The organism is Arthrobacter sp. Z1-15 (genome assembly GCF_054792395.1).
On the sequence record NZ_CP096454.1, the window covers coordinates 454,646 to 568,212 of the forward strand.

General features: G+C 66.0%; 101 protein-coding genes, 1 tRNA gene, 1 pseudogene and 2 riboswitches (1 of these 105 cut by a window edge). Of the genes and pseudogenes, 57 read left to right on the forward strand and 46 right to left on the reverse strand.

What is annotated here, in order from left to right:
- Window positions 1-35: the 3' portion of a VOC family protein gene (locus tag M1D40_RS02190; RefSeq protein WP_341395733.1), read on the forward strand. 376 nt of this gene lie to the left of the window's left edge; 35 of the gene's 411 nt are visible here — the last part of the coding sequence; its start codon lies beyond the left edge, outside the window; the stop codon is at window positions 33-35.
- Between the two features lie 154 nt (window positions 36-189).
- Here M1D40_RS02190 and M1D40_RS02195 read toward each other — a convergent pair whose 3' ends face one another.
- Entirely contained in the window at window positions 190-1,398 is a 1,209-nt protein-coding gene (locus M1D40_RS02195) for an ROK family protein (protein ID WP_461170047.1), read from the reverse strand.
- Window positions 1,399-1,498: 100 nt separating this feature from the next.
- Between M1D40_RS02195 and gap the strand changes: the two genes are divergently transcribed.
- Window positions 1,499-2,506 (forward strand): type I glyceraldehyde-3-phosphate dehydrogenase, encoded by a 1,008-nt coding sequence (gene gap / locus M1D40_RS02200; protein ID WP_461170048.1) that lies wholly within the window; start codon window positions 1,499-1,501, stop codon window positions 2,504-2,506.
- A 209-nt stretch (window positions 2,507-2,715) separates the two neighbouring features.
- Here the strand turns inward: gap and M1D40_RS02205 are convergent, their stop codons facing one another.
- From M1D40_RS02205 to M1D40_RS02215, 3 genes are read right to left on the reverse strand one after another with little or no spacing between them, the layout of a single operon-like run.
- The gene (locus tag M1D40_RS02205; protein WP_341395730.1) at window positions 2,716-3,264 is read right to left on the reverse strand and encodes a DUF7010 family protein; all 549 of its coding nucleotides are present in this window, start codon (window positions 3,262-3,264) and stop codon (window positions 2,716-2,718) included.
- A gap of 24 nt (window positions 3,265-3,288) precedes the next feature.
- Complete coding sequence (locus M1D40_RS02210) at window positions 3,289-4,674, reverse strand: LssY C-terminal domain-containing protein (protein WP_461170049.1); 1,386 nt, start codon at window positions 4,672-4,674, stop codon at window positions 3,289-3,291.
- Window positions 4,671-4,841 carry a hypothetical protein gene (locus M1D40_RS02215; protein WP_461170050.1) on the reverse strand — a complete coding sequence of 57 codons (171 nt, stop codon included), beginning with the start codon at window positions 4,839-4,841 and terminating at the stop codon, window positions 4,671-4,673. Before M1D40_RS02215 ends, M1D40_RS02210 begins: the two co-directional genes overlap by 4 nt.
- A gap of 96 nt (window positions 4,842-4,937) precedes the next feature.
- On the opposite strand from M1D40_RS02215, the gene M1D40_RS02220 reads away from it, so the two are divergent.
- The 5 genes from M1D40_RS02220 (at window position 4,938) to M1D40_RS02240 (ending at window position 8,329) form a co-directional block, all read left to right on the forward strand.
- Window positions 4,938-5,165 (forward strand): hexameric tyrosine-coordinated heme protein, encoded by a 228-nt coding sequence (locus tag M1D40_RS02220; RefSeq protein ID WP_341395727.1) that lies wholly within the window; start codon window positions 4,938-4,940, stop codon window positions 5,163-5,165.
- A gap of 147 nt (window positions 5,166-5,312) precedes the next feature.
- Window positions 5,313-6,278: a patatin-like phospholipase family protein gene (locus M1D40_RS02225; protein ID WP_341395726.1), complete on the forward strand. Its 966-nt coding sequence runs from the start codon at window positions 5,313-5,315 to the stop codon at window positions 6,276-6,278.
- Between the two features lie 83 nt (window positions 6,279-6,361).
- Entirely contained in the window at window positions 6,362-6,832 is a 471-nt protein-coding gene (locus tag M1D40_RS02230) for a hypothetical protein (protein ID WP_341395725.1), read from the forward strand.
- On the forward strand, window positions 6,825-7,130 hold the full coding sequence (locus tag M1D40_RS02235) for a transcriptional regulator (RefSeq protein ID WP_341395724.1): 306 nt from the start codon (window positions 6,825-6,827) through the stop codon (window positions 7,128-7,130). Before M1D40_RS02230 ends, M1D40_RS02235 begins: the two co-directional genes overlap by 8 nt.
- Before the next feature lie 119 nt (window positions 7,131-7,249).
- Entirely contained in the window at window positions 7,250-8,329 is a 1,080-nt protein-coding gene (locus tag M1D40_RS02240) for a PLP-dependent cysteine synthase family protein (RefSeq protein WP_461170051.1), read from the forward strand.
- 15 nt (window positions 8,330-8,344) lie between these two features.
- On the opposite strand, the gene M1D40_RS02245 is transcribed toward M1D40_RS02240, so the two are convergent.
- Window positions 8,345-8,800, reverse strand: a complete 456-nt coding sequence (locus M1D40_RS02245) for a hypothetical protein (protein ID WP_341395722.1) — start codon at window positions 8,798-8,800, stop codon at window positions 8,345-8,347.
- 99 nt (window positions 8,801-8,899) lie between these two features.
- Here M1D40_RS02245 and M1D40_RS02250 point away from each other — a divergent pair, with 99 nt between their 5' ends.
- The 6 genes from M1D40_RS02250 to M1D40_RS02275 all read left to right on the forward strand — a co-directional run bounded on the left by M1D40_RS02250 (window position 8,900) and on the right by M1D40_RS02275 (window position 16,471).
- Window positions 8,900-9,319 carry a hypothetical protein gene (locus M1D40_RS02250; protein ID WP_461170052.1) on the forward strand — a complete coding sequence of 140 codons (420 nt, stop codon included), beginning with the start codon at window positions 8,900-8,902 and terminating at the stop codon, window positions 9,317-9,319.
- A 199-nt stretch (window positions 9,320-9,518) separates the two neighbouring features.
- A complete protein-coding gene (locus M1D40_RS02255) occupies window positions 9,519-10,844 on the forward strand; it encodes an extracellular solute-binding protein (protein ID WP_461170053.1) in 1,326 nt (441 codons plus the stop codon).
- Window positions 10,845-10,852: 8 nt separating this feature from the next.
- Complete coding sequence (locus M1D40_RS02260) at window positions 10,853-11,809, forward strand: carbohydrate ABC transporter permease (RefSeq protein ID WP_461170054.1); 957 nt, start codon at window positions 10,853-10,855, stop codon at window positions 11,807-11,809.
- Window positions 11,810-11,811: 2 nt separating this feature from the next.
- Complete coding sequence (locus tag M1D40_RS02265; protein ID WP_461170055.1) at window positions 11,812-12,654, forward strand: carbohydrate ABC transporter permease; 843 nt, start codon at window positions 11,812-11,814, stop codon at window positions 12,652-12,654.
- 7 nt (window positions 12,655-12,661) lie between these two features.
- Entirely contained in the window at window positions 12,662-15,748 is a 3,087-nt protein-coding gene (locus M1D40_RS02270; RefSeq protein WP_461170056.1) for an alpha-mannosidase, read from the forward strand.
- A 51-nt stretch (window positions 15,749-15,799) separates the two neighbouring features.
- Complete coding sequence (locus M1D40_RS02275; RefSeq protein ID WP_461170057.1) at window positions 15,800-16,471, forward strand: aminoacyl-tRNA hydrolase; 672 nt, start codon at window positions 15,800-15,802, stop codon at window positions 16,469-16,471.
- Between the two features lie 18 nt (window positions 16,472-16,489).
- Here the strand turns inward: M1D40_RS02275 and M1D40_RS02280 are convergent, their stop codons facing one another.
- From M1D40_RS02280 to M1D40_RS02290, 3 genes are all read right to left on the reverse strand, one after another.
- On the reverse strand, window positions 16,490-16,951 hold the full coding sequence (locus tag M1D40_RS02280; RefSeq protein WP_341395713.1) for a GatB/YqeY domain-containing protein: 462 nt from the start codon (window positions 16,949-16,951) through the stop codon (window positions 16,490-16,492).
- A 90-nt stretch (window positions 16,952-17,041) separates the two neighbouring features.
- Window positions 17,042-17,713: a bifunctional 4-hydroxy-2-oxoglutarate aldolase/2-dehydro-3-deoxy-phosphogluconate aldolase gene (locus M1D40_RS02285; RefSeq protein WP_461170058.1), complete on the reverse strand. Its 672-nt coding sequence runs from the start codon at window positions 17,711-17,713 to the stop codon at window positions 17,042-17,044.
- Window positions 17,710-18,543 carry a DUF1684 domain-containing protein gene (locus M1D40_RS02290; protein ID WP_461170059.1) on the reverse strand — a complete coding sequence of 278 codons (834 nt, stop codon included), beginning with the start codon at window positions 18,541-18,543 and terminating at the stop codon, window positions 17,710-17,712. The genes M1D40_RS02285 and M1D40_RS02290 overlap by 4 nt, the downstream gene beginning before the upstream one ends.
- Window positions 18,544-18,605: 62 nt before the next feature.
- On the opposite strand from M1D40_RS02290, the gene M1D40_RS02295 reads away from it, so the two are divergent.
- The 3 genes from M1D40_RS02295 (at window position 18,606) to M1D40_RS02305 (ending at window position 21,880) form a co-directional block, all read left to right on the forward strand.
- Window positions 18,606-18,866, forward strand: a complete 261-nt coding sequence (locus tag M1D40_RS02295; RefSeq protein ID WP_341395709.1) for a hypothetical protein — start codon at window positions 18,606-18,608, stop codon at window positions 18,864-18,866.
- Window positions 18,867-18,968: 102 nt separating this feature from the next.
- Window positions 18,969-20,498: an acetyl-CoA hydrolase/transferase family protein gene (locus M1D40_RS02300; RefSeq protein ID WP_341395708.1), complete on the forward strand. Its 1,530-nt coding sequence runs from the start codon at window positions 18,969-18,971 to the stop codon at window positions 20,496-20,498.
- A gap of 89 nt (window positions 20,499-20,587) precedes the next feature.
- Window positions 20,588-21,880 carry an MFS transporter gene (locus M1D40_RS02305; RefSeq protein WP_461170060.1) on the forward strand — a complete coding sequence of 431 codons (1,293 nt, stop codon included), beginning with the start codon at window positions 20,588-20,590 and terminating at the stop codon, window positions 21,878-21,880.
- On the opposite strand, the gene M1D40_RS02310 is transcribed toward M1D40_RS02305, so the two are convergent.
- From M1D40_RS02310 to M1D40_RS02345, 8 genes are all read right to left on the reverse strand, one after another.
- Window positions 21,877-22,260, reverse strand: a complete 384-nt coding sequence (locus M1D40_RS02310) for an RNA-binding S4 domain-containing protein (RefSeq protein WP_341395706.1) — start codon at window positions 22,258-22,260, stop codon at window positions 21,877-21,879. The two genes, M1D40_RS02305 and M1D40_RS02310, sit on opposite strands and share 4 nt — an antisense overlap.
- Window positions 22,261-22,316: 56 nt before the next feature.
- A complete protein-coding gene (locus M1D40_RS02315; protein WP_341395705.1) occupies window positions 22,317-23,231 on the reverse strand; it encodes an HNH endonuclease in 915 nt (304 codons plus the stop codon).
- Between the two features lie 69 nt (window positions 23,232-23,300).
- The gene (locus M1D40_RS02320) at window positions 23,301-24,914 is read right to left on the reverse strand and encodes an AMP-binding protein (RefSeq protein WP_461170061.1); all 1,614 of its coding nucleotides are present in this window, start codon (window positions 24,912-24,914) and stop codon (window positions 23,301-23,303) included.
- 102 nt (window positions 24,915-25,016) lie between these two features.
- Window positions 25,017-25,307: a DUF1540 domain-containing protein gene (locus tag M1D40_RS02325; RefSeq protein WP_341395703.1), complete on the reverse strand. Its 291-nt coding sequence runs from the start codon at window positions 25,305-25,307 to the stop codon at window positions 25,017-25,019.
- A gap of 141 nt (window positions 25,308-25,448) precedes the next feature.
- Window positions 25,449-26,408 (reverse strand): hypothetical protein, encoded by a 960-nt coding sequence (locus tag M1D40_RS02330; RefSeq protein WP_461170062.1) that lies wholly within the window; start codon window positions 26,406-26,408, stop codon window positions 25,449-25,451.
- A 52-nt stretch (window positions 26,409-26,460) separates the two neighbouring features.
- Complete coding sequence (locus M1D40_RS02335) at window positions 26,461-26,826, reverse strand: DoxX family protein (RefSeq protein WP_461170063.1); 366 nt, start codon at window positions 26,824-26,826, stop codon at window positions 26,461-26,463.
- A gap of 111 nt (window positions 26,827-26,937) precedes the next feature.
- Window positions 26,938-27,957 carry a LacI family DNA-binding transcriptional regulator gene (locus M1D40_RS02340; protein ID WP_461170064.1) on the reverse strand — a complete coding sequence of 340 codons (1,020 nt, stop codon included), beginning with the start codon at window positions 27,955-27,957 and terminating at the stop codon, window positions 26,938-26,940.
- A gap of 103 nt (window positions 27,958-28,060) precedes the next feature.
- Window positions 28,061-29,785, reverse strand: coding sequence for a glycoside hydrolase family 13 protein (locus M1D40_RS02345; RefSeq protein WP_461170065.1), 1,725 nt, complete (start codon window positions 29,783-29,785; stop codon window positions 28,061-28,063).
- 323 nt (window positions 29,786-30,108) lie between these two features.
- On the opposite strand from M1D40_RS02345, the gene M1D40_RS02350 reads away from it, so the two are divergent.
- The 3 genes from M1D40_RS02350 (at window position 30,109) to M1D40_RS02360 (ending at window position 34,055) form a co-directional block, all read left to right on the forward strand.
- Window positions 30,109-31,398, forward strand: coding sequence for a sugar ABC transporter substrate-binding protein (locus tag M1D40_RS02350; protein ID WP_461170066.1), 1,290 nt, complete (start codon window positions 30,109-30,111; stop codon window positions 31,396-31,398).
- A 129-nt stretch (window positions 31,399-31,527) separates the two neighbouring features.
- Window positions 31,528-33,135 (forward strand): ABC transporter permease subunit, encoded by a 1,608-nt coding sequence (locus M1D40_RS02355; RefSeq protein WP_461170067.1) that lies wholly within the window; start codon window positions 31,528-31,530, stop codon window positions 33,133-33,135.
- Window positions 33,132-34,055: a sugar ABC transporter permease gene (locus M1D40_RS02360; RefSeq protein ID WP_461170068.1), complete on the forward strand. Its 924-nt coding sequence runs from the start codon at window positions 33,132-33,134 to the stop codon at window positions 34,053-34,055. Before M1D40_RS02355 ends, M1D40_RS02360 begins: the two co-directional genes overlap by 4 nt.
- Here M1D40_RS02360 and M1D40_RS02365 read toward each other — a convergent pair.
- A complete protein-coding gene (locus M1D40_RS02365; RefSeq protein WP_461170069.1) occupies window positions 34,052-35,029 on the reverse strand; it encodes an aldo/keto reductase in 978 nt (325 codons plus the stop codon). The two genes, M1D40_RS02360 and M1D40_RS02365, sit on opposite strands and share 4 nt — an antisense overlap.
- A 197-nt stretch (window positions 35,030-35,226) precedes the next feature.
- Between M1D40_RS02365 and M1D40_RS02370 the strand changes: the two genes are divergently transcribed.
- The gene (locus M1D40_RS02370; RefSeq protein WP_461170070.1) at window positions 35,227-36,255 is read left to right on the forward strand and encodes a CHAD domain-containing protein; all 1,029 of its coding nucleotides are present in this window, start codon (window positions 35,227-35,229) and stop codon (window positions 36,253-36,255) included.
- 68 nt (window positions 36,256-36,323) lie between these two features.
- Window positions 36,324-37,892, forward strand: coding sequence for an MFS transporter (locus tag M1D40_RS02375; protein ID WP_461170071.1), 1,569 nt, complete (start codon window positions 36,324-36,326; stop codon window positions 37,890-37,892).
- Window positions 37,893-37,896: 4 nt separating this feature from the next.
- Here the strand turns inward: M1D40_RS02375 and M1D40_RS02380 are convergent, their stop codons facing one another.
- Window positions 37,897-38,931 carry an LLM class flavin-dependent oxidoreductase gene (locus M1D40_RS02380; RefSeq protein WP_341395752.1) on the reverse strand — a complete coding sequence of 345 codons (1,035 nt, stop codon included), beginning with the start codon at window positions 38,929-38,931 and terminating at the stop codon, window positions 37,897-37,899.
- A 382-nt stretch (window positions 38,932-39,313) separates the two neighbouring features.
- Between M1D40_RS02380 and M1D40_RS02385 the strand changes: the two genes are divergently transcribed.
- Both M1D40_RS02385 and M1D40_RS02390 read left to right on the forward strand, forming a co-directional pair.
- Window positions 39,314-40,387 (forward strand): lipid II:glycine glycyltransferase FemX, encoded by a 1,074-nt coding sequence (locus M1D40_RS02385; protein WP_461170072.1) that lies wholly within the window; start codon window positions 39,314-39,316, stop codon window positions 40,385-40,387.
- A gap of 360 nt (window positions 40,388-40,747) precedes the next feature.
- On the forward strand, window positions 40,748-42,337 hold the full coding sequence (locus M1D40_RS02390; RefSeq protein ID WP_461170073.1) for a threonine/serine exporter family protein: 1,590 nt from the start codon (window positions 40,748-40,750) through the stop codon (window positions 42,335-42,337).
- Window positions 42,338-42,370: 33 nt separating this feature from the next.
- Here the strand turns inward: M1D40_RS02390 and M1D40_RS02395 are convergent, their stop codons facing one another.
- From M1D40_RS02395 to M1D40_RS02410, 4 genes are read right to left on the reverse strand one after another with little or no spacing between them, the layout of a single operon-like run.
- Window positions 42,371-43,228, reverse strand: coding sequence for a siderophore-interacting protein (locus tag M1D40_RS02395; protein WP_461170074.1), 858 nt, complete (start codon window positions 43,226-43,228; stop codon window positions 42,371-42,373).
- 31 nt (window positions 43,229-43,259) lie between these two features.
- Window positions 43,260-44,063, reverse strand: coding sequence for a uracil-DNA glycosylase (locus tag M1D40_RS02400; protein WP_461170075.1), 804 nt, complete (start codon window positions 44,061-44,063; stop codon window positions 43,260-43,262).
- 32 nt (window positions 44,064-44,095) lie between these two features.
- Window positions 44,096-45,094: a cation diffusion facilitator family transporter gene (locus tag M1D40_RS02405; protein ID WP_461170076.1), complete on the reverse strand. Its 999-nt coding sequence runs from the start codon at window positions 45,092-45,094 to the stop codon at window positions 44,096-44,098.
- Window positions 45,091-45,579: a transporter substrate-binding domain-containing protein gene (locus M1D40_RS02410; protein WP_461170077.1), complete on the reverse strand. Its 489-nt coding sequence runs from the start codon at window positions 45,577-45,579 to the stop codon at window positions 45,091-45,093. The genes M1D40_RS02405 and M1D40_RS02410 overlap by 4 nt, the downstream gene beginning before the upstream one ends.
- A gap of 196 nt (window positions 45,580-45,775) precedes the next feature.
- On the opposite strand from M1D40_RS02410, the gene M1D40_RS02415 reads away from it, so the two are divergent.
- The 4 genes from M1D40_RS02415 (at window position 45,776) to groL (ending at window position 49,177) form a co-directional block, all read left to right on the forward strand.
- Entirely contained in the window at window positions 45,776-46,078 is a 303-nt protein-coding gene (locus tag M1D40_RS02415; RefSeq protein ID WP_290167235.1) for a DUF3263 domain-containing protein, read from the forward strand.
- Between the two features lie 36 nt (window positions 46,079-46,114).
- Window positions 46,115-46,765 (forward strand): LytR C-terminal domain-containing protein, encoded by a 651-nt coding sequence (locus M1D40_RS02420; protein ID WP_461170078.1) that lies wholly within the window; start codon window positions 46,115-46,117, stop codon window positions 46,763-46,765.
- Window positions 46,766-46,974: 209 nt separating this feature from the next.
- Entirely contained in the window at window positions 46,975-47,178 is a 204-nt protein-coding gene (locus M1D40_RS02425; RefSeq protein WP_341395685.1) for a cold-shock protein, read from the forward strand.
- Window positions 47,179-47,539: 361 nt separating this feature from the next.
- Window positions 47,540-49,177 (forward strand): chaperonin GroEL, encoded by a 1,638-nt coding sequence (gene groL / locus M1D40_RS02430; RefSeq protein WP_341395684.1) that lies wholly within the window; start codon window positions 47,540-47,542, stop codon window positions 49,175-49,177.
- A 233-nt stretch (window positions 49,178-49,410) separates the two neighbouring features.
- On the opposite strand, the gene M1D40_RS02435 is transcribed toward groL, so the two are convergent.
- The 6 genes from M1D40_RS02435 to M1D40_RS02460 form a co-directional block, all read right to left on the reverse strand.
- Window positions 49,411-49,701, reverse strand: a complete 291-nt coding sequence (locus M1D40_RS02435; RefSeq protein WP_461170079.1) for a WXG100 family type VII secretion target — start codon at window positions 49,699-49,701, stop codon at window positions 49,411-49,413.
- A gap of 192 nt (window positions 49,702-49,893) precedes the next feature.
- Window positions 49,894-51,294 (reverse strand): sensor histidine kinase, encoded by a 1,401-nt coding sequence (locus M1D40_RS02440; RefSeq protein ID WP_341395682.1) that lies wholly within the window; start codon window positions 51,292-51,294, stop codon window positions 49,894-49,896.
- A 54-nt stretch (window positions 51,295-51,348) separates the two neighbouring features.
- On the reverse strand, window positions 51,349-52,062 hold the full coding sequence (locus M1D40_RS02445) for a response regulator transcription factor (protein WP_268910001.1): 714 nt from the start codon (window positions 52,060-52,062) through the stop codon (window positions 51,349-51,351).
- Window positions 52,063-52,160: 98 nt separating this feature from the next.
- Entirely contained in the window at window positions 52,161-53,807 is a 1,647-nt protein-coding gene (locus M1D40_RS02450; protein ID WP_341395681.1) for a DNA repair helicase XPB, read from the reverse strand.
- Window positions 53,800-56,229 (reverse strand): helicase-associated domain-containing protein, encoded by a 2,430-nt coding sequence (locus M1D40_RS02455; protein WP_461170080.1) that lies wholly within the window; start codon window positions 56,227-56,229, stop codon window positions 53,800-53,802. The genes M1D40_RS02450 and M1D40_RS02455 overlap by 8 nt, the downstream gene beginning before the upstream one ends.
- 39 nt (window positions 56,230-56,268) lie before the next feature.
- Complete coding sequence (locus M1D40_RS02460; protein ID WP_341395679.1) at window positions 56,269-56,532, reverse strand: hypothetical protein; 264 nt, start codon at window positions 56,530-56,532, stop codon at window positions 56,269-56,271.
- A 261-nt stretch (window positions 56,533-56,793) separates the two neighbouring features.
- On the opposite strand from M1D40_RS02460, the gene M1D40_RS02465 reads away from it, so the two are divergent.
- The 3 genes from M1D40_RS02465 to M1D40_RS02475 are packed head-to-tail and all read left to right on the forward strand — an operon-like array spanning window position 56,794 to window position 59,085.
- The gene (locus M1D40_RS02465) at window positions 56,794-57,177 is read left to right on the forward strand and encodes a cold-shock protein (RefSeq protein WP_284025269.1); all 384 of its coding nucleotides are present in this window, start codon (window positions 56,794-56,796) and stop codon (window positions 57,175-57,177) included.
- A gap of 14 nt (window positions 57,178-57,191) precedes the next feature.
- A complete protein-coding gene (locus M1D40_RS02470) occupies window positions 57,192-57,758 on the forward strand; it encodes a DUF3027 domain-containing protein (protein ID WP_461170081.1) in 567 nt (188 codons plus the stop codon).
- A gap of 52 nt (window positions 57,759-57,810) precedes the next feature.
- Complete coding sequence (locus M1D40_RS02475) at window positions 57,811-59,085, forward strand: MFS transporter (RefSeq protein WP_461170082.1); 1,275 nt, start codon at window positions 57,811-57,813, stop codon at window positions 59,083-59,085.
- Between the two features lie 62 nt (window positions 59,086-59,147).
- Here M1D40_RS02475 and serC read toward each other — a convergent pair whose 3' ends face one another.
- The gene (gene serC / locus M1D40_RS02480) at window positions 59,148-60,275 is read right to left on the reverse strand and encodes a phosphoserine transaminase (RefSeq protein ID WP_461170083.1); all 1,128 of its coding nucleotides are present in this window, start codon (window positions 60,273-60,275) and stop codon (window positions 59,148-59,150) included.
- Window positions 60,276-60,521: 246 nt separating this feature from the next.
- Here serC and M1D40_RS02485 point away from each other — a divergent pair, with 246 nt between their 5' ends.
- The 9 genes from M1D40_RS02485 to fdhD all read left to right on the forward strand — a co-directional run bounded on the left by M1D40_RS02485 (window position 60,522) and on the right by fdhD (window position 68,174).
- Entirely contained in the window at window positions 60,522-61,220 is a 699-nt protein-coding gene (locus M1D40_RS02485; protein ID WP_341395675.1) for a metal-dependent transcriptional regulator, read from the forward strand.
- Between the two features lie 65 nt (window positions 61,221-61,285).
- Window positions 61,286-61,496, forward strand: a riboswitch (cyclic di-AMP (ydaO/yuaA leader).
- A gap of 2 nt (window positions 61,497-61,498) precedes the next feature.
- On the forward strand, window positions 61,499-62,272 hold the full coding sequence (locus M1D40_RS02490; protein WP_341395674.1) for a M23 family metallopeptidase: 774 nt from the start codon (window positions 61,499-61,501) through the stop codon (window positions 62,270-62,272).
- 125 nt (window positions 62,273-62,397) lie between these two features.
- A riboswitch (cyclic di-AMP (ydaO/yuaA leader) is annotated at window positions 62,398-62,555 on the forward strand.
- 3 nt (window positions 62,556-62,558) lie between these two features.
- Window positions 62,559-63,395: an NlpC/P60 family protein gene (locus M1D40_RS02495; RefSeq protein ID WP_461170084.1), complete on the forward strand. Its 837-nt coding sequence runs from the start codon at window positions 62,559-62,561 to the stop codon at window positions 63,393-63,395.
- A 33-nt stretch (window positions 63,396-63,428) separates the two neighbouring features.
- Window positions 63,429-64,244 (forward strand): NlpC/P60 family protein, encoded by an 816-nt coding sequence (locus tag M1D40_RS02500; protein ID WP_461170085.1) that lies wholly within the window; start codon window positions 63,429-63,431, stop codon window positions 64,242-64,244.
- Window positions 64,245-64,456: 212 nt separating this feature from the next.
- Entirely contained in the window at window positions 64,457-64,957 is a 501-nt protein-coding gene (locus tag M1D40_RS02505; protein WP_341395671.1) for an HNH endonuclease, read from the forward strand.
- Window positions 64,957-65,643, forward strand: coding sequence for a molybdenum cofactor guanylyltransferase (gene mobA, locus M1D40_RS02510; protein ID WP_461170086.1), 687 nt, complete (start codon window positions 64,957-64,959; stop codon window positions 65,641-65,643). Before M1D40_RS02505 ends, mobA begins: the two co-directional genes overlap by 1 nt.
- 40 nt (window positions 65,644-65,683) lie before the next feature.
- Window positions 65,684-65,974: a DUF6457 domain-containing protein gene (locus M1D40_RS02515; protein WP_341395669.1), complete on the forward strand. Its 291-nt coding sequence runs from the start codon at window positions 65,684-65,686 to the stop codon at window positions 65,972-65,974.
- A complete protein-coding gene (locus M1D40_RS02520; protein ID WP_341395668.1) occupies window positions 65,964-67,262 on the forward strand; it encodes a molybdopterin molybdotransferase MoeA in 1,299 nt (432 codons plus the stop codon). The genes M1D40_RS02515 and M1D40_RS02520 overlap by 11 nt, the downstream gene beginning before the upstream one ends.
- Window positions 67,263-67,346: 84 nt before the next feature.
- Complete coding sequence (fdhD, locus tag M1D40_RS02525) at window positions 67,347-68,174, forward strand: formate dehydrogenase accessory sulfurtransferase FdhD (RefSeq protein WP_341395667.1); 828 nt, start codon at window positions 67,347-67,349, stop codon at window positions 68,172-68,174.
- A 22-nt stretch (window positions 68,175-68,196) separates the two neighbouring features.
- Here the strand turns inward: fdhD and M1D40_RS02530 are convergent, their stop codons facing one another.
- The gene (locus M1D40_RS02530) at window positions 68,197-69,873 is read right to left on the reverse strand and encodes a sensor histidine kinase (RefSeq protein WP_461170087.1); all 1,677 of its coding nucleotides are present in this window, start codon (window positions 69,871-69,873) and stop codon (window positions 68,197-68,199) included.
- 285 nt (window positions 69,874-70,158) lie between these two features.
- On the opposite strand from M1D40_RS02530, the gene M1D40_RS02535 reads away from it, so the two are divergent.
- Complete coding sequence (locus M1D40_RS02535; RefSeq protein WP_341395665.1) at window positions 70,159-72,051, forward strand: ABC transporter ATP-binding protein; 1,893 nt, start codon at window positions 70,159-70,161, stop codon at window positions 72,049-72,051.
- A 51-nt stretch (window positions 72,052-72,102) separates the two neighbouring features.
- Here M1D40_RS02535 and M1D40_RS02540 read toward each other — a convergent pair.
- Together M1D40_RS02540 and M1D40_RS02545 are read right to left on the reverse strand one after the other, a co-directional pair.
- Window positions 72,103-72,179 (reverse strand) — tRNA-Arg (locus M1D40_RS02540).
- A gap of 67 nt (window positions 72,180-72,246) precedes the next feature.
- A complete protein-coding gene (locus M1D40_RS02545; protein ID WP_461170088.1) occupies window positions 72,247-72,753 on the reverse strand; it encodes a MarR family winged helix-turn-helix transcriptional regulator in 507 nt (168 codons plus the stop codon).
- An 86-nt stretch (window positions 72,754-72,839) separates the two neighbouring features.
- Between M1D40_RS02545 and M1D40_RS02550 the strand changes: the two genes are divergently transcribed.
- Window positions 72,840-74,978: an MMPL family transporter gene (locus M1D40_RS02550; RefSeq protein WP_461170089.1), complete on the forward strand. Its 2,139-nt coding sequence runs from the start codon at window positions 72,840-72,842 to the stop codon at window positions 74,976-74,978.
- Between the two features lie 118 nt (window positions 74,979-75,096).
- Here M1D40_RS02550 and M1D40_RS02555 read toward each other — a convergent pair whose 3' ends face one another.
- Complete coding sequence (locus tag M1D40_RS02555) at window positions 75,097-75,630, reverse strand: hypothetical protein (RefSeq protein ID WP_461170090.1); 534 nt, start codon at window positions 75,628-75,630, stop codon at window positions 75,097-75,099.
- 161 nt (window positions 75,631-75,791) lie between these two features.
- Here M1D40_RS02555 and M1D40_RS02560 point away from each other — a divergent pair, with 161 nt between their 5' ends.
- From M1D40_RS02560 to M1D40_RS02580, 5 genes are all read left to right on the forward strand, one after another.
- Entirely contained in the window at window positions 75,792-76,592 is an 801-nt protein-coding gene (locus M1D40_RS02560; protein ID WP_461170091.1) for an inositol monophosphatase family protein, read from the forward strand.
- A 114-nt stretch (window positions 76,593-76,706) separates the two neighbouring features.
- Entirely contained in the window at window positions 76,707-79,193 is a 2,487-nt protein-coding gene (gene pcrA / locus M1D40_RS02565; protein WP_461170092.1) for a DNA helicase PcrA, read from the forward strand.
- 209 nt (window positions 79,194-79,402) lie between these two features.
- Window positions 79,403-80,572 (forward strand): ADP-forming succinate--CoA ligase subunit beta, encoded by a 1,170-nt coding sequence (gene sucC, locus M1D40_RS02570; RefSeq protein ID WP_341395659.1) that lies wholly within the window; start codon window positions 79,403-79,405, stop codon window positions 80,570-80,572.
- Between the two features lie 38 nt (window positions 80,573-80,610).
- Window positions 80,611-81,513, forward strand: a complete 903-nt coding sequence (gene sucD, locus M1D40_RS02575) for a succinate--CoA ligase subunit alpha (protein ID WP_341395658.1) — start codon at window positions 80,611-80,613, stop codon at window positions 81,511-81,513.
- An 84-nt stretch (window positions 81,514-81,597) separates the two neighbouring features.
- Entirely contained in the window at window positions 81,598-83,007 is a 1,410-nt protein-coding gene (locus tag M1D40_RS02580) for a sugar porter family MFS transporter (protein WP_461170093.1), read from the forward strand.
- A 129-nt stretch (window positions 83,008-83,136) separates the two neighbouring features.
- Here the strand turns inward: M1D40_RS02580 and M1D40_RS02585 are convergent, their stop codons facing one another.
- The 5 genes from M1D40_RS02585 to M1D40_RS02605 form a co-directional block, all read right to left on the reverse strand.
- Window positions 83,137-85,080, reverse strand: coding sequence for a BCCT family transporter (locus M1D40_RS02585; protein WP_341395656.1), 1,944 nt, complete (start codon window positions 85,078-85,080; stop codon window positions 83,137-83,139).
- A gap of 365 nt (window positions 85,081-85,445) precedes the next feature.
- Window positions 85,446-86,021, reverse strand: a complete 576-nt coding sequence (locus tag M1D40_RS02590; RefSeq protein ID WP_461170094.1) for a hypothetical protein — start codon at window positions 86,019-86,021, stop codon at window positions 85,446-85,448.
- The gene (locus tag M1D40_RS02595) at window positions 86,018-87,097 is read right to left on the reverse strand and encodes a DUF6507 family protein (RefSeq protein ID WP_461170095.1); all 1,080 of its coding nucleotides are present in this window, start codon (window positions 87,095-87,097) and stop codon (window positions 86,018-86,020) included. The genes M1D40_RS02590 and M1D40_RS02595 overlap by 4 nt, the downstream gene beginning before the upstream one ends.
- A gap of 207 nt (window positions 87,098-87,304) precedes the next feature.
- Entirely contained in the window at window positions 87,305-88,132 is an 828-nt protein-coding gene (locus M1D40_RS02600) for an aldo/keto reductase (protein ID WP_461170096.1), read from the reverse strand.
- 95 nt (window positions 88,133-88,227) lie between these two features.
- Window positions 88,228-89,349 carry a VIT1/CCC1 transporter family protein gene (locus M1D40_RS02605; RefSeq protein WP_341395652.1) on the reverse strand — a complete coding sequence of 374 codons (1,122 nt, stop codon included), beginning with the start codon at window positions 89,347-89,349 and terminating at the stop codon, window positions 88,228-88,230.
- A 276-nt stretch (window positions 89,350-89,625) separates the two neighbouring features.
- Between M1D40_RS02605 and M1D40_RS02610 the strand changes: the two genes are divergently transcribed.
- The 3 genes from M1D40_RS02610 (at window position 89,626) to M1D40_RS02620 (ending at window position 93,309) form a co-directional block, all read left to right on the forward strand.
- Window positions 89,626-91,485: a long-chain-fatty-acid--CoA ligase gene (locus M1D40_RS02610; protein WP_461170097.1), complete on the forward strand. Its 1,860-nt coding sequence runs from the start codon at window positions 89,626-89,628 to the stop codon at window positions 91,483-91,485.
- Window positions 91,486-91,555: 70 nt separating this feature from the next.
- Complete coding sequence (locus tag M1D40_RS02615) at window positions 91,556-92,737, forward strand: AI-2E family transporter (RefSeq protein WP_461170098.1); 1,182 nt, start codon at window positions 91,556-91,558, stop codon at window positions 92,735-92,737.
- A complete protein-coding gene (locus tag M1D40_RS02620) occupies window positions 92,734-93,309 on the forward strand; it encodes a helix-turn-helix domain-containing protein (protein WP_341395649.1) in 576 nt (191 codons plus the stop codon). Before M1D40_RS02615 ends, M1D40_RS02620 begins: the two co-directional genes overlap by 4 nt.
- 72 nt (window positions 93,310-93,381) lie before the next feature.
- On the opposite strand, the gene M1D40_RS02625 is transcribed toward M1D40_RS02620, so the two are convergent.
- A complete protein-coding gene (locus M1D40_RS02625; RefSeq protein ID WP_461170099.1) occupies window positions 93,382-95,067 on the reverse strand; it encodes an FAD-dependent monooxygenase in 1,686 nt (561 codons plus the stop codon).
- Window positions 95,068-95,229: 162 nt separating this feature from the next.
- On the opposite strand from M1D40_RS02625, the gene speB reads away from it, so the two are divergent.
- Together speB and M1D40_RS02635 are read left to right on the forward strand one after the other, a co-directional pair.
- Window positions 95,230-96,198: an agmatinase gene (speB, locus tag M1D40_RS02630; RefSeq protein ID WP_461170100.1), complete on the forward strand. Its 969-nt coding sequence runs from the start codon at window positions 95,230-95,232 to the stop codon at window positions 96,196-96,198.
- 83 nt (window positions 96,199-96,281) lie between these two features.
- Entirely contained in the window at window positions 96,282-97,946 is a 1,665-nt protein-coding gene (locus M1D40_RS02635; RefSeq protein WP_461170984.1) for a thiamine pyrophosphate-binding protein, read from the forward strand.
- A 15-nt stretch (window positions 97,947-97,961) separates the two neighbouring features.
- On the opposite strand, the gene M1D40_RS02640 is transcribed toward M1D40_RS02635, so the two are convergent.
- Window positions 97,962-98,606: a hypothetical protein gene (locus M1D40_RS02640; protein WP_461170101.1), complete on the reverse strand. Its 645-nt coding sequence runs from the start codon at window positions 98,604-98,606 to the stop codon at window positions 97,962-97,964.
- 1,823 nt (window positions 98,607-100,429) lie between these two features.
- Here M1D40_RS02640 and istB point away from each other — a divergent pair.
- From istB to M1D40_RS02660, 4 genes and pseudogenes are all read left to right on the forward strand, one after another.
- Window positions 100,430-101,246 (forward strand): annotated as a pseudogene (gene istB / locus M1D40_RS02645) (IS21-like element helper ATPase IstB).
- A 400-nt stretch (window positions 101,247-101,646) separates the two neighbouring features.
- Entirely contained in the window at window positions 101,647-101,856 is a 210-nt protein-coding gene (locus M1D40_RS02650) for a hypothetical protein (protein WP_461170102.1), read from the forward strand.
- A 68-nt stretch (window positions 101,857-101,924) separates the two neighbouring features.
- Window positions 101,925-102,431 (forward strand): MarR family winged helix-turn-helix transcriptional regulator, encoded by a 507-nt coding sequence (locus M1D40_RS02655; protein ID WP_341395644.1) that lies wholly within the window; start codon window positions 101,925-101,927, stop codon window positions 102,429-102,431.
- A gap of 129 nt (window positions 102,432-102,560) precedes the next feature.
- The gene (locus tag M1D40_RS02660; protein WP_461170985.1) at window positions 102,561-104,267 is read left to right on the forward strand and encodes an MDR family MFS transporter; all 1,707 of its coding nucleotides are present in this window, start codon (window positions 102,561-102,563) and stop codon (window positions 104,265-104,267) included.
- A gap of 206 nt (window positions 104,268-104,473) precedes the next feature.
- On the opposite strand, the gene M1D40_RS02665 is transcribed toward M1D40_RS02660, so the two are convergent.
- The 3 genes from M1D40_RS02665 to M1D40_RS02675 all read right to left on the reverse strand — a co-directional run bounded on the left by M1D40_RS02665 (window position 104,474) and on the right by M1D40_RS02675 (window position 107,717).
- Complete coding sequence (locus M1D40_RS02665) at window positions 104,474-105,712, reverse strand: FAD-dependent oxidoreductase (RefSeq protein ID WP_461170103.1); 1,239 nt, start codon at window positions 105,710-105,712, stop codon at window positions 104,474-104,476.
- Entirely contained in the window at window positions 105,667-106,329 is a 663-nt protein-coding gene (locus M1D40_RS02670; protein WP_461170986.1) for a class I SAM-dependent methyltransferase, read from the reverse strand. The genes M1D40_RS02665 and M1D40_RS02670 overlap by 46 nt, the downstream gene beginning before the upstream one ends.
- 131 nt (window positions 106,330-106,460) lie before the next feature.
- Window positions 106,461-107,717 (reverse strand): type III polyketide synthase, encoded by a 1,257-nt coding sequence (locus M1D40_RS02675; protein WP_461170104.1) that lies wholly within the window; start codon window positions 107,715-107,717, stop codon window positions 106,461-106,463.
- Window positions 107,718-107,959: 242 nt separating this feature from the next.
- On the opposite strand from M1D40_RS02675, the gene M1D40_RS02680 reads away from it, so the two are divergent.
- Both M1D40_RS02680 and mmsB read left to right on the forward strand, forming a co-directional pair.
- Window positions 107,960-109,405: an MFS transporter gene (locus M1D40_RS02680; RefSeq protein WP_461170105.1), complete on the forward strand. Its 1,446-nt coding sequence runs from the start codon at window positions 107,960-107,962 to the stop codon at window positions 109,403-109,405.
- A gap of 94 nt (window positions 109,406-109,499) precedes the next feature.
- The gene (gene mmsB, locus M1D40_RS02685; RefSeq protein ID WP_461170106.1) at window positions 109,500-110,408 is read left to right on the forward strand and encodes a 3-hydroxyisobutyrate dehydrogenase; all 909 of its coding nucleotides are present in this window, start codon (window positions 109,500-109,502) and stop codon (window positions 110,406-110,408) included.
- Window positions 110,409-110,493: 85 nt separating this feature from the next.
- Here the strand turns inward: mmsB and M1D40_RS02690 are convergent, their stop codons facing one another.
- The 3 genes from M1D40_RS02690 to M1D40_RS02700 are packed head-to-tail and all read right to left on the reverse strand — an operon-like array spanning window position 110,494 to window position 113,494.
- Entirely contained in the window at window positions 110,494-112,182 is a 1,689-nt protein-coding gene (locus M1D40_RS02690; RefSeq protein WP_461170107.1) for a RecQ family ATP-dependent DNA helicase, read from the reverse strand.
- A gap of 50 nt (window positions 112,183-112,232) precedes the next feature.
- Complete coding sequence (locus M1D40_RS02695) at window positions 112,233-113,015, reverse strand: cytochrome c oxidase assembly protein (RefSeq protein ID WP_461170108.1); 783 nt, start codon at window positions 113,013-113,015, stop codon at window positions 112,233-112,235.
- 2 nt (window positions 113,016-113,017) lie between these two features.
- A complete protein-coding gene (locus M1D40_RS02700) occupies window positions 113,018-113,494 on the reverse strand; it encodes a DUF2243 domain-containing protein (protein ID WP_341395637.1) in 477 nt (158 codons plus the stop codon).
- Window positions 113,495-113,567 lie beyond the last annotated feature (73 nt).

Here is a 113,567-nt window from a genome sequence, read left to right on the forward strand (position 1 = left end):
CGGGCAACCTGCTCCGCATGCAGGAGATGCGCTAAATCGGTGCCTTGGTGCCCCTTTCTTTCACCCGAGATGGCAGTAAGTGCGCTTCCCGGGCCTGGGAACAGCCGTTACTGCCATCTCGCGGAGAGGTGGAGAGGAGGAGAGGAGGAGAGGGCGTAGGAGGAGGGACCGGGTGGATCGCCGGGCGGATCACGCCGGCCGGCGGACCTCCGGAACCAGTTCCAGCATGTGGGCCTCCACATAATCCAGGGCCAGGCGCACGGCTCCGGTGGGCACCAGCATCTTGCCCATGTCCGAGACGGCAACCCGGGGCGGCTCGCTCACGTACCGGGCCAGCTCATCCGTCATCACCGGCAGCAGGGCCGTAGCTGACGCCGCCACGGCGCCGCCGATAACGATCAGTTTCGGATCGAAGAAGGAGGAGACCAGGGCCAGTACCCGTGCCATCCGCCGGGCAATGCGGTCCAGAATCTCCACGGCCACCGGATCGCCGGCGGCTGCGGCCTCAAAGACCAGCCGGGCGGAAGCGCGGTTGGTGGACGGGCCCACCAGGGCACGGATGGCGCCGTCGTGCCCGTCCTTCAATGCCGCGCTGCCCCAGAGCCGTGCCAGCTTGGCAATTCCGTCCTCGTTGCCGACGCCGGCCACCAGTTCCAGCGCACCCATCGCTCCGGTGCCGCCGGACGCGCCGTGCAGCAGCCGGCCGGACTCGATAATGCCGCTGCCCAGGCGCTCGCCGGCCAGGATTACGGCCAGGTTCTCTTCTCCGGCACCCACCCCGCGCCAGCGCTCGGCGAGGGCCGCGAGCTTGGCGTCATTCTCCACCAGCAGAGGCCAGCCGCGGCCTTCACCGAATTCCTTCTGCAGCCCGAGCTCGAACATCGGCGCCACCTCCTGCCCCGGAGCGACGGCGCCTTCTCCGGTCACCTGGGCAGCGATGCCCATGCCTACGCACAACACGGCCGCGGAAGTGGTGCCGGCGTCGGCCAGCGCGTCGTCGACGGCGGCAGTCAGCACCCGCCGCCGCTGCTCCGGCGCTCCGCCGTGGCGGGGAAAGCGGGCTTCGGCACCGCCGACGACGGCGCCGGACAGGTTCGAGACCAGGACACGGACGGTGGCGATGCCGACGTCGAGCCCCAAGACGTGACCGGCGCCGGAATTGAACTCGAAGCGGCGGGCGGGCCGGCCTTTTTGCCCGCCGATCCGCGGCGATTCGCGTTCCCGGGCCCAGCCCCGGGCAATGAGGTCATCGCACACCGCAATGACGGTGGCGCGTGTCAGGCCGGTGGCGGAAATCAGGTCGGTGCCGGTGGCCGAGGGCACGGTGCGGAGCACCTCGAGCACTGCCCGCAGGTTGGTGCGGCGCAGGAGCTGCGGGGTACTGGTGGAGGCATCCATGGGTGAGCCCTTTTGACGTGTGGCGACGATAACAGCATAATTATAGGAGGTAATAAATTTAGTCTCTAAATTTAATCTTATCGAGCCTGAGGAGGCCCTCATGACGGTACGCGTCGGTATTAACGGTTTTGGTCGCATTGGCCGCAACTTCCTGCGAGCAGCACTGGAGCACGGCGAAGGCTTCGAGGTTGTAGCAGTTAACGACCTGGGCGACCCCGCACAGCTGGCCCACCTGCTGAAGTACGACTCCGTCGCCGGCCGCCTGGGCGAGAAGGTCTCCGTCGAAGACGGCAACCTCATCGTTGGCGGAAAGACCATCAAGGTGCTCGCCGAGCGCGATCCGGCCAACCTGCCCTGGGGCGAGCTGGACGTTGACATCGTCATCGAATCCACCGGCTTCTTCACGAAGGCGGACGACGCCCGGAAGCACATCACCGCAGGCGCCAAGAAGGTCCTGATCTCCGCACCCGCCAAGGGCGACGCCTTCACCGTGGTGATGGGCGTGAACGACGGCGACTACGATCCCCGGAACCACGACATCATCTCCAACGCTTCCTGCACCACCAACTGCCTCGGCCCGCTGGCCAAGGTCCTGAACGATGCCTTCGGCATTGAAAAGGGCCTGATGACCACGGTGCACGCCTACACGGCAGACCAGAACCTGCAGGACGGCCCGCACAGCGACCTGCGCCGTGCCCGTGCCGCTGCCCTGAACATGGTTCCGACCTCCACGGGTGCCGCTGCAGCCATCGGCCTGGTCCTGCCGGAGCTGAAGGGCAAGCTGGACGGCTTCGCCATCCGCGTCCCGGTCCCCACCGGTTCCGTCACCGACCTGACCGTCACGCTGGAAAAGGAAGCCACAGTCGAGGAGATCAACGCCGCCTACGCCAAGGCTGCACAGGATCCGCGCTGGGCCGGCATCCTCACCTACACCGAGGATCCGATTGTTTCCTCGGACATCGTGGGCGACCCGTCCTCCTGCATCTTCGACTCCGGCCTGACCCGCGTCATGGGCAACCAGGTCAAGATTGTCGGCTGGTACGACAACGAGTGGGGCTACTCCAACCGCCTCGTGGACCTGACCGGTCTGGTTGCCTCCAAGCTCTAAGGGCAAGGTTCCCGCTGCAGCGGGGAACGAGAACAAAACAACGCACGACGGCGCCGCGCCGGACCGCTTCCACGGTCCGGGCGGCGCCGTCGTCGTTTAATGCGGTCGTCGTTTAATGAGGTGCCGAAGGATTCAAAAGTCGCAAGAAAACCGAGGGGGGAGGGGGAGTCGTGAACCTTTTGTCTGAGGCCGGGCGCTTTCCCCTCTGGCTACAGGGCACCGAACCCGGCCGCCGCGCAGACGGCGCCGGTGGCGAGGAGAATTGCGCCGGCGGGCAGCCCGCACCAGAAGCTGCGCGCTGCGGTCCTGTCGGGGATGAAAGCCGCCACGGCCGCGGCAGCGGTCACTGCAATCCCGGCCACCAGATAGACCGGCTGCTGGAACACCCATGCCAGCGGGATGAAGTGAATGCCGACCACCGCGAGGATCAGCGGAGCAATGAGATCGCTGCGCTTCCTCCGCGTGGCCACAATGACCAGGGCAATCATCGCGGCGACTTCCAGCCAGAACACGGCGGTGTACCAGGCGAAGGCCGTCCCGCCGAAAACGATCGCAGTTGGCTCGGCCCAGTTGCTGACCGCCGCCGGAATGGTCCCGGCCGCCAGAACCGCACCGCAGAGCCCCAGAGCGCCAAGGACAACCCGCCAGGCCACCCCCTGCGGCGGGCGCTCCTGCGCCCATCCGGCCCACATGAATGCAGCCACACCGAAAATGGCACCGGTCATGAGCAGGTCCCGCGGAAACTCAGTGATGATCATCAGCACCCCCCTGTTCCCGCAACCCTAGCCGACGGCGTCCCGGGCACTGCTGCGGCGCCGTCGCTGGCGGACGCGGTGCCGCTGATGCGCGAACTCCCGTGCCCGCCCGCTGGACAGGGCCAGAATAAGCAGGACGTCCAGGGAATAGCCGGCCAGATTGGACCTGAGGGGAACGTCCGGGCCGCTGCTGACTACGGAAACAATTTGGAGGACAATCGCGGCGGCGCTGAGGGTCATCGCTGCAAGCCGTGCTGCGTTGACTCCGCGAAGGATGAGAATGCCCAAGCCTGCGTCCGCGCACGCGAAGGCGACAAAGAGGAATCCGACCGCCTCACTGCCGCTGCCCAGATTGATGCCCAGACCGATGGTGCCGGGATCGGCGGTGCCCGGCTGCGGAAGGATGCTCCGCCAGGGTTCGCTGCCTTTGCCCAGTAAAGCCGCCGCAACTGTCAGCGCGGCGGCTGCCCGCAGGAACACCAAAACGGCACCGACGACGACGGGCGCCGGACGCCGGGGCCTCTGCCCGGAAACCTGGCCGGTAACCCGTCCGGATCCAGGGCTAAGAAGCGGGGAACCATGCCGGAACGGTGTCCGGCCCACATCCACGATGGGCAGGTCGCCGTCGGTCTCGAACGAGTCCCCGCCGCCGTTGCGCGAGTGGTAACCGGTGGAAAAACCCCTGATGACCTCAACCGGCAGGTCCGGGGAGGACTCCGCCAGGGACGAGACCACATAGTCCCGCTCAGCATCAATGTCGGCACCGATCCGGTGCGTGACCTGAAGCGTAAAAAACGACAACCCGACGGAGCGGTCATAGGCGGCCGCCGCGAGCCAGTCCACGGAGATCCCGCCGGGCAAAAGCCACCCCGGGGGACAGCGCCAGAAGCGCAGATGGTGCCTTCGGCGGGGATTTCCGTCAATTTCCTGCTGATAGGCGAAGTCCTGCTGGCGGCCGAACAGGAACAGCGGACTGACCGGGGCTGCCGCGTAGCTGCGGTGCAGAATGCTGTCGAGGACGATGCGGCGGCTGCTGGCCAGGGTGACGGGGTCCGCTGCTGTCCACCCTGCCTGCTCGAGCGCGGCACGCAGTTGTTCTTCCTGCCCGCGGAACGCAAGATTAACCGGGTCTCCGAAGAGCCCGTCGCTGGTCCGGGTTCGTCCCATGAAGTAATCGGGGATGTAGATGCGGGTCAGGACCCGGTGCAATCTCGGCAGTACGAGGTAGGCCAGGACGGCCCAAAAGATGACCAGCACCCAGAGGTGCCGCGGCTGCAGGCTCTCATCCAGGAGCATGACGGCGAACCATCCCGCAGCCAGCCCGCCGAAGAGGAAGAAGGCCCAGTCGACGGCGGTCTCGGGCGAAACGGCAGAGGCAGCGGTGCTGCGGGCGGCGCCGGTGGGCTGAGTCATGCTGTCCGGGAGGGAGCCAGCTCCGCACCGCCGGTCAGCACCTGTCCGCCCTCCTGCAGCCGGCGGGTGAACTCCCGGTGCCGGCCGTGCACCGCTTCCCGCCCATCGCGGCTGAGGCGCTCCCACGCGTCCTCGTCGTCGGGCAGCAGAATCAGGTACTCATCCATCAGGGCCTCCTTGTTCGCGGCAGTCCGGCTCTTGTCCCCTTCCCGGGAGCCGTCCACAATGAGGTGGTCCGCAACGCCGAACAGAGGACATACCCCATGGAACTCGTTCCGAATAACTCCCTCAAGTGTGAAAGCCCTGAGGAAGGGCGCCGTCTGGCCATCAGCCTGGCGCTGCAGACCTCCTTTGCCATCCAGCCGGACGAACATGTGCAGAGCATCATCCGTGATGCCTACGCGAACAGCCCGAACGGGCTCATTGCGGCGTCCCAGGTGGTGGCCACCGAATTTGCGACGATAGCGGCTGCCAATAATTACTGGCGATGAGGCAGCGCCGGGCTCAAGCAGAGGCCGGCGCTCGGGAAAGGGCCGCGCCCGAGCGGCTCGGACGCACACCGGCCTTGACCCCTGCAGACGCTGCGGGCAGGGTTAATCGGACGTTGGGACAACACCGCATTCCCCTCAGGAGCCGCCATGCTGCGCATTCTCTCCATCGACGGCGGCGGAGTCCGCGGCATCATCCCCATCATGTGGCTGACCCACTTGGAGAAACGGGCAGGCCGGCCGACCGCGGAACTTTTCGACCTGATTGTCGGTACGTCCGTTGGCGGGATGATCGCGCTCGCCCTGACGTGCCCGCGGGACGGCGGCACCCCCTACAGCGCCAAAGAAGTGCGGAACCTGAATTTCGCGAGCGCGAAGTCGATCTTTCCGCGCGACCACGCCAAGCGGGATCTGACAGCCATTCCGCCCGGCGGATCCATGTATCCCGCGCAGCCTTTGCAGCACTTCCTCGAAGAGGTCCTGGGCGATGCCACGCTGTCGCAGGCCATCCTTCCCGTGGCGGTGACCACCTGCGACCTGGCCAACACGCAGGCACTGTATTTTGCCGGCGGGGGACTGGACCAATCGCAGCTGGGTGATGCGCCCATGGCGCTCGCGGCCCGGGCAACAGGATCGCTGCCGCGGTTTTTCCCCGCGGTGACCTACACCGATCCCGGCGGCCGGACGCGGGAGCTGGTGGACGGCGGGCTGGCCGCTGACGATCCCGCGCTGGTGGCCTACACCCTGGGACTTTCGATGCCCCGGGACGACGACGACGGCGTGATGCTGGTGTCGCTGGGCACCGGCACCTCCGGTACTTCGGTGGGCCTGCTGCTCAGCTCCGAACAGACGCACAATACAGCGGACCTCCAGGCCCTGGAGCAGGATTTTGCCATGGTCTTCGGCGGCCCGGGGCAGCTCATGCGGGAGGGGCTGCGCCGGATCCTGGACACCAACTATGTGCGGATCCAGGCCCGGCTGCTGCCGGGCACCAACCATGCCTCCAACGACGCCGGGGCGAAGAACATCCTGGGTCTGCTGGCCAGTGCGGAAAAGATGGCATTGGATACGTCAGCGGAACTGCACCGGCTGGCGGAGGTCCTGCAGGGAAAGTAGCGGGGCACGTCAGGCGGTGCGGTGGCACTGCCGCTAATCCAAGTCTCTTGCCTCAATGGAAAGTAACCCATAGACTTGCCGCTATGGAAAATGACTTTCAGGGGCGGCCGTCCGCCGACGAGGCGGCTGCCCGCCTGAGCGAACTGTCCGGAGACCGCCGGGCTTTGGCGGACAGCACCCGCGTTCCCAGGGTGCTGCTGGCTGCCTACGGCGGGGTCGGTGCATGGTGGGTAGCCGGCGCGGCGACGGCCAGCCCGGGGGAGAACTATGAACCGCCGACCTCCGGATGGCTGGCATTGGTCGCCGTGCTGATCATCGCCCATCTCATGAACCGCGAAACCGGAATCCGCTTCCAGAGCATGGGATCCGGGGCTGCCCTGGCGGTGGCGGGGATGCTCGCGGCGTGCCTGGCACTGTTCTCCGTCTCGCTCGGCCTGGTGTCGCTGGGTGCCGGGTGGGCCGTGGCACTAACGAGCCTGGCCGCCTTCGGCGCGGTGACCTGGCTGGCCTCAGTGGCCTACCGCTCGGCGCTGGACCGGCTGCGCGATGCCTGAGGCACAGTTCAACGACCTCATCCATGCCCCCAGCCGGCTGCGGATCTGCGGGCTGCTGCGGGCCGTCAACCAGATGGATTTTGCCGTCCTCCGCGACGGCCTGGGGATATCCGATGCCACGCTGTCCAAGCACCTGAAGACCCTGGCCGATGCGGGGTACATCCATTTGGCGAAGGCCGCTTCCGAGAACCGGCAGGACGCCCGCCGGCTGACGTGGGTGGGGCTCACAGCGGCGGGAAAAGACGCCTTCGACGCGCACATCCGTGCCCTGCGGCAAATTGCAGGCGCCGCAGGCTAATCCACAACCTCCTTCCTGTCACGAATCTGCTCCGGCCGGTGTCCTGCGCGGCGAGCCGGCATCCGGCCGCACCCGGATCCGCTCGGGCATCTTCAGGGAGCGCCTGTAGGCTGGATCGGGTGACTATTTCCCAGGTTCCGAACCGCCGCTGGTCCGATGAAGCCATCCGGCGGATTGAAGCCGAAGGCAACCGCTCCGCCGACACCCATCTGTTCGAGGTCCCGGTTCCGGCGGGCTGGTCCGTTAAGGTCTACCTGAAGGACGAGTCGACCCACCGCACCGGCAGCCTGAAGCACCGGCTCGCCCGGTCGCTGTTCCTCTTTGGGCTGGTCAACGGCTGGATCACCCGCGGCATGACCATCGTGGAAGCTTCCAGCGGCTCCACCGCCGTCTCCGAGGCCTACTTTGCGCAGCTGCTGGACCTGCCGTTTGTCGCCGTCATGCCCCGCACCACCAGCGCCGAGAAAATCGCGCTGATCGAGCAGTACAACGGAACCTGCCACTTCGTCGACGATCCGTCCCAGGTATATGCGGCCGCCGAAGAGGTTGCCCGCAGCACCGGCGGCCACTACATGGACCAGTTCACCTACGCGGAACGGGCCACGGACTGGCGCGGCAACAACAATATCGCCGAGTCGATTTTCGGTCAGCTGGCGCTGGAAGAGTCTCCGGTCCCCGAATGGATTGTGGTTGGAGCCGGTACCGGAGGCACCAGTGCAACGCTCGGCCGCTACATCCGCTACCACCGGCATGCCACGAAGCTGGCCGTCGTGGACCCGGAAAACTCAGTGTTCTATCCGTCCTGGCGCAATCCGGGGGAGCCCGCCTCCGGCGGCCCCTCGCGCATCGAGGGCATCGGGCGCCCGCGCCTGGAGCCAAGCTTTGTGCCGGCGGTCATCGACCACATGATCCAGGTTCCGGACAGCGCCTCCGTGGCCGCCGCCAGGCACCTCTTTGACATCGCCGGGCTGCACGCAGGCCCCTCCACCGGCACCAACCTGTGGGGCGTGTGGCAGTTGGCGGCGCGGATGGAAGCGGAGGGGAAAGCGGGGAGCATCGTCTCCCTGATGTGCGATTCCGGTGACCGCTACGCGGCGTCGTACGGCGACGACGCGTGGCTGGCGTCCCGCGGTCTGGACCCCGCCCCGGCGCAGGCCCTGCTGGCCGAGCTCTTCGAAACCGGGCGCTGGCCGCAGTAGCCGCCCAATCAGGGCTCAGGACCGGCCGGCAATATCCTTCTCGGCGGTGCTGATCAGCTTTTCCTCGTCAGTGCGGACATCGACCGGACGTTTGCCCTGCAGGAGGTTGTTTGGGGTGTAAAACCACAGGGCCACCTGCTCATCCGTCCAGCCCATCCAGCGGCCCAGCCGGATGACATCCTTGACCGCCGGGACCATGCGGCCGCCGGGCACATCAAACTGGAACCCGGGATAGAGGAAGGCGTCGCCGCGCTTCACGGCCAGGACCCTGCCCTTTCCGGTCAGCCGGGAGGCACGGAGGTTTGGCCCGTAACCAAAGCCCAGCCGCCGGGCTGCCTCCAGGATGGTGTACAGCCCATCCTCGCGTTCCATGGAGGACCACAGGGCGTCGGCCTTCTTTCCGGACGGAATCCTGCGGATGGCGCCGGTCGGATTGGAACTGTGCCGCTGGTGCGTTTCGCGGTCGGTCATGTTTCAACGGTACCGCCGCGGCCGGTGCAGAGGCAGAGGCTGCATGCCCGGGAGCCCTCCAAATAGGTACTCTGCACATCCGGCTGGGAACATGGAAGCATGCGATCACTCAGCCTTCAGGAAGCAACCCGCCTTGCAGAGCAGACAGCGGCGGTGGCAGAGGGTCACATTCCCTACGGATCAGGTCTCGGCGCGCCGGCCTCCTTCACACTCGCCTGGCTCATGGCCGGCGCGGGCGTCGAAGACATTCGGGTGGCCAGCGGCTCCTCAGGCATGGGGGACCACTTCTGGATCGAAACCGCGCAGTGGCGGATTGACCCGACGCTGCGCCAGTTCCCGCACCTGGACCACCGGCCGCTGGTGGAGCCCGTCACCGGGCCCGGCAATTTTGACGCCGTGAAGTACCACTCGGTTCCGGCCAGCCGGGAAGAAGCCGTGCGCGAAGTGTCCTACGGTTTCCGCAACGCAGCGGAAACCGAGGCCTTTGTCAGTGAGATGACTGCCGCCGTCGACCTCTGACCGCCGCCGAACCCTGACTTCCGCCGTCGAGCACCCAGCGCTGCCGTCCAGCTCCCTTGCCGCCCGGTTCCGCCTCCACTCTTCGGACTGCACCGGCAGCCAGTCCGCGAATGATTGAGGAAACGGCGTTCTTGTATTAGCGTCAGCCGCACCACCGGGGCATGTCCCCGCAGTGGCAACCGTGGATCAAAGGAGAACCATGCGAGCCATCACCAAGATCCTTGCCGCAGGAGCAGCCGCGGCACTGGCCCTCAGCGGCTGCAGCGGAAGCGGTAGCGAGGACGGTCAGCAAACCCTTCGAATCGTCTACAGAAACGTGGACGTGCCAATGGTGGAGCTGATGGAGGATGTCAAACAGGAGTTCGAAGCAGCCAACGACGGCGTGAGCGTTGAACTCGCACCGATCGAAGGCAACGACGAGGATTATGCCACCAAGCTGGCGCTCTCCCAGCGCTCCGCGGATACGGCGCCCGACGTGTTCCTGGAGGACTCCTTCAAGCTCCGGGCCGACGTCGAGGCCGGCTACATGCTCCAGCTGGACGACTACCTCACGGACTGGGAGGACTGGGACGGCTTCAACGAGACGGCGAAACAGGCCGGAACAGGCGACGACGGCGGTACCTACGCCATTCCCCTGGAAACCGACACCCGGGTCATTTGGTACAACCAGAACGTGCTCTCGGAAGCCGGCATCGGCCTGCCCTGGGAACCCGGAAGCTGGGAGGAAATCCTCACCATGGCGCGCACGGTGAAGGCCGCCAATCCCGACGTGGTGCCCTTCAGCATGTATGCGGGAACCATGCAGAGTTTTTATGAACTGCTCTACGGAACTCCCGGGGGAACCCTTTACGACGAGGACGAGCAAAAGTGGATTACCGGTTCGCAGGGTTTTGTGGATTCCCTCGCTTTCCTGAAAACCATCTATGACGAGGGACTGGCGGTCACCCCGGCAGAAGCGCTGGACGAGAACATCTGGCAGAGCATCGTGGGGGAGATGCTTCCGCAGGACCGGATGGGGGCCACGGTTGAAGGTTCCTACGCTCCGCAGTTCTGGCAGGAGGGCGGCCAGTACGAGTGGCCCCAGTACAGCGAAGTGATGGCCGCTGCTCCGTTCCCGACGCAGAACGGCCAGGACCCCGGGGCGGTGAGCATGTCCGGCGGGTGGACGCTGGCGGTGGGGTCGGGGACCGAGTCGCCGGAGCTGGCAGCCGAGTTCGTGAAGATGGCCCTGAGCTATGACAACTCGCTGCAGTACACCGTGGACAGCTCCAAGATCGCGGTCCGCACCGATGTTGCCGAAGCCCCCGAATATCTGGACATGAACCCGTTCGCCGGTGCGGTCACCGAGGTTCTTGACGTCAGCAATTACCGGCCGGCGACGTCGGACTTTGCCGAAATCGATACGGCCGTCCTGACCGCAACCCAGGAAGTCGTGGCCGGCGGGAAATCTCCGGAGGAAGCTGCCGCTGCCTACGATGACGCGCTGAGGAAAATCGTGGGTGAAGAGAACGTGACCGAGAAGTAGCCGGGCGCGTGTCCAGTACATCGATCGCCCGGCCCGCCGGCTCGCCGGAAGGGCCGGGACGGCGTCCCGGCGGAGGGCGGCGGCGTCCGGCCGCCGCCCGGGCGGGCCGCTTCGCCAGGCTCCTGCCTTTGGCTCCGGCGGTGCTGCTGCTGGTGGTGTTCCTTGGCGGACCGATTGTCTGGGCAGTGTACGGCTCCTTCACCGACGCCGGGCTGACCGGCGCAGCAGCCAAAAACCCGGAATGGATCGGGCTGGAGAACTACCGGGAGCTCCTGACCGATCCGTTGTTCCCCCGCTCCCTCTGGCTCACCTTCCTCTTTGTGTTTGCCTCCGCAGTGATCGGGCAAAACTGCCTGGGCATGCTCCTCGCCCTGCTGATGCAGCGGGCCAACGCAGTGGTTGGCGCGATCGCGGGAACCTGTGTCGTGGCCGCCTGGGTCCTGCCCGAAATCGTGGCCGCGTTCATCGCCTACGCCTTCTTCTTCCGGGACGGGATGCTCAACCAGCTGACCGGGCTGGCGGGAATTCCCGCCGTCGACTGGCTCTACGAGCAACCCATGACGGCGCTGATCATTGCCAATATCTGGCGCGGAACCGCGTTCTCGATGATGAACTACCAAGCGGCACTGAACGACGTGCCGCCGGACATCACCGAATCCGCGACCATCGACGGGGCGGGGACCCTGCAGCGTCTGCGGTACGTCACCCTTCCAATGATCCGGCGCAGCATCGCCACCAACCTGATGCTGATTACGCTCCTGACCCTGGGGACCTTCACTCTCATCTTCGTGGTGACCCGGGGAGGGCCGCTGAATGCCAGCACCACCCTTCCGATCATGGCCTACGAACAGGCCTTCCAGTACGGTGACATCGGATACGGAACGGCCATCGCCGTCGTCATGCTGTTTATCGGTGCAGTCTTCTCCATCGCCTACATCCGCATGCTGCGGGAGAGGAAGGAATAGCCGTGACCGCACCCCCGGTGGCGTCCGCCCGCAGGTCCTCTTCGTCAAGAATCTCCACAGCGGTGCTGGTGCTGCTGGCCCTGGCGTTTCTGCTGCCCCTGACCTGGCTCCTGAGCGCCTCGGTCAACGCTGATGCCACGTATGAACTGGCTGCTCCGACCACCCTTACCCTGGCCAACTTCTCAGCGATCCTGACCGCGCAGCAGACGTTCATTCCGCTGCTGAACAGCTTCCTGCTGGCCCTTGGCGCGGCCACCGTTACCGTTACGGCCGCCGTGCTGGCCGCGTATCCTCTCTCGCGCTACCAGCTGCGCTTCAAACGCCCGTTCATGTACACCGTTCTCTTCGGCACGTGCCTGCCGATTACGGCGATCATGGTTCCGGTCTACAGCCTCTTTGTGCAGCTGAACCTGCTGGATTCCCTGGGCGGAACCATCCTGTTCATGGGTGCGACCTTCCTGCCGATCGCGATCTGGATGACCAAGAACTTCATGGACTCCGTACCGGTCAGCCTGGAGGAAGCGGCATGGATTGACGGTGCCTCGAACATGAAAGCGCTGTACTACGTGGTGCTTCCGCTCATGCGCCCGGGCCTGGGGGTTGTCTTCATCTTTGTCTTCCTGGAGGGCTGGGGAAACTTTTTTGTTCCCTTCATCCTGCTGTTCTCCGCCGACAAGCAGCCGGCGGCAGTAAGCATCTTCCGCTTTTTCGACGAGTACGGCGGGGTGGCCTACGGGGAACTGGCGGCCTTTTCCATCCTCTACTCCGTCCCGGTGATTTTCCTGTACATCCTCTCCCGTGCGCTCGGGGGCTCCTTCGCCCTGAGCGGCGCAATGAAAGGGTAGGTGCCCCGTGCACGACAGCCGCGAACTTGTAGAAGCCCGAATCAACCGGTTCCTGAGGGAAAAGCTCGCCGGGAACGTGTGGCGGAACCGCGTGCCGGCGGCGCTTGAAGCCTGGACGGCGCCGGGGGAGCCCGTTCCCTTTGCCCAGGCCGCGCAGCAGGACTACCAGCACTTTTCCCCCGGGCAGGCCTGGGGCGCCCCCTGGGGAACCACCTGGTTCCGGGTGTCCGGTACCGTGCCGGCGGACTGGGAGGGCGGAAGCGGCCGTCCCGAACTGCTGATCGATCCGGGGTTCAGCGGTGACGGGCCGGGGTTTGAGGCGGAGGGCCTGGTCTACACGGCGGACGGAGGGATCGTGAAGGCGGTGGAGCCCCGGAACCTGCACGTTCCGGTCAGGCAGGCGCCGGGCGAAGCATTTCTGTTCTACCTGGAAGCCGCGTCGAATCCGAACGTGATCGCCGGATTCACCTATGCGCCCACTCCGCTGGGCGATCCGGCGACGGCGGGCCAGGCACCGCTGTACGTGTTCCGGTCCGCGGACCTCGCACTGCTGGACACCGGGGTCTGGAACCTCGCCCGGGACTTCTGGACCCTGAACGGGCTCATGCATGAACTGCCGATGGATCTGCCCCGGCGCTATGAAATCCTCCGGGCCCTGGAACGGGCGGTCAACGCCGTCGATCCCGGTGACGTGTCCGGCACCGCGGACTCCGCCCGCGAACAACTGGCCGGCGTCCTCGCCCTGCCGGCGTACGCCAGCGCCCACCGCATCCACGCCGTCGGGCACGCCCACATTGACAGTGCCTGGCTGTGGCCGGTGCGGGAAACGGTGCGCAAGGTGGCCCGTACCTTCGCGAATGTGCTGGAGCTGATGGACCAGGACCCGGACTTCATTTTTACCGCGTCCTCGGCCCAGCAGTACGCCTGGCTGCAGCAGTATTATCCGGACCTGTTCCACCGGGTAGCGGAGCGGGTACGGGAGGGGAGGTTTGTGCCCACCGGCGGAATGTGGGTCGAAGCGGACACCAACATGCCCGGCGGCGAGGCCATGGCCCGGCAGTTCGTGGCCGGGCAGCGCTTCTTCGGCGAGAATTTCGGGGTGGAACCGCAAGTCCTCTGGCTGCCGGACTCCTTCGGTTACTCGGCGGCGCTGCCGCAGATTGCCCGTGCGGCGGGCTCCCGCTGGTTCCTGACCCAGAAAATCTCCTGGAACGAAACCAACGTCATGCCGCACTCCACGTTCCGTTGGGAAGGGATTGACGGTTCCGTTCTGTTCACCCATTTCCCGCCCGTGGATACCTACAACTCCGAGCTGTCCGGCCAGGAGCTGGCCCGGGCACAGCGCCAGTACAGCGAGAAGGGATTCGGCAACACCTCGCTGGTGCCGTTTGGCTGGGGGGACGGCGGCGGCGGGCCGACCCGGGAAATGCTGGCCGCGGCCCGCCGCACCGCCTCCCTGGAGGGTTCCCCTGCCGTGCAGCTGTCCAGCCCCGAGCGTTTCTTCGCCGCAGCGCAGGCCGAACTGGCGGACCCGCCCGCCTGGTCGGGGGAGCTGTACCTGGAATTCCACCGCGGAACGTACACCAGCCAGGCCAATACCAAGAAGGGCAACCGGCGCAGCGAGCACCTGCTGCGGGAAGCGGAGCTGTGGGCGGCAGCTGCGGCGCTGGCCGCCGGGGCCGAGTATCCGTACGAGGCATTGGAAGAGGCCTGGCACACCGTCCTGCTGCAGCAGTTCCACGACATCCTGCCCGGGACCTCCATTGCCTGGGTGCATCAGGAAGCAGAACGCAACTATGCGCTGGTGGCCGCGGGGCTGGAAGTCCTGATCGAGAACTCGGCCCGGGCCCTGCTGGGCAGCGGGGACTCGGCTGCGGCCCTGAACGCCGGTCCGTACCCTGTGTCCGGCATACCGGCCGCCGGTGCCGGGCCGGTGCCGGATCCCTTCCCCTGGACCTGGCAGCGGACCGGTGGCGACTGGCGGATCAGCAGCGGCCGGCTCAGGCTGACCGTGGACTCCGCCGGCCTGTTCCGGTCGCTGGTGGTATCGCCTTCGGCTGCCGCTGCGCCGCCGGATGAAACCGGCCCGGGTGAGGCGCCCGGGCGGGAAGTCTTCCCGCCCGGGCGGCCCGGAAACCTGTTCCAGCTGTTCCGCGACACTCCCAACCAGTGGGATGCCTGGGACCTGGACGCGCACTACCGGTACAGCTCCGTGGATCTGATGCAGCCGGACAGCATGGAGCTTGAGGACGGCAGCGGAGAGCGGGTCCTGAGGATCACGCGATCCTTCGGGGACTCGGAGATCGTGCAGCGCCTTTCCCTGAGCCCCGACGGCTCGGCAGTGGACCTGGACGTGGACGTGGACTGGCACGAGCAGCAAAAACTGCTCAAACTCGCGTTTCCGCTGGACGTGCACGCCGCCCAGGCAGCGTCCGAGATCCAGTTCGGACACATACACCGCCCCACTCACGCCAACACCTCTTGGGATGCGGCCCGTTTTGAAACCGTGGCCCACCGGTGGATCCATGTGGGGGAGCCGGGCTACGGGGTGGCCGTGGCCAATGACTCCACCTACGGCCATGACACCTTCCGCGAGACGGTGGACGGGCGGACCTGCACCACGGTGCGGCTGTCCCTGCTGCGCGCCCCGCTGTTTCCGGACCCGGGGGCAGACCAGGGGCCGCACAGCTTCCGGTTCTCGCTGCGGCCCGCTTCCGGAATTCCCGACGCCGTGGCCGAGGGGTACCGGCTGAACCTCCCGCTCCGGTATATCTCCGGGGTGGCCGCGGCAGCTGCGGAGCCAATCATTACGGTCGATCATCCTGCTGTGGCGGTGGAAGCGGTCAAGCTGGCCGAGGACCGCAGCGGCGACGTGGTGGTCCGGCTCTACGAAGCCCACGGCGGAAGGGCACAGGCGAACGTCCGGGCCGGCTTCGCCTACGACGACGTCGCCGCCACGGATCTGCTGGAACGGCGGATCGGTTCTGAAGCAGTGGGGAAGCACCAGCCGGGAGGAGCGGTGCCGCTGCAGCTGAGGCCCTTTGAACTCGTGACGCTGAGGTTCCGGCGAAGCTCCGGCGGCCAGGAGGGGTAACCGCCGGGCGCGGGGGACCGGACCGGTGTTCCGTCGTGAAAAACTGGAGACATGCAACCCAGCGACACCGTCCAGCCGATAGTCCTGCTCGTCGACAAGGAAGATCCCGCCGCCCACTATGACGCCGTGGCTGCCGCAGCAGCGGCGAGCGTGAGCGCGTACGCGCGGCGGGACAGCGACGACGCATGGGAGAACTGGGTGTTCGGCCGGTTCACAAAGACCGTCCGCCGGGCCGGACCCAAGGCGTTCGCGAAACTGGCGGCGCACGCGCCGTCGGGCACCGTCGTCGTCGGCCGGGCGCAGGCGCTGGCCTTTGAGCCGGTGACCTACGAGGAAATGCCCAAGGCAGTCCGGGCGCTGCAGGTCTCCGGAACCCAGCTGCCCGACGACGAGCCGATGCCCGGCCGGGAGGGCGCGCCGGTGGTGGTGGTGAACGCGGACCTGGAGATGTCGACGGGCAAAGCCGGAGCGCAGGCGGCCCACGCGCTGCTCGCCTGGTACCTGACGCTGTCCGATCAGGAACGGAGTACCTGGTTCGACGGCGGCTGTCCGGTCTCCGTCCGGGCGGCAGCCGGGGCCGACTTTGAGGCGCTCGCCGCCGCAGCAGGCGCCGGACCGCTGATCGTGGATGCCGGTATGACCGAAATTGCCCCGAACACCGCCACCGCCTTTGTGGCGGCCGCCGGATTCGGAAAGTCAGGACTTCCGGCGGCCGCCCGCTAGCTCTACCGGGCCGGCAGGTCAGGCGAGACGGCTGCGGACAATCTCGCTGACGGCCTTGCCGTCGAAGCGCCCGGCCACCTTGGCCGTGACCGGCTTCATGACCGCACCCATCTGGCGCATCGACAGTTCCGTGCCGGCAGCGGAGAGCTCGGTAATGACCTCGTCCACGATGGCCTGGACATCCGCAGCCGTCAACGGTGCGGGCAGGTAGGCTTCGATGATTTCGGCTTCGGCAATTTCGGCGTCGCTGCGCTCCGTCTCGCCGGCGTCGCGGTAGATGCCGGCAGTGTCGCGCCGCTTGGCCGCTTCCTTCTGCAGCAGCGACACGACCTGCACGTCGTCGAGCTCAACCGGGGTTTTGCCCGACTTTTCGCGGGTTTCAATCTCGCCGAGAACGTTGCGCACCGTCATCAGCGCGGTGCGGTTTCCGGCTTTCATGTGGGCCTTCATATCGGCCTGGAGCTGCTCTTTGAGTGTCATGGGGTCTCATTTCCGGTCGGAGAAGGTTGCAGGTGTTCCCTCCATGATCTCGCGGAAGCGTGCCGCGGCGCACGCCGGGCTGCGGGGCGCCTATCCCGGGCCCGGCTCTGCATCGGCGATGACCTGCCGCACCCGCCCGGCCAGGGCCGTCAGATCCCCGCCGGGGAGCATGGCCTCCCGGAGAAGGTCCCGGCCGAGCGCGACGCCGGCGGCGCCGGCAGCGAACCAGGGCGCCGTCCCGCCGCAGTCGATCGACCCGGACGGAATCAGAGCAATGTCCGGAAACGCCGTCCGAACCGCAGCAAGGTAGCCGGTACCGAGCGGACCGGCGGGAAACAGCCCCACCGCGCTGGCGCCGGCGCGCCACGCCAAGTGGACCTCCCCGGGGGTCAGCGCGCCGGGGTAACTGGGCAGATCAAGGTTCCGGGAGGCATGGATGACATCCGGAGCGGCAGTGGGGGAGGCGATAAACCGGGCGCCGGCGCCGGCCGCCCGGACCACATCCTGCGGCGTCATCACCGCTCCCATTCCGACGGCGACGCCTGCGGGCATCCGGGCGGCCAGACGCTCGATGGAGTTCAGGGCGCCCGGAACGGTCATGGTCAGCTGCAGGCAGCGGATGCCGTTTGCCGCCAGGGTGTCAGCCACAGCGTCGGTCCGGACCGGATCGCCGGCTCCGAGGACTGCGATGATGCGGCTGCGCTGCAGGGCCTCCGTCAGCGGCACCCGGCGGAATGCGGACGGCCCGGGCTCCGCGGTCATGGCAGCGCCGGTCCGTCCGGCCGTTTTTCTCCGGCTTCCACGGGTTCCCCGATGATGTTGCTGCCCACGGGCATGGGGCAGGTGCCGTACGGAGTGAACGCGCTGGGATAGTTTACGGCCCGGTTGAAATCCACTGTCACAGCAGATGATCCGGCCCGGGGTGCAGCAAAAGCGACCTTGCGCCAGCCGGCGGTTGCCTGGTTGTTGGTGGCATCGTGAAAGGTCAGTGCCAGGCGGTCCGGCCCCTCGGTGCCCACCTGCAGCCGGTATTCCTTCTCCGTCCCGGGAAGCCGGAGGGCCAGTTCACCGACGGTGCGGTGAACGCCGTCGACGGCGGGGTGCGCGGTCCGGATGGGAACGTCCACCGGCTCGGGATAGGCATCGAAGCGGGCCTGCAGCACCAGATCCGGCCTGAAATCGAAGACGGGAACTCCGCTGAATGCCGTGAACACGGGGGACTCCGCATCCCTGGTGCGAAGGGCGTAGCGTCCGCCGCGGCGGGCCAGCTCCACCACGATCCGTCCGCCGTCGCTGCCGCCGAACTGCACCCAGAGCAGGGATTCCTCGTCCTCAAGGGAAACAGTGACGGTACCGTCAACCGCTGTTCCGCTCTCAACGAGGGTGAGACCGTTGCCGGCCGCTGCTGACAGGGCCGCTTCCGTTTCCGTTCCGGACCACAGCCCCGGGAGGCCTTCCGCCGGTGCGGGAACGGGCATTAACCACTGCAGCGAAGTCAGGGTCAGCCAGCCGTGCTCCTGCCCCAGCTCGCGGTTGCGGGCGCTGCGGAAAGCCAGCCACCCCTGAAAAGCGTCATCTGTCGGGTTAGTCATGAATCCTCCTGTCATGGCGGGCCGCCTTGGGCAGTGTAACGGTCCCGTTTGTAGGATGAAGTATGGAAAACAATGGATCAGCCCCCTCGCTCGCCCAGCTGCGGAGCCGTCAGACCGAACTCGTGGCCGCTCTCGCCGTTGAGACGAGCTCGTCCCGGCTCGCCGAGCTCAGCACCGAACTGGAAACCGTCGCCAACCTTCTTCAGGGACGCAGCCGCCAGGCACCCGCTGAATCCGGCGTTCAGCAGCGCGAAGACGGGGTGGTCATTGAACCCGGTTCCGGGTTGGAGGCGGACCTGGACAAGGACCAGGGCGCACCCTAAGCGGCCGTTGCGCCCGGGCTTTTCCCAAGCGGAATCTCCCAAATATGAGGCACGGCACATTTGCGGATAGTGTTGGTTGGTCCCATCTAAGGAAAGGCCACCATGCACGACCGCATTCACCACGAAGGACTGCTGCAGCGCAGGATGTCTGCTGAACAGGCAGCGGCGCTTATCAAACCCGGCATGACCGTGGCGATGAGCGGTTTCACCGGCGCCGGCTATCCCAAGGAAGTTCCCCAGGCCCTGGCCATCCAGATGGAGGAAGCGCACGCACGGGGCGAGGATTTCCAGATCAAGGTCCTGACCGGAGCCTCCACCGCTCCCGAGCTCGACGGCGTGCTCGCGAAGGCCGGCGGCATGGAACTGCGCCTGCCGTACCAGTCCGATCCCACCCTGCGGAAGCGGATCAACGACGGCGAACTCGAGTACATCGACATCCACCTGGGGCACGTCGCCCAGTACACCTGGTTCGGCTTCTACGGCCACGTGGACTTGGCGGTGATCGAGGTCGTCGGCATCAACGAAGATGGCTCCCTGATCCCGTCCTCGTCCGTGGGCAACAACAAGACCTGGATTGAGCAGGCCGACAAGATCATCCTGGAAGTCAACGCCCAGCAGGCGGCAGCCATGGACGGCATGCACGACGTCTACTACGGAACGGCACTGCCGCCGCACCGCAAGCCGATCATGCTCGTGAACCCGGATGACCGGATCGGCGAGCCGTACCTCCGGCTGGATCCGGACAAGGTTATTGCCGTCGTTGAGACCGATGCCCCGGACCGGATGACGCCCTTCGCCGCCCCGGATGAGACGTCGACGCAGATTGCCGCGCACCTGATCGATTTCTTCGGCGACGAAATCAAGGCCGGCCGGCTGACCGACAAGCTGCTGCCGCTGCAGTCCGGCGTGGGCAACATTGCCAACGCCGTCCTGGGCGGGCTGGCCACCTCGGGCTACACCGGACTCACGGCCTACACCGAGGTCATCCAGGACGGGATGCTGCACCTCATCCGCGACGGCGTGATCCGGGTAGCATCCGCCACCTCCTTCTCGCTGAGCCCGGCGGGAATCGAAGAGTTCAACTCGAACATCGAGTTCTACCGCAAGCGGATTATCCTGCGTACCCAGGAGATCTCGAACCATCCGGAACTGATCCGCCGGCTGGGCTGCATCGCCATGAACGGCATGATCGAGGCCGACCTGTACGGCAACGTGAACTCCACCCATGTGGCCGGAACGGCCATGATGAACGGTATCGGCGGCTCCGGCGACTTTGCCCGCAACGGCTTCCTCTCCGCCTTCCTGTCCCCGAGCACTGCCAAGGGCGGCAAGATCTCGGGCATCGTGCCCATGGTCAGCCACGTGGACCACACCGAGCACGACACCATGCTGGTGGTCACCGAACGCGGACTCGCCGACCTGCGCGGCCTCTCGCCCAAGCAGCGCGCCCGGACCATCATCGACAAGTGTGCACACCCGGACTTCCAGCCCCTGCTGCAGGATTACTTCGACCGGGCCTGCCGCGAGAGCTTCGGCAAGCACACCCCGCATCTGCTCGATGAAGCCCTGTCCTGGCACCAGCGGTTCGTGGAAACCGGAGACAGCCGGGCCGCTCAGCCCGCCTCCGCCTGAACCCTTCCTCCGGCCGCCTGTTCCGTTCCGTGACGCGGGCGGAACACGCGGCCGGAGGTGTTTGGCGCTGCCCGTGCTAGAAAGGCCGGGTGAGTGAAGCCAGAAAACAGACAGCCGGCAGGACCCGGCCGCGCCTGACATTGCCGCTGTGGGCTGCGGCCGCCGCCGTCGTCCTCGTCGCCGTCAACCTGCGGCCCGGCGCGACGTCGGTGGGTCCCGTGCTGGCCGAGCTCCAGGCCGGGCTCGGGATGGGTTCAACACTGGCCGGGGTCCTGACGGCACTGCCGGGGCTCACCTTCGCCGTCGTCGGAGCCCTTGCCGTCGCGATGTCCCGGCGGGCCGGCATCAACGGAACCATCGCCGCGGGAGTAGCCGCCGTTGCCGCCGGACTGCTGCTGCGCTCCGTCGTCGAATCGCAGGTGGCTTTCCTGCTGCTCACGGTGCTGGCCTTTGCCGGCATGGCGGTGGGCAACATCCTGGTCCCGGCGTTCATCAAACGGCACGGTGGAGCGCGGACCGCGCTGCTGAACTCCGTTTACGGCACCACGCTGGCAGTGGGCGCAACCATTCCGCTGCTGATTGCCGCCCCGCTGGCGGCAGGCGGGGCGGACGGCTGGCAGGTCAGCCTGCGTGTCTGGGGTGCCGCGGCACTCATCGCCGCGGTGCCCTGGATTGTCATAGCGTTCCGCGGCAGGAGTCCGCGACGCGCAGGAACCGGGAGTGCAGCCGATCTTGCAGCCGGAACCGCAGCCGGCGGACCGCTGCCTTACGCAGGCCGGCTGCGCATGACGTCGTCCGGCACCGCAGTGGCCCTGTGCCTGTATTTCGGCGTCCAGTCCATGAACGCCTATGTGCAGTTCGGCTGGGTGGCGCAGATTTACCGCGATGCGGGACTGAGCCAGTCCCAGGCGGGTTTCATGATGGCGATCATCGCTTCGCTGGGCATCCCCGGCGGCCTGATCATGCCTGCCCTGGTGGCGCGTGCGCCGGGCCTGCGCGTGTATGTTGCGGCACTGGCAGCCGCCACCGGTGCGGGGTATATCGGGCTGCTGCTGTTTCCCGGTGCCGTACCGTGGCTGTGGGCGCTGCTGCTGGGATTCGGCGGGTTCGCCTTTCCGACGGCGCTGGCCCTCATCACGGGACGTTCCCGGGACCCCCGGGTCACGGCAGAACTGTCCGGCTTCTGCCAGCCCGTGGGCTACCTGCTGGCGGCTGCCGGGCCGTTTGCGATCGGTGCCCTGCACTCCGCAACGGGAAGCTGGACTCTTCCCCTCACCATTTTGGCCTGTTCCTCCGTCATCATGGCCTTTGCCGGCATGGCAGCCGCCGCTCCAAAATTCGTGGATGACCAGCTGAAGCCGAGCGCCGTCGGAACTCCCTAGCGGTCGCCGCGCAGCCGGTCGATTTCGCGGCGGTCCTTCTTGGTGGGGCGTCCGGCGCCGCGGTCCCGCAGGGGAACCCCCAGCGCCGGACCCACCGGCCGCGGCGGTGTGTGGTCGGTGAAGCAGTGGGAAGCCGCCTCCGCACCAACGCGCTTGGCAATCAGCTGACGGACTTCGAGGATCCGTTCGTACCCCGGCTGGCGGACCCGAATGGTGTCTCCGGGCTGGACCGGCTGCGCGGCCTTGGCCGGGTTGCCGTTGAGCCTGACATGGCCGGCCCGGCAGGCCGCAGTGGCAGCGGACCGGGTCTTGTAGGCGCGGATGGCCCACAACCAGGCGTCCACTCGGACGGATTTTGAGGTGCTGGCAGGAATGGTCATGGCGCTAACGATTCTGCCACGGAGTGCTCCTGTTCTGCTGGTTGCCGCGCACCGGGCTACCGGTTGTCCCGCAGGCGTGCCGCGTCCGCCTGGGCTTCCAGTTCCTCGTTGGTGGGGACCGAACCCGCAAGGGGATTCGCTGGGGCCACCGGTCCGGCCGCGGCTGCCAGCATCCGCCGCAGTTCACCGGGTGTGTACGGATCGGGTACCCCGAGGTGAGCCACGGCGTGGCAGTTGGGGCACAGCGGCACCAGGTCCGCCACCGGATCCAGTGTGTAGTCCGGGGAGATGGAGGACAGCGGAACAATGTGGTGCACCTGGACAAAGGCGGCGCCGGCCGGACCGTAAACCTGCTCCATTGACAAGCCGCAGGCCGCGCAGGAGGTGCCGTGAAAAGAGACGCACTGCCGGACGGCGTCGGGATCCTGCTCGTAGCGGTTGATTCCCACGGTCCGCAGGCTGTCCTGCGGGAGGCTTCCCGGAAGGGGGACTGTGGGGTCGGCGGCGGCAAGCCAATCCCCGGAAACGGGGCGGGACCGCAGGAACGTGGTCCAGGCCGCCCGGAGCTGCACCTCGGCCTGGTCCGGAACCGCGGTTCCGGTGCTGCGGACGGCGTTCCAGTTCAGGTCCGGGACGCTCTCCGCCAGCCCATCGGCGGGCAGGGCGTCGCCCGGCGGGAGGAGCAGGTCAAAGACGATGCCGGCCAGCAGGCCGAGCCGGGCCGGCAGGGCCGCACCGGGCTGGGGTGCGGAGGCAACGACGCCGTGCCCGAGCAGTCCGCGCCCGTGCCGGCCCTGGGCGAAAAGCCACGCGTCGGTCCCGGGATCCAGCTGCTGGCCCCGGCCTACCCGCCACCGGGTGCCGTAGAGCCCGGTGCGCTGCACGGTGGAGGCCGCCGTGCGGTAGTCCGCACGGCCGGGACCGGCACCAAACGCGGTGGCAGGATTCCAGCCCAGCACGACGGCAGCCATGAATTTCTCCCTTGCTCAAAGATGTTCCCCGGGAAACGCGGTGACGGGAACCGGCGCCGCGGGACGCCTTTAGTTAATGCGGGATTCCCGGCCTTCCCATTCCTGTGACCGCAGTTCATTCTTGCGGATTTTTCCGGTGGACGTCTTAGGAAGGTCAATAATGAACTCCACCGACCGGGGTGCCTTGTAGGAAGCGATCCGGGCCTTGACGTGGGCCACGAGGTCATCTTCGGTGACGTTCCGGCCCGGTGCGAGCACAACGAAGGCCTTGGGCCGCTCGCCCCAGCGCTCGTCCGGGACGCCGATGACGGCGACGTCGGCCACCGCGGGATGGCTGGCCAGCGCCTGTTCCACCTCGATGGTGGAGATGTTCTCGCCGCCGGAAACCACCACGTCCTTGGACCGGTCCAGCAGCTGGACGTAGCCGTCGGGATGCATAACGCCGAGGTCGCCGGTGTGGAACCAGCCGCCGCGGAAGGCGTCGGCCGTCCCGTCGTCGTCGCGGTAGTAACCCTTCATCACCGAGTTGCCGCGCATGACAATCTCGCCCATCTCGACGCCGTCGCCGGCAACATCGGTCAGCTCGCCGGTGGCGCCAACCTCGTCGCGGACCACCCTCAGCCGGTCCGACGTCAGCATGCCCACACCCTGGCGTGCCATCTTCCGGGCCAGGGCCTCGCCGTCCAGTGCTGCCCATGCGGCCTGCGGTTCGCAGACGGCATACGGTCCGTAGGACTCCGTGAGTCCGTAGACGTGCACCACGGCGGCGCGCAGCTCATGGATCTTCGTGATGATGGTGGGGCTCGGCGGTGCCCCGGCGGTCACGATGGTCAGGGGATGATCCAGCTCATGGGCTTCCGCTGCGGTGGCAATGGCGCTGAGCACCGTTGGCGCACCGGCGAGGTGGTCCACGCCGCAGGAATCGATCAGGCGCCAGATGTCCGGGCCCCGGACCGCGCGCAGGCAGACGTGCGTTCCGGAGGCTGCGGTCAGGGCCCAAGTGGTGCACCAGCCGTTGCAGTGGAACATGGGAAGCGTCCACAGATAAACGCTGTCGGCGGTGAAGCCCTGGTGATGCACTTCGCCCAGCGAGTTCAGGTAGGCGCCGCGGTGGGTGTACATCACGCCCTTGGGGCGGCCGGTGGTGCCGGAGGTGTAATTCAGCGTGATGACGGCGTCTTCATCCGCCACGTCCCAGGAGAGCGGGCTGTCGGTGCCGCGCGCCAGGAACTCGGCGTACGACGTCGTGCCCTCCACGGTGCCGGGGCTTCCGTCCTGAAGGGGTACGGCAATAACCTCCGTGACCGTCTCCAGCTCCACCGAACCCAGGGCGAGAAGCAGGTCCGGATCTCCGAACAGCACGGCGGCACCCGAGTGGTTGCAGATGTAGGCCACTTCGGGCGGGGACAACCGTGTATTCAGCGGTACCAGGACGCCGCCGGCCAGGGGAACGGCATAATGGGCGATCAGCAGCTCGGCGGAGTTGGTGCCGAGGAAGGCAGCCCGGCCGCCGGCTGTCAGGCCCGAGGCCTGCAGGGCCTGCGCCGTGCGGGTCACCGCCGCGGCGAACTCGCGGTAGGTCAGGCGCCGGTCACCGTCGATGATCGCTGTTTTGTCCGGATGGACCTGTGCTGCGCGCTCCAGAAAACGAAGCGGTGTCAAAGCGGTGTCCAAGCCGGGCATAACTCTCCTTTGAAGCGGGTTTGTGGCCTCCAACGCTACAGGCTGATGAGGCTTGGATCACATTCCCGGATCGTGGGAGGACATCTGCACCCTGCGGTACAGCTAGCGCGGCTGGTAGGTCAGGCAATCAGCCAGTTCAGCGCCCGGGCCGACTTTGACGTCATGGGCGGTGCACATGAGGTGGTCATTGTGCCGGCATTCGCTGCGCAGGCAGGCGCCCACGGAAGCCAGGACTTTGGGCAGGCCGCCGGTTTCCGCGGTGTCGATGAAGGTGGAGCAGCTGGCGTGGTCGGGGGCGCCGCCTACCGTGATGGCGTAGGCGGTGCAGCCGTCGTGGTTGTAGTCGCAGCTGTGGACGGCGCAGTCGCTGACGGGGGCAACGTGATCAGTCATGATTCCTCCAAAGGGGAGTAATGTCTGTCGAATTTCGAACGTACCACCGTTGCCCGCGGATAATTAGGGCGAAAAAACTGCGCGTATTTACCGGTTGCCGACCTGCTGGGCGGCATCCGCGGCAGGCTCCGGTGCGGCGTCCTAGCCCAGCCCCTCCAGCTTGGTCTGCGCCTTTTCCACGGCGCGGCGCGCCGCACGCGCCGAGCGGCGGGCGGCATCGCGTGCCCGTTCCAGCGTCCCCGCACGGCGGTCCACGGAAGCCACCTCACGCTCCAGGTCACGGATCCGCTCACGCAGCTCGTCAATTTCGTCCGTCAGCTCGTCGCGCCGGTCAGCAACGGCGTCAACCTCGTCCTGGGCTTCCTTCAGCGCGTCCTCGGCCCGTGCCGCGTCCCGCTGCGCTTCCTCCAGGGAGGAACGGGCGGCACGGCGGGCGCGGTCCGCCGCAGCTTTCTCCTTTCTGGCCTGGGCGGCGGTGCCGGCACTGGCGGACGTTTTCGACGCCGGCCCCGAGCCGTCCCCGCCGTCCCCGCCAGCTCCCGGGGAAGGGGAGGAGCGGGTCCGCTGTGTTCCGGAGGCCGGCGGCCGCACCGAACCGGGGTCTGCAACGGCACCCTCCACGTCCACCGGATCCCACCCGTTGGCTTCCAGCCCGCGGACCAGCTGGCCGCTCGCTGCGGCTGCGGCGGCATCCGCATCCGTCATGGCAGCCCACAGGGTTTGTTCAACTTCGGCCCCGACGGCAGCGCTGACCGGATGCCCCAGCTCCTTGGCAAGGTTCTGTGCCTCCCTCGCGGCTGAGCGGAGCAGGCGCTGGCGTTCACCGCTGAGATGGCGCAGCTGTTTTTGGTCCAGGTCATTCTGCGCTTCCCGCAGGACGGCGCCCAGTTCAAGGACTTCGGAGATCAGTTCTGCCCGGTGCAGCGACAGCATATTGACCAGCCAAGCGGCCGACGACGGCTTGGGCAGGGAGCGGATTGCTTTGCCCAGGGCCTTGTCTCCGGCTTTCGCTGCCTCTGAAGCGCGCCGGTTCCGGGCAGCCGTGAACTCCTCGGGCATCAGCGCATAGAGTTCCGCCACGGCATCCGTTGTTCCTGCCATCCCGCTCCGCTTCCCTGGGAATCTGTCTTTGGGTACCGGCCGGGGACGGGGCTCAGTGCAGCTGCGTAAGCCGCCCCCACACCACAATCGCGGCCATTACCAGAAGGATAGCCGGGAGAACTGCCGCCTGGCGCTGGCCGCGTCGCAGATGCATGGCCACCGCCAGCGCCATCAGGAGCACCAGCCCCGCGGCGGCAGCGGGAGTAAGCAGGGGGGACCAGTCCAGCAGGCCGGGGAGCAGCAGGCTCAGGCCCGCAACAATCTCCACGGCGCCCAGGGCCCGGATGGCTGCCGGCGGATATCCGTCGGTCCAGGGCAGCCGTCTGAGCTGCCGCGCGGAACGTGTCAGGCGCTGCCCGCCGATTCCCATGAACAGCAGGGCCAGGACTATCTGCAGGATCCAAAGAAAGAGCGACATGGGAGGGCGGAGTTCCTTCGGCCGGGCGGACTGACGTTTTAGTCAAGCACGGTTCAGGGCCGAAGACGAGGGCATGGCCCCGGGCGCCGCAGCGGGCACGGTACCGGCGGGTCAGCTGCGCAGATCCGCCGGTACCGAGGTGCTGGAGCGGATGACGAACTCGGTCGGATAAAACCGCTGGATCCAGTCGGCTTCCGGCGGTTTCTGCGCCAGGAGCGAGAGCACGGCGGCGACGGCGGCGGCTCCCTGTCCCCGCGGGTCCTGGCTGATGGTGGTCAACCCAAAAACCTCACCGAGTTCGTGGCCGTCGATCCCAATTACGGACAGGTCCTCGGGAACGCGCAGTCCCAGGCCCCTGGCGGCAAGAATAGTCCCGACGGCAATTTCGTCCGAGGCGCAGAAGATGCCGGTCGGACGGTTTCGGGGAGCAGCCAGCAGAGTCTTGGCGGCGCTCACGCCGCTGGCAACGGAGAAGTCCGGACTATTAATGTGAAGGCTTTCCAGGCCCGCCCGGCCCATCGCCTGTTCATACCCGTCCCGGCGCGTACTGCCCAGCCGGAAATCACGCTCACGTTCTTCCCCGCCGCCAATGTGGGCAATCCGCGTATGGCCCAGCGCGATGAGGTGCTCCGTAGCCAGCACCGAAATGTTGGCCTCGTCCACCCGAATGGTGTGGGTCTGCGGCAGGGGCCCGCCAATGGCGACAATCGGCTTGCCCACCGCATGCAGCTGGCCCAGTTCCTCATCGGTGAGTTTGAGCGCCACCGCAATTACGGCGTCCAGCCGCTGGCGCCGCAGCATCTCTGTCAGCACGCTTTCGCGGTGCCCCGGGCCGTCACTGGTGTTGTACAGGGTCAGGTCGTAGCCGGCGTCGATCAGTGCAGCGGCGGCACCCTCGAGCACCTGCGAAAAGTACCAGCGGCCAACGGTGGGCATGACAATCCCGATGTTGCGGCTGCGCCCGGAGGCCAGGGACGACGCGTTGTAGGAAATGACAAAACCGAGCTCGTCGGCTGCCGCCTGAACCTTCCGGCGCGTGGCCTCGGAGACCTTGCCGTTGCCGCTCAGGGCGCGCGACACCGTGGCCGACGAGACTCCCGCGCGGGCGGCCACGTCTTTGATCCCTGCCATGTACGATCCTCGGTTCTGGTAGTGCTTCATTGCGCCGGACCCACAGAGTTGAGGCACCGGACCCTCAGGTCAGGTGCCTCAAACCCGGGTTGCCTATCCGGAGTTAGCCTAGCCGGAGCCAGACGGCATGGTTGGGCAGCAGGACGCCGTCGCTCCCGGAGCCGGCTTCACTGGCCACCAGAACCTCACCCTCCGGCAGGTACAGCGGCTCGGCGCCCATGTTCAGCACCGTCAGCACTTCACCGTTCAGGAAGGCAACCACCGAGTCGTTGTTGACGCCGGGCCACCAGGCCAGTGATCCGGCACCCAGGGCGTACTCCCGGCGCACGGCCAGCGCGCTGCGGTACAGGTTCAGGGTTGAGGCCGGATCTTCACGCTGGACATCCCGGGCCAGCGACGCCCATTCGGCGGGCTGGGGCAGCCAGGAAGCGCCGGTGCTGCTGAAACCGAAGCCGTCGGCAGCGGAGTACCAGGGCAGCGGGACGCGGCAGCCGTCGCGGCCCAGGCGGGCACCGCCGGTGCGGTGGTAGGTCGGATCCTCACGGAAGTCATGCGGCATGGTGGTGTGGTCCGGCAGCCCCAGTTCCTCTCCCTGATAGAGGTAGACGCCGCCGGGCAGGGCGAGCATGAGCAGAGTTGCGGCGCGGGCGCGCGAGAGCCCCAGTTCATAGTCGGGCTGGCGGTCATCGGGCCCCAGGCCGTCGCCCGGCCGGTCCTGGTGTCCTTCGAGGCCGAAGCGCGTGGCGTGGCGTACGACGTCGTGGTTGGAGAGCACCCAGGTGGTGGGCGCCCCCACCTTGTCGAAGGCCTCGAGGGAGGACTGGATGACGTGGCGGACGGCGCCGGCCTGCCAGTCGTGGTGCAGGTAGGCGAAGTTGAAGGTCTGGTGCATTTCATCCGGACGCACCCAGTCCGAGAGCCGGTCCAGGGGATCGATGGTGGCTTCGGCGCACAGCACGCGCTCGCCGTCGTAGCTCTCCAGCAGCTTCCGCCAGGAACGGTAGATGTCGTGCACTTCGGCCTGGCCGAACATCGGTGCCTCGTGCCCGGGGAAACCCTCCGACGAGCAGCCGTCCGCACGGCCGCCCCAGTCCGGGAGGCCTGATTTCTTCACCAGGGCGTGGGCTACGTCCACGCGGAACCCGCCGACTCCGCGGTCCAGCCAGAAGCGGAGCACCCGCTCAAACTCGGCGCGCACCGCCGGGTTGTCCCAGTTGAAGTCCGGCTGGCTGGAATCGAACAGGTGCAGGTACCACTGGCCCGGCGTGCCGTCCGTGTTGGTGGTGCGGGTCCATGCGGAACCCCCGAAATGGGACTGCCAGTTGTTCGGCGGAAGGTCTCCGTTTTCTCCGGAGCCGTTCCGGAAAATGAACATGTCGCGCTCGGGGGAGTCGGCGGGGGCCGCCAGGGCGGACTGGAAGAGTGCGTGTTCGTTGGAGCAGTGGTTGGGCACAAGGTCCACGATGATCCGGATGCCGTGTCCGGAGGCCTTTGCCACCAGGGCGTCGAAGTCGTCCAGCGTGCCGAACAGCGGGTCAACGGAGCAGTAATCGGCCACGTCATACCCGGCGTCGTTCTGCGGGGACTTGTAGAACGGGGACAGCCACAGCGCATCGATGTCGAGCTCGGCCAGCGAGTCCACCTCGGCGGTGATGCCGGGCAGGTCGCCGATGCCGTCGCCGCTGAGATCCCGGAACGAGCGCGGATACACCTGGTAGATGACGGAAGAACGCCACCACTGCCGGTCGTGTTCGCTGGAGGCGGCGTGCAGGGGGACAAGGGCCGGGCCGGTTTCTGCACCGGTGCCGGGGATTACGTGGCTGAGCATGGGTGCCATCCTAGGGGCATACCGCACCCAGAATGAAAACGCTTGCACAACTCGGGTCAGTCCTAAGATTACTGACTGTTTCCCGGATTGCTGGGTCACAGCAGGGGATGGGGGTGAAACAGCGGCAGCGAATGCGGGTCTAAACCGTGACGCAGGTCTGTGATTGGACGCACAACGTGTACGCGCTTACACTTTCTCCGTACTGAGGTCCCGATGGAGTGTTCCGTTGCTCCTGCCTTATCTCCTGCGCCAGCGCAGGAGGCCCGGACAGCAGCGCTGAAAAACGCCGGAATCCATTTTGAAAATTTAGGAGAGGTTCACCAATGAAGGTGCACACCACGGGTATGACGGCGTCTCGCCGCCGCTCCCTCGCTCTCGGGGCCGTTTCGGTCACCGCTGCTCTTGTCCTGACCGCCTGCGGCGGCGGTGATTCCGCCGAAAGCGCGGACTCCACGGACCTGTCCACCGCCGGCGCCACCACACTCACCATGTGGGTCGATGCGGAACGCTCGCCGGCTCTGACCGATGTCACGGCCCAGTTCAAGGAAGACACCGGCATTGAAATCAAGCTGGTGACGAAGGACTTCGAGAAGGTCTCCGACGACTTCATCACACAGGTCCCCAGCGGAAAAGGTCCCGACCTGATCGTGGGCCCGCACGACTGGCTGGGCAAATTTGTCCTGAACGGCGTAATTTCCCCGATCGAGCTGGGTGACAAGGCAGCAGACTTCCAGGAGTCCGCGGTCGCCGCCATGACCTATGAGGGCAGCACCTACGGTGTGCCCTACTCCATCGAGAACATCGGTCTGCTGCGCAACGCGGACCTGGTTCCCGAACCGGCAGCCACCATGGACGAAGTCATTGCCAACGGCAAGGAAGCCGTTGCCACCAAGGGCGCCGAGTTCCCGTTCCTGGTAGGGATGGATCCCAAGCAGGGCGACCCGTACCACCTGTACCCGTTCCAGACCTCCATGGGTGTTCCCGTCTTCGGAACTGACGAGACCGGCGGCTATGACGCGTCGAAGCTGGAGCTGGGCAACGAAAACGGTGCTGCTTTCGCCGCAAAGGTGAAGGAATGGGGCGAGGCCGGAGCCGGCATCCTGAACTCCAACATCACCGCAGACATTGCCAAGGAAAAGTTCAATGCCGGAGCGTCCCCGTATTTCCTGACGGGGCCGTGGAACGTGCCGCTGGCGGAGGAAGCCGGGATCAACGTCGTTGTTGACCCGCTGCCGACCGCGGGCGATCAGCCGGCGCAGCCCTTTGTGGGCGTCAACGGCTTCTTCATCAGCTCCAAGAGCGCGAACTCCCTGGCCGCCACTGAGTTTGCCCTGAACTACCTCACCACCGAGGCCGTGCAGGACGCCATGTTTGAAGGCGGCGGACGTCCGCCGGCCCTGAATGCGTCGTTCGACAAGGCAGCCGCAGACCCGACTCTCGCCGCCTTTGGCGAGATCGGCGCCAACGGCGTCCCCATGCCGGCCATCCCGGAAATGGGTGCTGTTTGGGCCGACTGGGGCGGCACTGAGCTTGCCCTGATCAAGGGCCAGGGCGATCCAGCAGAGTCCTGGGCAACGATGGTCAGCAACGTCGAAGCGAAGATCGCCAAGTAGTCCGGCGTCAGCCGCACCTGAGATAGAAACCGCTCCGGCCTTCCGCCGGGGCACGAGGTATGCGGGCCGGGACACTGCCCCTTTATGGAGCGCAGTGTCCCGGCCCGAACTGGTTCAAGGAGAACCCCGATGGTTGATCAGCTGGACACCCCTGTCCGCCCAGACATTTCCGCACGAACGCCCAAGCGCCGCCGCGGGCCCGATTCCATGACAGGCCTTCTGGCCAAAATTCTGCTCCTGGGCCTGACGGATGCGTTTGCCGTCTATGTCCTCATGGCCCTGTTCATGAGCGAAAAATGGGCCGTCCTTGCGGTGGCGGCAGCGGTGACCGTGCTGATCAACTGGATCTACCTCCGCCGCGGCGGCCTGCCGGCCAAGTACCTGGCACCGGGAGTCCTGTTCCTGGTGGTCTTCCAGGTTTTTGTCGTGGTGTACAGCGGCTATATCGCCTTCACCAACTACGGCGACGGGCACAACAGCAGCAAGGACGACGCCGTTTCAGCCATCTCCATGAGCGCCCAGAAGCGCGTTCCGGATTCTCCGGCATACCAGGTGTCCGTGGTGGAAAAGGACGATGTCCTGTCCCTTCTGGTCACCGATCCCGACGCCGGCGTCCGGATCGGCACCACGGGTGAACCGCTCAAGGAGGCTGAGGGCGCCGAAATGGGCGGCACAGGCAAAGCTGTGGCAGCCGAGGGGTACCGCACCCTGAGCTTCAACGAACTGCTTGCCGTCCAGCAGGAAATCACCGACATCAAGGTTCCGCTCTCCGATGACCTCGACGACGGCGTCCTGCAGACCGCCGACGGTTCCAATGCCTACGTGTTCAAACCGGTGCTGGTCTACGACGAAGCGGCGGACACCTTCACGGATACCGAGACCGGCACCGTTTATACGGACGGCGGCGAGGGATCCTTTGTGAGCGCCGACGGCGAACGCCTCGCCACCGGGTGGAAGGTGGGGGTGGGGTTCGAGAACTTCGAACGGGCCTTCACCGATCCGGACCTCCGCGGGCCGCTGCTCAGCGTCATCGTATGGACCTTCACGTTTGCGCTCGGATCGGTGCTGCTGTGCTTCGGTCTTGGGCTGTTCCTGGCTCTGACCTTCAACCATCCAAACCTGCGCGGCAAAAAGATCTACCGCACCATCATGATCCTGCCCTACGCCTTCCCGGCGTTCCTGGCCGGCCTGGTCTGGTCCGGAATGCTGAACCAGGAGTTCGGATTCATCAACGCCACCCTGTTCGGCGGCGCCGACATCCCGTGGCTGACCGACCCCTGGCTGGCGAAATTCAGTGTGCTGCTGGTGAACACGTGGCTCGGGTTCCCCTATATGTTCCTGGTCTGCACCGGCGCCCTGCAGTCCCTGCCGGAGGATGTCAACGAGGCCGCCCGCATGGACGGGGCATCCGCGTGGCGGATCTTCCGCTCCATCAAGCTGCCGCTGCTGCTGGTCTCCACCGCACCGCTGCTGATCTCGACGTTTGCCTTCAACTTCAACAACTTCAACGTGATCTTCATGCTTACGGGCGGCGGGCCCAGGTTCACCGACACCAACATGGACATCGGGGCCACGGACCTGCTGATCACGCTGGTCTACAAGGTGGCCTTCGGCCAGGGGTCCGGACGTGACTACGGGCTGGCCAGCGCGCTGGCCGTCATCATCTTCATCATCGTGGCAGTTATCTCCGCGGTCAGCTTCCGGCAGACCAAGGCGCTGGAGGAAGTGAATTCATGAGCAACTCGACATTGACCCCGGCTCGGACCAACGCCGGCCCGGCCAGCCCTGCACAACCCCGCAAACCCTTCGGCGCATGGTTCCGGGACAAGGGGTGGCGGCACCTGGTGGGCCTGGTCATGGGCGTTTTTGCGCTCTTCCCGCTGGCATACGTGCTCTCCGCCGCGCTCAGCTCCAACGGAACCCTGGTTTCGGCAAGCGGCCTGTTTTCCACCATCGAGTTCGACAACTTCGTGGACCTGTTCTCGGATCCGCAGAAGCCCTTCGCCCGGTGGTTCCTGAACACGCTCGTCGTCGGGCTCATTACCAGCGCCGGCACCGTGTTCCTGGGTGCCCTGGCCGCGTACTCCTTCTCCCGGATGCGCTTTACCGGACGCCGCTTCGGCCTGCTGAGCCTGATGCTCCTGCAGATGTTCCCGCAGATGCTCGGCGTTGTGGCGATTTTCCTGCTTCTGAGCGGAATCTCCGACGTCGTGCCGTGGCTGGGCCTGGGGAGCCAGACCGGCCTGATCATGGTCTACCTCGGCGGCGCCCTCGGCGTGAACACCTACCTGATGTACGGGTTCTTCAACACGGTTCCGAAGTCCCTGGACGAGGCCGCGCGCATCGACGGAGCAAGCCACATCCAGATTTTCTTCACGATCATCCTGCGGCTGGTCACGCCCATCCTGGCGATTGTGGGGCTGCTGTCCTTCATCACCGCTACCGGCGAGTTCCTGATTGCGTCCATTGTCCTGAACGACCCCGAAGCACAGACCCTGGCGGTGGGCCTCTACTCCTTCGTGGGTGACAGCCAGTCGCGCACCTGGGGTGTCTTCTCCGCCGGTGCGGTCCTGGCCGCCCTGCCGGTGATGGCGCTGTTCCTGTTCCTGCAGCGCTTCATCTCCTCCGGCCTGGTTGCCGGAGCAGTGAAGGGCTAGAAACCTGCCACGTGCCGGGGGGTGTAGTGCTGCTCCAGCTCGTCCAGATCCTCCGGCGTGAGCTGCAGGTCCAGGGCCGCGGCGGCGTCGTCCAGATGCCCGGCGGCGGTGGCACCGAGCACCGGGGCCGTCACCGCCGGGTGGGTGAGGACCCAGGCCAGGGCAACCTGGGCCCGTGTCACGCCGTGCCGCTGCGCTACGGCGAGTACGGCGTCGGCGACGGCCCGGTTGGGTACGTCCTGCCCCGCATAGAGGGAGTGTCCCAGGGCGTCCTGGGACTGCCGCCGGCTTCCCTGCTGCCAGTCCCGCGCCAGCCGCCCGCGGGCCAGCGGGGAATAGGCCAGCACACCGGTGCCGGTGGCACTGCAGAGGGGAATCATTTCCCGTTCCTCTTCGCGGTAAACCAGGTTGTAATGCGCCTGCATGGTCACAAACCGAGACCAGCCGTGGGCCTGCTGCAGCGTGAGCGCCCGGGCGAATTGCCAGGCATACATGGTGGAGGCGCCCAGGTACCGGACTTTCCCCGACCGCACCAGCCCGTCGAGTGTTTCCAGCGTTTCCTCGAGCGGGGTGGAGGCATCCCAGCGGTGAACCTGGTAGAGATCAATGTAGTCGGTGCCCAGGCGCCGAAGGCTCTCGTCCACCTGCCACAGAATGTGTTTGCGCGAGAGGCCCCAGCCGTTGGGACCTGGCATCATTTCGCCGTGGACCTTGGTGGCGATCACCACTTCATCACGCCGGGCATACTTCAGCAGTGCGGCCCCCGTAATTTCCTCGCTGTCGCCGGAGGAGTAGACGTTGGCCGTGTCAAAGAAATTGATTCCCAGTTCAAGGGCCCTGCGCAGGATGGGCCTGGACTCCGGAGCCCGCAGCGTCCAGCCGTGGTTGCCGTGGTTGGGGTCACCGAAGGTCATGCACCCGAGACCGACAGCCGACACCGTGGCTCCGGAACTTCCCAGCTTTACGAATCTCATATCGCTTCACACGGCCCTAATGTTCCTCGTCGGAATTTCAGCCTGCAGCGGTTACCGCCGGGCGGGCGGGCCGGACAGCGGCACGGTACCGCGATGCTACCGCCGGAGCTGCACCCGGAACAGCGATGCGGGACTGTTTCCCCCTGCCGCGGCACAAACCCCTGCCGTTGCGCCGTTTCCCGGCCCTATACTGAGCCATGCCCACCCCTCAGGACCCGGAAACCCCGCTGCATACGCCACGGCTCAGCGGCGGAGCGGATTCCGTCGTCGCTGCCGCCGAGCCCCGCCCCGAGGGTGGCCTTGCTGCACAGCAGGCCGCCGTGCGGGTCGGCGCCCTGAGCCTCGGGCCTCCGCAGCCAGAGGGTCCCGCCGGACTCCTGCTGCTGGCATATCTGCGGAATCAGTTCCTGGCCATGCTGGCGGAGGATCCGCGCGTACGGGCAGACCATGCAGACGCGGTGCACAAGATGCGGGTCAGCACCCGGCGGATGCGTTCGGCCCTGTCGAGTTACCGCAAAGTGCTTGCACCGGAGCCGGCCCACGAAGTGCGCACCGAACTCAAATGGTTTGCCGGGGTCCTGGGTGCGGCCCGCGACGCCCAGGTGCTGCGCGCGCGGCTGCAGGCTCTTGTCGGAACCCAGCCTGCCGAACTGGTGATGGGGCCGGTGCAGCAGCGCATTGCCGAGGAACTGCTCGGCGACTATCGCATGGCTCATGCGGAAGTGGCCCGCGTGCTCGACGGCGACCGTTACCGGCGCCTGCTGGAACGGCTTGAGTCGGTGATCGGCAGCCCCGAATTTACGGCCGCAGCAGAGGCACCGGCTGCCCAAACCGCGGGTCGGATGCTGCGCCGCGGCCGCAAGCGCCTGCACCGGCAGGTGCGGGACGCCCGCGAGGCCCGCAGCGAGGACCACCGGTCGGAATCACTGCACGACGCCCGCAAGGATGCCAAGCGGCTGCGCTATGCCGCCGAGGTTGCCCAGCCGGTGCGGGCTTCCGGTTCCGCCGAACTGGCCGCCGGCGCTGAGCATGTGCAAAAGATCCTCGGCGAATACCAGGACAGCGTCGTTAGCCGGGACTACCTGCGCCGGCTGGGTGCCGCCGCGGCCGGTGCCGGCTCCAACGGCTTCACCTACGGACGGCTGCACGCCCTGGAGGAAGAACGCGGGGAGAGCGCACGCAAGCGGTTCCGCAAGGCATGGGCAGATTTTCCCCGGGTGGTCTGACCGGGGTATTTGAACGGCGCATCTGAACCAGCGCATCTGAACCGGCACGTCCGGACGGAGGTATCCCGATGGACACGGCATCTCCCTGGGCGCCGCTGCGCCGCCGCATGTTCCTGATTCTGTGGCTTGCCAATATCGGGTCGAGCATCGGCACCTGGATGCAGACCGTGGGAGCCCAGTGGTATCTGGTCGAAAACAGTTCCAACCCCGCCCTCGTGTCCCTGGTCCAGACGGCCAACCTGGCACCGTCCCTGCTGCTTGGTTTCATTGCGGGGGTCCTGGCGGATGCGTTCAACCGGCGGCGCCTCATTCTGGGCTCCAATCTTTTCGCCGCCGGTGCCGCGGCTGTCCTGACCGTGATTGCTGCGCTGGATCTGCTGGATCCGGACTCGCTGCTGCTGTACACCTTTCTGATCGGCTGCGGGGTGGCCCTGAGCCAGCCTGCCTGGCAGGCGATCACTCCCGAGCTCGTGCCCCGGGAGGAAATCAGGTCCGCATCCGCCCTCAGCAGCATGGCGGTCAACGGAGCGCGTGCGGTGGGGCCGGCACTGGCCGGGGTGCTCGTGTCCTTTTTCGGTCCGGCCTTCGTGTTTGGCCTCAACGCCGTGTCTTTTCTGGGAACAGCGGTTGCGGTCTACATCTGGCGGGCGCCGCCGGAGCCGGAGGATCCCGAACGGATGCGGGAAGCGCTGGCCGCGGGCATGCGCTACATCAGGGCGGCCCCGCGCATCCGGCGCGTGCTGCTCCGGACCGCCCTCTTCATGGTTCCGGCCAGTGCGCTGTACGCACTGCTCCCCGTGGCCGTCAACGGGCACCTCCGGCTCGGTTCCGCAGGCTACGGGCTGCTGCTGGGTGCGCTGGGCATCGGCGCCGTTGCGGGAGTCATCCTGCTGCCGAAGGTCAAAGACCGTATCAATGACAACCTGATGCTGGGACTGGCAGCCGCCGTTTTTGGCGCCGCGGCTTTTGCCGCCGGCTTCCTGCCGGCGCCTGTGCTGGGAGTTCTGCTGGTCTTCGCCGGCATCGCCTGGATCGCAACCCTGTCCATCCTTAACAGCGCCATGCAGCTCACGCTGCCGGAGTGGGTGCGGGCCCGCGGGCTTTCCGTCTACCTCATGGTGACCACCGGGGCGCAGGCGGTTGGCGCCGTCGTGTGGGGTTCCCTGGCCACCGCCTACGGCTACGCACCGGTGCTGGCTGCGGCGGGAGCCGTCCTGGGGGCAGCGGGGCTGAGCGTCACCGTGCTGCCGCTGCTGCCGCGCACCGGCCGGCTGGACCGCAGCATCGCGGAAGCTGACCTGGGGATCGAGGCGACACAGGAGCCGGCCCCCGACGCCGGGCCGGTCACCATTCTCATCGCCTATGAACTGGCTCCCGGGAAGGCTGCGGAGTTTGTTCAGCTCATGCATGAGGTGCGTCTCTCCCGGATGCGCACCGGCGCGCGGGACTGGGAGCTGGTCCACTCGGTGACGGATGCGCGCCAGTTCCGCGAGATTTACGACGTCGCGACCTGGCGCGAATACCTGCGCCAGGAGCAGGAGCGCATCACCGGAGAGGATCGGAAGCTCATTGACAAGGCGGCGGGCCTGGCCGAGGAGGAACCGCGCATCCGCTGGTTCCTCCCGGCGTCGGCCTGATCCGCTAGGCCAGCTGCTCGCGCACCAGCGGTGCAACCTCGGTGCCGTACAGGCGGATGCAGTTCATCAACAGCTCGTGCGGCAGGGTGCCCAGGCTGTATTTAAGGTCAAAACGGCTTAGCTCCAGCTCCCGGGCCACTCGAACGATCTTGGCGGCAACGGTCTGCGGGGAGCCGATGAACAGGGCTCCGTCCGGGCCGGCGGACGCGAGGTAATCACTGTGGGTGGTGGGGCTCCATCCGCGCTCGCGCCCGATCCGGTTCTGCATCCGCTCGAAATGCGGCCAAGCCTCCTCGAGCGCCTGCTCGTCAGTGGCAGCGACATAACCGGGGGAGTGCGCGCCCACAGGAAGCAGGGGTCGGCCGAACTGGTCCAGCGCCCGCTTGTACAGGTCTACAAACGGCGCGAACCTTGCCGGTTCGCCGCCGATAATGGCCAGCATCAGCGGCAGCCCGTAGTGGGCCGCCCGGACCACGGACTGGGGTGTGCCCCCGACGGCGATCCACACCGGCAGCTCACCGCCGGCGGTGGGGGGATAGACCCGCTGGTTCTGCAGCGGGGCCCGCGTGTTGCCGCTCCACGTCACCGGGGTTTCGCGGCGCAGTTCAGCAAAGAGCTCCAGCTTTTCCTCGAAGAGCTCGTCGTACTGCGCCAGTTCGAGCCCGAACAGCGGAAAGGACTCCGTAAAGGAGCCGCGGCCCAGGATCACTTCGGCGCGGCCGTTGGAAACGGCGTCGAGGGTTGAGAACCGCTGGAAGACCCGGATCGGATCGTCGGAGCTCAGGACGGTGACCGCCGAGCCCAGCCGGATCCGGCTGGTCTGCCCGGCAATCGCGGCGAGGACCACCTCCGGCGCCGACACGGCAAAATCCTCCCGGTGATGCTCTCCGATGCCAATGAAATCGATGCCGACCGAGTCGGCCAGCACCGCCTCTGCCACCACGTTGCGCAGCACCTGGTGCTGCGGCAGCCGTTCGCCTCCGGCGTCCGAGGTGACATCACCGAAGGTGTCCAATCCGAGTTCCAGCCGCTGTCCCATGGTGCTCCCCATCCCCGCAAAGTTCATGTGTTTGCATTTAGTGTAGCCGGGGCGGACAGGCTCCTGTGTTCCTCCGCCTCGTTTGTCCCTCGCCCCGGGCCCGCAGGGCGGGCAGGGAGATGGGCGGAACTGCCTGTTCCGGGGAGCGTCCGGCCAGGCAGGGCTGCGGCCTGCGGCGCCGAGGGCTGACGCTGGTTTGGCCTGCAGTTGCGTGCACGGGAGCACGGGGGAACTCACAGGGGACCCTCTGGGGAAATTTCATTGAGTGATCCCCCCAGCGGATAGACTTGAGGACGGTCCGGAGCCCGTGGTGCGGGTTCCGCAGGGGACCAGCCGCAGATGGTGCAAGCGATCAAGCGATCAAGCGATTAGTTGAGGTATTTTGCGAGACTTTAGTGCACGCCTGGCCACCGCCGAGGAAAAAGAGAAATGGGACAGCCACGTGCAGTCCAACCCGGGCGGCGGGAACGTGCTGCAGTCCGCGTCCTACGCGGAGGTTAAATCTCACCACGGATGGAATCCCATCTACTTGGTGTTTACCGGCCGCGGCTATACGACATACAACCTGGCAATCGAAAAAAAGGTGCCCGGATTGGGCAGCCTCTGGTACCTCATCAAGGGCCCCGATGTTGCTGAGCCCTCGCATGTGCCGGAGGTCCTCGACGCGCTGCGCCGGTTCATCAAGGAATCCAAGCGAAACGTGTTTGCCGTGAAAGTGGAGCCGGACATCGTCGACAGCCCCCAGGTGCGGGCCCAGTTCGAAGGTGCCGGCCTGGTCAAGACCTTCAACCTGCAGCCCAACGACTCCACTGCGCTGCTGGACACCACCCCGGACATCGAGCAGGTCCTGAAGAACATCTCCTCGCGCGGGCGCAACGCTGTCCGCCGGGCAATCCGGGAAGGCGCCGACGTCCGCCGGGTGGAGCCCACCGAAGAGAACATGCGCACCATGTACAAACTGATGAGCCACATCGAGGACCGCTCCTCGGCCCGGATGCGCTCCTACGAGTATTACCACCGCTTCTGGTCCAACTTCGTGGAAGCAGGCCAGGGCCGGTTCTACTTCGCCTTCGAAGACGGCGAGCCCACCGTAGGTGCCTTTGTCATCGCCTACGGAAAGAAGGGCACCTACAAGGACGGGGGGTCCAAGCCCCGCCGCAGCCAGTACGGTGACTCGCACCTGGTCCAGTGGACGGCCATCTCCGAGCTGAAGGAAGACTTCGGAATCGAGGAGTATGACTTCTGCGGGACGCCTCCCAGCGACCAGTTGAAAAACAAGGAACACCCCCACCACGGCCTGGGTCTTTTCAAGACCAGCTTCTCGAAGACCGTCACGGACTTCGTGGGCTGCTACGACCTGGTGCTGGACCCGGTGCGGTACAAGATCTGGAACACGATCGGCGAACGCGTCGCGCGGCAGATCTACTGGCGCCGTCACCAGCAGCCGTTTTACTAACAGCAAAAGCCTGAACGGGATTCAGGCAACAGAGGCGAAAGGGTGAGTCCTTTGGAAAACACGTCCGATGCAGACCGCCAAAAGCCTGCACAGAACCCCGATCCGATGGTGGGGCTGATACCGGTTATCCAGTCTCCCGGCAACGGTGGAACTTCCGGAAACCAGCCTTCAGGGCAGGGGCCAAAGGCCGCGGGGGGAAGCAAAAAAGCACCCGCCGGCGCGAAGATTCGGCGCCCTGCCGCTCCCGGCAAAGCGCCGAAGGGCTCCGGGTCCGCCGGCACCGCTGGCCTGCCCACTGGCCCCGGCGGTTTTGGGCTCAGGAGCACCCGTCCCAAACCGCCGCCGCCCACCACCTCCGTCATGCAGACTCCCGTCAAGGGCACTTCGGGCGGAACGGGTACAGGACGCATCCGGTTGCCCTCCGGAGGGTTCGGCGGCGGCAAGTCTGCCCAGCCGTCAGAGACGGCGCAGCCGCCGCGGAAGCCGCGCGCCCGCAAGACCGTGCCGGGGCAGCACGGCACGAGTTCCAGCGCAGCCCGGCAGCAGGACCGCTCATCGGCAGCGGCCCGCCGGATGCTGCGCAAGCTGGTGCAGGGAGAGACTCCTCCCACCCAGGCCATGTCCATCGTGGAGCGGCTGGCAGGTTCCCCGTACGCCAACCCCCTGGTGCGAACCGCGGGCCCGGATGCATCGGCGCGGAAGACCCTGGACCTGGCCCTCAGCCTGGCCGAAACCATGTTCCGCTACGGTGCCGGTGCCCTTGAAGTGGAGACGGCGATCATCGCAGTGACCGCTGCCTTTGGCCTGGAGAGCATCGAGGTGGACATCACCAACCAGTCGGTGCTGCTGAACTACTCGCCCAAGGACCAGACGCCCATCACGGTCATGCGCGTGGTGCGCTCGTGGACCAACAACTATGCCGGGTTGGGGCTGGTCCACCAGCTGGTGACGGACATTATCGACGGCGGAATCTCGCGCGCCGAAGCTTCCAACCGGCTGAATGAGATCACCCATCAGCCGAAGCCGTTCCCGAGGTGGGCCGTGACGGCCTCAACCGGCGTGTTTGCCGCGGCTATTGTGGGCTTCATCGGCGGCGGACCGCTGGCTTCGCTGGTGGCTTTCCTCAGTACCGTCCTGGTCAGTCTCCTGCAGCGGCTGCTGGGACGCTGGCGGGTGCCGGACTTCTTCAGCACCGCTGCCAGCGGCTTTGTCGTCACCGCCATCGCCATGCTGTTCTGGTCCTTCGACGTGCCGATCTCTCCGGGCATTGTGGTGGCCGGCGGGATCCTGCTGCTCCTGCCGACGGGCCGGCTGGTCTCTGCCGTGCAGGATGCGATCAACGGGTTCCCGGTTACTGCTTCGGGACGTTTCCTGTCAGCGTTCCTGACCTTCGGAGCGCTGGTGGCAGGCATCGCCGTCGCGCTTGTTGTGGGGGCGCTGGCGGGCATGCCGAGGCTGGACGTGACCAACGTTGCCGCCTCGCAGTACCCCTTCGCGGTGACCATGCTGCTGCTGGCCGTGGCGCTGGGCACGATCTGCGTGGTGGAACAGTCTCCGATGAATCTGGTGCTGCCCACCGTCCTGACCGGAGCGGCGGGCTTCCTGGTGTTCCAGCTGTCGGAAATGGTGGGCGTTGGCCCCCGGCTCACGCCGGCCGTCGCTGCCATTTTCATCGGCATGGTGGCACGGATGATCGCGCTTCGAATGGGGGCGCCGCAGCTGATCGTTGCTGTTCCGGCAGTGCTCTTCCTGTTCCCCGGGCTGAGCATCTTCCGCGCCATGTACGGCCTGAGTATCGGTACCGACGACTTCACCGCCGGCGCCGTCGGAATCTTCAATGCGCTGACGGTGATCCTGGCGATTGCCGGCGGCGTGGTGTTCGGCGACAACCTCGCCCGGCCCCTGACGCGAAACCTGTCCGGCAATGACCGCCGGAACCGGCGCCGGTAGGCAGCCGGCGGAAAGGCCCCGGACGGCAAGAATCTAGAGGATTTTGCCGACCGGGGTCTTTTTTTCTGCCTGGAATGCGTCTTCTGTGCGCCCCGCAGCCCAGTATCCGGACAGCGACACCTGCCGGCGTTCCAGTCCGCGCATCGTGAAGAAGACATCCCGCAGGGCCTTCATTGCCTCCCGCTCGCCGTGCGCGAAGACCTGAACGTCGTTGCTTGGCCAAGGCGCGGCCGAGACGGCTGCCGCCAGCATGCCGGTGTTTCCCGCCGGCGTGTCCCCCCGGTACAGCCAGGTCACGGAGATGCCTTCCGGCGCCGTGAGCGGCTGGCGGTCCTCGGGGCCGCCCACCTCCAGGAACACCTGCCCGACGGCGGAGGCCGGCAGGGCCTCCAGCACCGCAGCCGTGGCGGGCAGGGCGGATTCATCGGCAGCGAACAGATACCAGCCGGCGTCGGGGTCGGGATTGAACGCACCCCCTGGCCCCGAGAACGTCAGTGCTTCACCGGCTCTAGCCTGTGCGGCCCACGGGCCGGCCAGGCCTTCGTCCCCGTGCACCACAAAATCAATGGCCAGCTCGCGGGCGGCAGGGTTCACGCTGCGGACCGTGTAGGTGCGCGACACCGGCCATTCCTCCCGGGGAAAGGAACTCCGAAGGGACTCGAGGTCGGACGTCCCGTCCAGCGGTTTGCCGTCCGGGCCAAACCAGATTTTGCAGTAGGCGTCGGCGCAGCCGTTGGCGGTGAAACTGCCGAAGTTCGGACCGCCGGCATAAATGCGGACCATGTGAGGCGTCAGCTGTTCCCGCCGCAGGACCTCGAGGGTTAGCAGCGGGCGGGCCCGGCGGGGCACGTCCTGCGCGGGCTTCTCGGCGGGCACGGAAGGGTCAGGCATGCGGGTTGGTCTCCTCGGTAAAGGGTTTCTCCTACCGTATCGCGTCCAGCCGCCAGTCCACCGGCTGTGCTCCCTGCTCCTGCAGCAGTTCATTGGTGCGGCTGAAAGGGCGGGAGCCGAAGAACCCGCGCGACGCGGAAAGCGGGCTTGGATGGGCCGATTCAATCCGGGGTGTGCCTTCCAGCAGCGGAACGATGGACCGTGCATCGTTGCCCCAGAGGACAGCCACCAAAGGGACGGGGCTGCCGTCGGAAGAGCGGCGGCCGGCCACGGCGCGGACAGCCAGTTCGGTGATCTGCTCCCAGCCGCGCCTCCGGTGCGACCCGGCGCTGCCGGCGCGGACCGTCATGACCCGGTTCAGCAGCAGGACACCCTGGTCGGACCAGGCACTGAGATCGCCGTGCGGGCACGGGGGGATGCCCAGGTCTGCGTCGAGTTCCTTGTAGATGTTGTTCAGGCTCCGCGGCAGCGGGCGCACGCCGCGGTCCACCGAGAAGGACAAACCGACGGCGTGGCCGGGAGTCGGGTAGGGATCCTGGCCAATCAGCAGGACCTTGACGTCAGCAAGCGGGCGGGAAAATGCCCGGAGAATATGGCCCGGAGCGGGCAGCACGGGAAAGCCGGAGCGGCGCTCCTCCTCAAGGAATCCTGCGATTCGGTGTAGTTCCGGGGCGGCCGGGGCCAGGGCCCTGGCCCAATCCGGTGCCATGAAGTCTGTCAGCGGCGCTGGAGCCGCGAAAGGGAACGGTTCTCCCTCCGTGCCGGAGCCGGAGCCGGACCCGGGTCCCTCGGCGGCGGATGGCAGTGAAAAGAGTGTCGGATCATTAGAGCTCACGTTTCCACCCTAGGTCCGGAAGTATTTGCGCGTCATTCCTCGCTGCCCGACTGATGCACGCCGCTGCGGCCTCCGAGTTCCTCCGGCAGGTTCTGCACGGGAATCACCACCGTGTCGGCCAGCTTCCAATCGATGCCGGCGCAGCCCTCGCGTGCCTCTGCCAGCCGGGACAGTGACAGGGGCGTGCCCTTGACGGGCACCACGAAGGCTTCGACATGGAAGACCTGGCCCTGGTCGCGCATCCGCACCCCGGCTGCCTCCACCCACGGCAGCCCGTGCAGATAGCCCGTCACTTCTTCCGCCAGCGGGTGCGGCTCCGCTTCATCGAAGGTGGTAGCCGCCGTGTCCACGAGGTCGGTGACCGCCCCGCGCATGTTGCGCAGCCCGTCGCGAAGGATGCTCAGGGCGATGAAGAGGGCGGCGGCTGCATCAGCCCACCAGAAACCGAGCCCGATTCCCGCGACCCCGACGATGGAACCCACCGCGGTCATCCAATCGGCTTTGTTCATGTCGGCGTCCGCATACAGGACCTTGTTGTGGAGCTGCCGTGCGAGGCGGATCTTGATTCGACCGACGATCACCGGAGGGATGGTGGTCACCGCCATTACTGCCATCATCAGCCAGCCCAGCCAAATCTGGCTTCCGAAGATTTCTACTGTGCCGATCGGCGGATGCTCGCCTTTCATCAACCCCGTCGCCGACTCATAGATGAGAAAGGACCCCATGACAGTCAGCGCCACGGCCGCCACCAGATGGGCGACGCCGATGGAACGGTGATAGCCGTACGGGTAGCGGGTGCCCGGCGGCCGGGCCACGAGGCGGACGGCGAGCAGGAAGGCCAGCGGCGGGATGAAGGAGAGCATGTCCTCGATCCAGGCTGCCCGCATGGCCTGGGAGTTGCCCATGACCAGGAAGACGGCAGTCACGGTGACCGCAAGGAAACCGATGGTTATCCACTCCAGCCGCACGGCGCGGCGAAGTGCGTCAGATTGCTCTTGGGGCAGTTCGGTCCGTCCCTGCTGCCTGGTCATTTGCCGGCCTCCCTGTCGGCCAGGAATTGTTCAAGGCGTGAAAGGAACGCGTTTTCGCCCAGCGGCGCCGCCAGTACATGTTTCTCTGAGTCTCCCCAGCGGTTGGTGCTCTCGGCATAGGGTCTTGTCACCGCCGCTTTGTCGGTCCACGGGGTTGACTCGGTCAGCCCGCCGATCACCAGGTCCAGGTCGCCTTGCTTGAGGGCCTCCATGAGGTACTCTTCGCCGCCCTCGACCCATTCAACACCGGCATCCAGGGACTCGGCGAAATCCCGGGCCAGGTCGGCTTCCGTGCCCGCCGGTTCAGCCCCGCCAACGTCCGTGGCCGGCGGGGAGTGGGATACGCCCACCCGAAGGGTGCCGCCCGTGACACGGTCCAGTGTCCCCTCCGGATCTGCTGGAAAGTTTGAACACGACGCCCCGGCAAAGGTGAAGGCAACCAGCAGCAGTGCTGCCACCGTCCGGGTTCCGAGCTTCGCAAACATAGCATCAGACCATAGCCCACAACGGCGTTCCCCCGGTGCTGTTTCCCACATCCGGCGGTGCGGGCAGCCGGGCCTGCGGCTGGGGGAGCGGCCGGGGGACCCCCGGCGTTCAGCGGAGAAAGCCCGCCGAATGACAAGCCTGTTATTTCCCAACTAGCATAGAGAGGGAAACCGACAACCGATCTGGGAGCATCCTGTGGCCGAAACAACCGAAGCCTTCTCGTTGGACGGCACGGTTGACCCCGACAGTCCGCTCGGGGAACAGGAACAGCAGATGCTCGCACTGGAGCGGGCCTGGTGGAAATACGCCGGGGCGAAGGAACAGGCCATTAGGGAGCTGTTCGGCATGTCCGCCACCCGCTACTACCAGGTGCTGAACGCTCTGATCGACACCGAGGATGCCCTGGCTCACGACCCGATGCTGGTCAAGAGACTGCGTAGACTACGTACAACCCGTCAGCGCGCGCGCACCGCCCGTCGTTCAGGCTCTGACGTCTAACCGGCGCCACCTGATACCAAGGACTGATACCTCACCATGAGCAAATACCCCCGGGATGAGTTTGACAAGGTTCCCGAGACGTCATCACGCCAGGGCGTTCACCGCGAACGGCTGATTCCGTCGCGGTCCGGCAGCCTTGGCCTGATCATTACCGTCGGAGTGCTGGCCCTGATCCTGGGCCTCGCGGCCTTCTTTGTCCTGCCGCGGCTGGGCATCGGGCAGGACGGCGCTGCCCCGGCACCGGTGTCCGACTCGTCCCAGCCGGCGGTTACCCCGGAACCCGAGCCCACCGAAGCCGAGCCTGCCCCGACCGAGTCAGCGGAGCCGGCGCCGTCGGAGACGCCCGAGCCGTCGCCAACGCCCGAGCCGAGCGATTCCCCGACGCCCGAGCCGTCGCCCACCCCCGAAGCCGCGGTGGACCGCAGCCAGCCCGTGGTGGTGCTTAATGCCAGCGGGATCGGAGGGCTCGGCGCGAATCTTTCCGCGCGGATTGCGGGCGACGGCTGGGCCACCGCGCAGGTCGCAAACTGGGGCGGAACGCCTCTCCAGACGTCGATCATCTTCTACAACGGTGCCGAGCAGCTGCCGAATGCCCAGGAGCTCTCACGAACTCTGGGGATCCCCACGCTCGCCGAATCTGCCGAATTCAATCTGGTGACCGTAGTTCCCGGCCCGGGATTCCAGTAGCCGGGAATACTGCCCGAACGTAAAAACTCCATAACGATCCTGCCGCAGTAATTGTGAGCTGCATCACGCTGGCTAAAGTGAGTGCCAGCCGTGCGACGCCGGTCCGAAGCAAGCATGTATCCGCTGTACCCGGACCGCCTGTGCGCCGGTCCGCTCCGCCACGACCACGTTGGCGGAACGCACGAGCAAACAAGGTTGGAGAAATGCACATGGCGCAGGGGATCGTCAAATGGTTCAACGGGGAAAAAGGCTACGGATTCATCACGCTGGATGAGGCCCAAACGGACGTTTTCGTGCACTGGTCCGCCATCCAGGCCTCGGGGTACCGCACCCTCGAAGAAGGCCAGCGGGTGGAATTTGAAATTGGTGAAGGCCAGAAAGGCCCCCAGGCGGAGGATGTGCGAGCCGTTTAGCGGCGCTTTTGGCACCTGCGCGAACCCCAACGGCGGCAACCGCTCCCGGGATGCCGCCGTTTGGTGTGTCAGGGGATCTCCAGGGATGGGCGGCACCCGGGGAATGTTGCCTGTGACCCGGACGTCGGAGAGTCGTGATCGCTTGCACTCAGTGTGTGAGAGTGCTAATTATTGAGTTAGCACTCTTGCCGTATGACTGCTAAATGCGGTCGGCGTTGAGTGAAACAGCAAGCCACTGAGGTGAGGGCCTGCGGGTGCGTAAAGAGATCGCACCCTCACGGCCCGTCCGTCGCGGGCACCGCAGTCTGGAATGCAACATCTAAGCACCCAGCATGACTGTTCCGGAAGGACGAAAGCCGTTATGGCCAAGATCATTGCATTTGACGAAGAGGCACGCCGTGGCCTTGAGCGCGGATTGAACATCCTCGCCGACGCCGTGAAGGTCACCCTGGGCCCGCGTGGCCGCAACGTGGTCCTTGAGAAGAAGTGGGGCGCCCCCACAATCACCAACGACGGCGTTTCCATCGCCAAGGAGATCGAGCTCGACGATCCCTACGAAAAGATCGGCGCCGAGCTGGTCAAGGAAGTTGCCAAGAAGACTGACGATGTTGCCGGCGACGGCACCACCACGGCAACCGTCCTGGCCCAGGCACTGGTGAAGGAAGGCCTGCGCAACGTTGCTGCCGGCGCCGACCCGCTGAGCCTGAAGCGCGGCATCGAGAAGGCAGTCGAGGCCGTCACGGCCGAGCTGCTGGCCTCTGCCAAGGAGATCGAAACCAAGGAGCAGATCGCCGCTACGGCTTCCATCTCCGCCGGTGACCAGCAGATCGGCGACCTGATCGCCGAGGCCCTGGACAAGGTCGGCAAGGAAGGCGTCATCACGGTCGAAGAGTCCAACACCTTTGGCCTCGAGCTAGAGCTCACCGAAGGCATGCGCTTCGACAAGGGCTACATCTCCGGTTACTTCGTGACCGACGCCGAGCGCCAGGAAACGGTCCTTGAGGATCCGTACATCCTGATCGTGAACTCCAAGATCTCCAACGTGAAGGACCTCGTTGCCGTTCTGGAGAAGGTCATGCAGTCCGGCAAGCCGCTGCTGATCATCGCCGAAGACGTTGAGGGCGAAGCCCTGGCAACGCTGGTTGTTAACAAGATCCGCGGCACGTTCAAGTCCGTTGCCGTCAAGGCCCCGGGCTTCGGCGACCGCCGCAAGGCCCAGCTCGCAGACATCGCCATCCTCACCGGTGGCCAGGTTATTGCCGAGGAAGTCGGCCTGAAGCTGGAAAACGCCACGCTGGACCTGCTGGGCAAGGCACGCAAGGTTGTTGTCACCAAGGACGAGACCACGATCGTGGAAGGCGCCGGCGATCCCGAGGAAATTGCGGGCCGCGTCAACCAGATCCGTGCCGAGATCGAGAACTCCGACTCGGACTACGACCGCGAGAAGCTGCAGGAGCGCCTGGCCAAGCTGGCCGGCGGCGTTGCAGTCATCAAGGCCGGTGCAGCCACCGAGGTTGAGCTGAAGGAACGCAAGCACCGCATTGAGGACGCTGTCCGCAACGCCAAGGCTGCGGTTGAAGAAGGCATTGTCGCCGGCGGCGGCGTTGCCCTCATTCAGGCCGGCCTGAAGGCCTTCGCAAACCTCAACCTCGAGGGTGACGAAGCCACGGGTGCAAACATCGTGCGCGTTGCCATCGACGCTCCGCTGAAGCAGATCGCCTTCAACGCCGGCATGGAGCCGGGCGTCGTCGTCGACAAGGTCCGCGGCCTGCCCGAGGGCTTCGGCCTGAACGCTGCAACCGGCGAGTACGAAGACCTGCTGGCTGCCGGCGTCAACGACCCGGTAAAGGTGACCCGCTCTGCTCTGCAGAACGCAGCCTCCATTGCCGGCCTGTTCCTGACCACCGAAGCAGTAGTTGCCGACAAGCCTGAAAAGGCAGCACCGGCAATGGGCGGCGGCGACGAAATGGGCGGTATGGGCGGTATGGGCGGCTTCTAGCAGCCCCGTGGTTCCGGCCTTGCGGCCGGGACCACACCACCGGCGAGCCGGCTGTCCCGCGGACCGAGAGGTTCAACGGACACACTGTTTCAATGGACACACTGTTTCAATGGACACACTGCTTTGCAGGAAAAGCGCGGCACCCCAGGCGGGTGCCGCGCTTTTGTGTTGTCCGTGGCCAGCGTTTCCGCGGGCCGGCTCGCGCGGGGGGCACCGCACGGACCAGTTCCGGCTCAGTGGCGGAACAGTGCCACGTTGGCTGCCTCAGTCTCTGCGTACTGCACGGACGCGTAGCCCAGCGCCTGGTTGATGGTGGCCAGTGATTCCTCCACCTTGGCCTGCGTGCTGCGCCACTCAGCGATCAGCGTCTGGAAGTTGGCCGATGCCTGGCCCTGCCAGGATTCGCTGAGGGACTGCAGCCCGGTCTGCATGCGGTTGATGTCGGACTGCAGGCGGTCGATCGTGCCGCGGACCTCGGCGCTTTTGGCATCCAGGGCCTCGCTGTCCACTGAGACAATTGCCATGGTGGTATCTCCCTTCGGAAGGTGAATGAGCCTTTGACGCTAGGCCAGCCACCAGTGCTTCCGAGCCCGCGGACGCCCGCAGTGGATAACCGCGCCGGACACCGCTCTTTCGCGCTGCTGTGGAGGACAGGAAGGGGAAGGGGGGAAGGGGGAAGGGCGGTAGGGGGAAGGGGAAGAGCCTGCGCGGGAGCTTCAGGCCCCGTGATCCCTGTCCAGGTCTTCCGGGGCGCGGTACGGCAGCCGGATGGACATGGTGGCGCCGCCGCCTTCAGTTTCCGACAGGCGGACCGTGCCGTCATGCTGGGCCACCAGCGCCGCGACGATGGCCAAACCCAGGCCGGTACCGCCGGTTTCCCGGTACCTCGACGAGTCCGCCCGGTAGAACCTTTCGAAGACCCGGGCGGCGTCCTCCTCGGAAATACCCGGACCATGGTCGCGGATTTCCAGCACCGCGTCCGAGCGGTTGTGAATCACCGGGGCCACGCCCACGGCAATCTCGATGGGGGATCCGTCGGGGGTGTAGCGCAGGGCATTCGTCATCAAATTGGCCACGACCTGCCTCAGACGCGCCTCGTCGCCGACAGTCGGCGCCGGCCGCGGCTGCTGGCCGTCGAGGCCGACTACGCGGATCTCGCGTCCGGGAGAACTGGCCCGGGCGTCCATGGCTGCATCATTGCCCAGGAGCAGCAGGTCCACCGGCGCGTATTCCAGCGGGCGCTGTTCATCCACGCGGGCCAGGGTGAGCAGGTCTTCCACCAGCTGGCCCATCCGTTTTGCTTCGCTCTCAATCCGGCCCATGGCCGCGGCTATCTCTTCGGGCTGCTGCAGCGCTCCGTGGCGGTACAGCTCCGAGAACCCGCGGATCGTGACCAGCGGGGTGCGCAGCTCATGCGAGGCGTCCTGAACGAAGCGGCGCATTTTCTGCTCCGACTTGGTGCGTGCCGCGAAGGCGGTCTCAATATGGGCCAGCATCGCGTTGAGCGAACGGGACAGCCGGCCAATCTCAGTGGCGGGATTGCCGACATCCACACGCCGGGACAGATCCCCGGCGGCAATCGCGGCAGCGGTCTTCTCCACCTGGCTGAGCGGCCGGAACTGGCGCGTCACTGCCCAGTAGGCAATGCCGGTGGCGCCCAGGGTTCCCAGCAGCCCCACCGAGAAGACCAGTGAGGCGGCTTCGTCGACAGTGGTGGCCACGGAGTCCAGGGGCAGGGCTACGGCCACCGATCCCGAGCTCTCCAGGGCAAACACCTTCACCCGCCAGCCTTTACTGCCGGGCATGGTGCCCGGAACCGTTTTGCCCTGCTGGTCGAGCTCGCGCACCTCCTCTGCCGTGTAGTGGGGGACTACGGGAGTATCGTCACGGGGGTCGGAATGCGTCTCGGGACCGTGGGTTCCGTCGTCAGCCAGGTACAGGCCGTAAAACTGGAACAGCGAGGTGTCGGTTGCCGGGCCGTCGGCAATCAGATAGCGCGAAACGGCGGGCGCGTTGTCCCGGATCTCCACGTCCAGACGGTCCACCAGAATCTGCCGCAGCACATAGATCGTGGCCAGCCCCGTGATGGTCACCGTAATGACCATGAGGACAGCCATGATGGCTACGAGCTGTGAGCGGAGGGAGGCTGATTTCCAGCGGCGGAGCAAGGCTTAGCGCTTCTCCGACGTGCGCAGCAGGTAGCCCACGCCGCGCTTGGTCTGGATCAGCGCCGGAGCGTCCGGGCTGCGGTCGATCTTGCGGCGCAGGTAGGAGATATAAGACTCAACAATCGAGGCGTCACCGTTGAAGTCGTACTCCCAGACGTGGTCCAGGATCTGCGCCTTGGAGAGCACCCGGTTGGGGTTCAGCATCAGGTAGCGCAGCAGCTTGAACTCGGTGGGTGACAGGTCGATGGTGACACCGCCGCGGCGTACTTCGTGGGCGTCGTCGTCGAGCTCCAGGTCATCCACGCGGATGACTGCGTCGTCGTCCTCCAGGGGCTGGGTGCGGCGTAGCACGGCGCGGATGCGGGCCACCACTTCGTCCAGGCTGAAGGGCTTGGTGACGTAGTCGTCGCCGCCGACGGTCAGGCCGGTGACCTTGTCCTCGGTGTCGTCGCGGGCGGTCAGGAAGACCACGGGGAAGTGCTGGCCGGCGGCGCGCAGGCGGCGGGTGAGCGTAAAGCCGTCCATGTCCGGAAGCATCACGTCCAACACCGCAAGGTCCGGGTTGTGGGAGTCGACGGCGGCGAGGGCCTCGCGGCCGTTGGCCGCCGCGACGACATCGAACCCGGCGAAGCGCAGGGAGGTGGAAAGGAGTTCGCGAATATTGGGCTCATCATCCACTACAAGGAGACGAGCTTCAGGTCCGGATGATTTATTCACTTCCCCAGTTTCTTACATTTAGCTGTGCGTTGTCTGTAGGTGAGCAGGATGAATCCCAAAAGAAGCCGAGGTGCCGGAACTGCCCGCGGGTTCTCCCGCTATACGGGCTTTTCGATGTCCGACGCGTCAAGGATGGAGTAGGCGTAGCCCTGCTCCGCCAGGAAACGCTGCCGCTTGGCCGCGAACTCCTGGTCGAGGGTGTCCCGTGCCACCACCGTGTAGAAGTGGGCGGCCTTGCCGTCTGCCTTGGGGCGCAGGAGCCGGCCCAGGCGCTGGGCCTCCTCCTGCCGGGACCCGAAGGACCCGGAGACCTGGACCGCAACCGAAGCCTCGGGCAGGTCGATGGAGAAGTTGGCGACCTTGGAGACCACCAGGGTAGTCAGCCTGCCCTCCCGGAATTCGTTGAACAGCCGCTGGCGTTCCTTCACGGGGGTGTCGCCCTTGATGACCGGGGCGTCCAGGCGTTCAGCCAGTTCATCGAGCTGGTCCAGATACTGGCCGATCACCAGGGTCTGTTCACCGGCATGGCGGCGCACCAGCTGTTCAACGACGCCGGTCTTGGTTTCCGACGTCGAGCACAGCCGGTACTTGTCCCCGTCCTCCGCCATGGCGTAGGCCACCCGCTCATCGCGCGGCAGGTCCACCCGGACCTCGATGCACTCGGCCGGGGCAATGTAGCCCTGTGCCTCAATGTCCTTCCACGGCGCGTCATAGCGCTTGGGCCCGATGAGCGAAAAGACCTCGCCCTCGCGGCCGTCTTCACGCACCAGGGTGGCGGTCAGGCCCAGCCGGCGCCGTGCCTGCAGGTCAGCCGTCATGCGGAAGATCGGGGCGGGCAGCAGATGCACCTCGTCGTAAATGATCAGGCCCCAGTTGTTCTTGTCCAGCAGTTCCATGTGCGGGTACAGGCCGCCGCGCTTCAGCGTCAGCACCTGGTAGGTGGCAATGGTGACCGGCCGGACTTCCTTCACAGCGCCGGAATACTCGCCGATTTCGTCCTCGGTCAGGGAGGTGCGCTTGAGCAGCTCGTCCTTCCACTGCCGGGCCGAGACGGTGTTGGTGACCAGGATCAGGGTGGTTGTGGAGCTGGTGGCCATGGCGGCGGCACCCACCAGGGTCTTGCCCGCGCCGCAGGGCAGGACGACGACGCCGGAGCCGCCGGCCCAGAAGTTCTCCGTCGCCAGCTTCTGGTACGGACGCAGGGCCCAGCCATTCTCTTCGAGCAGGATGGGATGCGGGGTGCCGTCGATGTAACCGGCGAGGTCCTCCGCCGGCCAGCCGAGCTTCAGCAGCAGCTGCTTGAGCTGGCCGCGCATGGAGGACTGCACCACCACGGTCTCGCCGTCGATCCGCGGACCGAGGAGGGGCTGGATTTTTTTGGCGTGCAGGACTTCCTCCAGCACCGGGTAGTCGTTGGTGCGCAGCACCAGGCCGTGCTGCGGGTCCTTTTCCAGGCGCAGCCGGCCGTACCGGGACATCGTTTCCTCGATGTCCACCAGCAGCGAATGCGGCACCGGAAAACGGGAGTAGTTCAGCAGGGTGTTCAGCACCTGCTCGGCGTCCAGTCCCGCGGCCCTGGCATTCCACAGTCCCAGCGGCGTCAGCCGGTAGCTGTGGATGTGCTCCGGGGCGCGTTCCAGCTCGGCGAAAGCCGCTATGGCATGCCTAGCCTCGGTGGCCTGTTCATGGTCCACTTCCAGCAGGATGGTCTTATCACTCTGGACAATCAACGGTCCGTCAGCCATGCGCCGGGGTATCCTCCACTATTTCCACATCCATGATTCGGTGCACCGACACCACTCGCTCTACGTCGCGGCGGGGGTCAAAGACCCTCACCCTTCCGTCGGTGACTGATAAGGGAACGAAAATTTCCTGCCGCTGATTCCCCTGGCCGTCCACGACGCCCATCCGCACCGAGCTCCGCGTCCGGATTGCTTCGCGCAGGATCTCCAGGCCGACCAGCGGCTGGCTCTCGGAGCGGCCGGCGACGGGCGGACCCTCGCCCCGGAGCGCCGCCAGCTGGTTCGCGACGTCGTCGTCGGTCAGCTCCCAGGGGTTCAGCCTGGTTTTTGACGTCGCCGCCACCGTCACGGGATGCGCATGGGAACCGGCGACCGGGCGGGCGCGGCCCTCCAGTGCCGGGGAATATCCGAGTTCGCGCAGGGAGTAGGAAAGTTCCTGGGCGCTGGCGACGGAGCCGACGACGGTGGGAGAAAGGCGCACCAGGCCCAGCGACGCGGTGCGCGGGTCTGCGAGCAGGCCGGTCAAACCCTCTTCGTCGTCGCTGCGCAGATACGACGCGGCAGCGCCCACCCGGAGCCGTCCGTAGCGGGCAGCGGTATCCTCCACGAGGTACTTCAGCGGCTGGGGCACCTCAGTGGCGGAATGCCGGTGCAGGAAGCCGAGGATGCCGGCGGCGTCCTGTCCGCTGTCCAGTGCCCTGCGGATGGAGCCCTCGGAGAACCGGTAGATGGCAGCCGGGCCCTGCCCCTCCGGGTCGGAAACGGATGCCAGCCGGCGTGCCACTCCCGGTTCAAGGTAGCCGGGAGCCACGGCGGTCAGATCCGCCTGCAGCAGGAAGGCATTCAGCGGCTCCGGAAGGGCATCGCGCAGGCGCTGCGCGGCGCCGTCCCAGTCCCCGGCAGCGACGGCGGCACCGAGGTCGGTCAAGGCGCCGGAGCCCAGCAGGCCCAGCTGGGCCGCCTCTTTCAGGATGCCCGGAACCAGGCGGGCGAACCGGCGCTGGAGCCGGGGCTGATGCCAGGTCAGGGCGCTGACCAGCGCCTCCGCGTCCAGGGCTCCGGTGCTACCTTCCTCACCGGCGTCCTCGGCGGCAAACCGGGCGAGCATCTCCAGCGCCCGTTGCCGGACCAGCGGAGCGTCCGGGCGTGAGGCTTCGGCGGCCAGGGCATTGATCGCTCCGCCGCCCGGAAGCGGACTGCCGACCAGCGAGGGGGCGCGGTCCGCATCCAGCCAGGCCCGGACCAGCTGCTTCCACTGGTCGTGCCGGTCCGAGGTCAGCCAGGTTCCCTCCGTGGTGCACCAGCGGGACGTGGTCACGTCCAGTGACAGCAGGCCGGCCAGCGCGGCAAGTTCCAGCAGCCACGCGGTGGCCGGCGCGTCGATGCGCAGCGATTCCGAAACGCGCCGCACTTCCCGAACCCCGACCCCGCCGGATCTGAGAGTGCTGATGGGAGTGGTTTTTGCCACGGTCAGTAGTTCAGTGACCAGGCGGAGGGTTTCGGCCACCGCGCCAAAGGCGGCATTGTCACGGACACTGTCCGGTACGCTGCGGGTCACCGGTGCCGGCGGCTGGAGCTTGAAGTCGGAGACGATGACGTGGCCGCGGGAGGCCTGTCCCACCGGCCGCGGGAGTTCGACGTGCAGGGCGTCCAGGGGGACGAGCAGGCCGCGGGCCATCAGCCACTCCACCGGGGTGGGGGAGGGGTTGTCCAGGACAGCCCGCCCCATGGCGGCCTTCTTGGGAATGGCGCCGACGGGGGAGTACTTGAAACGGCGCAGCAGCTCCAGCGTTTGGGGCGGGGCATCGGCCATCAGCCGGGCCCAGCCCGCCGGGTCCGACACCAAATGGTGCAGGGAGTGCGCCGCAGTTGCGGGCGTATCCGCCCGCTCCATCGGAATGCCGCTCCGGCGCAGTCCTTCCACAATCCCGACCAGGCGCTGCCCGAATTCGGGATGCTGGACGGCAAGGGTGGAATACGGGCGTCCCAGGCCTGCCGGATACGCCCCGAGCGCTTCGCCCAGCACCGCCACCGGAAGGTAGAACCGGCGGGTGGCATCGGCTTTGGGAGCACCGGGATGCGGTGTGGCCCGGCGCAGCAGGGCCAGGGTGTGCAGGTGGTTCAGGATGGAATCCAGCGCCTTGATGGTGGAGCCGGCAATGGCGCTCTTCAACCACGAGGCCGTGGTGCTGAGGTGGGAGTCCTCGTTGGTGGTCAGGTCCACGGCTTCGAGGACCTGCAGTTCCGGAGAGGTGAGTTTTTCCAGCACGCGCTGGACGCTGATCCGGGTTGACGCCCGGGCCGCGAGGGCCTGGAAATCGGGAACCGGGGGAAGAATGAGATCTGGTCTGGCCGCGAGCAATTCACGCAGCTGGTCATCACTGCGTGCAGCTAGATCTTCGGCTAAAGCTCGGATCGCGGACATCGTCTCCACGTTACCCGACCCGGCGCCAAAACGGACGGATCAGCCGCGTCGCCTGCGGCGGATTCCGTCAATTACCAGGCCTGCCATCAGGAGGAACGCCACAGGGAGGGCGTAAAAGGCACCCGCGGCGTAACCGGGCCAGATGCTTTCCGACCGCAGCCCGGAGAGCACAACCACCGCCAGGCAGAGCAGTCCCACTACTGCAAGCAGGGCAGCTGCGCCGATGAGGATCCGGCGCCACCGCGGCCCCTCGGGCGCCGTTCGGTGCGGTGTCCGGCCGGCGGAAGGTGTGCTGGTGTCCATGGCGCTTAACGCTAACAGCGGAAATGACCGGGTCCAAAGGCTCGGGCACCGGGGAGGAATACCGGGGCGGGATATTCTAAAGGGAACAGACTTCCCCGTAGGATCTCTCCCGTAGTATCTGGATGGACAGTATCTGGATGCACCTGGTATCTCAGGGAGTACCCGGGCCGTGCATTCCGGCACACGGCAGGCACTGCGGGTTGCGGAACACTGCGGCAGTTACTACTGCCGCACTCAACAGCTAAGAACGAGGTAACCGAAGTGCCCATCGGCAAGGTCAAGTGGTTCGACACTGGTAAAGGTTTTGGGTTTCTGGCCACGGACGAGGGGCAGGAAGTGTTCCTGCACGCCTCGGCCCTTCCCTCCGGTGTGACCGAGGTGAAGCCGGGGACCCGGATGGAGTTCGGCGTTGCCGACGGCCGCCGGGGGCCGCAGGCCCTCTCGGCCCGCATCCTGGAAGCCCCGCCGTCGGTGGCGCGGGCGACGCGCAAAAGTGCCGATGACATGGCAGTCATTACCGAAGACCTTATTAAACTGTTGGATGCAGTCTCGAACGGCCTGCGCAAGGGCCGGTATCCCGACAAGAAGCATGCCACCAAGGTGGCGGCCGTCCTGCGTGCCGTCGCCGATGATCTGGACGTATAAGGCGGAGTCGCTGCATGACCATGAGCGCAACATCATCTTCCGAAGCTGCTGCTGAACAACCCACCCCGGCAGAATCGTCCGGCGGGTCCGCCGGCGCTCCCGCTGCCAAGGCACGGCGCACGCCGCGCCGTCCGTCCAAGCCCGACGCCGTACTGGCGGCCGCCGTCGATACTGCCCGGGCAGGACTTCTCGAAGTAGTTCCGGCCGAGCAGATCGGTGCCTACGCGGGTGCCGCTGCGGATGCCGAACGCCTGGTCACCCACCGGTTCGAGGCACTTCGTCCCGGATACAACGGGTGGCAGTGGTACGCCACGGTGGCCCGGGTGCCGCGCGGCAAGGCGGCAACGGTCTGTGAAGTCGGCCTGCTCCCCTCCGAAAACGCTGTTCTCGCTCCCGAGTGGGTGCCGTGGTCGGAGCGGGTCCGGCCCGAGGACGTCGCGGCGGAGGAAGCCGCCCAAGCACAGGAACAGGCAAACGCCCTGGCCCGCGCCGAAGCTGAAGCCGGCACCGACGACGACGACGACGACGCCGGGCAGTCCGGGACGGCACAGCAGGAGGACAGGACTCAGGAGGACAGGTAGGGCAGTGCCGGGGGCAGGGGTTTTCCAGTTGTTCATGGATCGGCGGTGAGCCGTGTTCCGTTCGCTTAGGCTCTTCAACTACCGCATTTGGTTTCTGGGAGCGCTGGTGTCCAACATCGGCACCTGGATGCAGCGGACTGCCCAGGACTGGCTCGTTTATGACATCCTGACCAACCAGGATGCAGCGGCGATGGGAATCGTCATGGCGCTGCAGCTTGGCCCGCAGCTGCTGCTGGCGCCGTGGGCAGGGCTGATTGCCGACACATACAACCGCCGCAAGGTCCTGCTTTTCACGCAGGTGGCCATGGCTGCGCTGGGTCTCGGCCTGGGCGTCCTGGTGCTTTCCGGCGGGGCCCAGCTATGGCACGTGTACGCCTTTGCGCTGGCGCTGGGCGTGGTTTCCGCCGTCGACGCGCCGGCACGGCAGAGTTTCGTCTCGGAAGTCGTCGGAGAAACCGACCTGCCCAACGCCGTCGCCCTGAACAGCGCCTCCTTTAACGGCGCCCGCCTGATCGGCCCGGCTGCGGCCGGCCTGCTCACGGTCGCCGTGGGGCCCGGCTGGGTTTTCCTTATTAATACGTTCACCTTTGGCGCGATGGTCCTGGCCCTGCTCAAGATGCGCAGCAGCGAACTGCGGGTCCTGCCCAAGGCAGCTCCGGGGAAAGGCCGCATCAGGGCAGGACTTCGGTATGTCCGCCGCCGGCCGGACCTGATGATGGTGATGCTGGCCATTTTTATCGTCGGCACGTTCGGGCTGAACTTCGCGGTCTACATTGCGGCAATGGCCCGAACCGAGTTCGGGCAGGACGCCGGAGTTTTTGGGCTGCTGAACTCGGTGATGGCGGTTGGGTCCGTGGCCGGAGCGCTGCTTTCGGCTCGGAGGGACAAACCCCGGCTGCGGTTCATCTTCGGGGCCGCCGGGGCTTTCGGCGCGGCCTGTCTGGTAGCCGCTGCCTCGCCGACGCTGCTGTGGTTTGCGGTCTCGCTGATTCCGGTCGGGCTGTTCGCCCTGACTTTGATGACCAGCGCCAACGCCTATGTCCAGACGACCACCACCCCCGTGATGCGCGGGCGGGTGATGGCCCTGTACTTCGCCATCTTTATGGGCGGCACACCCCTGGGCGCCCCGCTGGTGGGGTGGGTTTCCAACAGCTTCGGCCCGCGCTGGAGCCTGGGCGTTGCTGCTGCTTCGGGGATCATCACTGCAGTCGTGGGGTTCATCTGGGCCTGGCGGTCCCACCACCTGCGCATCTCCTACGACCGCGCGCGGCCCCGGCGGCTGCACCTGTCCACCAGTGAAACGGAGCAGGACCCGGACACTGTGTAGCGTCCGGATCCCGCGGATCCTGCAGGCCGGAGCCGGGCCCGCGACAGCGGACCGCGGCGCGGCTAGGAGTTTTCGATAACGAAGTCGATGCAGCGGAGCAATGCGCTCACGTCGTCGGGCTCAATCGCCACGAAAGTGGCAATGCGCAGCTGGTTGCGGCCGAGCTTGCGGTACGGTTCCACATCCACGACGCCGTTGGCGCGCAGGGTTTTCGCGACGGCGGCGGCATCGATGCTCTCGTCAAAGTCAATGGTGGCGATGACGTTGGACCGGTCTTCGGGGCGGGCCACAAACGGTGTGGCCACCGGTGACGCCTCAGCCCAGGAGTAGATCCTGGCGGCGGAGTCCGCCGTGCGGCCGGCGGCGAAGGCCAGGCCGCCGTTCGCATTCAGCCATTCAACCTGCGCGTTGAGGGTCACCAGGGTGGCCAGGGACGGCGTGTTGTACGTCTGGTTCAGCCTCGAGTTGTCGATGGCTGTCTGGAGGTTAAGGAAGTCCGGGATCCACCGGTCCGAGGAATTGATCCGCGCGGCACGTTCCAGGGCGGCGGGGGAGAACATGCCCAGCCACAGGCCCCCGTCGGAGGCGAAGTTCTTTTGCGGCGCGAAGTAGTAGACATCGGATTCGGCGAGGTCCACGTCCAGTCCGCCCGCAGCGGAGGTGGCATCGACCAGGATCAGGGCGCCGTCGTCGGCCCCTTCCACGCGGCGCACCGGCGCGGCGACACCTGTGGAGGTCTCGTTCTGCGGCCAGGCGTAGACATCGACGCCGGCTTCGGCCGCCGGATCCGGGCGCGTGCCGGGCTCGGCCTTCATGATGGAGGAAGCCGCCAGGAAGGGCGCCTTATTGGTGGCGGCTGCGAACTTGGAACCGAACTCGCCGAAGGACAGGTGCTGGGCCTTGTTGTCCACCAGGCCGAAGGAAGCCACGTCCCAGAAAGCAGTGGAGCCGCCGACGCCCAGCACGACCTCATAGCCCTCGGGAGCGCGGAACAGGCTCGAGAGTCCCTCTCGGATGCTGCCGACCAGGTTCCGGACGGGAGCCTGCCGGTGCGAAGTGCCCAGCAGGTTGGCTCCGGCGCGTGCCAGGGCCTCCATTTGCTCCGGACGCACCTTGGAGGGGCCGGCTCCGAACCGGCCGTCCAGTGGAAGGAGTTCAGCGGGGATCTTAAGCGCGGCGGTTTCGCCCATGGGTAATCGCTCCAAGCGGTAGGCAGGGTGCTCTGATGTGCCTTTCCATTCTGCCCCACCGGCCGGTTTCCCAGCCATTCGTGACCGACGGTTGCGGGCGGTCCAGCGGTGGGCGGAATTATCTGCACTCTGTACAAATAAGCTAACGTAAGGGGCAATAATGACCTCCGGCGGCGGTGTCCGCCGTTGTTCTCCTGAATCTTTCGCACGAGTAATCTTCCGCACGAGTAATAGGAGCGGCCTGTCATGACGGACCTCATCGACACAACTGAGATGTATCTGCGCACCATCCTTGAGCTCGAGGAAGAGAACATTGTCGCTCTCCGGGCCCGGATCGCGGAACGGCTGCGGCACTCCGGGCCAACGGTGTCCCAGACCATCGGCCGGATGGAACGGGACGGGCTCGTGGTGGTTTCCGGCAACCGGCATCTGGAGCTCACCGAGCTGGGCCGGCGGCGCGCCACCGAGGTGATGCGCAAGCACCGGCTGGCTGAACGGCTCCTTGCGGACGTGATCGGCCTGGACTGGGCCTATGTCCACGACGAGGCCTGCCGGTGGGAACACGTCATGAGCGAGCGGGTTGAACGCCGGCTCTATGAACTGCTGGGACACCCCACCGAATCTCCGTACGGCAATCCCATCCCGGGACTGGAAGGAATCGGCGGCACGGCCGCCGAGCTGTTCCACCACGGGGTCACAAACCTCGTTGCCGCAGTGGCCGCCGCCGAGCCCGGAACCAAGCTGACGCTGGTCCGGCTGGCCGAGCCGGTGCAGGTGGAACCGGAGCTGCTGACCCAGCTGGACGAGGCAGGGCTGCGCCCCGGGGCCGAGCTCACGGCCGAGGTGGTGGCGGGCTACATATCGGTGCGGGTGCCGGGCATCGAAGGAGCCCTGGAGCTTCCTCCAGAGGTCGCCTCACACGTGTTTGTGTCCACCGCCGGATAACGGAATGGTCTCTTTTGGCCGCCGTCCCTTATAGTGACTTACTGACGTTGAAATAGCACCGTTATCCGGGCCTTCCGCCGAACCCTGCCACTGGCCCGGAACTACAGACCGTTCAGGCAGGGGCGGAGGACCCATCAACTGGCAGCCGAGGCTGCCTTGGGGTGAAGCCTCCAGCATCAGCACACAGCCGCTTACAGGCGCACTGTGCCGAGTGTGGGGCCGAGTTTCTCTACTCGAATCCGACAGCTAACTTCGCAGGCATATGAGAGAGGTATATCTTGTCGAAGCACGCTGCCCCGGGCAGACGCCGCGCGTCTGCTCCGGCTACCGCCCCGCGTCCCCGGAACGGACAGGCCTCAGGCCGCCGCCGGGCTGAAACCAAATCGAACTCCATCGGTGATGCAGCACAGAAGGTCGCCATCACCGCAGCAACATCGGGCCTGATCCTTACCGTGGCCCTTCCCACCACCGCAGCCGTCAGCGAGCCAGTCCAGGAGATGCAGCCTGCCGCCGTCGAGGAAGCTGTAGTGGTTTCCGCTGATCCCAACGCCAGCGTTGACTTCGAGCGCGCTGCGCTGAGCAGCAAGTTTGATCCGGATGCGAAGCTGCGCCAAGTAGTGGTGGCCTCGGGCACGGAGATAGCCGCAGGTGCCGCGAAGGGTACTCTTGCCACTCCGCTGGCTGCGGACCTGGTTCAAACCTCCGGTTTCGGCTACCGGGTCAGCCCCATCACCGGCAGCGCCGGGGAGCTGCACCGCGGCCAGGACTTCGCAGCAGCCTGCGGCACCGATGTCACCGCTGCCGCTTCCGGCACCGTTACCTTCGCCGGCTGGCACGCCGGCGGGGGCGGTAACCGGATCGTCGTGGATCACGGCAACGGCGTGGAGACCACCTACAACCACATGTCCAACCTCGCGGTGGGTGTGGGAGCGAGCGTGGAACGCGGAGACCTGGTTGGTGCCAGCGGCACCACAGGCGCCTCCACAGGCTGCCATCTGCACTTCGAGGTCATGGTTAACGGGGAAGTTGTCGATCCGCTCGGTTGGTTGTGACCGCAGGATAACCATTCCGTGACCGGAACGTGACATTAAGCAAATGTTGTTGTACGCTCTTCCTCGTGCCTGATCGGCCAAAGATCGGGCACTCTCGAACAGATCGCCGAGCTCTGCCACTGTTTGAGATCCGTTCGCTACATCGCATGGCAGAGGCGGGGGAACCACATTCGGGTTTCGCAAGAAGCCCTAGGGGTTAAGTTGCACGGGCCTTACGGTCCAGCAGCCGGGTGACTCCCATCCGAATCCGACAGCTCACCTCGTAGGCATTGGGAGAGGCAAACTTGTGTCATCAGTAGCTCACGGCCGCCGTCGCGCGGTCACCACTCAGACGAGCCCGATTTCAGCACTATCCCGGGCCGTTACCTCCAACGCTGGATCCATTGGCCGCCAGGCCGCCGTCGTCGTCGCCGCTTCCGGCCTCGTCCTCGCAGCGGGCCTGCCCGCCCAGGCAGCCGTCAGCACCGAACGCCAGGCCCTCGAAGCCACTCCGCTCAGCGCAGTCACCTCCACCGGAGCCGTTTCGGTGTCGGCACAGGCGCCGTTCGAACTGGCAACGCTTCAGTCCGTTTCCTCTGTTTCCGGTGCGGACTACCGCGCACAGGTTGCAGCTGAGGAAGCCGCTGCCGCCGCCGCCGCAGTTGCCCAGGAGCAGGCTGCCGCTCAGGCCCAGCAGGCCAAGCAGGCTGCTGCCGTACAGACCCAGCAGGCCGCCGTGAGCAGCAACGTCTACACCGCGCCCGCTGCAGCCCCCGCAGCCAACACGCCCGCACCGGCAGCACCCGCTCCGGCTCCGGCTCCGGCACCCGCTGCCAGCGGCGTTGGCGCAGCCCTCGTGGCTTCCGCCTACGGCCAGATCGGCGTCGCCCAGGACTGCACCGCCATGGTCGAGAAGGCACTGCGTTCCATCGGCAAGTCGGTTGGCGACCTCGCACCGGCACAGTTCTACGCCTACGGCTCCGTTGTCGGCTCGCCTGAGCCCGGCGACCTCGTCATCACTGCCGGCCACGTAGCCATTTACGTGGGCAACGGCCAGGTCATCAGCGGCGGCTTCAACGGTATGAACACCGTTCTGCACCCGCTCTCCTACCTGGGCGGCGCAAGCTTCGTCCGCGTCAGCTAAGCGCAGCTGCCAGATAACGGAGATTGCACCAACATGTCATCAACACTTGAGCGCGCCCGCCACCGGGCGCCGGTAGAACGCACCGCACCGCTGACGGCGCTGGCCCAGGCCGTAACCGCCAACGCCGGAACCGTAGGACGCCAGGCAGCTGTCGTTGTCGCCGCATCAGGACTTGTCCTGAGCACCGGCGTCGCGGCTAACGCCTCCGGATCCGAACTGGCTCGCGACGTCCAGACCAGCACCCTCGATCTGACTGCTGCCGCGCCGCTGACGGTGCCCCACACCGCCACGGTGAACTTCGACCGCCCCGCAGCGGCCGGCGTTATCCAGGCACCTGTTGCTGCACCGCAGCCGGAAATTGCAGTGCAGGCACAGAGCGGCGCAGAGCTGGACGCAGCAACACAGCAGACCGCAGCCCCGGCACTGGAATCGACGGAAGCCGCTGTGGCACCCGCCGCATCCGGCGCTGTGGCACCCGCCGCATCCGGCGCTGCTGCACAGGAAGCCCCCGCCGCTTCCTCGGGGACGGCTGCGATCATTGCCGCAGCGGCCTACGCGCAGCTTGGCGTCTCGCAGGACTGCACCATGCTGGCGACAAACTCGCTTGCTGCAGCCGGCATCAGCTTCCACGACTGGCCTGCAGGCTACCTGTCCCTGGGCAGCACCGTGAGCGCTTCTCAGGCCGTCCCGGGCGACCTGATCTACTACGCCGACGGCGGCATGGGCATGGCCCACATCGCTGTCTACATCGGTAACGGCCAGGCGATCCACGGTGGTTTCAACGGCAATTCGACTGTCGTAGCACCGGCCGAGCTGGGCTCCGGAGGCGTATACATCCGGGTCGGATAGGCACTCCGCCACCAGCTGTACCGCCGGTTCCATCACCGGCCGTCAAGGGTTCTTCCTTCGGGGAGGGCCCTTGAGCCGTTTAAGCCCCGTACTGCCGCGGGAAATGGCCAAGACCCGGATCGGGGCATACTCTTTTCCATATCATCCGAAGTATCGTCCTCCTCCGTCGGTGGACTGCTCCGCCGACGGACCGGCATGCGAAGAGGAATTGCATGCGCACTCTCGTTTTGAATGCCGGCTACGAGCCGCTGGCGGTAGTGAGCTTCCGCCGGGCACTGGTGCTGGTGCTTTCCGGCAAAGCCAGCGTTGTCGCGGAGAGCGGCGACCCGGTGGTGGGCCCCACTGAAATCCTTCCCCGGCCCTCCGTGATCCTGCTGCACCGGTATGTGAAGATCCCGTATCGGGAAGGCACGGCGGCAACCCGGCGCGGGGTCCTGCGGCGCGACGGTCACCAGTGCGCCTACTGCGGGAAAGCCGCCTCGACAGTGGACCATGTCCTGCCCAAGTCACGAGGGGGAGGGGACAGCTGGGAGAACATGGTCGCCTGCTGCCTGCGCTGCAACAATGCCAAGGGCGACCGGACACTCAGCCAGATGGGGTGGCAGCTGAGGTTCCGGCCCCAGCCTCCGCGGGGCGCGAGATGGCAAATCCGTGAACTTGAACGTCCGGCGCCGCAGTGGAACCAGTTCCTGGACGCCGGCACAGCAGCCTGATGCCTGACGCCAACGGGGAATTGCCCCGCTTCAACGCCATTATCCTGGCCGGCGGAAGGTCTTCGCGGCTGGACGGGACGCCCAAAGCGCTGCTGCAGGTGTCCGGCCGTACCTTGCTGGGCGTTGCCCTGGATGCTGCGGCTGCGGCTTCAGCGGTAGCCGTCGCCGGTCCCGAGAGCCTGTCCGCGGCTGTCGCCGGCGCCGGTGCGGACGCCCTGCTGGTGCGGGAGGACCCGCCGTTCTCCGGGCCGGCGGCAGCGGTGGCAGCAGCCTCGACTGCGCTGTCGGCGCTTGATGCCCGCATCGGCAGGCCGCCGCCGGGCTGGACACTGGTTCTTGCCTGCGACATGCCGTTCATCGGTGCCGCTGTCGGTACGCTGCTGGCTGCCGCGGCCGCCGATTCCCAGGGCTGCGCAACGGAGGGAGAGCAACCCCGGTCACTGATGGCGGTTGACGAATCCGGCCGGGCGCAGCCGTTGGCCGCACTGTATCTGACCGCTGATTTGGGTGCGGCGGTACGGCAGCACGACAGGCCTGGCGGGCTGGAAAATCTCTCGATGAAGAGGCTCCTTGCTAGGGTGCAGAGGAGGGACGTTGCGGTGCCCGCCCACAGCACGGCTGATATCGACACGTGGGAGGACGCCCGGCGATGGTCGGTGGAAACCGGCCGCCCCGCAGACATCTAAGGCCCGGCGTGTGGGAGAAGGCCAGCTTAAGGAGCAGGGAATGGCAAGCCAGGAAGAACAACTCGAAGCGTGGTGCGGCCGGTTGCTGACCGCCTTGGAGCTGGAAGGAACCGCGGTGGACGTCGACGCAGTGCTGCAGTTGGCATCCGCCGCCGCGCACTCGGTGGTCCGTCCCGCTGCTCCGCTGACTACCTTTGTGGCCGGATTCGCGGCAGGATTGGCGGCGGGCAGCGGACAGGCAGACGACGCCGTCGCCATGGGCGCAGCAATGCGCGTGGCGGCACGCGAATGCAAGAACTACGGCGAAACCGGAGACTTCAATGACAACTGACAATTCCACTCCCGTGATACTTCCGCTGCAGCCCAACTCGCCCTGGGCGCAGGCGCGCAGCCTGGCTTTCTCGGCGGGCCGGCCGCTGCCCTATGAAACTGTTCCCCTGGCCGAAGCACTGGGACAGGTGCTGGCCGAGGACATCACCGCCCTGCAGCCGGTCCCGCACTATGCCTCGTCCGCGATGGACGGCTGGGCCGTGGCCGGTGCCCCGCCGTGGCGGCTGGTGACGCATCAGGAACCCAAGACGGAACGGTGGCAGATCCACAAGGAGTCCGGACGCCGGCCGCTGCAGCCGGGTCAGGCCGTCGCCATCCTGACCGGCGGCGTGATTCCCGCCGGAGCGCACAGCGTGCTGCGCTCGGAAAGCGGGATCCTCTCCGGAGGAGACAGCCCGGTGCTGTCCCTCAGCGAATCTGCCCGCAGCGATGAGCCCCGGACCGGCGAACACATCCGTCCCGCCGGGGAAGAGGCAGCAGCCGGGGAAGTGACGATCAGGCGCGGCACACTGCTGAATCCTGCGCACATCGCCCTGGCCGCAGTGTGCGGGCACGACACCCTGCCGGTGCTCCGTGCGCCGCGCGTGTCGCTTTTGCTCACCGGTGATGAGGTCATTGAGTACGGTATCCCGGAATCCGGCCAGGTCAGGGATACCTTCGGGCCGCAGCTGCCGCAGCTGGTCACGATGCTGGGCGGCCGGATGGACGTCGTCAGGCGCCTGTCCGACCGCTACGAGGACGTGGTGGCCGCCCTGAGCACCGATGCCACGGATGAAACGTCCATCGCCATGTCCTCCGGCGACGTCCTCATCACCACAGGCGGCACCGGCAGATCCGAGGCGGACCACCTCCGGCAGGCACTGGAGGACATGGACGCGGAAATGCTGATCAACGGCATCGCCATGCGCCCGGGCCATCCCACCATGCTGGCGCGGCTTCCGGACGGACGGCTGCTCGTAGCCCTGCCCGGAAATCCGCTCGCCGCAATGATGGCGGTGTTCACTGTGCTGTCACCGCTTCTGGACGGGCTGCGGGGTGCGCCCCTGTCGCCGGAACGGCACGTCCTGGCGGGCGTGGACATTGAGCCGCTGCCGGGACGGACCCGTCTGGTGCCCTGCCGGATTGAAAACGGGCGGGCGCTGCCCTCACCCTATTTCCGGTCAGGAATGCTGCGCGGCATTGCTGATGCCGATGCGATCATGGTGGTACCCGACGCCGGGTGCACCAAGGACGAGGCAGTCACTGCGTTGCCGCTGCCCTGGACCGTCAACGAACCTCCGGCACACTAAGCAGTCACCGGGGATGGTGCAGGCCCGAGCACTGGGTTTAAATGGGGCCAGGGGCACATGAGGAACGGCGGTTAAGGAGACGGAATGGGACGGGTTACCCGGCGCGCGCACATCACGAAGTTCCGCACGGACGGAACAGTCACCAAGCGCGAAGACGTGCTGGCAGGCGAGGAGCCTTTGGAGATCCGTGTCGGCGGCCGCTCCTTTACTGTCACCATGAGGACACCCGGTGACGATTTTGACCTCGTCGCCGGGTTCCTCGTCTCGGAAGGCATCATCTGGGACCCGGGACAGCTGATCAGCCTGCGCTACTGCGCAGGCGTCGACGAGTCCGGACAGCAGACCTTCAACGTGGTGGACGTGCAGCTGCGGCCGGGAACGGCGCCTCCGGACACATCCATGGAACGGCACGTCTACACGTCCAGCTCCTGCGGCATCTGCGGCACGGCGTCCATTGAAGCGGTGCGCAAGTCATCACACTTCTCCCTGGGGGAGGACGACGTGCGGGTCCCCCTTTCGGTGCTGGCGGGACTCCCGGAGAAACTGCGCCGGAAGCAGACGGTGTTTGACCGCACAGGCGGTGTCCATGCGGCGGGGCTGTTCAGTGCCGACGGGGAGCTGCTGTGCCTGCGGGAAGACGTCGGACGCCACAATGCCGTGGACAAAGTGGTGGGCTGGGCCCTGCGCGCCGGGATGCTGCCGCTGCGCGGAACGGTCCTGCAGGTCTCCGGGCGTGCGTCCTTCGAGCTGGTGCAAAAGGCCCAGCTTGCCGGCATTCCCGTGCTGGCCGCGGTCAGCGCGCCGTCGTCGTTGTCAGTGGAGCTGGCGGCGGACGCCGGAATGACGCTGGTGGGCTTCAGCCGCGGATCCTCGCTGAACTGTTATGCGTTTCCGGAACGGATTTCCGTCTGAGCCGCCTGCAGCCCAAGCCCTGCTAGCGCTGTGCCGGAACCTGCACCGTGACCGTGGTGCCCCGGCCCATCACGGAATTGATGTCGAGTTCTCCGCCGTGCTGAAGAACGATGTCCTGTACGATCGCCAGTCCGAGGCCGGTGCCGGGAATCGCGGCAGCCGTGGCATTGGAGGCCCGGAAGAACCGCCGGAACAGCTTCGGAATGTCCGCCTCCGGAATTCCGATGCCGGTGTCGGCTATCTTGACCCGGATTTGCGGTCCGGAATCCGTGCTGACCGCGTCAGCGAGCACATCCACGGTTCCGCCCGGGGGAGTGAACTTTACTGCGTTGGAAATCAGGTTCGTGAAGACCTGTTCCAGCTGAGCCTTGTCCCCCTCGACGAGGAGCGGCACCGTCACCGGCCCCAGTGCGAGCGTGATCTCGTTCGCTGCCGCGGCCGGCGCCAAAGCCGCTGCCACCGCTCCCAGCAAAGCGGCCACATCGATTTCTTCGACGGCACGGCTGGCACGCGCGTCGCTTCGGGAGATCGTCAGCAAGTCCGATATGAGCTGGTTCAGCCGCGCTGCGTTGCGTCCCACGATGTCCAGCATCTCGACCATGTGCGGGGGAACCTCACCGGCGGAACCGTCAAGGATCAGCTCAAGGTAGCCGGTGATAGAGGTCAGCGGCGTCCGCAGTTCATGGTTCACCGTGGCCACAAAATCGGTTTTCGCCTGGTCCAGCTCCCGTAACCGGGACAGCACCTCCCGCTGCGCCGTAATGAGGTGTCCCTGCACCAACCCGTGGGCAAGGTTTCCGCAGACATGCTGGATCAGGGACAGCTCAGTCCTGCTCCAGTGCCGCGCGCCTGTTGTTCCCGCGATCCAGATATAGCCGAGCACCTGGTCCCCGTGGGCCAGCGGTGCGAATACGGAGGTGGTCAGCGGTGCCGGGGCAGCAACCGTCAGGACCCTGCTGTCCGGATCGTCGGGGCTGTGGTGGTCCTCCACCACCAGGACGGTCTCCCGCTCCCAGAGCGATGCGCACAGGTGGAGCGCTTCCTCCGGGGGAACCGGCAGAAGGTCCTCCGCCGGACGGGCCCGGTTCCAGGCGGCAGACAGCTGGGGAACCCGCTCCCCGGCGAACGTTTCCAGCCGGACGTGGCAGGCGTTGAAGGTGCGGCCGAGGCCGCGCACCACGAGGGCAGCCATGCGTTCCGGGTCATTGGTGCCGCGCAGTGCAGCAGAGATGGCACGGGTGTCGTCCCGCAGCCGGGCGGCCGCTACCTTGCGCCGCCTGGTGGCGCGGCTGCGGGCGAGGACCAGCGCCACCCGCGCGGCCAGATCAGTTTCCTGCACCTGGCCGGCAACGAAGTCGGTAATGCCGAAACGGACCATCGCCTCAATGTCCAGGTCCTGGGCACCGGACAACAGAATGACCGGGAGGCCGGCGACGGAAGGCTCCTGCCGAAGGCGGCGGAGCTGGTCCGGCAGTGCGGTGCGCAGCATCGCCGAATCCACCACGCCCAGAACGACGTCGTGGTCCCGCATCGCCCGTATGGCCGCCGAATCGCCGTCGACGTGCAGCGTTTGCAGGCCTGCCGCGCGCAGCACGGTGTCGGCGGCGGCCCTCAATTCCCCGGTGCGCACCCCCACCACGGCATACTGCACGTCGGCGTCACCGGACGCAGCATGCAGTGGTTGAAGCACCGTGGGCATGGAAGCCTTCCTCGTCTGCCGGCAACCCGGGAGAGGGTGCAGCGAATGGAAGTGTACCAGCGGACCCGCCGGTGGATGTGGTGGCCGGCACATCCGCCGTCCGCTGTTGAAGGGCGCAGGGCGGCGCCGCGTCCGGCCGGTGTCCGCCGCAGGCCCCGCAGCCGATGCCGCAAACCTGCCACAGGCCCGGCCGCAGACCCCGCCGCAAACCGCGGCAGGAGCGGCGGGAATGGAGTGTCGGTGCCGAGGCTTAAACTGAAGAGTGCATACAACGGAGGCGGCAACATGAGCATGGAAGGCGCGGCGTGGAGTTCCCTTCATAAGATCTCCACAGCCAGGGGCAGCGACAACAAGATTTCCCGGGAGACGCTCCGGCGGATCATCACTTTCGCCTCTCCTTATAAGAAGCAGCTGATCGGCTTTGTGCTGCTGTCCACGCTGGGGGCTTTCCTGGCGGTGGCCACCCCGGTCCTGGCCGGTGAGGTCGTCAACGCCATAGTTGCAGGCTCGACTGCCGGCCTGGTCATCCGGCTTGCACTGCTGATTGCCGCAGTGGCCGTTGCGGACGCGGGAGTGTCGCTGGCGACGCGGTGGTTCTCCTCCCGGATCGGCGAACAGGTAATCCTGGACCTGCGTACGGCGGTGTTTGACCACGTGCAGAAAATGCCGATCGCGTTCTTCACCCGCACCCGCACCGGCGCCCTGGTCAGCCGCCTCAACAACGACGTCATCGGTGCGCAGCAGGCCTTCAGCGGAACCCTCTCCGGTGTGGTGAGCAACGTCGTCGCGCTGGTGCTGACCCTGATCGTCATGCTCAATACGTCCTGGCAGGTGACCGTGCTGGCCATGCTGCTGCTGCCGGTTTTCCTCATTCCGGCCCGCCGCATGGGCGGGAAGCTGGCGGGGCTGCGGCGCGAAGCCGCAAATCACAATGCCTCGATGGGAACGCAGATGACCGAGCGGTTCTCTGCGCCGGGGGCGACCCTGGTCAAACTGTTCGGCCGGCCCGAGCAGGAGTCGGAGGAGTTTGCCGTCCGTGCCGCCAGGGTCCGCGACATCGGCGTCAAGATGGCCATGATGCAGGCCGTGTTTGTCACGGCACTGACGCTGGTTTCGGCACTGGCCCTGGCGCTGGTCTACGGGCTGGGCGGATATCTGGCCCTCAGCGGGAGCCTGAACACCGGCGACGTCGTCACCCTGGCGCTTCTGCTGACCCGGCTTTACGCGCCGCTGACCTCGCTGGCGAACGCCCGCGTGGAAATCATGAGCGCAGTGGTGAGCTTTGAGCGGGTCTTCGAGATCCTGGACCTGAAGCCGCTGATCCGCGAAAAGGAGCATCCGGTGCCCGTTCCGGACGGTCCGCTGGGGGTGGAGTTCGACGACGTCCGGTTCGCGTATCCCACAGCCGACAAGGTTTCGCTGGCCTCGCTGGAGGATGTGGCAGTGCTGGATTCGCGCGGCGGCGAGGAAGTGCTGCACGGCATTTCGTTCCGGGTTGAACCGGGCCAGACCGTTGCCCTGGTGGGCACCTCCGGTGCGGGCAAGTCCACCATTGCCCAGCTGCTCTCCCGGCTGTACGACGTCGACTCCGGAGCGGTGCGCTTTTCCGGCACTGACGTGCGCGACGTCAGCTTCGCCGCAATGCGGCAGGCGCTGGGCATGGTGACCCAGGACGGGCACCTGTTCCACGAGAGCATCCGCTCCAACCTGCTGCTGGCAAATCCCGAAGCCACCGAGGAACAGGTCTGGGATGCGCTGCGCCGCGCCAGGCTGGAGGACCTGATCCGGTCCCTGCCCGACGGCCTGGAGACCATGGTGGGGGAGCGGGGCTACCGGCTGTCCGGCGGAGAACGGCAGCGGATGACCATTGCCCGGCTGCTGCTGGCCCAGCCGCGCATCGTAATCCTGGACGAGGCCACGGCCGCCCTGGACTCCACCTCTGAAGCCGCGGTTCAGGCAGCGCTGGGCGAGGCATTGGAAGGCCGGACGGCCGTCGTCATTGCCCACCGGCTTTCGACGATCCGCAATGCGGACAAGATCCTGGTCATCGAAGGCGGGCGGATCGCCGAGCAGGGAACCCATGCTGAGCTTCTGGAACTGGGCGGCCGGTATGCGGAGCTGCACGGCACGCAGTTTGCCGTGGAAACGGTCCCGGACGAGGATGCGGTCCGCGGTTAGCGGTGCGCGGCTAGCGATGCGCGGCCCTGACGCGGGCCGCCGAAACGTGTGTGGTGCCCCCGGCCGGAATCGAACCGACGACCTGCCCTTTAGGAGAGGGCCGCTCTATCCTACTGAGCTACGAGGGCGTGCCGCCGGGCTGGCCGGCAGGCGGTTATCAGCTTACCTGTTTCTGCGGTCCGCGTGCTGCACCCGTTACGGTGCGTGTTGATCCGTACCTGTGCCGGGAGCGGGGCGGGGGGCAGCCAGGGCCGCCTGATGCGCGGCGTAGGCCTGGCGCATGTCCTCCATGAACCGGCGTACGGTTTCGAGTTCTTCACTGGAGTATCGGCTCATGACCTCATCCGTCAGCGCTCCGAGAGGCCCGAAGTAGGCCGCGGCCAGCTGCATGGCCAGCGGCTCGAAGTGCAGGGTCACCTTCCGGCGATCGGCATGGCCGCGGTTGCGGTGAATGTGCCCGATTCGCTCCAGCCGGTCAATAACCGCCGTCGTCGCTCCCGTTGAGGTCCCCAGCATGGTGCTGAGCTGCCCGGCGGTCAGGGCTTCCCGTCGCGTTTCGGCTTCCATGATCATCGTGAGTGCGCGCATGTCCGTGGCGTTGAGGCCCTCCCGGTGCGCAAAAGTATCCGCGACACGCTGCCCGTCAAGGGCCATGCCGCGGATCGCGTTGACGATGTCCCGCCGCAGATCCTTCTGTTCCACCCTCTTATCGTAACTCTATGTTGAAGTATCTCTATAAGTGAGATACTTTTCCGAGGAGATACTTTTATTTTGCACCAGGAGCAGACATGTACGCAGGGATTGTGAAATCGGCCAAAACGGCCTGGATCACGCTGCTGCTGAGCCTTGCGGTCGTCATCGGCCTCTTTGCTTTGCCGGCGCAGGAGAACGAGGCGTCCACGGTGGGCGGGCTCGACGAGGAATATCAAACGACCCAGGTCAATGAACTCCTGGAAGAATTCCCCGACGCCCAGGAATCGACGGCACTGATCGTCGTATCCCGGGAAGACGGCGAGGCCATGACCGACGCCGATCAGGCCGCGATCGCGGACATCAACGCGGCAGCCACCGAGCTCGGGGCCGTGGGGCCCCCGCCGCAGGTGCCTCCGATTGTGTCCGAGAACAAGCTCGTCGCGTTGGTTCCGGTCACGCTGCAGGCGGCAGCCGACGACGGCGATGCCGTCTCGGCGGAGGTGGAAAGCCTCCGCGAGGGAATCTCCGAGGCGGCGCCCGCAGGGCTGACCGCGCAGCTGACCGGCGGAGCGGCGTTCACCGCGGACCTCGCCGGGGTATTCTCCGGCGCCAACTTCATCCTGCTCACCGTCACCGCCGGCGTCGTGGCACTGCTGCTGCTCATTACATACCGGTCACCCTGGCTGTGGCTTGTGCCGCTGGCGGTGGTGGCAACCATCGAACAGTCCGCCCTGAAGGTCGTTGACCTGCTGGCACCGGTGGTCGGCATTGACGTGGACCCGTCGGCGGTGGGGATCACCAGTGTGCTGGTCTTCGGTGCCGCCACCAACTATGCGCTGCTGCTGATCGCCCGCTACCGCGAAGAGCTCCGGATCCACGAGTCCAAGTACTCGGCCATGGGCAAGGCGCTGACCCGGACCAGGGAAGCCATTATCGCCTCCGGCGGTACCGTCATCCTGGCCCTCCTCGTGCTGCTCTTCACCGACACCATGAGCTACCGGGGCCTGGGCTTCTCAGCAGCCACCGGCATTGTCCTTGCCATTCTCAGTGCCCTCTTCATCCTGCCCGCGGCCCTGGTTCTGCTGGGACGGAAACTCTTCTGGCCGTTCGTGCCGAAGGTCGGCGATGCCGCCCGAGAAGGCAAGTTCTGGGGCAAGCTCGGCGAGGCTACGGCCCGTGCGCCCAAGCGCATTGCCGGTGCCGCCGTCGTCGTCCTGCTGGCCGCCGGCGGACTGCTGTTCAACGTGCAGATCGGCCTGAGCGAAAACGAGCAGTTCACCGAAAAGCCGCAGGCCGTTACGGCCGCCGAAACACTCGCTGAAGGTTTCCCCGCAGGATCCTCCTCGCCGGTGATCGTGCTGGTGAACTCCGACAGCGCCGATGCCGTAATCGAGGAAGTTTCGGCCCTGGAGAGCGTGTCCGGAGCCGAAGCGGCCTCCGAACACGACGGCCTGACACGCATTGACGTCATTGACACCTATGAACCGGGCACCGCCGAGTCCAACGACTTCATCGAAGAACTGCGCACGGATCTGGCCGCGAACCCGGAGTACGGCGCACTGGTCGGCGGCGAAGCAGCGGAACGGGTGGACCAGCTCGCTGCCAACCAGCACGACCTCACCCTGGTGGTGACCTCCGTGATCATCCTGGTGTTCCTGGTCCTGCTGGTGCTGCTGCGCAGCATCGTGGCGCCGGTGCTGCTGGTGGCCTCAGTGCTCCTGACCTTCGTTGCGAGCACCGGCATCAGCTGGTTCCTGTTTGTGAACGTGCTCGGCTTCCCGGCACTGGATACGCTCACGCTGCTGTACTCGTTCATCTTCCTGGTGGCCCTTGGCGTGGACTACAACATCTTCCTGACCACCCGGGCCCGGGAGAACGCCATGACCATGGGCACCAAGCAGGGCATGCTCAGCGCCCTGCGCTCCACCGGCGGCGTGATCACCAGCGCCGGCATCCTGCTGGCTGCAGTGTTCGCCGTCCTCGGCGTGCTGCCGCTGGTGACCCTGACCCAGGTGGGCATCACCGTGGCCATCGGTGTCCTGCTGGACACCCTGGTGGTTCGAACGGTCATTGTTCCCGCGCTGGCCTTCACCCTCGGCGAAAAGTTCTGGTGGCCGTCAAAGCCGGCCGGCCAGTCCGGAACCGGAGGCCGGCACGAGGCACAGCCGGGGAATGACTCGGGTCCGAACCTTGAGGGCGCACCGGTGGGCGCGCACCGCGCCAACGTGCGCTAGCCGTACAAGGACGGCTCGCTAACCTGAGTTTCACACCGAACAAACGAAAGGCCCCGCCGATCCGGCGGGGCCTTTCCGTTGTGCCCGTCTTTGGCCCTGCTCTAAGCAGGGAAACGTGTTAAGGAGCCTGCGGTCCGCGCTTGCCGAACACTGCAACGGCCGAGGCCAGCAGGCTTAGGGCGAAAAGCACCCAGCGGGCTATGGTCAGGGTGCTGGCGAGGGCAGCATCGCCGCTGGCCAACGTCTCCGAACCCAGGGCTGCATCAATAACGACGTTCTCCCACAGGTCAACGATCACGAAGAGGATCGGCGCGGCCCACAACACCCAGCGCTTCAACCGGCCGCGGGCATTCAAGCCGATGATCAGCAGCCACGTGAACCCGAACATGAGCGGAAATATGGTTCCGGCGGTCTTGTGCACGTAACTGAGCTGGCCCAGCGCATCCTCGTCCATGACCGAGCGCAGATCGTTCAGGTACTCCATGCTGTAACCGCCCACCAGCGAATCCGGCATGGACATGCCGTCCGCAAGCTGGGTCATTTGATTCAGCACCATCAGGTGCAGGTAGAAGAACATGAACAGCGTCGTGGCGACCGCCGCTATCAGGATCAGGTTTGCGTTGCTTTTGGCCTGCTGCGGTGAGCGCGGCATGGACTGGTTCGCTAGATGAGGGGGCAGAGCAGCCTTCTCGCCGTGCTTTGCCGCCCGCTGTGCCGGAGTTTTTCCCATACCTAAGAGTATCGCCGTACGCATCGGCAAGTTTGGAGCTGGGTGCTTCCCCTGTGGCAACGTTCGCCCGATAGGGTTGCTGCATGAGTGTTCATGCAGCAACTGACGATTTCACCCTTGCCGCAGAGCTGGTGCGCGACGCCGGTGCGCTGGCCCTGCGCATGCGCTCGCAGGGTTTGACCGCCACGGCCAAGACAACCGTGTCCGACGTCGTGACCGCCGCTGACCATGCCGCCGAGAAGCTGGTGGTGGACAGGCTCCGCAGGCTGCGTCCCGACGACGGGATCGTGGGCGAGGAGGGTGCCAGCGTGACGGGCACCTCCGGGCGGTCCTGGGTCATCGACCCGGTGGACGGCACCTACAACTTCTTCGCAGGCTCCACCTACTGGTGTTCGGCCATAGCCCTGAAAGTCGACGAACCCGAATCCCTGGACGGGGACCCCGAGGTGCTGCTGGGAGCCATCTACCAACCGCAGGAAGACCGGCTGTGGGTGGGCGGTGAAGGGCACCCGGCAACCCTTAACGGCTCGCCGCTCCCGCGGCTGGATGACGCACCCCTGGACCGGCTCAGCGCCGGAACCTACCTGCACCCCACCTGGCTGCTGCGGCCGGAAGTGGCCGGCCCCTGGACCGCCGCCGCCGCGCGGACCGCCACCATCCGCATGCTGGGCTCGGGCTCCTGCGATCTTGGCGGTGTCGCTTCCGGACGGCTGGGAGCCTGGTTCCAGCACAGCTGCCCGGAATGGGACTGGCTTCCGGGCAAGGCGATCGTGCGTGCAGCCGGCGGCAGTACTGCGGTCACCACGGTGCAGGGCTTCCGCTGGCACATCGCCGGGACTGCCTCCGCTGTCCGCGAAATCAGCGGCGCCCTGGCCTCCGTCTAGTCCGGGCCGCAGTCCGGCGGCAGGGCCTCCGTCCAGCCCTGTCCGGCCCGGGTCCGGTCCGGGGTGTGGACCGGCCGGAAAAGGTCAGCGGCAGCACCTAGACTTAAGAGCACCATGGACTATCTTTTTGATCCGTACTTTTCAGCCGCCAAAACTGACACTGCCCGGGGCGCTGCTGCCCAGGCTGAGCCTGTTGATGCGGAGCCCGCCCAGACTTCCGGGGAGCGCCCGAGGGCGTCCCGCGTGGACGAACAACGGGCGGCGGATCTGCTCCAGGGCTTGAATCCGCAGCAGGAAGAAGCCGTCAAGCACGGCGGTTCGCCGCTGCTGATCGTAGCCGGTGCCGGATCCGGAAAAACCCGGGTTCTCAGTCACCGGATCGCGTACCTGATGGCGACCGGGCGCTCCAATCCGGGCCAGATCCTGGCGATTACTTTCACGAACAAGGCCGCCGCCGAAATGCGGGAACGGATCGAGGCCCTGGTGGGCGGGGTCGCGAAGACCATGTGGATTTCCACCTTCCACTCCTCCTGCGTGCGTATCCTGCGGCGCGAGGCCAAATCGGTGGGGATGAATTCCAACTTCTCGATCTACGACTCCGCTGATTCGCTGCGCCTGATCACGCTGGTGGCCAAGGGCCTGGATCTTGATCCCAAACGGTTCACGCCCAAAATGATCATGCATAAGATCTCGGCGTTGAAGAACGAACTGATCGACGACGAGTCATTTGCCGCTTCCGCCAATTACGCCGACCCGTTCGAGCAGGCCGTGGCCGAGGTGTACAAGGGCTACACGGAGCGCATGCGCTCTGCCAACGCAATGGACTTTGACGATTTGATTGCGCAGACGGTGTACATGTTCCGCGCCTTCCCGGGAGTGGCCGAGTACTACCGTCGCCGCTTCCGCCACATTTTGGTGGATGAGTACCAGGACACCAACCACGCCCAGTACGCCCTGGTGCGTGAACTGGTGGGCGTCCCCGGGGAAGGCAACACACTGGACATTCCGCCGGCGGAGCTGACGGTGGTGGGCGACTCCGATCAGTCCATCTACGCCTTCCGCGGCGCCGACGTCCGCAACATCGTGGATTTCGAAAAGGACTATCCCTCCGCCAGGACCATCCTGCTGGAGCAGAACTACCGTTCCACCCAGAACATCCTGAACGCGGCCAACGCGGTCATTTCGCGCAACCCCAACCGGCCCGAGAAACGCCTGTGGACGGCCGAGGGCAGCGGCGAGAAGATCGTTGGCTACGTTGGCGAAAACGAGCATGAGGAAGCACGGTTCATTGCCGAGGAGATCGACCGGCTGCAGGATGAGGAAAACCTGCGCCCCGGGGACGTGGCAGTGTTCTACCGCACCAACGCCCAGTCCCGCTCCCTCGAAGACGTCCTGGTCCGGGTGGGGCTGCCCTACAAGGTCGTGGGCGGCACCCGGTTCTACGAGCGCAAGGAAATCAAGGACGCGCTCGCCTACCTGCGGGTGCTGGTGAACTCCGACGACGTCGTGAACCTGCGCCGGATCCTGAACGAACCCAAGCGCGGCATCGGGGACCGGGCGGAATACTCCGTCGCCGCCCTGGCCGAACGTGAACGGATCTCCTTCATGGCTGCCCTCCGCCGGGCAGCAGAGGCGCCGGGACTGGCCACGCGTTCACTGAATGCAGTGAACGGGTTCGTCAAGCTCATTGACGATCTCGCTGAAGTCGCCAACGGCTCCGGTGCCTCCGCCGCCCTGGAAGCGGTGCTGGAACAGACCGGATACCTGGCCCAGCTGCGGTCCTCCCCGGATCCGCAGGACGAGTCACGGGTGGAGAACCTCGCCGAACTCGTCGCGGTGGTCCGCGAATACGAAAAAGAGAACCCCGAGGGATCCCTGGGGGAGTTCCTGGAACAGGTCTCCCTCGTGGCCGACGCCGATTCCATTCCGGATGCCCCGGAAGGCTCCGCCGAGGAGGTGGCCGCCGCCGTTGAGGAGTCCCGCCGCCAGGGCGTGGTCACCCTGATGACCCTGCACACAGCCAAGGGCCTGGAGTTCCCGGTGGTGTTCCTGACCGGCATGGAGCAGGGGCTGTTCCCGCACCAGCGGTCCGCCACGGATCCGGCGGAACTGGCCGAGGAACGCCGTCTCGCCTACGTGGGCCTGACTCGTGCACGGAAGCGGCTCTACATCACGCGTTCGGAAGTGCGCAGCATGTGGGGGCAGAGCCAGTACAACCCGGCCAGCCAGTTTGTGGGGGAAATCCCGGGGGAACTGATCGACTGGAAGCGCGAGGGCATGGACCGCCCCACCTGGGGCGGCAGCACAGGCTCCGGCTCCAGCCGCTACGGCGGCTCCTCCTGGGGTGCCGGTTCGGCGTCGGGCCCGGGCACCGGCGGGAGCATTTCCGCCGCACCCGTTTCCAAGGCCATCGGCCGGGTGCAGCCCCAGAAAGAAGTCATTTCAGTGGGCGTGGGGGACAAGGTCAATCACACGACCTTCGGCCACGGGACCGTGCTGGCCGTCGAGGGAACGGGTGACAAAACGGTGGCGAAAGTGAAGTTCGACGTCGGTGAAAAGCGCCTCCTGCTGCGTTACGCACCCCTGACCAAGGAGTCCTGACTGCCGGTCAGGACCCGCCGCTCATAACCCACGCTCCGCAAATTCTACAAACCATAGAACTGTGCGCTTAATCACTAAAGAGGTAGTCTGGGGACGGCGTTGGACGCCGAGCGACTAAAGTTCCAGTGGGGCAGACCGGCACGACGCATCTGCTTCGGCGATCATCTGATCGAATGTAAACCTACTTCGACGTAGAAGGACACTAGCCCGTGGACCTGTTTGAATATCAGGCGCGCGATATGTTTGAGGCGCACGGTGTACCCGTGCTTGCCGGAATCGTGGCGCACACTCCTGAAGAAGCCAAAGCTGCAGCCGAGAAGATTGGCGGCGTAGTTGTCGTCAAAGCACAGGTCAAGGTCGGTGGCCGAGGCAAGGCCGGCGGCGTCAAGGTCGCGAAGACCGCTGACGAGGCGTTCTCCTACGCTTCCGACATCCTCGGCATGGACATCAAGGGCCATACCGTCAACACCGTGATGATTGCCCAGGGCGCCGACATTGCCGAGGAGTTCTACTTCTCCGTTCTTCTGGACCGTGCCAACCGCAACTACCTGGCCATGTGCTCGGTGGAAGGCGGCATGGAAATCGAGGTCCTCGCTGTTGAGCGTCCCGATGCCCTGGCACGCGTGGCCGTTGATCCCGCCGTCGGCATCGATCAGGCCAAGGCCGAAGAAATCGTTGACGCCGCAGGGTTTGCTCCCGAGCTGCGCGAAGGCGTCATCAACGCGATCCTCAAGCTGTGGGACGTCTTCGTCAAGGAAGACGCCACCCTCGTTGAGGTCAACCCGCTGGTCAAGACCGGCAACGGTGAAATCCTGGCCCTCGACGGCAAGGTTTCCCTGGACGAAAACGCAGACTTCCGCCAGCCCGGCCACGCCGAACTGGAAGACAAGGACGCTGCCGACCCGCTGGAGGCCAAGGCCAAGGCCAACGACCTCAACTACGTCAAGCTTGACGGCCAGGTAGGCATCATCGGCAACGGTGCGGGTCTGGTCATGTCCACGCTCGACGTCGTCGCCTACGCCGGCGAGAAGCACGGCAATGTAAAGCCGGCAAACTTCCTCGACATCGGCGGCGGGGCTTCCGCTTCCGTCATGGCCGCCGGACTGGACGTCATCCTCAACGATGAGCAGGTCAAGTCCGTGTTCGTGAACGTTTTCGGCGGCATCACTGCCTGTGACGCAGTAGCCAACGGCATCGTCAAGGCCCTGGAAATCCTCGGCGACGAAGCCAACAAGCCGCTGGTCGTCCGTCTGGACGGCAACAACGTCGAAGAAGGCCGCCGCATTCTTGCTGACGCCAACCACCCGCTGGTCACGCTGGCCACCACCATGGACGAAGGCGCCGACAAGGCTGCCGAGCTCGCTTACGCCGCTCGCTGACCCAGAGCCTGTCGAACCTTTAGAAAGAGAATCCCCTTATGTCTATCTTTTTGAACAAGGACTCCAAGGTCATCGTTCAGGGCATCACCGGCGGCGAAGGAACCAAACACACCGCCCTGATGCTCAAGGCCGGAACCCAGGTTGTCGGCGGCGTTAACGCCCGCAAGGCCGGTACCACGGTCACCCACGGCGACGTCGAACTGCCCGTCTTCGGCACCGTCACCGAAGCCATGGACAAGACCAACGCCGATGTATCCATCGTCTTCGTGCCGCCGGCCTTCACCAAGGACGCCGTCATGGAAGCGATCGACGCCGGCATCGGCCTCGTCGTCGTCATCACCGAAGGCGTTCCCGTGCAGGATTCCGCTGAGTTCTGGGCACACGCCCAGTCCAAGGTGGACGAGAACGGCAACCAGGTCACCCGCATCATCGGCCCGAACTGCCCGGGCATCATCACGCCGGGCGAGGCACTGGTCGGGATCACCCCGAACAACATCACCTCCAAGGGCCCGATCGGCTTGGTTTCCAAGTCCGGCACCCTGACCTACCAGATGATGTACGAACTGCGCGACCTTGGCTTCTCCACCGCCATCGGCATTGGCGGCGACCCCGTCATCGGCACCACGCACATCGATGCCCTCGCGGCCTTCGAAGCTGACCCCGAGACCAAGGCCATCGTCATGATCGGCGAAATCGGCGGAGACGCCGAAGAGCGTGCCGCCGAGTTCATCAAGGCCAACGTCACCAAGCCGGTTGTCGGCTACGTGGCGGGCTTCACGGCTCCCGAAGGCAAGACCATGGGCCACGCAGGCGCCATCGTCTCCGGTTCCGCAGGAACCGCCCAGGCCAAGAAGGAAGCCCTTGAGGCCGCGGGCGTGAAGGTCGGCAAGACGCCGTCCGAGACCGCCACGCTGCTGCGCGAAGTTTTCGCAGCGCTCTAGTACACGCACGCAGACCCCCGTCGGCCGGAGTTTCTCCGTCCGACGGGGGTTTTGTGCGCTTGGATATAAGCAGAAAGACACCTGATGTCCACACTTCTTTCCCCCGGAGCGGCTGCACAGCAGGGAAGCAGCCGCCACCGCGGCGCGCTGGGCCGCGCCTCCTGGATCGCAACCCTGGGCGGGTTCCTGTTTGGTTATGACACCGGAGTCATCAACGGGGCGCTGCCCTTCATGCAGACGGACCTGGGACTCACCCCGTTCACCGAAGGCCTCATCACATCAAGCCTGCTGTTCGGTGCAGCCTTCGGCGCCGTCATCGCCGGCCAGCTCGCCGACCGCTTCGGGCGCCGCCGGCTCCTGATGATGCTGGCCATGGTCTTCCTCGCCGGAGCGCTTGGCACCGCAGTGGCCCCCTCCGTGGGGCTGATGGTCGCTGCCCGCGTGGTCCTGGGACTCGCCGTGGGCGGGGCATCCGCCGTCGTGCCCATGTTCCTCTCCGAAGTCGCCCCGGCCGCCCGGCGCGGGCAGATGGTGACCCGGGACCAGCTGATGATCGTCACCGGCCAGCTGGCGGCCTTCACCACCAATGCCGTCATCGGCAACGTGTGGGGCGAGGAGAACCACGTCTGGCGCTGGATGCTGGCAGTGGCTTCACTGCCGGCCATTGCCCTGTGGATCGGCATGAAATTTGTGCCCGAGAGCCCGCGCTGGCTCGCCGCGCAGGGCCGCTATCCGCAGATGATGGCGGTGCTGCAGAAGATCCGCAGCTCCGAGGACGCCCAAACCGAGTACGACGACGTGCGGGCGCTGGCGAGCCACGAAACCACCCGCCGCGGCTCGCTGAAGGACTTCGCGGAGCCTTGGCTGTTCCGGGTGCTGCTGATTGGCATGGGGATGTCCGTGGTCCAGCAGATCACCGGCGTGAACGCGATTGTCTACTACGGCACGCAAATCCTGGCCGACGCCGGTTTCGGCACCGAGGCCGCGCTGACCGCCAACATCGCCAACGGAGTCGTGTCGGTTGCCGCTTCGATTCTGGGTATCTGGCTGCTGGGAAAAGTGGGCCGCCGGCCGATGCTCATCACCGGCCTGATCGGAACGTCCTCGACGCTGCTGCTGATCGGTGTTGCGTCGCTGACCATGGCTGAAGGCACTGCCCGCGGCTTTGTGGTGTTGTCCCTGACCGTCCTGTTCCTGGCCTTCCAGCAGGGCTCCATTTCACCGGTCACCTGGCTGATGATCGCAGAGATCTTCCCGCTGCGGGTCCGAGGACTGGGGATGGGACTGTCGGTGTTTGTGCAGTGGATGGCCAACTTCGCCGTCGGCTTCTCGTTCCCGATGCTGATGGCGGGGCTGGGAATCTCCAGCACCTTCTTCATCTTCGTGGCGCTGGGCCTGTGCGCAATCCTGTTCGTGCGTCGTTTCATGCCGGAAACGCAGGGCAAGTCCCTTGAACAGCTGGAAGCCGAGCTGAAGGCTGCGGGGTCCAACTAGCCGCTGAGGTTGGAGCGAGCGGAGGGCCTGGTTGCTGCCAATGGCCCCTTCCATATAACACCAGGGACCTGCCACCGGATATCGGTGGCAGGTCCCTGGTGTTAGAGCTGGGTTTTACAGCGGCGGAGGTTAGCCGCGCGGACGCAGCTGGCCGTCATCCGCAGCTCCTGCCGACGGTGACGGACGTGCCGGAACCGGAGCGGGAGTGATGACGTCGTGTGCGGTGGTGTCGTGTTCCTGCGTGGCGAGGTCGAAGGTCGACCCGCCGTGCTCGTCCACGCCCGTGGCGATGGCACGCTCCACCACTGACTTGGTCAGCTGCCGGCGCAGGGCCATCGGATCGCGGGCCAGGTCCTTGGCCAGGGCTACCGTCATCAGGAGCATCACGATGGCAAACGGCAGGGCCGCCACGATGGTGATCCGCTGCAGCGCGCCCAGGGCGGCCGAGGGATCGTCGCCGCCGGCCAGGAGCATCACTGCTGCCACGGCGCCCGTCAGGACACCCCAGAAGATGACGACGGTGCGTGCCGGCTTCTCGGAGCCGTTGGAGCTCAGCGAAGCCATCACGATGGAGGCCGAATCGGCGCCCGTGACAAAGAAGATGCCGATCAGGACCATCGCCAGGACACCGACCGCAGCTGCGATCAGGTTGGGCATGGGCAGCAGGGCGAAGAGCTCAAAGAGTGCTGCATCGGATCCTGCGGCAGCCACCAGTGAATCAGCTTCACCCGGGGCGGCGCTTTTCGTTGTTCCGATGGCGGCGCCGCCGAAGATCGAGAACCAGAGAATGGTGACTGTGAAGGGGACCAGCAGGACTCCGGTGACGAACTGGCGGATGGTGCGGCCGCGGCTGATCCGGGCGATAAACATGCCGACAAACGGCGTCCAGGAGAGCCACCAGGCCCAGTAGAAGATGGTCCAGCCGGAGAGCCATTCGCGCATGCCCTCGTCGCCGACGGCCTCCGTTCGTGACGCCATCTCAGCCATGTTGCCCGCATAGTCCGCGATAGCGGAGGGGATGACGTTGAGGATAAACAGGGTGGGGCCGGCGATAAAGACGATGATCGCCAGCAGCATGGCCAGGCCCATGTTGATGTTGGAGAGCCACTGGATACCGCGGGAAATCCCGGACATGGCCGAGGCGACAAAGCAGGCGGTGAGGACGGCAACGATGCCCACCAGGATGCTGGTGCCGACAGTGCCGATCGCGCCCGTTGATTCCAGGCCGCTGCCGATCTGCAGGGCGCCCAGGCCCAGGGAAGCAGCCGTGCCGAACAGTGTCGCGAAAATGGCGAAGATGTTCAGGACCTTGCCCAGCGGGCCGTCCACGCGTGCCCTGCCGAAGAGGGAGGTAAAGGCGGAGGAAATGAGCTGCTTGCGGCCCAGGCGGTAGCTGCCGTAGGCCATGGCGATGCCGACGATGGCATACATGGCCCAAGGATGCAGTCCCCAGTGGAAGACCGAGGTGGCCATAGCCGTCCGGAGCGCCTCCGGGGTCTGGCCGTCAACGGTGCCCGGCGGAGGAGAGACATAGTGGAACATCGGTTCGGCAACGCCGTAGAACATCAGGCCGATGCCCATGCCGGAGGCAAACATCATGGAGATCCAGGACGCCGTTGAAAACTCCGGTTCCTCGTCATCCTTGCCGAGGGGAATATGGGCGAATCGTCCCAGCGCGAGCCAGAGGACATAGACCACGAAGAAGGAAGCCAGCACGACGAACAGCCAGCCGGTGTTTTCCATGACCCAGTCCAGCGCCGACTGCGACGTGGTCGCGAGCGAATCCCTGCCGTAAAAACCCCAGACGATGAAGGCAATAGCCAAAACGCCGGTGACTCCGAACAGTACTTTGTCCAGCTTGGCGGGGGTTTCGGTGCTGCGGGCGGTCTCATGCGCGCGCTCCGTCTCCCGGAGCTGCGCCAGGAGTTCCTGGTCAGGGTCGGCGTCCGGCTCAATGGTCTCTGCCGGGGGCTCGTGGGTGTGTGATGCTGCTGTTCCGGCGTCCGCGCCATGGAGGGTTGCTCCGGCGCGTCCTGCCGGACCCGGCCCCGAAGGGGGGGTGGGTTCAGTCATGTTAGCCATAGGCCTTCCTTGTGTTAACGGAAGATATACCCGGTTCCCCTGGAGGATCATCGGGCTGCTTGAGAGGAGGAGGCCGGGCCCGGATTCGCAGGTGCGTTCGTCTGCGGGCATGGCTCTACCGGGTTATGAAAGCGACGCTGCCCCTCTGATGCGTTTCTTCCGTACCTGATACGTGGTGATGCGTAGTCTCTATTAGAGTTTCCCGCTTCCCTCTGCAAGTCAAATCTCTCCGAGGCTTTGGCGGGTTGCACGGTACGCAGTTTCCCGCGGCCTAAGGCAGCCGGGGTGCCTGGAGTGGTCAAGTGCACACACTCCGGGCACATGACCCGGACCGGCGGCCGGCGGCGCTGTCCGGGTCAGCGGAGGCACTGTCCGATCGGCTGCTGTTCACGTGACCCGGAGCCGGAGCCGGAGTCGGAGCCGGAGTCGGAGCCGGAGTCGCGCCCCGCCAGAGCGTCAAGGGAGCGGATGCACCGGTCTTCGGCTGCGGCCAGTTCCTGGGCCAGCTGGTCTGCTTCGGCCTGCAGGAGCTGCCCCTGAAGCGTCACGGGCGTTTTGACGCCTGTCGGGCTGATACCCGGACCGGCGTCATTCCGTTCCTTTTCCTGTAAATCCCCGGCTGCGCTCTGCAGCGCCAGGCGCCTGCTGCGGATGTCCTCGACGACGGCCGCGAAGGTTTCAAGCGCAGCTGCCGCACGGGAAGCAACCTCCAGGACGCCTTGTCCAGCAGCTCGCGGACCATCCATTGCATGATGGACCTGTTGCTGTTCGGGGGCGGCATAGGCTCCGGCCAGGGCCGACCAGTGAGCGTGGGCCTGTCGAATGGACTCACCGGCACGGGAGCTGCATGCCAGGAGTAAAGCGGCGCCTTCCCTGAGTTCCGGGACGGCAGGCAGGTGGGCAGTGCCGCTGAGATCGATACTCGAGCTCATGTCAGGCCCCACTTTCCGCTGGAGTTGTCCCCGGAGGCGCCCGGGGCTTCGTCGACGGCCACGGGTACGGGCAGCGGCTTGGTGTCCAGCGGCCAGACAAGGTCCGGCAGCGAGGGCTTAATGAGCAGCGGATTCGGGAGCACGGCCGGGAGGGGCCGGGCGGGCCACCAGGGAGATCTGCCTTGTGGTGGAAGGCCGGGTTCCGGCCAGCGGGGATACCAGCCGCCGGGCGGGTAGGCGGGGCCGGGCGGGTAGGCCGGGCCCGGCCAGCCCGGCGGGTAAGCGGGGCCCGGCCAGCCGGGCGGATAGGCGGGGCCCGCCCACCCTGGGGGATCAACCGGCCAACGAGGCGGAAATGCCGGCCACCGGGGAATCCAGGCGCCGGGCGGATAGGCAGGGCCCGGCCAGCGGGGCCGGAAGCAGTCGGGCTGCGGAAACCAGCCGCCCGGACAGGGGTAGTACAGCCGCAGCATCAAATCACGCGCAACGATGAAGGACGGGCGTCCCGGGAGTGCGGGTCGGAAGAGCCATTTCGGGCGCCAGGGCGGCGGGCCCGGCAGCGGTACGAGCGTTCCGGGTTCGGGGTCCGGCTCCGGCTCCGGCTTCTGCGGCAGTGGCAGCGGGCGCGGCAGCGGAGCCGGCAGGGCGCGTGCCGGGCCTGCATCCGGGCGTCCGGGTTTCGGAAGGGGAGCCGGCCGTGCCGGCGGAAGGAGGGGAAGAGCAGCGGGCGGGAGCGCCGATTCCGCGCTGCGTCCCGAGGCATCCGGGACGGCGGCTGCCGCGGCTTCCGCCCGTGCCCGCATCTCGTCGTCTGCGCGCAGATACTCGCCGACTGCCTGCGTGGCACCCTGCACTGCCTCCTCGGCTCGGCTCAGAATCGACCGCAGATCCGGAAGAAGGTCGCCCGCGCCCAAGGCGGTAAACGCGCGGGCCACCCGGGTGGCACCCAGGGCAGCCACAACGGTATCCACGCTGCGTTGGAGCTCGGTGGGAACGGAGGCCAGAACCATAAGGTCCGCTTCCGTTTTCCGGACCGCGTCCATTGCCGCAGCGGTGTCGATGTCGTAGGCAACCATGGTTTATCCCTTCCCTTGCCACACGGACGCACGCCACAACGGATGACGGGTTCAGACTGCGCTCCCGCCAATTGATCAGGCGAGTCGGGGAGGGCCCGCGGTCCGGACCCCGGCCGGTCCGATCAATCTAACCGAGTCGGGGAAGCGGAGATACCCAGGTGTCGTACCTGTGGACAAGTCCGACAGGCGTAGCCGGGGCGGAGGCCGTTAATGGCCGAATACGTCCGAATCCGCGATGTCTTCCTCGGTCTTCATGCCGCCAAGAGACTGCATGTCCTCCGCGTCGAGTTCGAAGTCGACCACGTCCAGGTTCTCAGCCATCCGTTCGGGGTTGGCGGACTTGGGGATGGTGACAAGGCCGGATTGGAGGTCCCAGCGGAGCACAATCTGGGCCGGAGTCTTGCCGTACTTCCCGGCCATGGCCGTGATGCGGGAATCGCTCAGGAGCCCGCTGCCCTTGCCCAGCGGGCTCCATGCCTCTGTCACGATGCCCAGGCGGGAATGGCTTTCCCGGACCTCGCGGCGCGGGTGGTAGGGATCAAGCTGAACCTGGTTAACTTCGGGAACCAGGCCGGCGTCGGCCAGCTGCTGCAGGTGCGCCGGCTTGAAATTGGATACCCCGACGGCCCGAACCAAGCCGTCGTCCTGAAGGGCGCGCATGCCGCGGAAAGCCTCTACATAGCGGTTCAGTCCGGGGTTGGGCCAGTGGATCAGCAGCAGGTCGACGTAGTCGGTGCCAAGCCGCTGCCGTGCTGCATCCGCAGCACGGCGGACGCCGTCAAAACTGTGCCATTCCTTGTTGAATTTGGTGGTGATGAAGGCTTCGCTGCGGTCCAGGCCGCTGCGCCGCAGCCCTTCACCGACTCCTTTTTCATTGCGGTAGTTCTCCGCGGTATCGAAATGGCGGTAACCGAGTCCGACGGCGGTGTCGACGGCGCGGGCCGCCTCGTCGTCGTCCAGCGGCCAGGTTCCCAACCCGATCTGCGGGATGAGGGCGCCGCTGCGCAGCGGCAGGAGAGGAGACAGGATGCTCATGGAAGTCCTTACGGAAGTAGTCGCGGTTCTTCCGCATCGTTCTCCGGGACGGACAAAAGTGCAAGCCCGCCGGTGCAGGCCCGCCGATGCAAGATTTAGACGCCGGTGCCGAACAGCATGCCCAGGGCATACGTGGCGGCGGCTGCGCCAAGGCCAATGGCCAGCTGCCGCAAACCGCGCTTCAGCGGCGAGGCGCCGGAGAGCAGGCCGACGACGGCGCCGGTCATCAGCAGCGCCAGGCTGACCAGTACGCAGGAAATGACGACGGCCGCCAGCCCGGTGAACCCGAAGATGTAGGGCAGAACCGGGATGATGGCGCCGGAAGCGAAAAAGCAGAAGCTGGATACAGCGGCGCCGAGCCCGGTGCCCACGGTTTCGTGCTCGTCGCCTCCGTCAACTGTTGCTTCCGGGTTGAGCGAGAAACTCGGATCGCAGTCGCAGCTGTACAGCCCCATGCGTTCGGCTGCCCGGTGCTCCGCGGCCTCGGGGGACATGCCGCGGGCCCGGTAGACCAGCACCAGCTCGTTGGCGTCAATGTCCAGGGACTTTGCCGCGGCCAGGGTGATCTGCGTGGGGCGGGAGGCCTCGAGCAGCTCCCGCTGCGAACGGACCGAAACGTATTCGCCTGCCCCCATGGACAGTGCGCCCGCCAGCAGTCCGGCCAGGCCGCTGAAAAGGATGAATCCGCTGGACACCCCGGTGGCACCGATGCCCATGATCAGCGCAAGGTTGGAAACGAGGCCGTCATTCGCACCGAAAACGGCTGCCCTGAAGTTTCCGGAGAGCCGGGTCCTGCCCCTGGTCGCCAGTCCGCGCACCACTTCCTCATGGATCTGCTCGTCGGCAGCCATCGCATTGGTGGCGTTCGGGTCGCTGGCATAGGGGGAGCGGCCCTCGGCGCGCTGCGCCAGGGCCAGGACGAACACGGACCCGAAGCGGCGCGCCAGGAAACCGAGCAGCCGGTTCCGAAGGGAAGCCTTGGTGCGCCGGTTCGCGTCGTCGCCCAGAAGCTCTCGCCAGTGGGCTTCATGGCGTCCTTCAGCCTCGGCCAGGGCGAGCAGGATGGCGCGTTCTTCGCCCTCGCGGCGTTCGGCCAAGTAACGGTAGGTGTCGGCTTCGGCCCGTTCATCGGCCAGATACTGCCGCCAGCGCTTCAGATCGGACGGGGACGGCGGCTGCGGACGTTCGGAAGGGCCGTCTGCGGGGTGGGTGTTCACAATGCTCCTGGTGGAAGACCGGAGCGGTTTGAGAGGTGCTCCGGTCAGCTGATGGCGAAACTGACCGAAGGTCTCGCTCGCCCGTGCGCAGTGCACACTGGGTGGGATGCCGGGCCGCACGGTGGCGGCCAGTATGTCGACAGACCTCGGCCGTCACCGCAGGAAACCGTGCGCGCCGCTGGCGTTCACTAAGATTAATTCTGCGGGAGGGCCGGAGCTACTCCCCTTCGAGCTAACAGTGTAGCGGAGATCAAGGTGAAACCCGAGGAAGGCAACATGCGGCCAGAAGGCAGCTTTGGCACCGGAACCGGCAGTGCGCGGCGGAAGCCGCCCCGGCCAACGGCTAAAGTCGAGGACGTGAGTACTCAAGCCTCCTCAGACCTGACCGAGCAGACACGTCCCTGGACCCGTCACTACGGCGAGGGTGTTCCTGCCGATCTGCACCTTCCCGAAGGGTCCCTGGTGGACATGGTGGAAGAGTCAATCCGGAAATTCGGATCAAAGCCGGCACTGCAGTTCTTCGGATCCGTCACCAGTTACCAGAACCTCGGCGAGCAGATCCGCCGCGCCGCCACCGGGCTGAGGAAGCTCGGCGTGAAAAAAGGCGACCGGGTTGCCCTGGTCCTGCCAAACTGCCCGCAGCACATTGTGGCGTTCTACGCGGCGCTGCGTCTGGGCGCCATTGTGGTGGAACACAATCCGCTGTACACGGACCGGGAGCTGCGCCACCAGTTTGAGGATCACGGCGCCACCGTAGCCGTGGTGTGGGATAAAGCAGTGGACCGGGTGCAGGCAATGCCGGCCGATATTCCGCTGCGCAGCATCATCTCCGTCAACTTGGTCGACAGCATGCCGCTGGGTAACCGGCTGGCCCTGAAGCTTCCGGTGCCGGCCGCCCGGAAAGCACGCAGCGCCCTCACCGTATCCAAGGCTCCCCGCAGCGGAGCACGGCTGGTGCTTCCCTGGAAGAAGCTGCTGGACCACCGGCCGCTGCGGCGCAGGCACCCCCGGCCCGCCGCTTCCGACCTGGCCGTCATCCAGTACACCAGCGGAACCACGGGCGTGCCCAAGGGGGCCATGCTCACCCACGCGAACCTGATGGCCAACGCCGCGCAGGGCCGGGCGTGGGTTCCCGGACTTCGGCCGGGCAAGGAAACCTTCTATGCGGTGCTGCCGATGTTCCACGCTTACGGGCTCACGCTCTGCCTGACCTTCGCGATGAGCCTCGGAGCACGGCTGGTGCTGTTCCCCAAGTTTGACCCGGACCTCGTGGTCAAGGCCGTCAAGAAGACCCCGCCGACGTTCCTGCCGGCCGTTCCGCCGATTTATGACCGCATTGTCAGCGTGGCCAATGAACAGGGTGTCTCCCTGAAGGGAGTGCGCTTTGCCATCTCCGGGGCAATGAACCTCCCGGTTGCCACCGTCTCCGCCTGGGAGGACGCCACCGGCGGCTACCTGATTGAGGGCTACGGGCTGACGGAAACCTCACCGGTGGCCATCGGCAATCCCATGGGACCCACCCGCAAGCCCGGAACCGTCGGGGTTCCGTTCCCGCTGACTGATATCCGCGTGGTGGATCCGGAGAATCCGCAGACGGACCGTCCCCACGGGGAGCAGGGCGAGCTGCTGATCCGCGGCCCGCAGGTTTTCCAGGGCTATTGGAACAAGCCCGCGGAAACGCAGGCGGCACTGCTCGACGGCGGATGGTTCCGCACCGGCGACATCGTCTCCGTGGACGAGGATCACTTCGTCACGATCCAGGACCGGATCAAGGAGCTGATTATCACCGGCGGGTTCAACGTTTCTCCCTCGGAAGTGGAGGAAGCGCTCAAGCGCCACGAGAGCATTGCCGACGCCGCCGTCGTCGGCATCGGCAAGGCGGGCGGCGGGGAAGACGTCGTGGCGGCGGTGGTGCTGAAACAGGATGCACACTTCGACGCGGAAGCCGTCCGAACGTACGTCCGCAACGAACTGGCAGCCTATAAGGTGCCGCGCAGGATCGTGCAGATTCCGGACCTGCCGCGTTCCCTGATCGGAAAGGTGATGCGCCGGCACGTCCGTGACCAGCTCATTGCGCCCGACGCCGACGCCCAAAAGCGCGACGACGGTGCGCCCGTATCCGAGAACAAGCCCTAAACCGCAATTTAGAATTTAGTACGTTCCGCCAGCAATTCCAGACCGGTTCCGCCAACAGGAAGACCAGGCCATGCCCAGAACACCGTCCCCCGATCAGCGCAGGCAGGCCGCGGAGTCCCCTCAGCGGTATTGGAGCGGAGCCCTGGGGCACGCGGGCCAGCGGTCAGCACAGATCCTCCTGGTCCTGCTCCTGGCCGGCGTCACCATCTACGGCCTGCGGCAGATCACCCTGGTGGTCATTCCGGTGCTGCTGGCGCTGATCCTGGCAGCAGCCATTTCCCCGTTCGTGAATTGGCTCCGCCGCAAGGGGTGGCCCAGCGCGCTGGCCACCGGTGTCTCCTTCCTGCTTCTGCTGGCTGCCTTCGGCGGCCTCATTACCGGCATCGTGTTTGCCATCCGAAGCGAGTGGAGCTCTCTGGTGGATCAGGCGGTGGAGGGCTTCAACGAGCTGTACCGGCTGCTCCAGGACAGCCCCATTCCGCTCGACAGCGGCACCATCGAGAACGCCCGGGATGCCGCCATCGACTTCGCCACCAGCTCGACAGCGGGCAGCGGTGCGCTGGCCGGAATCGGAGCGGCAACAAACTTCGTCACCGGCTTCGTGCTGATGGCCGTGGTGCTCTTCTACTTCCTCAAGGACGGCGACAAAATCTGGGCGTTCTTCCTGCGCTGGTTCCATGGAGAGAAGCGGGAAAAGGCCCGGCTGTCCGGTGCCCGTGCCATGGAGGTACTTGGCGGCTACGTTCGCGGAACAGCAATTGTGGCTGCGGTGGATTCGATCTGCATCGGCGCTGCACTGTTCATTCTGCAGGTGCCGCTGGCGCTGCCGCTGTCCGTGATCGTCTTTGTCGGCTCGTTCATCCCGCTGGTGGGTGCCACGGCGGCCGGGATCCTCGCGGCCCTGATCGCGCTGGTCGCCAACGGCCCGATCGTCGCCCTCATCGTGGTGATCGTGATCATCGCCGTGAACCAGTTGGAAGGAAACTTCCTCCAGCCGGTCGTCATGGGCCGCACGTTGAGCATCCACGCCCTGGTGATCCTGCTGGCCCTGACCGCCGGAACCATCCTGGCCGGCATCATCGGAGCCATCCTGTCGGTGCCGATCGCTGCGGTCTCCTGGGCGGTCATCAAGGTCTGGATCGGGGAGGACGACGGCGACCCGGACGAAGTGGCCGAACTTCCGGAGCCCGAAGATTCCGAATCGGCGAGCACGGATGCAGCTTCCGGTCCCGCCAGCCAAGCCACGTCATGAAGGCCCTGCCCGTAGAGCCCTCCAACGCGCCGATGGCCATCGGCCCGAGGATCCGTCTCGCGCGGCAGGCACGCCGGATGACGATTGAACAGGTGGCTGCGGCCACCGGCCTCACCAAGGGTTTCCTAAGCCGGGTCGAGAGGGACCTGACCTCCCCGTCGGTGGCCTCCCTGCTTACCCTGTGCCAGGTGCTGTCCATTTCCATCGGGGATCTCTTCACGGCGCCGGCCACCGAACTGACCCGGTGGATGGATGCGCCCTCGGTGAACCTGGGCGGAACGGGAATCACCGAAAGGCTGGTGACGCCGCGGACTGAGCGCCGGGTGCAGGTCATCCGTGCCGTGATTGCCCCCGGCGGCTCGGGGGAAACCGAGCTCTATTCGGTGGACTGCGACGTTGAGGTCCTGCACGTGGCGCGCGGCCGCTTTGTCCTGGTCTTCGCCGGCGAATCGATGGAGCTGGCCGAAGGCGACACCGTCACTTTCCCCGGCCAGGAACCGCACTCATGGCACAATCCCACTGATGCTGAAGCGGTGGTCCTGTGGACGCTGGTCAGCCCGGCAGCCAGCTAGCTGCTAACGGCTTATGCCGGGCGGCACTCCAGCCCCTGCCAGAGACGTCAGTCCTGCCAGGCAGAAAACAGCTTATGCCGGCTGGTACGCCTGCGACGGGGTCGTGATCCGGTTGAGGTAGTCCACGGCGCCGCTGATGTCGGTGCCCGGGGAACGGAACCCAATGTGCCCGTCCGGGCGCACCACCAGCAGCTCGGGGCGGCGAACGCTCAAACCCAGACGTTCGAAGGCCAACCCGCTGATGTCCTGGATTTCATTGGGGCTGGCTGCTGCCAGCCGGCTGCCTACATTCAGGCGCTGGACGCTTAGCCACGGGGACAGGCGTCCCAGGGCGTCATGCAGCCGAAGCTGCGTGTCAGCCGGCCACCCTCGGCCGCACAGGAGGATGTGGAATCCCGGAGTCGCCAGGATCTCGTGGAGCCGCACTTCTCGGCCGTGATCCAAAACCACGGCATCGGGCAGGCGGTCTCCTGCTTTCGGGCCGGCGGTCAGGAATGCCGGCAGCCGGGAACCGGCCGTGTCCACCATGTCGCTGCCGCGGTACTGGGTGTCGAGCTGGGAGACCGTCCGGAAGAGACGGGAGCGCAGGGCTTTTGACCCGGAAGCCTTGGGCGCGAGGGCAGGCAGAAGTTTGGTGCGGGGGAGTTTCAGCAGCCCGCTGCGGCTGGAGGCCAGCCGGAAGACGCGGTCGGTGAAGTGCAGGATGCCCTGCCCCACCGGGCGCCGTTCGGCGTCGTAACTGTCCACCAGTTCGTCCGAGGCCAGGCCGCGTGCACCCAGCGATAGTTTCCAGCCCAGGTTCAGTGCATCCTGGATGCCGGTGTTCATGCCCTGCGCCGCCACGGGGGAGTGGACATGCGCGGCATCGCCGGCGAGGAAAACCGATCCGGACTGGTAGTACTCGGCAATCTGGTGGGAGAGGTTGAAGGTGCTGACCCACTGCGGATCCTTCAGCGTGAGGTCGCCTCCGGTGAACTTGTCCGCCATCGCCTGAAGCGTTGCCAGAGTCGCTTCGGAGCTGTCACCGTGCTCTTTCATGCCGACCAGGCGCCAGGTGGCCGGGCTGCCCAGCGGGAAGAGCATCATGAAGCCGTCGTCGTTGAGGTAGGAGTGGACGATGCCGGGCTCCGCGCCGTCGGCTTCAAGATCGGCCAGGACGAAGGTTCCGGGGTAGCCGCTGCCGCGCCAATCCATACCCACCTTGGATCGCACCGTGCTGTGGGCGCCGTCGGCACCAACAACGTAGCGGGCACGGACGCGCTCGATCCCCCGGTCCAGGCGCTGGATCTTGGCTTCCATGCCGGCGAACGGATCCTCGGGGTCCAGCCGTTCCAGATCCTGCAGTTCGGCGCCGCGTTCCACGCGGATACCCCGGGAGCTCAAGTAGGAAACCAGGGCGCGCTCGGTCTCGGCCTGGGAGAGGAAGAGCAGGTGCTGGTATTCGGAGTCTTCGATCCCGGCGTCGGACAGGTCCACGGGAATGGTCTGCTCGGGCAGGTGCAGATGCAGGCCGCGCGCCGGATGGCCCGCGGCGGCGAGGCCGGCGCTGACGCCGAACGGCCGGAGGGCTTCGAGAGTGCGGGGCTGCAGGGCAAGCGCCCGGGAGTGCTCGTTGCGGTTGAGCTGGCGGTCGATAATGCGGAAACTCGTGCCGAAACTGCTTAATTGGGCCGCAAGGGCCAGTCCTGTTGGGCCCGCGCCCACGATCAGGACGTCGACGTCGTAGTTATTGTCCGCACTGTGCTGATGAGCCGCCATAGTCACAGCCTAGTCTTGACCTGAGCCCCGGTTCCACTTTAGCCTCAGGGGAAACACTTAATGCCTATGAGGCAACCTGCTCCCGGCCCGGTAATTAGGCCGTTTAGCCGCTCCCGCAGGTTGTCCCGCAGCGGCGGAACCGCCAACCTGGAGAAGACTCATATGCGGAATCCCCCGCGGATCACTGTCAACGGAAACCTTGGACCCATCGACGCGTCACTGGTGCCGCGCTATGCCGGGCCCGCTACGTTCGCACGCCTGCCGCGCCTGGACCAGGTGCAGTATGCGGATGTGGCAGTGGCGGGAGTTCCCTTTGACACCGGGGTTTCTTTCCGGCCCGGCGCCCGCTTTGGCGCCAACCATGTTCGGGAAGCCTCCCGGCTGCTCCGCCCCTATAACCCGGCGCTGGATACTTCGCCCTTTGAGAACCTGCAGGTGGCGGATGCCGGTGACATGGCCGTGAATCCCTTCAACATCGACGAGGCCATCGAGACCATTCAGGCCAATGCCATGGACCTGACCGAGAACGGCACCAAGCTGCTGACCCTGGGCGGTGACCACACCATTGCCCTGCCGCTGCTGCGGGCCGCTTCCGAGCGTGCCGGCTCTCCCGTGGCACTGCTGCACTTTGACGCGCATTTGGACACCTGGGACAGCTATTTCGGAGCCGAATACACCCACGGCACTCCGTTCCGCCGGGCGGTGGAGGAAGGCATCCTGGATACCGAGGCCATCTCCCACGTCGGCACCCGCGGCCCGTTGTACGGTAAGCGCGATCTGGAGGACGACCGGCGCTTCGGCTTCGGCATCGTCACCTCCGCGGACGTCTTCCGGCAGGGCGTGGATGAGGTGGTGGCGAAGCTTCGGGACCGGATCGGAAACCGGCCGCTGTACATCTCAGTGGACATTGACGTTCTGGACCCGGCCCATGCACCGGGCACCGGCACTCCGGAAGCCGGCGGGCTGACCAGCCGCGAACTGCTGGAGATCCTGCGCGGGATGCGCGGATTGAACCTGGTGGGGGCCGACGTCGTCGAGGTGGCGCCGGCGTACGACCACGCCGATATTACCGCGGTGGCTGCCTCCCATGTTGCCTACGACCTGATCACCCTGATGGGACTGCCGGAATGAGCGCGGCAGGACGGCCCGAAACAGTGCCCGGCGGCGCCACGTCCCTGCCCAATATCCGCGACGAGGAAACAGCCACCGCGGTTATGCCGGAGGCCGGGGCCGAGGTGCGCAACGGCGGGGACCTGGTGATCGAAACGCTTACAGCGCTCGGCGCCACCACCGTGTTCGGAATCCCCGGACAGCATGCCCTGGGGCTCTTTGATGCGCTGTCCCGCTCCGATCTGCGGTTCGTCTCCTCCCGGGTGGAAAACAATTCTGCTTTTGCCGCTGACGGCTTCTCCCGTGCCACGGGCCAGGTGGGGGTGCTGTTTCTCTCCACCGGTCCCGGCGCACTGACCGCGCTGTCCGGACTGCAGGAGGCCTACGCCACGGGAGTGCCGATGGTGGTGGTGGCCAGCCAGATCCCCATCGAAGGGCTGGGGGCACGCCGTCGCGGAATGCTGCACCAGCTGGATGACCAGAAGGCCTCGGCGGCGAACGTCACCAAAAGCCAGCGGTTGATCCAGCACGCGTCCGGCATTCCCTCGGCCATCCAGGATGCGTGGACGGAAGCCATTTCTTCACCGATGGGACCGGTGTGGCTGGAAGTGCCGCAAAATGTCCTGCTGAACCCGGTTCTGGTGCCGGCGGTGGAAGATGCCCTGGCCGAACCGTTTGATAACCCGCCCCGCACCGAACTGGTCAAGGAAGCCGTGCGCTGGCTCGCCGCGGCGGAACGTCCGGCAATCATCGCCGGCGGCGGAACCCGCCGCGGCGGCGCGGAGGAGGATCTGCTGGCACTGGCCGAAAAACTGCGCGCGCCGGTGATCTGCACCCCCGGCGGCAACGGCGCCTTCCCCTGGACCCATGAACTGTCCCTGCAGTCGTGGATCGAGGACCGCTACACCACCGAGGTCCTTGAGGACGCCGATGTGCTGCTCGTCATCGGATCTTCGCTGGGTGAGGTGACCTCCAACTACTTCACTCTGAAGCCCCGCGGCAGGATCATCCAGATCGACGCCGAACCGCGGGTGCTGGAATCCAACCAGCCGGCGCTGGGCATCCGGGCCGACGCCGGGCAGGCGCTCGGGGCACTGGACCGTGCCCTGGGACAGGCTCTTGGTTCTTCGCCCGGCAGCGCGCCGGACTGGCACGGCAAGAGCCCGGAACAGGTCGTGGCCGCCACTCTGGCGAAGGTCTCCGCCCGGCTGGACAGCCAGGACCTGGGGATGGAGCGGGCGTTCATGGCCGACATCCGCGCTGCCGTCCCCGCCGGCATGCAGACGTACTGGGATATGACCATCGCCGCCTACTGGGCCTGGAGCTGCTGGGACGCGAAGTCCGGACAGTTCCACTCCGCCCAGGGCGCCGGCGGGCTGGGCTACGGCTATCCCGGGGCCATCGGCGGCGCCGTCGGGCTGGGCGAGCGAGTGCTGGCCGTCTCCGGGGACGGGTCAGCCATGTATTCGATTGCCGAACTGGCCACCGCCCGGCAGCATAACCTGCCGGTCACCTGGCTGATCGTCGACGACGGCGGCTACGGGATCCTGCGTGAATACATGGTCGAAGCCTTCGGCAAGGCCACCGCCACGGAACTTGCCGGCCCTGACTTCGTGAAGCTGGCCGAGTCCTTTGGCGTCCCTGCGCGGCGAACTGCGCCGGACGGTGTCCGGAAGGCGCTGGAGGAATCGCTGGCCGCCGAGGGCCCGAACGTGGTGGTGGTGGAAGCAACAATTGGCCTGTTCGCCCCGACTCACCTGGCGGCCTGACCCGACGCCCGGGGGTCAGGCTTCGGGACCTTCCGGCTGCAGCGGGCGGATGTAGAAGCAATCCGGGAAGCGGGTGGCTGCCGCCTGCCAGCCGTCGCTGGCCGACGGCATCGGCCGGGCGGAGAGTACCGAGACCCGTTTGATCTCCCAGGGGCGGTCGTCCCGTTCGAGCACGTGTTCACCGTGCAGGGCACGGATGAGCCGCGAACCCTGCAAGCCTGCCGCGGCCAGGTGGTGCATTCCCTCGCTGCGGCTGACCGGACCGAGGATCCGGGTGGCTCCGTGGCGGGCTTGGCCGGATACGCCTCCGGAAACGCCCCCGGAAACACCATCAGATGCACTGACCGGAAGATAGTGCGGATCGAAACGCTGCTGGACAGCCTGCCCAGAGGTGCCCAGAGTTTTGCCTATTTTCGGCCAGCTCACGCCGGCATCATGGGCAGCCCGCACGGCCTGCCCCTGCAGGTCGGTGGAAATCCGTACGAGGTCGTGGCAGGCCGCGACGGCGGCGAGCAACTGCTCCGTGGCTGGGGGAGCGTCCGCTGGGGGAGCGTCGGCTGAGGGAATGGCGTGAGAGGGAGTGTCGGGCAAAACGGCGCCGTAACCTGCAGCGAGCCGGGACAGCTCGACGGAAAGCTGTGCGTCGGAGCGGGTGCTCATGGGGTCTCGTCGTCGCCGGGGCGCCAGGAGCCGGGACGGGAGGCGTCCGCTGACCGCTGACGGTGATTCACCAGAAGCCAGGCAACGCCGCAGAAAGGGCCCGGGGCGTGGCACTGCCAAGCTTGTTAGCAAACACTGCAATAACAACTCCGCCTCTTTGACTAGCTGGTTATTAATGACGGACTGACCATCAGTGCCCATCCGTGGAACGGCACTGGTCTCGTAGCACCGCGGCAAAAGCATGACTGAGCTACCAACCGCTCGACTGATATTCCACCTGTTCAGACACCCCTCGATGGCGTCCCTATGTTCGGAAGTGTCGGAGGGTGAAGCGATCAGTACCTGCACCACAGTGGCCTGAAATGTCATGAGTTCCCGAATTCTCGAAATCACCTTACTTCGATACCGACGCACATGCGCAAGTGTCGGGCAGACCTTGTCAATATGTAGACCGCTCCCCTGCGGCCCGCAAGCCCGGTGAGGCGGCGGAACTACCAACGCGAACCAAGCGTCACTGCTCGGGTGTAAGCCCATACCTCCACCTCGGTGAGCGTCACTGCGCAGATCAGCTCAAATACCGTGCCCAAAACTCGTTCTCCGCACAGTCGGAAGGCACTCCCATGCCCTTGAGGTTCTCCGGCGGTCGCGTGGCCAGTAGGTCGTGCAGTCTCTGCGCCCAAGAGCTGCGCGGGGATACCATATCCAAGACAGCCACTACAGTCCCCCTTTTTTTGGGCCCGCGAGATACGGACGCTACTCCTACCTAGTGCTGATCTCGAGTTTCCCAAGGGATCCCCCACCGCGACAAACCCCATGCCAGCCCCCAGGTCAGAAACCTCCCATCTCAACCTGTGGGTCTCAGACTTAGTTGGAGTGCCCCCTCCTTCTGTCTCGCATTCCAGGGGCTGTGATAGTTGCTCTTCAAAGAAGGCCTATGCCTCGGATGAGCACCGGCGCCAGCCAACTGGGGGGAAGGACCTAACTTCGGCGTTCGCGCCCGGAGGGTTGGATGCTTGCGCCAAACAGCTGATCGCGGAATATGAGTTAACATTTACCCGGATGAGGTGATGCTGACGCTTGACCACGATCTATCCTGAGAGCATGCGCATCGAGGCATTCATGAGGACTGCTACTGTCGCCGTGATCGTTGCCGCCCTAACTGGTTGCGTCGATCCGGCGCCTGGACCGACACCAGGTGTGACGGCACCTGTCACGGAGGCGCCGACTGGAAATCCGGATGGGTTAAGCGGATTCCTGTGCGGGGCTGACGAAGACAACGTATGGCGAGGCAAGGCTCGTCTAACTAACACCGGCACCACAACCAACTCGTACTTAGTTAGGTTTTCCATCGTCCGCGGTGCCGGCGACGAACCTGTCGGCTTCGCCGAGGACACGTTCACCTTGGCCGGGGGAGAGTCTACGGACGTCGCGTTTCCGGATATCCATACTGGCAACGTCGCCAATTTCCAATGCGTTCCAACGGTGTCTGTCCTACCCGCTGGCTAGAGGACAGGCTCGGCAAATGGCCTCGCAGCACTCCAAGGACGTCCGGCAGTTCCAAGCTGACGCCGGCAGACGTCGTTGCAGTCGAAGCGCGCCGGTACGCAAGCGAATGCAGCCAGTCCCTCAACGATGATCGGGCATTCGGATCATTGGGTGGGTCCAAGTCAGACCGTCACCCTGAGACTCATCGTAGTGCTCACGTCGCGGGACAAGTTCGACGGGTTGTCAGTCTCACCAAGCGGGCTTAATCAAACCCAGGTGATACGTCCCCTAGCACATCGGACGCCACGTCGATTCGCCAGTCGAAGGAAAACCATTTCATGAGTCCTACTGCTCCCACCACGGTGACGCCTACGCTGCGCCGTCGACGTGGCCCGACCGAACAGGCCGCTGTCGCGGCCGTGGACCAAGCGTGCCGGCGGCTGCGCCTGCCAACGATCTGCGCGCAGTCCTGAACGAAGCCCTAGCCGTCGTGGGAAAAGAACAATTGTCTTATCAGGGTTTCCTAGCCGAGCTGTTGCTTGCCGAGTGCGACGACCGGGACCGTCGCTCCTCGACCCGGCGGGTGAAGGCCGCGAACTTCCCGCGGGACAAGTGGCCGGGAGCTTCGACTTTGATGCGAACCCCAACATCAACTCCGCGACCATCCACACGCTGGCGACCGGGGATTGGATCCGCAAAGGCCAACCTCTGTGTCTGATCGGAGACTCAGGAACCGGCAAGTCCCATTTACTCATCGGGCTGGGGACAGCGGTGGCCGAGAAGGGGTAGCAGGTGAAGTGCACGCTCGCTACCAGGCTCGTCAACGAACTGGTTGAAGCCGCTGACGAAAAGATGCTCGCGAAGACCATCGCCCGCTATGGGAGGGTCGACCTGCTCCGCATCGACGAGCTCGGCTATGTGGAACTCGACCGTCGCGGCGCCGAACTTCTCTTCTAGGTCCTCACCGAGCGCGAGGAGAAAAATTCCATCGCGATCGCCAGCAACGAGTCATTCTCCAGCTGGACAAAGACCTTCACCGACCTCCGTCTCTGCGCCGCGATCGTCGGCCGGCTCAACTTCAACGGAACCATCATCGAAACCGGCGCCAACTCCTACCGACTAGCCCACACCCTCGCTCAGGCATCCGGTAGGTAGCGTCGTAACAGAACAAGAGTCCTCCGATTGTCGCTCGTCGCGGACGGAACAACTTTAGAAGCGAAAAAGAGGATCGAGGATTGTGGATAGGCAGGTGAAGTAATGCTGATCGTGCGTCAGCCGTTAGCCGGCCGGGCCGTTGCGCTGCCGGTGTTCCTGCTCGTCCTGCTTCTGTCCCTGCTGTCGTGGAGGTACGGTTATCAACGCGACGAACTGTACTTCCGCATGCTCTGCCGCCTGTGTGGGGGTATGTCGACCAGCCGCCGTTGACGCCGTGGCTCGTACACACCTCCAGTTTCCTCAGTGATGAAGTGTGGGCACTGCGCATACCCGCGATCGTCTGTATGGTCCTGGTTTTGCTCGTCGTTGTGCTGATCACGAGCGGTCGGCGGAGGAGCCTATGCCCGGCGACGACGGCTATCCACCCGGCGATGCTGACAATCAGGCCGGGAATGCCGATGCCGATAAGGGCTCCGACCACGCCGAGTACAAGGCCGATGAGGACAATGCCGAGGAGCAGCCTGCGCGTCGCTCGTACTTTCGATTCCGGATGCCAGCGCGTGAGCGAAACCACCGTCCTTTCCGCATTTTTTTATGCCTAGTTGGTTGACTCAGGCAAGTAACCCGGCTTATTGTTGCCTAAGGCAAACAATTAAGGCACTTCCAGACAGGTGTTTCGTGTCCGTAAACCAGCAGACTGCTGAAGAATTAATCACCCAGGTGTACCGGCTGCAGCGCCAACTGCGCTGCGTCGCGCAGCGCAGCACCGACCCCCGCGGTCCCGGCACTGCGTTGCTGGCGGTCCTGCGCCTCATCGGAGAACAACCGGAAATCCGTGCAACGGAATTGGCGGGGAAGCTTGGCATCGGGGCAGCCGGCCTGAGCCGGCACCTCTCGGAACTGGTGGAGATGGGGTATGTGTGCCGGCGGCCCCACCCCGAAGACGGGAGGGCATATCTGATCAGCCTCACCCCGGCCGGAAGCCGCGCGGTCACCGAAGATATGCACCGCCGTTCTGAACTGCTGCAGCACATGCTGGATGACTGGACCAACGAGGAAGCCGCTCTGGCCAGTGATTCCCTGGCCAAGCTGGCCGACACCCTGCATACATCGATCCGCGATACATCCATCCGCGCAATGAAGCCGGGTACCCATCCAACGCCCACCCCGGCAGGAGAAAACTAAGTGACAGAGCCGCAAAGATCCGCCACCGCAAAGAACCCGGTGACCGCCGGGAACGCCGGCAAGTCCGGCAAAGACCCTAAGGTTCGCAGGAACGGCAAGCCCGCACGCCAGGCCCAGGTCCCCGGTGAAATGAGCCACCGGCAAATCCTGCGGGCACTGACCGGCCTGCTGGCCGCCTTGTTTACGGCCATGCTGAGCACGACAATCGTGGCCAACGCACTGCCGACCATCATGGCCGACCTGCACGGAACGCAGACCGATTTTGCCTGGGTCGTGACCGCGGCGCTGTTGGCCAACGCCGTTTCCACTCCCATCTGGGGCAAGCTCGCTGACCTGTTCAGCAAGAAACTCCTGGTCCAGCTGAGCATCATCATCTTCGTGATCGGCTCCGTAGTGGCCGGGTTTGCCGACAACATGCCGGTCCTGCTGATGGCACGGGTCATCCAGGGTCTTGGCATGGGCGGGCTGACCGCGCTGGTGCAGGCCGTCATCGGCTCGATTATTCCGCCCCGCGAACGAGGGCGGTACTCCGGCTACATGGGTGCCGTAATGGCCGTGGCAACCGCCGGCGGCCCCCTGCTCGGCGGCTTCATCGTGGACAGTCCGCTGGGCTGGCGCTGGACCTTCTTCCTGTGCGTGCCGCTGGCCGTCGTCGCACTGTTCCTGCTGCAGGTCACCCTTCGCCTGCCGCACACCCGCCGCAAGGTCAGCATCGACTGGCTGGGTTCGATCCTGCTCACCGCAGGCGTCTCCCTGCTGCTGATCTGGGTCTCCTTCGCGGGCAAGGCCGGCTACTACGAGTGGATGTCCTGGCAGACCGCTGCGATGGTTGGAACCAGCGTTGTGCTCCTCGCACTGCTGGTCCTGGTGGAATCCAAGGTGCGTGAACCCATCATCCCGCTGAAGATCATCCGCGAACGCACCACCGCACTGTCCATTGTGGCTTCGGTTGCCGTCGGTATCGCCATGTTCGGTTCCACCACTTTCCTGGGACAGTACTTCCAGATTGCCCGCGGCTACAGCCCAACTGAGGCCGGGCTGCTGATGCTCCCGATGATCGCGGGAAACCTGATGGGTTCGGTGGGATCCGGACAGCTCATCAGCCGTTTCGGCAAATGGAAGCGGTTCCTGATCGCCGGCACCATCATGGTGATCGCCGGCACCGGACTGGCCGGAAGCATGGACCACGAAACCGACATGCTCCTGGTCAGCCTGTACATCTTCGTGCTCGGTTTGGGCATGGGCCTGTTGATGCAGAACCTTGTCCTGGCTGTCCAGAACACGGTCAAGGTCTCCGAAGTGGGATCGGCCAGCGCTTCCATTGCGTTCTTCCGGACTGTTGGCGGTGCCGTGGGCGTATCCGTCCTGGGTGCCGTTATGTCCAGCGCCGTCAGCAGCCGGGCGGCCGACGGCATGCGGGCGGCCAATATTCCGGTGACCGACGGCGGAGCCGGTGATTCGCTGGATATCGCCGGACTGCCCGGAGCAGTTCAGGGCATCTTCCGTGCCGCCTACGGTGACGCCACGGCAACGATCTTCCAGATTGCCGCCGTCATCTCCGTGGTTGCGCTGATTGCCGTGCTTTTCATCAAGGAACAGGTGCTGCGCCGCACGCTGGATATCCAGCCGACCGCCAAGATGCCGGCGGAGCCGGGCCTGACCGGAGGATCCGAGATGATGAATTCCGGTCCCCTGTCCACCGTTCCTGCTGCCTCCGCTGTTCCCTCCGGGCCCGACGGCGGCGCGCGGCCCGGTGGAGAAGAGCAGCCGGGCGGGGGAGTGCGGGACCGCACGACTGCCGGTGCCCGGCATGGAAGCTCCAGCACCGGAAACTGACAGGACAGCCAAACTGACAATCAAACTGAACTGACAAGACACCTAAATCAAGACACCTAGATTGATCAAAAAGGGGCTCCGGCCCGGCTCCCGCCCGGCTCCCGCCGCGGGACCGGGCCGGAGCCCCCTTTTATAATTGCCCCGCACCCTTAAATTGCCCCGCACCATGAACCAGCCAGGGCGCCTCAGCGGGCTCGAACCGTCGGCTACTGCATAGTGAACCGGCGGGCCACCAGATTGCCTGCGGCGGGCACCCGGAAGAGAGCGGACAGGCCGGCGTTGCGGGCCGCGAGCAGAGGGGGCGACAGCGGCCGGCCGAGCACCATATTCAGCTGCGCCTGAAGGGACGCGACAACCGCGGCCCGGCGCCGGCTCCGCCCGAAGTCGGCCAGTGCCGCACCCACATCATCTCCGCGCAGGGACCCAACGATGATCGGTGCCAGGGCAGCGGCATCCAGCCAGCCGAGGTTCATGCCCTGCCCTCCGATGGGACTGACCTCATGGGCTGCATCGCCGATGAGAACGGTGCGGCCGCGGACGAGGTGGCGCGTCAGTCCCGTGCGCACCGAAAACGCGCTGAGCATGGTGTTCGACGCCGGATCCGGGCAGGCCCCGGTCCGCTCGGCCACCAGAGCTGCCAGGTCACCGGCCGTGGCCCCGGCCAGCAGGCTGTCAGTGTGCGCGACCCAGCGCCGGACACCGCCGGGCAGCGGAAAGGACTCCACAATGCCGCCGGACTCCAGATACAGCACGCCCACCGGGCCGTCGCCGGTGGAGTCCTGGAAGTCGCCCATTAAGTAGGTGTCCGGCAACTCCCGGGTCCGGCAGGGCGTGCCCAGCAAACGGCGCACCGGGGAGCGCGCGCCGTCGGCCGCCACGGTAATCCTGGCGGATGCCTCAAAAGCCGTACCTGTCCCCGGCTCGCCGGCCCGGCCGGCCGTGCCGGACAGCAGGACCCGGCCGCCGTCGTCGTGCAGTTCGTCCACCTTCGCTCCGCGCACCAGGGCGTGCGGATCCAGTTCCAGCAGCCGGGCTTCCAGGATCGCTTCGGTCCGCAGCTGCGGAAGGGTCAGGACATACGGAAACCGTGCCGACGCCGCCGAGAAATCCACTGCTGCCACCGGCCGGCCGCTGCTGCGGGCCTCGCCGCGGCGGATCTGCACCCCTTCGCTGCTCATCGCCTTCGCCACACCGGCAGCGGCCAGGGCCTCCAGCGCCGGGGGATGGATGCCGATGGCCCGCGAGTGTGCGGATCGTTCCTGCCGCTGTTCGAGCACCTGGACACTCACTCCGGCCTGGGCCAACAGCACGGCGAGGAAGACGCCCACCGGCCCGCCGCCCACCACCGCCACATCGGTGACGGGCCGGGGCACGACGGCGGGAGGCAGCGGCAGCGCGGTCATCCGTTGTCTCCCGGCGTTGTCCGCATCAGCAGGTTCTGCCACGGATGCTGCTGCAGGCAGCGCCAGCCGGGCGGGGCAGCGGCTGCCAGTTCCGCCGCGGTGTAACTGCGGCGGATGGAGGTGAGCCCGTCCTGCCGGATAAAACTCCCGGGAAAAAACGGCAGGGTTCCGGCGGAGAAAAGGGCATAACCCCAGCGGCTGCGCTCAATGTCGCCGTGCAGGCTCAAGCGCCGGCCCAGTACCTCCGAATCTGCGAGCAGCACGGAGAACTCCTCGTCGGTGAGGTGGTGCAGGACGTGGTTGGAGATGACGACGTCGTACGTCCGGCCTTCAGCGACCAGCTCCGAACTGAACGCCCGGCGGAAACTCAGCCCGGGCAGCGCCGGACGCGATGAAGCGAAGGCGTGCGCGCGCGGATCGGGATCGATCCCGGTAATTTCCAGGCGCAGACCGTCGCGGCGTGCCCACCGGGCCAGCATGCGCGGCACATCACCGCCGCCGGAGCCGATGTCCAGCAGCGTGTTGGTGCGGCCCGAGTCGAACTGCGGACGCAGGTAACGGGCGTAGTTGCGCCTCCAGCCGGACACCACCGAATTGATGAGCCAGAACTGGGCATAGGTTCGCCGGAGCTTCTCCGGATCACAGTCCGGCCGGTCCATCTCCTCCACGGCCGCAGGATCCCGTTCCGCCAGGGACCGAAGCTGCGGCGGTGTCAGCCTCCGGGCAAGGGGACCTTGCGCCAGGGAGCCGCGCGCCGCGGAGCTGTGGGGCGCCGGGAAGGGTTTGCCGCTCACACGCCCGCCGGTGCCGGCACCGCTGCCGTTTCCGGTGCCTGTGCCGTTCCGTGGGCCGTTGTTCGTTCCTCCCCCTGCACTTCGGCCTGCGCACCGGCCTGATCGCCGGCGCTCGCGTTCACCGGCCCGCCGACGCGGGTGAAGAGGCCGGTTTCCACGGTCAGGCCCGGACCGAAGGCCATGGAGCAAATGCGCTCGTTGCCGCCGCGGAAGGGCTGGTCCAGGATGTGCTTGAGCACAAACAGCACGGTCGCACTGGACATGTTGCCCCAGTTGCGCAGGGTTTCACGGGCAGGAACCAGCTGTTCCTCGCTCAGGTCAAGCTTGGCTTCGACCTTGTCCAGGATGCTGCGTCCGCCGGGGTGGATCGCCCAGTGCTCGATGTCGCGGTACGGCAACCCGGCAACGGAGGGATCACGGGCGAGCAGCGGCTCGAGGGCCCCGACAATGTGGTCGTCGATGATGTGCGGAACGTACGTCCCCAGCACCATTTCGAAACCCTCGTCCCCGATGTTCCAGGCCATGGATTCCTCGCCCACCGGGGTCAGCACGGTTTCGAAGTGGTCCAGCTGGATGCCGGGGGCGTTGCCGGGCAGGTCGCGGGCGGTAATGACGGCGGCGGCGGCGCCGTCGGCGAAGAGCGACGAGCCCATAATGGTGTCCGGATCATTGGAGGTGCGGACGTGCAGGGAACACAGTTCGGCGCTGACCACGAGAACTACTGCTTCAGGATCGGCATCGCAGAAGGACTTGGCTGCCCGCATCGCCGGAAAAGCCGCGTAGCAACCCATGAAGCCCAGATGGAACCGCTGCACCGAGGCGTTGAGGCCCAGAGCCCTGACTACTTTGTAATCCGGACCGGGGTTAAAGAACCCGGTGCAGGAGACGGTAATAACGTGGGTGACGTCTTCGGGGCCAATGCCCTCGCACGCGTCAACCGCTTTCTGGGCTGATTCAATGAAGAGTTTTGTGGCTTCGGTGGCAAAAATATCGTTTCGGGTTTTCGTGCTGGGACTGAGCATGTTGCCGGATGCCGAATCAAAGAAAACGGGATTGTCGGACCGGTAGGACAGAGAAAGTTCGGAAAGGGCGGTGCGCCGGGTGTCGATGGCAGCGGAATTGAAACACGTGGCCACGAGCCTTTGGCCCAGCCTGGTAAGGCCGGGCTGGGCGGCGAACACATCACGTGCTTCGGTTTGGACCAGCACAGTGGGGGGAACAGCAATTTCCAGAGATCTGAGAGTAACCGTCATAGTCCATTCTTAGGGGAATGTTCTGTAGGACACAATGCCGGGGCCGGCGGTGAACTACCCGCCGGCGCAGGCAGCAGCCGACTGCGTGCGCAGACCCCGGCCCCGAAAATCAGGCGCGCCGCGCACTTGTAAGGCGTTGAACAGGCCCCGGTATGCCGCCATACTCTAAGCATCATCAGCTGCCCCGGCAGTTTGTGATGCTTACGTTTTATGTCAACGGAGACATCATCAGGAGCATCCCCATGAGCACAGGAATTCCCCGGCAGGACGGATCACCGGCGGCCCGCGGCAAGCAGGCGGCCCCGGAGGGACTGAAGAAAGTAGTGGCGGCCTCCATGGCCGGCACTGTCGTTGAGTGGTACGAGTTTTTCCTTTATGCGGCTGCTTCCACGCTGGTTTTTGCCAAGTTGTTTTTCCCTAATGCCAACACCGAGCTGGACGGGATCATCGCGGCCTTCGTGACCTACGCCGTCGGTTTTGTGGCCCGGCCCATCGGCGGGATCGTTTTTGGACACTTTGGTGACAAGCTGGGCCGCAAAAAGCTGCTCCAGCTCAGCATCATCCTGGTGGGCGTCTCAACGTTCCTGATGGGGTGCCTGCCCGGGTTCAACGAGCTGGGGTACTGGGCTCCGGGACTGCTGGTGCTGCTGCGGTTCATCCAGGGTTTCGCCGTAGGCGGTGAATGGGGCGGCGCCGTCCTGCTGGTGGCCGAACACAGCCCCAACAAGTCGCGCGGCTTCTGGTCCAGCTGGCCGCAGTCCGCGGTGCCGATGGGCAACCTGCTCGCCACCGGAGTGCTGTTCATTCTCTCCTCCACGCTGTCCGAAGCCGCCTTCCTGGGCTGGGGCTGGCGGATTGCCTTCTGGCTCTCGGCAGTGATTGTGCTGGTGGGTTACTACATCAGGACCAAGGTCAGCGACGCACCGATCTTCTTGGAAGCCCAGAAGGAAGTGGAGCAGGAAGCCAAGGGCTACGGGGTGATCGAAGTTTTCAAGCGGTACCCCCGCGGCGTCTTCACCGCCATGGGCCTGCGGTTTGCCGAGAACATTCTTTATTACCTTGTGGTGACCTTCTCCATCACCTACCTCCGGCTCGTCGTCGAGGTGGACACGTCGCGGATTCTGCTGCTGCTGCTCGTTGCCCACTTCATCCACTTCTGCGCGGTTCCGCTAGTGGGCCGCATGTCGGACCGGCTGGGACGGCGTCCGGTGTACTTCGCCGGCGCGGTCCTGGGTGCCACTTGGGGCTTTTTCGCCTTCCCGATGATGGACACGGCCAATGACCTCGTGATTCTGGCGGCCGTGACGATCGGTTTGCTGTTCCACGCGCTGATGTACGCCGGACAGCCCGCCATCATGGCGGAAATGTTCCCCACCAGGATGCGCTATTCCGGTGTTTCCCTGGGGTACCAGGTGACGTCGATCGTCGCCGGCTCACTGGCGCCGATCATTGCGACGTCTCTGCTGGAGCGGTACAACTCCTCAACCCCGGTGGCGATCTACCTGCTGATCGCCTGTGCCGTCACGGCGGTTTCCGTACTGGTGCTCAGGGAAACCAACGGCATTTCCCTGCAGGACGTGGACGCGGCCGACGCGCAGGGGACCGCGGACCTGCTGGCGGCCTCCAAGAGCGCCGAGGCTGCCCGTACTGAGGCCTCCAGCGCTGACACCGGGGGAGAACGAAAGTAGCACTTACCCGCCCCCGTCACCTTCGGGCGGACTGCAATTCTGATTTTTACAACGTGCACCTCCAGAGGTGCCGCACAAGCAAGGGAGCTCGATCATGGCTGCAGTGGGATGGATTGGTCTGGGAAACATGGGCGGCTTCATGTCGGCCAACCTAGTGAAGGCCGGACATACCGTCCGTGGATACGACGTGAATCCGGCGGCGGTGGCCGCAGCACACGAGCACGGAGTGGAGTCCGCGGGCAGCATCGCCGACGCGGTGTCCGGCGCCGACGTCGTCTTCACCATGCTTCCCAAAGGCGAACATGCCAGGGCCGTATATCTGGGGGAGGACGGGGTGCTGGCGTCCGCGGACACCCGAACCCTGCTGGTGGATTCGTCAACCATCGACATTGAATCAGCCCACGAGCTGCACAAGGCTGCAGCTGCTGCCGGCTACCGCTTTGTGGACGCTCCCGTCTCCGGCGGAATCAGCGGTGCCGAGGCCGGCACCCTGACGTTCATGGTGGGCGGCGAAGCCGATGCCGTGCGGGATGCCGCCGGCTACATCGATCCGATGGCCGGCAACATCATCCCCACCGGGGGAGCCACCACAGGCCAAGCTGCCAAGATCTGCAACAACCTGATGCTGTTTATCAACCTCGCCGGCGCTGCCGAGGGTGCCGTCCTCGCCGACCGCCTGGGCTTGGACAAGCAGGTCTTCTGGGACATTGCCTCGGTATCGTCGGGGGACAGCTGGGCGCTCCGCACCTGGTACCCCATGCCGGGAGTCGTAGCAACGGCGGCGTCCAACAACGACTTTGCTCCGACGTTTACCGCCGAGCTGGCCAACAAAGACATCAACCTTGCCATCTCAGCTGCCCGCGATACCGGAACGCCGCTGGAAATCGGTGAACATGTCCAGCAGCTCTTCCAGCGTCTGGTGGATTCCGGGCAGTCGTCCCGGGACTGCTCCATGATCGTCCGGCTGGTGGACGGAACGCTGGCGGCTGACACCCGAACCTGACACCCGAACCTGACACCCGAACCTAAAGCGGGCACCCGAACCTGAGTCGGGTGCTCCGTCCGGGTGTCGTCGCCGCTGGGTTTCCTCAGTCCTCGGCGACGTCCTCGGCGACGGCGCCCGCCGGCTTGAGCAGGTCCTTTTCCAGCACGAGGTCCAGCGAGAGCGTCTTGTAGCCCTCGCTTTCGAACAGCACGGTGACGGTGCCGTCGTCGTAACTCATCACCATGCCGGGGCCCCACTCGCTGTGGGCAACGGGCGACTGCAGGGGAAAGGGCTTTGCCTCCGGATCCTGGGCGGGCTCAGGTTTCCCCGCGGGGGCGTCACCCTGCGCTGCGGCTTTCTCGCAGTTATCGCAGTTCTCGCAGGGCCCTCCGAGCTGCTCGCCGAAATAGCCCAGCAGGAACTCGCGCCGGCAGCCGGTGGTCTCGGCATACTGCCGGGCCATGTCCACGCGGGACTGGTCAATGTTCTCCCGGCGTTCGGCAAAGGCGACGGCAGCCTCCACGGCTTCTTCCGGGCTCATGGTCCCGGCCCGGTAGACGCCAGAATCCTCCGTCACTGCGCCCGACTCCCGGAGCAGGTTCAGCAGCCCGCCCAGCTTCCGGGAGCTGATTCCCAACTCGGTGCGCAGCTCCGCGGGCGTGGCGCCGCCGTCGTGAGCCCGCAAAACTGCCAGCAGCTGCCCCAGCCCGTCCGCATCCGGAGTCTTGCTGGCGAAAAACCGGCGCAACCCCAGGTCTTCGGGCCGGTAGTGCAGGACGGCGTAGGCCGGCTCGCCGTCCCGTCCGCCGCGGCCGATCTCCTGGTAGTAGCTGTCGATGGAGTCCGGGATGGCCGAATGCACCACAAACCGGACATTCGGCTTGTCGATCCCCATGCCGAATGCGCTGGTGGCGGCAACCACGTCCACCTCGTCGTCGAGGAACTTCCGGTGGACCTCTTTGCGGTCCTTGGCACGCCGCGACGAATGGTAGGACTCAGCACGCATGCCCCGTTCTTCCAGCCCGGCAGCGTAATCCTCGGTCTCGCGCCGGGTGGCCACGTACAGCAGCCCCGGGCCGGGCAGCTCCGGCACCGTTTCGAGGACGGCACGGCGTTTGTCTTCGGCAGAGACATGCATCTGCACGGCCAGGTGCAGGTTGGGCCGGTCGAACCCGTGGGCCAGGACCAGCGGCTCCCGCAGGTTTAGCGAGGCGATAATTTCGCTGCGCACCGGAGGTGCGGCTGTGGCCGTCAGGGCCAGGACGGGGCACCCCAGAGCCTGGACCAAGGTGCCGAGCTGCAGGTAATCGGGCCTGAAATCATGGCCCCAGGACGAGACGCAGTGCGCCTCGTCGATGACAAGGAGCGAGACATCCAGTGCTGCGAGCCGATCCGCGACTTCCTCCCGTGCCAGCTGCTCCGGCGCAAGAAACAGGAACTTGGCCCGCACGGTTTCATCCGGGTTCTCGGCCGCCGCCCAGGCCTCATCAATGGAGCCCTGCGCCTGCGTGGAGTTCAGGACGTAGGCCCGCACCCGGCCGGCGGCCTCATTGATGGCGTCAGCCTGGTCGCGCTGCAGGGCGATCAACGGGGAAACGACGACGGCGACCCCGGGAAGCGTCAACGCCGGCACTTGATAGATGCCGGATTTCCCGTAGCCGGTGGGCATGACGCACAGGACATCCCGGCCGCCGACAACGGCTTCCATCGCGTCCAGCTGTCCGTCTCGGAACGTGTCCCAGCCGAAGACGTCTACGGCGGTCTTCAGCAGGTCTTTGCGTGTAATGGTCATGGAACCCCTTGTCGTGCCGGCGGCCCTCCAGTTGGCCGCATATAGTAAGCCTACTGATGATGCAGCGGGGAGGCGACAGTTCCGCGCGGCCGCGTTGCGACGTACCACTGCCGGCACAGCAGGACCACCACTGCCAGCTCCACTGCCCCGCCGCCGTAATAGAGGACCAGGGCGCCGGTTTCTCCTGCCGCCTGCGGCACTCCGGGCGGCGGCTGCGCATACAGTGTTTTGGCCAGGATGTTATGGTCGGCGGTCGCAGCGATCAGAACGGCGGCACGGAAGCCAAAGCCCGCGCGATGCGGCATGGGATCTCGGCCCACGAGCACTGCGGTGTACAGGTAGCCGGCCGCGGCCAGGTGGAAGGTCACCAGCCAGTGGACGGGCAGGGATTCCTGCATGGCGGCAAAGACTCCGGTGCGGAACATCACCACCATGCCCCCGACGTTCAACACCGCTGCCGTGAGGGGGAACGTCAGGATCCGCAGCGGCCGGCTGCGCAGCACGCGGGCCAGCCTCCGGGCCGGCACCACGTCGAGGGCCCGCAGCGCCAGCGATACCGGACGGGACAAGACCAGCAGCAGCGGTCCCAGCATGCCCGCCAGCACATGGGTGACGCCCAGAACGGCGAAATCCTCGTGGCTTTGGACTGCCAGCGGACCCAGCACGGAGGCAAGGACTGCGCCGACTCCGGCTGTGAACAGCAGGGCGCGGTGTACCGGCCAGCCTCGGGAGCGGGAAGAAAGGGTCCCGGCCCAATACGCCGCCACAGCTGCCGCGGCAGGAATCAGGAACACCAACTCGGCGCCGAATGCCCCCTGCTCGTGGCTGTGCATGGTTAGACCCCGGCCGGCGCTGCCGTGTCTCGTCGGGTGCGGTACAGCAGCGCCGCTCCGGCGAGGATCATCAGGACGGCAGTGCCGTTCCACAGCAGGTCATAGGGAAGCAGCGGAACGTTGTAGCGGATCTGGTGCAGGCCCATCAGCTTGTGCTGCACGGTCCCGTCATAAAGCTGGAAGGCGCCGGTGCCCAGCAGGACGGCCCCGGCCCAGCGGGCGGGCAGCAGGATGTGCCACCGCCGCAGGTCGGCAAAAAGGAAGAGCCCCGCCACCACGGCAAACCAGCCGAAGGCGTGGAAGAGGCCGTCGGAAAAGAGCCCGACGGCGGTGGTGGACTTGTCGTAGAAGTGGTGCCACTGCAGCAGCTGGTGAAAAACGACTTCGTCCACGAAAGCGGCAATCCCGATTCCCACCAGTACTCCGGAGAGGACGTTGCGGCGGCGCGGACGGACAGGGGATCTGCTGGACGTGCTCATCTTAGAGAAGATAACACTGCGGCCGCTGCGAGTGCACGGCGGCAGCGGCGTGTGCACGGCGGGCCGGAGGTCA

Bases quoted from the DNA above. Each gene is read 5' to 3' on its own strand.
- M1D40_RS02195 (WP_461170047.1), bottom strand. From the start codon at position 1,398: ATGGATGCCTCCACCAGTACCCCGCAGCTCCTGCGCCGCACCAACCTG.
- gap (WP_461170048.1), top strand. From the start codon at position 1,499: ATGACGGTACGCGTCGGTATTAACGGTTTTGGTCGCATTGGCCGCAAC.
- M1D40_RS02205 (WP_341395730.1), bottom strand. From the start codon at position 3,264: ATGATCATCACTGAGTTTCCGCGGGACCTGCTCATGACCGGTGCCATT.
- M1D40_RS02210 (WP_461170049.1), bottom strand. From the start codon at position 4,674: ATGACTCAGCCCACCGGCGCCGCCCGCAGCACCGCTGCCTCTGCCGTT.
- M1D40_RS02215 (WP_461170050.1), bottom strand. From the start codon at position 4,841: ATGGATGAGTACCTGATTCTGCTGCCCGACGACGAGGACGCGTGGGAG.
- M1D40_RS02220 (WP_341395727.1), top strand. From the start codon at position 4,938: ATGGAACTCGTTCCGAATAACTCCCTCAAGTGTGAAAGCCCTGAGGAA.
- M1D40_RS02225 (WP_341395726.1), top strand. From the start codon at position 5,313: ATGCTGCGCATTCTCTCCATCGACGGCGGCGGAGTCCGCGGCATCATC.
- M1D40_RS02230 (WP_341395725.1), top strand. From the start codon at position 6,362: ATGGAAAATGACTTTCAGGGGCGGCCGTCCGCCGACGAGGCGGCTGCC.
- M1D40_RS02235 (WP_341395724.1), top strand. From the start codon at position 6,825: ATGCCTGAGGCACAGTTCAACGACCTCATCCATGCCCCCAGCCGGCTG.
- M1D40_RS02245 (WP_341395722.1), bottom strand. From the start codon at position 8,800: ATGACCGACCGCGAAACGCACCAGCGGCACAGTTCCAATCCGACCGGC.
- M1D40_RS02250 (WP_461170052.1), top strand. From the start codon at position 8,900: ATGCGATCACTCAGCCTTCAGGAAGCAACCCGCCTTGCAGAGCAGACA.
- M1D40_RS02255 (WP_461170053.1), top strand. From the start codon at position 9,519: ATGCGAGCCATCACCAAGATCCTTGCCGCAGGAGCAGCCGCGGCACTG.
- M1D40_RS02275 (WP_461170057.1), top strand. From the start codon at position 15,800: ATGCAACCCAGCGACACCGTCCAGCCGATAGTCCTGCTCGTCGACAAG.
- M1D40_RS02280 (WP_341395713.1), bottom strand. From the start codon at position 16,951: ATGACACTCAAAGAGCAGCTCCAGGCCGATATGAAGGCCCACATGAAA.
- M1D40_RS02285 (WP_461170058.1), bottom strand. From the start codon at position 17,713: ATGACCGCGGAGCCCGGGCCGTCCGCATTCCGCCGGGTGCCGCTGACG.
- M1D40_RS02290 (WP_461170059.1), bottom strand. From the start codon at position 18,543: ATGACTAACCCGACAGATGACGCTTTTCAGGGGTGGCTGGCTTTCCGC.
- M1D40_RS02295 (WP_341395709.1), top strand. From the start codon at position 18,606: ATGGAAAACAATGGATCAGCCCCCTCGCTCGCCCAGCTGCGGAGCCGT.
- M1D40_RS02300 (WP_341395708.1), top strand. From the start codon at position 18,969: ATGCACGACCGCATTCACCACGAAGGACTGCTGCAGCGCAGGATGTCT.
- M1D40_RS02310 (WP_341395706.1), bottom strand. From the start codon at position 22,260: ATGACCATTCCTGCCAGCACCTCAAAATCCGTCCGAGTGGACGCCTGG.
- M1D40_RS02315 (WP_341395705.1), bottom strand. From the start codon at position 23,231: ATGGCTGCCGTCGTGCTGGGCTGGAATCCTGCCACCGCGTTTGGTGCC.
- M1D40_RS02320 (WP_461170061.1), bottom strand. From the start codon at position 24,914: ATGCCCGGCTTGGACACCGCTTTGACACCGCTTCGTTTTCTGGAGCGC.
- M1D40_RS02325 (WP_341395703.1), bottom strand. From the start codon at position 25,307: ATGACTGATCACGTTGCCCCCGTCAGCGACTGCGCCGTCCACAGCTGC.
- M1D40_RS02330 (WP_461170062.1), bottom strand. From the start codon at position 26,408: ATGGCAGGAACAACGGATGCCGTGGCGGAACTCTATGCGCTGATGCCC.
- M1D40_RS02335 (WP_461170063.1), bottom strand. From the start codon at position 26,826: ATGTCGCTCTTTCTTTGGATCCTGCAGATAGTCCTGGCCCTGCTGTTC.
- M1D40_RS02340 (WP_461170064.1), bottom strand. From the start codon at position 27,957: ATGGCAGGGATCAAAGACGTGGCCGCCCGCGCGGGAGTCTCGTCGGCC.
- M1D40_RS02345 (WP_461170065.1), bottom strand. From the start codon at position 29,785: ATGCTCAGCCACGTAATCCCCGGCACCGGTGCAGAAACCGGCCCGGCC.
- M1D40_RS02350 (WP_461170066.1), top strand. From the start codon at position 30,109: ATGAAGGTGCACACCACGGGTATGACGGCGTCTCGCCGCCGCTCCCTC.
- M1D40_RS02355 (WP_461170067.1), top strand. From the start codon at position 31,528: ATGGTTGATCAGCTGGACACCCCTGTCCGCCCAGACATTTCCGCACGA.
- M1D40_RS02360 (WP_461170068.1), top strand. From the start codon at position 33,132: ATGAGCAACTCGACATTGACCCCGGCTCGGACCAACGCCGGCCCGGCC.
- M1D40_RS02365 (WP_461170069.1), bottom strand. From the start codon at position 35,029: ATGAGATTCGTAAAGCTGGGAAGTTCCGGAGCCACGGTGTCGGCTGTC.
- M1D40_RS02370 (WP_461170070.1), top strand. From the start codon at position 35,227: ATGCCCACCCCTCAGGACCCGGAAACCCCGCTGCATACGCCACGGCTC.
- M1D40_RS02375 (WP_461170071.1), top strand. From the start codon at position 36,324: ATGGACACGGCATCTCCCTGGGCGCCGCTGCGCCGCCGCATGTTCCTG.
- M1D40_RS02380 (WP_341395752.1), bottom strand. From the start codon at position 38,931: ATGGGACAGCGGCTGGAACTCGGATTGGACACCTTCGGTGATGTCACC.
- M1D40_RS02390 (WP_461170073.1), top strand. From the start codon at position 40,748: ATGCAGACTCCCGTCAAGGGCACTTCGGGCGGAACGGGTACAGGACGC.
- M1D40_RS02395 (WP_461170074.1), bottom strand. From the start codon at position 43,228: ATGCCTGACCCTTCCGTGCCCGCCGAGAAGCCCGCGCAGGACGTGCCC.
- M1D40_RS02405 (WP_461170076.1), bottom strand. From the start codon at position 45,094: ATGACCAGGCAGCAGGGACGGACCGAACTGCCCCAAGAGCAATCTGAC.
- M1D40_RS02410 (WP_461170077.1), bottom strand. From the start codon at position 45,579: ATGTTTGCGAAGCTCGGAACCCGGACGGTGGCAGCACTGCTGCTGGTT.
- M1D40_RS02420 (WP_461170078.1), top strand. From the start codon at position 46,115: ATGAGCAAATACCCCCGGGATGAGTTTGACAAGGTTCCCGAGACGTCA.
- M1D40_RS02425 (WP_341395685.1), top strand. From the start codon at position 46,975: ATGGCGCAGGGGATCGTCAAATGGTTCAACGGGGAAAAAGGCTACGGA.
- groL (WP_341395684.1), top strand. From the start codon at position 47,540: ATGGCCAAGATCATTGCATTTGACGAAGAGGCACGCCGTGGCCTTGAG.
- M1D40_RS02435 (WP_461170079.1), bottom strand. From the start codon at position 49,701: ATGGCAATTGTCTCAGTGGACAGCGAGGCCCTGGATGCCAAAAGCGCC.
- M1D40_RS02440 (WP_341395682.1), bottom strand. From the start codon at position 51,294: ATGGCTGTCCTCATGGTCATTACGGTGACCATCACGGGGCTGGCCACG.
- M1D40_RS02450 (WP_341395681.1), bottom strand. From the start codon at position 53,807: ATGGCTGACGGACCGTTGATTGTCCAGAGTGATAAGACCATCCTGCTG.
- M1D40_RS02455 (WP_461170080.1), bottom strand. From the start codon at position 56,229: ATGTCCGCGATCCGAGCTTTAGCCGAAGATCTAGCTGCACGCAGTGAT.
- M1D40_RS02460 (WP_341395679.1), bottom strand. From the start codon at position 56,532: ATGGACACCAGCACACCTTCCGCCGGCCGGACACCGCACCGAACGGCG.
- M1D40_RS02470 (WP_461170081.1), top strand. From the start codon at position 57,192: ATGACCATGAGCGCAACATCATCTTCCGAAGCTGCTGCTGAACAACCC.
- serC (WP_461170083.1), bottom strand. From the start codon at position 60,275: ATGGGCGAAACCGCCGCGCTTAAGATCCCCGCTGAACTCCTTCCACTG.
- M1D40_RS02485 (WP_341395675.1), top strand. From the start codon at position 60,522: ATGACGGACCTCATCGACACAACTGAGATGTATCTGCGCACCATCCTT.
- M1D40_RS02500 (WP_461170085.1), top strand. From the start codon at position 63,429: ATGTCATCAACACTTGAGCGCGCCCGCCACCGGGCGCCGGTAGAACGC.
- M1D40_RS02505 (WP_341395671.1), top strand. From the start codon at position 64,457: ATGCGCACTCTCGTTTTGAATGCCGGCTACGAGCCGCTGGCGGTAGTG.
- mobA (WP_461170086.1), top strand. From the start codon at position 64,957: ATGCCTGACGCCAACGGGGAATTGCCCCGCTTCAACGCCATTATCCTG.
- M1D40_RS02515 (WP_341395669.1), top strand. From the start codon at position 65,684: ATGGCAAGCCAGGAAGAACAACTCGAAGCGTGGTGCGGCCGGTTGCTG.
- M1D40_RS02520 (WP_341395668.1), top strand. From the start codon at position 65,964: ATGACAACTGACAATTCCACTCCCGTGATACTTCCGCTGCAGCCCAAC.
- fdhD (WP_341395667.1), top strand. From the start codon at position 67,347: ATGGGACGGGTTACCCGGCGCGCGCACATCACGAAGTTCCGCACGGAC.
- M1D40_RS02530 (WP_461170087.1), bottom strand. From the start codon at position 69,873: ATGCCCACGGTGCTTCAACCACTGCATGCTGCGTCCGGTGACGCCGAC.
- M1D40_RS02535 (WP_341395665.1), top strand. From the start codon at position 70,159: ATGAGCATGGAAGGCGCGGCGTGGAGTTCCCTTCATAAGATCTCCACA.
- M1D40_RS02550 (WP_461170089.1), top strand. From the start codon at position 72,840: ATGTACGCAGGGATTGTGAAATCGGCCAAAACGGCCTGGATCACGCTG.
- M1D40_RS02555 (WP_461170090.1), bottom strand. From the start codon at position 75,630: ATGCCGCGCTCACCGCAGCAGGCCAAAAGCAACGCAAACCTGATCCTG.
- M1D40_RS02560 (WP_461170091.1), top strand. From the start codon at position 75,792: ATGAGTGTTCATGCAGCAACTGACGATTTCACCCTTGCCGCAGAGCTG.
- pcrA (WP_461170092.1), top strand. From the start codon at position 76,707: ATGGACTATCTTTTTGATCCGTACTTTTCAGCCGCCAAAACTGACACT.
- sucD (WP_341395658.1), top strand. From the start codon at position 80,611: ATGTCTATCTTTTTGAACAAGGACTCCAAGGTCATCGTTCAGGGCATC.
- M1D40_RS02580 (WP_461170093.1), top strand. From the start codon at position 81,598: ATGTCCACACTTCTTTCCCCCGGAGCGGCTGCACAGCAGGGAAGCAGC.
- M1D40_RS02585 (WP_341395656.1), bottom strand. From the start codon at position 85,080: ATGACTGAACCCACCCCCCCTTCGGGGCCGGGTCCGGCAGGACGCGCC.
- M1D40_RS02590 (WP_461170094.1), bottom strand. From the start codon at position 86,021: ATGAGCTCGAGTATCGATCTCAGCGGCACTGCCCACCTGCCTGCCGTC.
- M1D40_RS02595 (WP_461170095.1), bottom strand. From the start codon at position 87,097: ATGGTTGCCTACGACATCGACACCGCTGCGGCAATGGACGCGGTCCGG.
- M1D40_RS02600 (WP_461170096.1), bottom strand. From the start codon at position 88,132: ATGAGCATCCTGTCTCCTCTCCTGCCGCTGCGCAGCGGCGCCCTCATC.
- M1D40_RS02610 (WP_461170097.1), top strand. From the start codon at position 89,626: ATGCGGCCAGAAGGCAGCTTTGGCACCGGAACCGGCAGTGCGCGGCGG.
- M1D40_RS02615 (WP_461170098.1), top strand. From the start codon at position 91,556: ATGCCCAGAACACCGTCCCCCGATCAGCGCAGGCAGGCCGCGGAGTCC.
- M1D40_RS02620 (WP_341395649.1), top strand. From the start codon at position 92,734: ATGAAGGCCCTGCCCGTAGAGCCCTCCAACGCGCCGATGGCCATCGGC.
- M1D40_RS02625 (WP_461170099.1), bottom strand. From the start codon at position 95,067: ATGGCGGCTCATCAGCACAGTGCGGACAATAACTACGACGTCGACGTC.
- speB (WP_461170100.1), top strand. From the start codon at position 95,230: ATGCGGAATCCCCCGCGGATCACTGTCAACGGAAACCTTGGACCCATC.
- M1D40_RS02635 (WP_461170984.1), top strand. From the start codon at position 96,282: ATGCCGGAGGCCGGGGCCGAGGTGCGCAACGGCGGGGACCTGGTGATC.
- M1D40_RS02640 (WP_461170101.1), bottom strand. From the start codon at position 98,606: ATGAGCACCCGCTCCGACGCACAGCTTTCCGTCGAGCTGTCCCGGCTC.
- M1D40_RS02650 (WP_461170102.1), top strand. From the start codon at position 101,647: ATGCCCGGCGACGACGGCTATCCACCCGGCGATGCTGACAATCAGGCC.
- M1D40_RS02660 (WP_461170985.1), top strand. From the start codon at position 102,561: ATGAGCCACCGGCAAATCCTGCGGGCACTGACCGGCCTGCTGGCCGCC.
- M1D40_RS02670 (WP_461170986.1), bottom strand. From the start codon at position 106,329: ATGGACCGGCCGGACTGTGATCCGGAGAAGCTCCGGCGAACCTATGCC.
- M1D40_RS02675 (WP_461170104.1), bottom strand. From the start codon at position 107,717: ATGACGGTTACTCTCAGATCTCTGGAAATTGCTGTTCCCCCCACTGTG.
- M1D40_RS02680 (WP_461170105.1), top strand. From the start codon at position 107,960: ATGAGCACAGGAATTCCCCGGCAGGACGGATCACCGGCGGCCCGCGGC.
- mmsB (WP_461170106.1), top strand. From the start codon at position 109,500: ATGGCTGCAGTGGGATGGATTGGTCTGGGAAACATGGGCGGCTTCATG.
- M1D40_RS02690 (WP_461170107.1), bottom strand. From the start codon at position 112,182: ATGACCATTACACGCAAAGACCTGCTGAAGACCGCCGTAGACGTCTTC.
- M1D40_RS02695 (WP_461170108.1), bottom strand. From the start codon at position 113,015: ATGCACAGCCACGAGCAGGGGGCATTCGGCGCCGAGTTGGTGTTCCTG.
- M1D40_RS02700 (WP_341395637.1), bottom strand. From the start codon at position 113,494: ATGAGCACGTCCAGCAGATCCCCTGTCCGTCCGCGCCGCCGCAACGTC.